Source organism: Psychrobacillus sp. Z16_25, from assembly GCF_056856695.1.
Genome location: NZ_JBXEOV010000001.1, coordinates 230,686 through 345,535, shown reverse-complemented (window position 1 = coordinate 345,535; position 114,850 = coordinate 230,686). Strand labels below are relative to the sequence as shown.

Here is a 114,850-nt window from a genome sequence, read left to right as displayed (position 1 = left end):
TTTGGATATATTTTATTGAATATCTATGAGGGGTTTCATGCTGAACAATTTGGATTGCTAGGCGGCTTGGGAATACTTACTCTACTGTTCATTCTTTATAGAAATAAGCTTCAATTTAGTGGATGGTATCAGGGACCGGGAAGAGAAAAGTTTTCAAAGCCAGTAACCCGTATCTTTATTTCCATAGCTATTGTTTTGTTAGTAGCTCCATTTGTTCTGGGTTCTTTTTTATAATTAGAACTTAATTATAAAAATAGATCTCTATTCATAGATGCTAATGAGTTAATTGAAAAGAGAGATTGGTATGTTATAATATGGGTAACTTAAGAGTAAATTTAAAAAGACTACTGGTGCGTCAACACCAACAGTCTTTCGTAACATCATAGTTCGCATCAAAGACGAACAGCATAGCGTATAGTAAACCGCCATTGCTTGGAGGCTATGGGCGGTTTACTTTTTTTTCGTTAAAATAAATGACAAAGCAACGATTGCTACGATTAACGCGTGAAACGAAAAGGATATCCCCAGAAATGCGACTATCTGTATGCAAGGAATCTCAAGTTAATAATAATCACTGAATTAATTGAAAATAGAGATTGGTATGTTATAATACGGGTAAGGTAAGAGTATATTAAAAAAGACCGCTGGTGCGTCAACACCAACAGTCTTTTGCAACATCATAGTTCGCTTCAAAGGCGAACAGCACATGATCTAGTAAACCGACCAGTTGCTTAGAGGCTTAGGGCGGTTTACTTTTTTTTCGAAAAAGTAAATGACAAAGCAACGATTGCTACGATTAACGTGGCAAACGAAATCATCAGATTTAATGCTTGTTCTATTGTCATCAGCACCACCTCCTCCCTCTCACTGAGTAAGTGAGTGAAAAGAAAGATATGCCGCCGCCCATGAATGCCTATGGTTGCTATCTAATTATACCATATTTTGTCTTACTACTTTCCATGTTTCTCCTTCTATGTATTGCGAATCTTTTAGCTAAACCTAAGGTTAGTTAACGAAACAGGTTATTTTATTTTCTTTCTTTAGAGAGAAATTATATAAATCTCCATCATCAAATCCTGTTACCAAGACTATTTCTTCAGGAAATTTTGAAGGATTGGCAATCAGATATGTATTGGCAAAAATGATAGTTGACGAAAGGGTTAGAAATAATCCTACGTAAAACTTATCATCCCAAAAATCATACAAATCATGATAGAGAGTTATACGAGGATACCTACTTTCAGGGAAATAATCATTATTACTTGCCCAATCATCATCGTCGAATTCCCATTCTGTGGAACCTGTAATATAAAGCTGAATGCCCTCTTCATTTTCAAATAGACCAAAAAGAAAAGCTTGAATACCCTCTTGTACTTTCTCTTGCTCAAATAATTGAGTAAGCCAATTCTCGAATTGTTTATAGCTAGTAGATAGTTGTTTGTTAAAGTTACGTAAATCTACTGTTTGATTCATTTCCCTTACATACTCTTCTATTAAGTCATACCCATTTGTTAAAGTTGGGGTTTCGTTTATGAATGTTCGTAACTTTTCATCTACTTTTTCAATATCCAACATATCGCACCTTCTTGAAAGTTTAATGTTTTTCTACTTACAGTTGGTTGATTTATTTACCATCTACTATCTTTCTAAGTTAAGTAACGTAGTTTTCCCCTTTAATAAAATCGTCGCTAAACTTAACAAATTCATCCAGAAAGTCTTCTGTTTCACCACGCACTTCCTTTAAGTCTCTATATGCTCCGTTCTCTGCTAAATAAAATGCATCTGATAAATAGTGAGTTTCCATCTCTATCTGTTCGGGACATACTTAATTAACTTATCCATTTTATTTATCACGTCTTTTAAATCTTGGTGTCTATCTAGGGTATCACGTAATAACCCCAATAGTACCTTCGGGGCAAGATCCTGTTCCACCTCCCCTTTAATTGATTCTAATTTCCACAGAAATTCTTTGATATTCAATTTGGAGGATAAAGACAAATCAATTATTTCATAAGGCGGACTATCAAGGGTTTCAATTACGCAATCCGCCCACTTTATTACTTCTTGCATCGTAAAAACACCTATGGAGTACCCAATTCTATATACTTCTGCTGCTAATTTTACATTCACTATAAATCTCCTCACCTAAACTAGCAACGATCCATCTTAATGGGTTAAGACTTGTTGCTAGTTTTTAAGTCCGTTAATATTATTTATTAGTAAAAGCATGAGGAAAAACAAGTTTGGTTGCCTCGATATGTAAACCGCTGGCACTTGTCCACCAGCATACCGGGTATGCCCAATCATTTTTATAATGGTTAGGATCTGCTCTTTCAGTAAAAGGAATAAATTCATTCAAAAACCCAGGATATTCTTTTGTAGAAAGAATAGAACAATAACCTAAATTTGAAGCAATACTTCTCTTTCTTCTTTGTTTGATTTAAATAATTTAGCCAACGATTTTTCTAAATCTCGGATTTTGCCCTGGCTAGGGAATTCTTGAATGGTATGAAGTATTTTATGTAATATTTCGTAATCCTCTAAAGTTGGCACTAGTTTTTCTGTCTTTGCAAATTGTTTTAAATCAAAAGCGATATATAAAGGGTCTAAATGGCGAACCCCTCCCCATTTGTACCTTTCAAAGTTCAGTACATTTACGTCTACTGTTTCCGGTTTTTTATGGAAAGAACCGCAGTATTTACAATAACTTCCCACTCCTGTAAACGGATGCTGGGATAAATGCTTCCCTACTATATAACTACCTAAAGCTGAACGTAGATCTAGCCTTCGCGTGGACAAACTAGCAATAAATTGTTCTGAGACTTCTTTTAAGTCCAGATTGTTAGTTAATTCAGTAATATCTTGGATGAGTTCATTATGAGAGATATTTATGAGGATCAAACATAATCCCAGCATTTTTGGCGTAATCAAGCTCTTCCTTGCTTATATAAGCATCTGTCCACCCATTAGAAGACCAGTACCGTTTAAATAAGATTTTTAACGCTTTTTTGTCAGCCATATATTCACCTTATGCCATATCTGCATGAAGTCGATGTTGTTTACAGCAATTGCACTTAAACAAATAACCTTGTAAATCACCGCCAACTTCTAGAGTATCTTTAAATTCTTGGTATGTTAATTGATAATCTTCACAAATTTTATCGATGTCGTCTTTTAACTCAACTTCTAAATGTTTTATTTCGTCCCATCCAACAAAATCAATAATGGAACAGAAGTCACCACAATGACTAAGCCAATATTCTTGTTGCCATCCTGTATAACCTGGAGTTCTATAAATAAGCTCATCTACATAAGCCTCTTGATCAACTTTTTCGCATGAATGTGCATCCTGAAACTCGCCATCATATTTTTTTGCTGCAGAACCATCCGCGATGCACCAAGGACAAATGCCTTCCATTTCTTCTACTGAAAAAAAGGGCCCTTCATAGACGAAATCTCTTTTTTTCTTGCAAACAGGACATATCGTTTCTTCTTCTATTATTACTCCTAATTTAATCGGATTAGGATTGTATTTAAAAGTTGGTAGCTTCACTGTCGTTTCCCCTATCTATTTGTTAAGTTCATCTATTCAAATTAACATATATTCTTTCTATACCAAACGTGCTGAATTTATCAAAAATATAGAATAATATGTTATGAAAGGGGGTAAGGAAAGAGTGTATTAAAAAAGACCTTGGTGCAGGAACACCAACAGTCTTAGCAATAAGGATAAATCGCTTCAAGGACGAACAGCACAAGCAAACAGTAAACCGTCCACTCGTTATTACTTAGATTTCTCCTCCGAATATATAGGAGAGGAATACAACAAACAAAACACCCAACGAAATAGACATGAGCGAAATGTATTTAATAAAACCTTTTTCTTTCTTAATAAAAGCGATAATTCCAAGTGCTATGCCAGTTAAATAGATAGCAAAACCAATGAGGATGGCTACCATCGACCACTTTCCAAAAGTAAAATTGATAGGCGGAAAAATCATGTACGCAATAAAAATCCCAACGACAATTAGACTTATTGAGTACTTACTATATTTCTTCTCCAATTTTCATATCCCCCTTAGTAAACAACTGCTACTTTCATGTATGGGTGAACCTTCATAAACTGTTATCACTTTAACATAAATATCCATTTCAAGAAAACGAAATTTAATCGATGTTGGATTCGTGTAACAATAGCATTTCACTCTAGTCAAAAAGAAAAAGTCCTATAAAGTATCTGAAATAAATATGATAACCACTGAATTCACTGAAAATAGTGATTGATATGATATAATATGGGTAAGGTAAGAGTATATAAAAAAACTATTGGTGCTGTAACACCAACAGTCTTTTGCAACATCATAGTTCGCTTCAAAGGCGAACAGCACAGTAAACCGTCAACACGCGTGCTAGGCTGAGGGGCGGTTTACTTTTTTTTCGTAAAAGTAAATGACAAAGCAAGTATCGCGACGATTAACGTGGAAAACGAAATCATCAGGTTTAATGCTTGTTCTATTGTCATCAGCAACACCCCCTCTCTCACTGAGAAAGTGAGAAAAAAGAAAGATGTGCCGCCGCCCATGAATTCCTATGGTTGCTCCCTAAATTACAACATATTTTGAGAATGAATATTATTTATAATCAATGTCCTACGAGAGTGATTAAAAACTTTATAGAACGGCTATATTCCTTGATACGTCAATCCCCTAACATTCGCAATTTATTTATTGATCAACATATGAATTTGTGAATTCCTTTATTTCTTTGTTCATTTCCTTATAACGTGTCCAATGAAGATAGTGATGGCCCTGTAAGACTTCAACTTTACTTGCAGGATTATTAGTTAACTGCGTCTTATAAAAAGACACGTTATTCTTGCCATCCTCTGTTACCTTTTCATCTTCCGTTGTAAAGATTAATACTGGAAGATTAGATGGGAACTTCATATCAACGGTTTTGTTAATGTTGTCTTTTAATTCATTGGCTTCAGCAACAACATTTTTGTTATAACCCTTCCAAGCGGAAATCGCCTTGGTCATTTCTAAATTTTTTTCAGAATAAATCCCATCATCAGCAATAGGTAGAAAACCTTCCGGATTAATATATAATGCTAATCTAGCGATTCCGGTTGGTGCCAGATATCTTAAAAACTCAGGCATGGAAGGGGCATCCTCACCAAAATATTCTAAAGCTTGTGGTAATGTTGGATCAATTCCTATGATACCTTTCACTTCCTCTGGATATGTATTAGCAAAATACATACTATAAATTCCTGAAACCGAATGTGGCATTAGAATATACGGTCCTGGTATGTTTGATTTTTTTAATGCTACTCTTATTTCCTCTACCATGTTTTCAACTGTTCGTTCTTTTTTGGTACTATCACTCCATCCGTATCCAAATGGCTCTACCACTACTACTTTATTATCTTTTGACAATTCATCTATTAAAGGAGCAAAATCTAAAGCTGGTGCTGCTGTTCCGAGCCCGCTTAATAAAACGATCGTGTCATCACCCTCACCCTTTGTATAAATGTGCATATTTCTACCATCAACTTCCACTAATTGTCCGATGGGGTTGTATTTCTTTTGTTCGTAGACTGTCATGATATTGCTGAAAGCAACCCAAATAACTAACACTGCTAGGAGGGATAATGAAATATTCCTTATAACTTTCCAAATTCGATTCATATTTATCTGTGACCCACTTTCTTTTTTTCTAGCATAAGTTACGAACAAGATAATAATAATGAGCTTAAGGAGGAATTTAAGTTAAGTCTCTAGCCTTACAAACCTCTACTCCCTGTAATTTACAATCAACTCTTATTAGACGTCACATTTGAAGTTACTCCCCCAACCCTAGTATCTATCTCCCATTTATGCCTCCCTGTTAATTGAATAGCACATTTTTTGTATGAACAAGAGTTACTCCTGCTTCGATATAACTTCTGATTAGTTTCCAATCGGTGTTGTTATCTTTTCTAAAAGTTTGGAAGAATAAATTGGCTGTTTCTAAACGTTTGCCTTGAATCTCCAAGGTTGCTGATAAAATAGCCATGGTTTCTTCTTCTCTTAAAGGAAGAATGGAAATTACTCTTATATCCCATTGAGCCTTATTTTCTTTTGCAAAATGAAAGCCCTGTTCCCATCCACTTACTGATTCTTCATAGCCAAAGTCAACGATTTTCCCACCAGTTATTTCTCTTGCTTGATAATCTGGAGAAATTAGCTCTGCTAGCTGTTCTAAGGAGGAGGTTCTCCAAGCATTTAAATAATTGTCTAGAAACATAGAAAATGAGTGATCCATTAAAAACCTCCTAAAAATATGTTTGTATGTACTTTCTATAAATAAAGATATCATCCTTTTTCAACTACTGTCTTACTAACCCTTGTTAAACCCCCAATAACAAACATTTCTTCATAATCTCCCAAAACCCTTTTTATTCAACTAAACTGACTTTTTACTTCTTAGAATTACTTAATGTTTACTTTTAGAACGAGGTCTTTGTCTGATATCTTGCTGAGTTTAACTAGCTTATCAGTGTTTGGAGTGTTTACAGCAGGTTTGACTGTTGCAGTAGCTACATATTTTCCACCTTTATATCTTACTTTTAAATCCTTTGTTATATATTCATTGGGTACTGAATCGCTGTTGTAGTAGATGAACGTATTCTTTTCATCTTGAAACACACTAAAACCATAGTTTTTATAATTGTTTTCTATTGCATTCTGTATAAAAACAGGAGAATCTTCATTCGATAACACCTCATGCTCTACTCTCTTTCCAACATTCATGTAGAAAAATAGCAAAATCAATATAGCACTTAATGAAATCATATGGAAACCGTCTCCTTTTCCAAAAAAGGCATTAACCTTTTACGATCAATGCCTCCTATATTCAAAGCTCTTTTCTTGACCCCATAAACACGTAGCCACTTAGAAATAACTGAATAATACTTAAAGCTAAAAATGGATTCGTTACAATATAGGTTTCCCCTACAATAATGCGCTGAATAATTAAGCCAAGAAAAAAGATTGCTCCCATTAATCCAGAGATATACCATGAACTATTATTGCTATATTTCAAACTAAATACAGCAGCAATCACATTACCCAGCCCAAATATGACAATTGCAAGTATCCCTGGCATAACCCAACTGTCAAATGGAAGCTTGGATGCCCAACTATCAGGATATGCTTCTCCGAAGATTGTTCCGTTACGTAACATCACCATCTGAATTCCCAACCAAATTGCACCTGTCGCTAAGAATAAATCATAACCGGTCAACACCTTTGATCTTATTGTTCGCTTCATCTTTTCCCCCCGTGTTATCAGTGCTCCGATGAACTCCAGATTCATATAATTATTTCATTTCCATTAAAGACGAAACCAACTCTTATAAAGTTCGATTTTTCTTACAATTAATAACACGCTACAAACTTTAAGTTCTACGGGTGCATACCATATTTTGTTCAGTCTTTACTTTCTACAATCCACTTTTATTATCCAAAGCATATTTTTATACAATAAGAAGTTCAAAATAAAAGAAAGATCCCAGTTCTAGTAAAACGGCTAGAATCAATAAAATTTAAATATACAAAAAAACAGAGCCAGACAAGCTGTTTTTTTCACAGCATTGTCGACTCTGCGTTAAAGCGACTGATGATATAGCTATACTACTGTAGCTTCTTCATCTCTCTTACTCTCAGCAAAGGACGCTTTATACTTAGGTAGTAGGTAGCGGAAGATGACGAGCACATGAATAAGACCAATCCCCACAAAGAATGCCCGCACAATCCCTTCCTGCCAGATTAGCAAGATTCCGTTCATATCGCCACCACCAAAAAACTCACTAAGTACACTCAAATAGATAGGATCAAGTAGTAGCATGACTAGTGAGGTATACCATGCAATCGTACGAAAAACCTTCGATTTAGCTGCACAGATTCGTCTGCTCAAAATAATGAGAAGCCAACCGCAAACAAAGGTTGCCATTGCACCGGCCAGACAGAAGATTCCCATCTGATAATCCGTCATCTGCGTATGGTATACATCCACCTGAATACCAAGCCCCATGAAATTAACCTGCTTAAAAACACCATATTGTAATGCTACTAGAAGGTGAGCCCCTTCATGGATTATATAGTAAATAACAATTGCTGCTAGAATTCCAATATATTGTCTTACATTTCTATTCATAATAGTAATCTTCCTTATCTTCGTTACAAAAATTTTTATTAAACAATAACAAGTAACTATGCATTATTATCGTGAGGCAGTATCTTTTAAAAGTTTGTGTGTTACTTCACAAACGTATTATAAAATAACAGCGAGTAGGATTCTATACTTTTTAATTGGATAATTCTTGCAGATTTACTTTATAATTTTGATCATTATAGTAAAAAATGTAAATCCATCAAATAGAAAAATCACACCTCTACTTGGATGTGATTTTTCTTTGGCTTGTTATTTCTTTTTTTCTATTATTAATTGTTTGTAGCTTGTAGCCACTGCGCCGTTGCTTTTATGATTTCATTTTGCTGTTCTTTTGCGGTGATCGTTGCTTTCCCATCCCCTTTTTGTTCCCCATACATAGCGAACTGGGCATGGTTTCCGCCTTTTATTTCATACAGGGTAGTGTCTGGAGATAGCAAATGTTTAGTTTCCTCTATTTTCTCAGTTGTTGTTAACCCATCATGCTCGGCGTAAAGAGAAAGCATTGGTATTTCTTTCTTAGAAAAATCTGCGGAATTGCTCGGATATGAAGCTAAAAAGATAACTCCCCTCACCTCATCCAGGTGATCGTAGGCATAGGAAGCAGCTGCTACTCCTCCAAGCGAATGGCCACCAACAAACCAGTTGTCTATACTGCTGAACTCTTCTATAATAAGTTCCGCTTGATCGACATCAAAAATTGCAAAGTTTAAAGTAACCTTTGGTATAACGACTGTATAGCCGTTATCTGCCAATCCTCGAGCATAATAGCTGTACGCTTCCGGCTCCACTTTGGCACCCGGATAAAGAATGACACCGCCTTTTGTCTCCTCAATAGGTTCGAAAACGAGCCAATTCTCTTCATACTGAATCTCATCAGTATCTATATACGTATAAAGTTCCTCAGAAGGCTCGTAAGTTTCCTGGGACCAGATATAAAAGGCTGCAAATCCAAGGGCTCCAGTAAGCAATAGGATAAATATACTGACGGTAAGAATTTTTTTCATAAAGAATCCTCGCTAACATAACATTATTACTAACTTTTATTAAAGTTTATCGTATAAACTGGGAAGTATATATGGAAAATTAATGAACATACGTGAACCTATGAGGAGAATGAAGAATAATAGATGAAAGTTTTTTTATCTTCTTTTTAAAGGGGAGAATGAGTCAAAAAAAGTAAACCGCCCCCAACTTTCAAGCAAGTGGACGGTTTACCATTCATAAGCTGTTCGCCTTTGAAGCGAACGATGTTATTGCTAAGACTGTTGGTGTTCACGCACCAGCAGTCTTTTTAATATACTCGTTTCTTATCTACATTATAACATAGCCACTTCTATTTTCAATTAATTCAATTTTTTATGGTAGGCAAATGAATGTTAATAAAGAACACAATATACCTTTGTCTTTCTATCTTTATCAAGCTGCAGCTCCTATAACCCACCTGTTTTCCATTTATCCACTATAACTTTTCTAATGAAAAATGCTTTCAAAACAAAACAGCGAAAGGATTTCCCCCCTCGCTGTCTGTTTTTAAAATTTAGACCCGTCAAAGCCGTATTCATCTAATAGCTCTTCAAAGGTTTTATTTTTTTCTCGTTGTTTTTTCTCAAAGGCTAAACGCGCTTGTCTTTCCTCTTCCTTTTGCTGCTCCGCTGATACTAGCTGTTTCTTTGTTTCCTTTAATTTCGCTAGAATGTCAGAGGAAAGCTGATCGGAAAGTGCGTTGCCTTCTTCTTTGACTGGTGCAGCTTTCACCTGTGGCTGCTGTCTTTTTTGTTTCTTTTTAGCCAAATAGTCCACCTTCTTTTAACGTTTTACGATGGTCGCTACTCCTTGGCCTCCTCCGATACATAGTGTTGCAAGACCTGTTTTTGCATCTCGCTTCTTCATTTCATGTAATAGCGTAACGAAGATTCGAGCGCCGCTTGCTCCGATTGGATGTCCAAGGGCAATAGCTCCTCCATTTACATTTAGTATATCATGATTGAAGGATAACTCTCTATCTACTGCAATAGATTGCGCTGCAAAAGCTTCATTTGCTTCGATTAACTCGATATCCGACATCGATAAATTAGATTTTGATAGTACCTTTTTCACAGCCTCCACTGGTCCGATTCCCATCACTTGCGGATCTACTCCTGCAGACGCATTTGCCACGATAGTAGCTAAAGGCTCAAGCCCTAACTCCTCCGCTTTTTTCTTGCTCATCACGACAACAGCTGCTGCTCCATCATTAATTCCAGAGGCATTTCCAGCAGTCACAGATCCGTCCTTCTTAAAGGCAGGGCGTAGACCAGCTAGCTTTTCCTCCGTAGAGCCCTTTTTCGGATATTCATCCTGTGCAAATACGATTGGGTCACCTTTGCGCTGTGGAATTTCTACTGGCACGATTTCGTCCGCAAATTTTCCGGCTTCCATCGCTGCTACTGCACGTGCTTGAGAGCGAGCTGAGAATTTGTCTTGCTCTTCTCTAGTAATCTCGTAGCGATCACATAGATTTTCAGCAGTGATCCCCATATGGTAATCATTGAATGCACACCATAAGCCATCAGAAATCATGCTGTCTACTACCTTTTGATCTCCCATTCGGAAGCCTTCACGAGCATTTTTCAATAAATACGGTGCCTGGCTCATATTCTCCATACCGCCTGCTACGATGATATCCGCATCTCCAGCGATGATCGCTTGTGTTGCAAGGTGGATTGCCTTTAGTCCAGAGCCGCATACTTTATTAATCGTAAGAGCAGAGACAGCCTGAGGTAAACCAGCTTGAAGAGCAGCCTGTCTAGCAGGGTTTTGCCCTAGTCCAGCTTGAAGTACGTTCCCCATTATTACTTCTTCCACCGCATCCTTCGACACGCCAGCTTTTTCTAATGCTTTTTCAATCACAATAGCCCCTAACTTAGTAGCAGGCACATCCTTTAAAGAGCCTTGAAACGATCCAATTGCAGTTCTTACTGCACTCACAATGACTACTTCATTTGACATTCTTAAGTCCTCCCCTTATTTTCCCCTAAATAATTTGCTAGTTCATCCCTGTTTTCCTTAAAATAGGAATGGGAGGGATGATTATGTTTATTTTACCAAATAAAGTGACAATTATCGAGGTTGGTCCACGTGACGGACTGCAAAATGAAAAATTGGAAGTATCAACGGAGGTTAAATTAGATTTTATTCGAGGATTACAGCAGGCCGGTGTGCAAGAAATGGAGATTAGCTCCTTTGTTTCGCCAAAGTGGGTACCACAAATGAAAGATTCACCAGAAATAGTGTCAAATGTAGAAAAAGTGGGTAGACAATTTGTACTTACCCCCAATCTAAAAGGCGTAGAGCTGGCAAAAGCAGCTGGTGCAAAATGCCTCGCTGTATTTGTAGGAGTATCGGATAGCTTCAATAAAAAAAATATCAATAAAACAACCCGAGAAAGTATGGATGAATTAAGGCCAATTGTGGAAACGTTATTACAAGAAGGATATTTTGTTCGAGCTTGTATATCCACTGCCTTTTATTGCCCATATGAAGGGAAGATAAATCCTGAAAGAACACTTGCTCTTTGTAAGGAATTTGTTTCTTGGGGAGTTCAGGAGCTGAGCGTAGCGGACACGATTGGTATGGCAAATCCTATGGAAAGCTATACGTTATTTGACCTGCTAATGAAGGAATTTCCAGAAACGCTGATCACCGCACATTTCCATGATACAAGAAAAATGGGACTGGCAAATATTTTTGCCGCCCTTTCTGCAGGAGTTACTCGATTCGACACTTCCGCAGGAGGCTTGGGAGGTTGTCCTTTTGCACCTGGCGCAACAGGAAATGTAGCAACAGAGGATGTTGTGAATATGCTAGAACAAATGGGAATTGACACCGGGATTGACTTGGACCAGCTGCTACATGCAGTGGAAATTGTTGCGCCCCATGTATCTCGCCCAATAGAAACGGGGATGTATCGATTATTTAAAAGTAAGTAGGAGATGACCTTATGCGAAAGAGAGTAATCGTTTGGACGAGTATTTTTACGAGCATCCTTACAGCAATAGCCACCGTATTTGGTTTCTTTTTGACCAACAAGCTTATGTACATTAAAAAGAAAGAGGATGATTTTATTCTCAACAGGGAAATTACTGCTAAACGACTTGATGAGGCTTGGTATAACAGCGTGAATAAAACAGAGCGCTGGGTGGAGTCGATTAACGGGTATGCCCTGAAAGCCATCTTTATAGAGCCCCTTCAGACGAATAAATATATGATTATTTGTCACGGAGTCACAGAGAATAAGATCAATTCGGTTCGATTCGTAAGAATGTTTGAGCGTCTTGGTTTTAACAGTGTCGTTTATGACCACCGAAGACATGGAGATTCTGGCGGGAAAACAACAAGCTTCGGCTTTTACGAGAAGCTAGATTTACAGGCCATTGTGCAAGCGGTAAGAGAACGTGCAGGAGAAAACGCCATTATTGGGATCCACGGAGAATCTATGGGTGCAGCCACAACCCTTTTATATGCTGGTTCAATTATTGACGACGCAGATTTTTATATTTCCGATTGCGCCTTCTCGAACTTTGAGGATCAGGTCTATCATATTATGACGCAGACCACTCCCTTACGTTCTACGCTAGCCATTCGATTTGCAAACTTATTTTTAAAAATACGAGACGGCTATACGTTAAACCTCGTATCCCCTCTCGATGTGGTAGACAATATTGAAAAACCTGTACTATTTATTCACAGCCTAGAGGATGATTTCATTTTGCCAAAGATGACAGAGGATCTTTATGAAAAGAAAAAAGGTCCAAAGGAATTAAAGCTATTTGAAAAAGGGGCACATGCTAAGTCGTTCAATGAAAATCCAGAGGAATACGAAGAAATTGTGAGCGAATTCTTAAAGAAATACAATTTGTATGAGGAAAGACCTGAGCCAGAGCTGAAGTCCATTGTGTAAAATCTGAACGATGAATATGGTGCGCTATTGACAGGTAAACTACATGATTTAGTAAACCGCCCCCTTTTTTGCTAAGGCTGGGCGGTTTACTTTTTTTCCTAAAAATAAATGACAGGGTCTATCGTCATGAGCACCACCCCCCTTTTTTTATTATTTTTATTGTAAAATAACTTTACCGTGCTATAATGAGAACAATTCAATTTCATAGACTCGTATAAAGGCAGGGATATGGCCTGCAAGTTTCTACCAACTTTCCGTAAAAAAGTTGACTACGAGTGGCGTGGTTACATGATTGGGACACATTTGTGTCGCCATTTCTTTTATTATTCGAATGATACTCGAATGCCATCGCTCCACTCGTAGGAATGGAGCCTTGTCATTCGAGTTTTTTTATTTTAATTCTAAGGAAAGAAGGAATCGCCGTGAATTTGCTAGAGGACAAGATTGTAGAGTTAGGAAAAGTTTTATCGAAAGACGTACTAAAGGTAGATGTTTTTTTAAATCATCAGATCGACCCTGTCTTGATGAAGGCAATTGGAGAAGAAATTGCGGACCGCTTCAAGAATGTAGGAATCACAAAAATATTAACGATCGAGTCTTCTGGAATCGCTCCTTCTATTTTTGCAGGACTTGCACTTGAGGTACCGGTTGTGTTTGCAAGAAAAAGCAAATCCGTGACGCTTTCTCAAAACTTACTTACGTCCCAGGTTCATTCCTTCACGAAAAATATTACAAGCGATATCTCTGTTTCAAAGGACTTTCTCCAGGATGGGGAAAAGGTTTTAATTATCGATGACTTCCTTGCAAATGGACAGGCAGTGCTTGGATTGCTGGACATCATCGACCAGGCTGGAGCAACAACAGCCGGTGTTGGAATTGTCATTGAAAAAGGATTTCAACCAGGCGGAAAATTAATTCGGGAAAAAGGGATCCGCGTTGAATCACTTGCGATTATTGAGTCACTAGAGGATGGCAAAATAGAATTTGCAAAAGGAGCGCCTATCTATGAATAATCTATTTAAGAACACAACACTCGGGTTACAGCACGTGCTCGCGATGTATGCAGGTGCAGTTATTGTCCCTCTTATCGTTGGAGGCTCTCTAGGGCTCAGTGCTGAGGAGTTAACTTATCTAGTTGCCATCGATATTCTAATGTCCGGAGTCGCTACTATTTTACAGGTGATGAATAATCGATTTTTCGGTATCGGTCTTCCAGTCGTTCTAGGATGTACGTTTACTGCAGTAGGCCCGATGATTGCGATTGGTGGAGACTACGGTATTTCTTCTATCTACGGAGCAATTATCGTCTCTGGTATTATCGTCATTTTGATCAGCGGCTTTTTTGGAAAGCTAGTCAAATTTTTTCCGCCAGTCGTTACCGGCTCAGTCGTTACTATTATTGGGATCACCTTAATTCCTGTGGCAATTAATAATATGGGTGGCGGTCAAGGAGCGGAAGATTTCGGTTCACTTCAAAATGTTTTATTATCATTTGGAACGCTCATTTTCATCGTATTGTTATATCGATTTTCCCACGGCTTTATAAAAGCTATTTCTATCTTAATAGGAATCATCGCTGGAACAATTGCAGCATTTTTCATGGGAATGCTAGATTTCACTGCAGTAAAAGAAGCAGATGTGTTTCATATGATTCAGCCTTTCTATTTCGGAATGCCTACGTTTGATTGGTCCCCTATTCTCACGATGACCCTAGTAGCAATCGTGTCGTTGGTGGAATCAACTGGCGTGTACTTTGCGCTGGGAGATATGGTTGGGAAGAAAATACAGAAGAAAGATTTAACAAAGGGGTACCGCGCAGAAGGAATTGCTGTTTTACTTGGAGGTATCTTTAATTCTTTTCCTTATACGACTTTTTCACAAAATGTAGGATTGATGCAAATATCGGGTGTGAAAACTCGTAAGGTTATATACATAGCTGGTGGGATGCTTATCCTGCTTGGATTTATTCCGAAGATTTCCTCTCTAACTACCATTATTCCTGAGGCCGTTTTAGGGGGAGCCATGATTGCCATGTTTGGGATGATTATCTCTCAAGGGATTAAGATGCTCAGCACAATCATTTCAGACTCTAAGTCCCCTGATAATGCGATGATTATTGCTTGCTCTATCGGTATTGGACTTGGCGTAACTGTTGTGCCAGATCTGTTTCAATCCTTACCTGGCAGTCTTCAAATTCTAACAAGTAACGGTATTGTTGCAGGAAGTTTCACTGCAATTTTATTGAACATACTGTTTAATATGACTCCTTCGAGAAATAAAGACAAGATAGCTTAGTGAGATTGGCACGTTCTAGATTCTCTCTACTTTCAAGGCGGATTAACAAGTAGCTCTCTTCTAGCTTTTGCTTCGGAAGAGGGCTGTTTTTTTAGTGAGAGTTGATAGTACAACCTTATGGTATGGGCTAGTAACTTTCATCAATGTTAAGGGCTACTGCTCGGTACTGAGTGTTTACTGCGCGAAAATGGTGGGCTATCGCTCGGAAATGAGGAGGTATTGCTCGATAGCAGAAACACTGTTGTTCTACTGCTCGGTAACTCGACCCTACTGCGCGGTACTGGGTGTCTACTGCGCGAAAATGGTGGGCTATCGCTCGGTAATGACGAGGTATTGCGCGATAGCAGAGACGCTGTGGGGCTACTGCTCGGTAACTCGGCTCTACTGCGCGGTACTGGGTGTCTACTGCACGAAAATGGAGGGCTATCGCTCGGTAATGAGGAGGTATTGCTCGATAGCAGAGACGCTGTGGGGCTACTGCTCGGTAACTCGGCTCTACTGCGCGGTACTGTGTGTCTACTGCGCGAAAATGGTGGGCTATCGCTCGGAAATGAGGAGGTATTGCTCGATAGAGGGGACACTATTCGTTCCTCCTAGGCGACTTATATCTAGATTGAATGCTTTCGCTGGAGGAGGCCAATAAAAAAATACCACGATTACTCAGTCATGGTATCTCTATATATTCTCAGTTTTGATGTCAGCTAATAATTGGAGTCTTCTTCCCATCTGCCCAGTCTCTGATAAACTGTCGCTGGCGTGGATTTAAGTTATCGGGCAAGTTGTCCTTTTGAAAGAATCTATGCTCTCTGCTTTCTGTCCCCTCCTGTATTAATTCTCCATCAAGATCACTTGACTTGAATATAATTTGCACACTATAGCATCTATCTTTATTTGGATACACCACAAAACAGCTTGATCCTGAATAGATGCCAAACAGGTCTAAGCTATTTATTTTAAGTCCTGTCTCCTCATATGTCTCTCTTGTGGCTGTTTGTTCGAAGGTTTCTCCGAGTTCCATTACGCCACCGGGGATACACCAGTTATCTTCATCTGTTCGATGCTGCAATAAAATACTCTCCCCCTTTTCTAGTAGAATACCGCAGCCTACAGTCAAGAGAGTTTCGTGTCCTATCAGCTTTCTCATATCTTTTATATAATTCATTCTACATTTCCTCACTATTTGTTTATTCAGGTCCAATCCGAATTAATAGACTTCCTCGATTAAGTGAAACAAGAGCAAACCATTAAAATGTTTCCATCGGGATCCTTAAAAGAGAATTCTTCTAAATCAGAATGGGAAATAATTTCCGTAACCACTTCCCCACCAATTTCCTTCACATGCTCAAATGCCTTTCGGATATCAGCTGTACTAAAATTCATGAGTGCTTGATTGGACGGGATAAAATGATATACCTCATCCAAACAATGATTATCAAAGGTAATGCCAGGTCTACCTTCTCCCATGCTCAATGTGTAGATGGGACCTGAAAGCTTATCCAGATTTGCCTCTATACCAAATAAATCACAATACCAACGCACTGATTTTTCTAAATCTGTCACATGGATAAAAATAGTATCCACTCTATTTTCAATTATCTTCATAAGAACACCTCCGAGTATGATATCAAATTATTATTGCTACCTGCATAAAACGAACTCCGTGGAATGTAGCGTTTCTAAACTCCTAATCTAGAGCGGCTTTATTTTTGCTAAAATCAAGGGCATAATCTAGCAGCGATTTTATTTGTGCTACAATCAACCTTATTTTTGCTACAATGATGCTCGTTTTTGCTACAATCAAGGGCATTTTTGCTACAATGACCCTCGTTTTTGCTACAATCAAGGGCATTTTTGCTACAATCGATTTACTAATATAAGAAGCAAGCTCACTTTTACGACTTTCTAACCCATTTTTACGACTTTCAAGCTCTAATCTAGTAGCGACTACATTTTTGCTAAAGCCTAGGTTTTTTACAACCCTCAATTGCAGGCGTCACTCAACAGCTTGCCTGACAATTTATACCCCTCCCTTCTCCCTCTCTTCTCATTTATTTCCATATGTATTTGATTCCACAAAAAAACTGCACTTCCTTCTGGAGTGCAGTAATTAGGCAAGATTATTTTCCTTGCATCTTATTCATTTGGTTCATCATTTGTTTTACTTGTTTTTCAGATGGTTTACGACCCATTTGAGCCATCATCATGCGAAGCATCTGCTCATTGATCGGTGGGTTATCTTTTAGGTATTTCATCATATATTGACGAGCTCCAAAGAACCCTCCTACTAGACCTAGAATCAAAGCAACAATGATTATTATTATCCAACCCCATGTTGGCATAGCTTTCTCCTCCTTTACGTTCTTGTCTACGTGTACAAGACACCAATGAAAATTATACTATAGATTCTATGTGCATACTATAGATAAATTACAGATGAAAAGCAATTCTAGGAACTTTTTTCAAAGCTCTCGAATTGCTTTTCAATCTTCTTTATTTTTGAAGTAAGTTTTTCATTTTAGAAACAACGTTTTCAACAGAGAATCCGTATTCCTTCATGACAATCTCACCTGGAGCACTTGCACCAAATTTATCGATTGCAATTACGTCCCCTTCAAAGCCAGTATATTTATGCCAGCCAAGGGATGCACCCATTTCAATAGCTAGGCGCTTTCTATTTGTTGGAGGTAATACAGAGTCTTTATATGCTTGATCTTGTTGTTCGAATAAATCCCAAGAAGGCATGGACACTACAGATACTTGGATACCTTCGCTAGCAAGTACTTGTTGAGCTTCCACTGCCAGGCTCACTTCAGATCCAGTAGCAAGTAAGATACCTTCTGCATTTCCGTTAGCTGGTGAAATCACGTAAGCTCCTTTTGCAATTCCTTCTTTCGCTTTTTCAGCAGATCCTTTTAAGATTGGTAGGTTCTGTCTAGAAAGCACTAATGCAGTTGGTCTGTTTTTAGAAGATACTGCATGCTTCCAAGCTTCTGCTGTTTCATTTGCATCAGCTGGGCGTAGAACTGTCAGTCCTGGCATTGCTCGTAAAGATGCTAAATGTTCAACTGGCTCATGAGTTGGTCCGTCTTCCCCTACCGCAATACTGTCATGGGTGAAGACATATGTTACAGGAAGACCCATTAAAGCAGATAGACGAACTGCTGGGCGTACATAATCACTGAATACGAAGAAGGTTCCACCGAATACGTGTAAGCCGCCATGAAGCGCCATTCCGTTTAATGCTGCTCCCATTGCAAATTCACGCACGCCAAACCAGATATTTTTCCCTGCATAGTTTTCTGCTGAGAAATCTCCAACGTTTTTCATCGTTGTCTTGTTAGAGCCTGCTAAATCGGCACTTCCTCCGAAGAAGGATGGTAGGTTTTGTGCAATTGCGTTAATTGCATCACCAGAAGCAGAGCGTGTTGCTACAGAAGTACCCTCTTCATACACTTTCAATGCATCTGCAAAGTTTGCTGGCATTTCCCCGCTGATTGCTTGTTTCAATGTTTTTGCTAGCTCTGGATGAGCAGCTTCGTATGCAGCAAATTTTTCATTCCAAGCTGCCTCTTCTTGAACTCCAAGACGGTCAGAAGCTTTTTTGAATGTTTCATAAACTTCTTTCGGTACATAGAAGTCTTCTTCGAATAGCCACTTATATTCTTTTTTCGCTAAAAGCGTTTCTTCTTTTCCTAGTGGAGCACCGTGAACATCGGATTTACCAGCTCTATTAGGAGATCCGTAGCCGATAATTGTTTTTACTTCAATGATCGTCGGCTTGTCTTTTTGAGCTTTCGCTTGTTCAATAGCAGCAGAAATTGCTTCTATGTCGTTGCCGTCTTCTACAAAAATATGGTTCCAGCCATAAGATTCAAAGCGCTTCGCTGTATTCTCAGAGAATGATTTGTGTAGATCGCCATCTAAAGAAATATCGTTGCTATCGTATAATACAATTAGCTTGTCTAGTTTCAAGTGTCCTGCAAGAGAAATAGCCTCCGCAGCCACTCCTTCCATTAAATCGCCATCTCCGCATAACGCATACGTATAATGATCTACCACTTCATGGCCTTCCTTGTTATACGTTGCTGCTAGATGTGCCTCAGCCATTGCCATCCCTACAGCCATTCCAATTCCTTGTCCTAATGGACCTGTTGTAGCTTCCACTCCAACCGTATGTCCGAATTCTGGATGTCCAGGTGTTTTGGAATTCCATTGTCTGAAATTCTTGATTTCCTCCATTGGTAGTCCATATCCACCCAAGTGAAGTAAGCTATAAAGAAGCATGGAGCCGTGACCAGCTGATAAAACGAAGCGGTCTCTATTAAACCACTTAGGGTTAGATGGGTTATGGCGCATGTGCTTCGTCCATAGGGTATATGCCATTGGTGCTGCCCCCATTGGTAAGCCAGGGTGACCAGAATTTGCTTTATCAATTGCATCAATAGATAAAGTTCGGATTGTAGTAATTGCTAACAAATCAGATTGTAACGACATTAAATGACATCCTCTCGATCAATTTTTTTCTACAGCTTTAGTTTACCAACTATTTCAGGTTTATCAATGATTTATGCAATGATTCATTAATTCAGAAATTTATCTTTCTTAGCCTTTTTCACTTTCTCAGGCGTAATATCATTGCCTTCTGGATCAATAACCTTCACGCTTTCTATTGTATCACGCATGGTTGCACGAAAAGTCTCTAAATATTCCTTACGAAGCGCACTTTGCTCCTTCGCTTCTTCTATCGAAAGTCCAACCGTTTTGGACTTTTTAGATAGCTGACTGATTCTTGCTAGTTTTTCTTTACTTAACATATCTTTCATCCTTTCCATTATCCCTTATATAAAGGTATGAAAAAAACACACAGAGTGCAAGTTATTACTCTCTGTGTGCTTCTTCATATTCTTTGTATCTCCTATGAACGGTGGCTTTACTAATCGAAAAACCTAGGCCGTTTAAAGTGGAAGCTATTTCTTCGTAAGTCATATTTGCATTTCTCAGGCGAACAATCTCTTCAATAGGGATATCAATTCTATCTCTTCCCTCAGGATTTCCTCTGGTTTTTAGATTTTTCTCCGGTCGATAGCCATTTGATATCGCCTTTTTCATACCACGTTTAATCTTCGCATTATGAATTTTGCGTTGATACTCCTCCACAAGAGCCAGGATTTCTAATAGCATGGAATCCATTTCATTTAAATTAATGACTCCTTTATCTTGCAAGATGTATACAGTGGTATTGGTCTTTTGCAAAAGATGGAGCACGGCCATACGACCATTTCCTCGACCAATTCTTGTTTCGTCTTGAACGAACACTGCCGTAATTTCATGCTCTTTTATATAGCTAAGCATTTCTAAAAGACCTTCTCGTTCCACATCATAGCCACTATGCTGGTCTAGGAATACTTGTTCCACTTGAAAGCCTTTGCTCTCGGCAAAATCTCTTAGCTCTTCTTCTTGTCTAATTAAAGAAGTCTCCTGGGTTGATTTGTCGGTGCTTACACGACAATAGATAACAGATTTCATTGTTCAGAACCCGCAATCTCTGTATTTTTTATAAGAAGGTAATCATCGTAATCTTTTTCACCAGGCACTTTTAGCACCTGTCCAGTTTTAATGTTAGAATCCTGTAGCTGATTTAAGTGAATCACAGTGTCAATCCAGTCAGTTTTCGGCTGATTAGATGCATATTTATTTGCTAGGCTCCAAAGATTGTCACCCTGTTTTATTGTAATAACCTTTTCCTCATCGCCATGAACAGCTTGAGAAAGGCTAAATAAGCTAATGAAAGATAAGCTAAGAACAAAGAAAAGTGCTATAAAATAATTGTTTTTAATCCAAGTAATCATAAAAGTCCCTCCATAAACAGAATGCTTGTTCGGTATGTATGTTATTATCATAATGCGAACATTTGTTTTTGTCAACAACAATTAGAACCTATGTTTGCATTTCGACAATGATACTGGTATACTACTATTAAGAAAATAATATAAGGTTGAATTAATACTTAAAGAGGTGAATTCATTGAAGAAAGCGTCCAAAAGACAGGAAGATATTCTTGCATTTATAAAAGAGGAAGTACGTAAAAAAGGTTATCCACCATCCGTACGTGAAATTGGTGAAGCGGTTGGACTAGCTTCTAGCTCTACTGTGCATGGACATTTAGCTAGACTAGAGAGCAAAGGATTAATTAGAAGAGATCCAACGAAGCCACGTGCTATTGAAATATTAGATGGTCTAGAAGCACCTGTGGAGAGACAAGGAGTTGTTCATGTCCCATTAGTAGGGAAAGTAACTGCTGGTCTACCTATCACCGCTATTGAAAATATTGAAGAATTTTTTCCTCTTCCTGAGACCTTTGGGACATCAGAAGACCACCTATTCATGCTAGAAATTATGGGAGACAGTATGATGGAAGCTGGAATCTTAAATGGAGACTATGTTGTTGTCAAGCAACAGCAATCTGCCAATAATGGAGATATAGTAGTTGCTATGACGGAGGATGACGAAGCTACTGTAAAACGTTTCTTCAAAGAAAAGAGTTATTTCCGTCTTCAGCCTGAAAACTCTTCTATGGATCCAATTATTGTGAATCAGGTTTCTATTTTAGGGAAAGTGGTTGGGGTCTACCGTCATATTCAATGATTTTTATTGACAACTCATGACTAACAAAGTAAGATTCTAAAAGAGCCGATATCACGTCTAAACAAAAAGTGGACATTTTGTTTAGACCGTAAAACCCCCCTTGCTTACGAGCTAAGGGGGGTTTGTTTTTTCTGTATTCTAGGGATAACATTCATCCCTTGTAAAAGAATTTTTGCATCCTCATTGAAATAATGTTCGATATCATCACGTACCCATAACTCAGGATGCGCTTTTATCACTGCTCTTATACCTCGAATATCGAATTTGGAGGAGTATATATTAATCGTATAAAGAATGCTTACTTCGTTTCGAGTTAGTGGTGGCAATCCACTCTCCTTTTGCTGTTTCATCGAATCGTAAAGCTCTCTTGCTGAAGCTACAAGATGGTGTCTTCTTCGATCCAGCTGAAGCATGTAATCCTCCATCATTTTTTTGGTAGCTAGTATGTCTAACTTCTCCATGTTCTCATTTATCTTCTTAATTATTTCTTCTATATTATTCATTTTTCCACTCCTCGAACACGTCTAATAAGCAAATAGTCCATTTAAGAATTCACTATTTATTACTGGTTCAAAGCCTCCATCTAGAACTTTCTTATTAGCTGAAGGACCTGTTAACTATACCCCCCCTTTTTCAACTCTAAACATGCAAAATAAAAATTTTTAATTACCTTTGAAATGGAAGAAGACAAGGTAGAAAAAATCTGACTTTTAGGCAATAAAAGTATTCCTTCCTTCTTGGATCCATTTTTTGGTGAAAGCTATCCTTACTCAAGTCCAAATGGTGACCATGTTTGCAGTTTCTTGCTGGATACAGATAAGGCTTTATTAGACATAATCCGTACCAACCGCTTACTTCTTGAATATAGTAAAAAAAGCTGTGTCTTTCGGGCACCAAAAATGTTCAGAAGGAGAAGTGTAAATGAAAAAATGGTTCATAGTGCTAACGCTGCCCCTTATTTTCGGATTAGCCGGCTGCGGATTGTTCGACAAGTCTGAGGATAAGAAAGAAGAGTCGAAAGAGGAAGTAGTTGTAGAAAAAGAAAAAGAAGCAGTAGAAGAAAAGGTTGAAGAAGAGGAAACAGTTGTCGATGAGGGTACGAACACGGAAGAGGAAACTCAAACAGAAGCTCCAATGGACACTATCCTACAAGATAAGGAGCAAGTGCAGGTTTATGTCGATCAAGTACGTAATGCATATTTACAAATCGCTGAGCTAGGCGGAAGATGGGATGAGATTCGAGAGGCTTCTGCGAATCAAACAATTACGGACTATGATTTTGCTGACCTTATCGCTATAGAAATACTACCTTGGAATATGGTATTAATCGAAGAGCTAGAAGCAATCCTACCACCCAACGAGGAAACAATCCTTTTACATGAAATGCTTATCGATGCAATGAACAAGCAGCATCTTGCGTTTGGTGAGATAAGGGATGCAGTATATACAGGAGATTATACGAAAATCACCAAGGCAAATGAAATTCTTGCTGAGGTCAGAAAAATAGACCGTGAATTCAGCCGTCAAATGGAAGCACTGATAGAAAAATACGGGGTTTACTAAAAGGGGCTTATCGGCCCTTTTTTCACTGGACAAATAACCATACGCCTACTACGTGCATATTTTACCGTTAGAGGTGATAGGGAATTGACAAATCAATTTACTCAGTATGCACCAGATACCTTAATTGCAAATCTTATGAAGGCAATTGATGGTGAATACTCTGCTATTCATTGCTACGAAAAGCTAGCTGGTCAAACGGATAATCGTAACATTAAAAAGCAGATTGAAGAAATTCGGAAAGATGAGATACGCCATTTCCAGACTTTCTCTTATTTGTATCAAGCCATTACAGGAAAACAGCATACACCAAAGCGAAAAGAAAAATGCCCCGACCAATTTCTTTCTGGTCTGCATGCAGCATTTTTAGATGAGCAAAAAACGGTTGATTTTTATCATGAAGTAGCTAGAAGTACAACTGATCCTGTAATCAAGGATGCTTTCAGCCAAGCTGCTGCTGATGAGCAGAACCACGCTGTCTGGTTTTTGTATTTTATTATGCAAGGGAAAAAATAAAAAAATCCCCTATCCGCTACATGCAGATAGGGGTTCCCTCTTTTATTTCACTCGTAATACTTGTCCAACATAGATTGTGTAGTTGGCATCAAGTCCATTCCAGTCTCTTATTTGTTGAGCCGTGCTGCCATAACGCTGGCTTAGTGAGTACACCGTATCTCCGCTGACAACCGTGTGGTACACTGCTGAGCTTTTCTTTTGAAGGTTGAAGCATTTCACAAGTCCATTTGCATGACCACGTGCCAGAGATTCGATGAACGAAGCAGTTTTTAGCTTTGCTGCATCATTTGAATTATCGATAAAGCCATTTTCGGTTAGCATCGCTGGCATATTGGACTCTCGTAACACATGGAAATTCGCTGTTTTCTTTCCACGATCCGTAAAGTTCACGAGCTTCATGACCTCTGAATGGATATTTGTTTGATACGTAGTAGTAGGCGCTCCGCTGCCTGGATAAATGTAATCCTCATAGCCTGTTCCTCCACCCGCATTGATATGAATAGATAGGAAGAAATCCGCTCCCCACGCATTTGCTTGGTTTGTTCGGTCCACCAATGAGGGAAAGGTATCCCCTGTCCTACTCATCAATACGTTGACATTATTATATTCTCCCACTAAAATATCTCGAACTCTTTTCGCAATTTGGAGGGTCAGGTTTTTCTCCTGTAACCCGTTACCTGTTGCACCTGGATCCGAACCACCGTGACCTGGATCAATAAAAATTTTTACCATAATAAACACTCCTCTTTTTTTGTTTTTTTGTTTATTCCACGTCTACTACCTTTAGCTACTCCATGGGAATCACCCCCTTTCATGTCATAAGAAAAAGCCACCTTAAGCAGGTAGCTTAGTTAGGCTTTTTATAGTTCAATGCTCGCTTGCTGTCCGCAAGTGTAGAGGTTGTTGGATCCTGGATAATGCCAAGCATAGATAAGATACCAAGAGCCGTGTTGACAACGGCAAGTATCCAATTTTGCACTTCGTCCGTCAGTTGAAATTCCGTCCACCCCATTGCTTGGCCACCGATTAACAGTAGCTCAAGAAGAATGAGCAACTGCGCTAGAAAACCTGTGACCCACAAGCGGTTTTGAAACCGAACCCTCCAATTTATCCTCATACCGGACTCACCTCCTGTAAAATAACATCTGCCTTCTTTTGCTGACTCTGCTTGATGGCCTCCTCCATACGAATCACCTGCTCCGTTAACACATCTATCTCCTTTTCCAGTTCCTTGATTGTCTCCTGCAGCTGCTCAATACCCTTGCTAATCGTATCTAGCTTTGTTTCCATCACCGCCTTTCTCTCGGCCTCTTCTCTCAACTCCTTATCTCGAGAGCGCCCAAAGGTCAAAAAGCCAATGACCAACCCAAGCACCGTGCAACTCAACCCAATAAATGCTTCCATTTTGCTCCTCCTCATTTTGGGAATAAAAAAACGCCTCCTTGGGGAGACGTTTCTTTCTACTTATCCACTGTTTCTTATTTACTATTAAATCATAGTAAAAACGATTTTTTGTGCCATCATTGTGCCAGGTCAGCTGCTGTTGTTTTATTCTTCCTAGTTTATATTAAAACATAAGATTTGGAGGAAATGATGCCATGATTGTGCCATCCCCCTTTACTAGTTATATAGAAGATTTCCGGGGAAAAGGATACATACTTTAGAAGCAATAGTGGGGTTATCAATCGGATTTAACACTAACCTGAACCAATATGTTGACAAACGCTAGTAAACTGACTCTTATCGCAAGTAAAGGTCACGATTTCGCAAGTAACCGATCTGGAAACGCATGTAATACGCTGGCGACCGCAAGTAAGGAAGGACTAACCGCAAGTGTTACCAGTTTATTGCCAATCTAGAGCTATCTAAAACGAATGGGGCGATAAGTTATTTCCAGTAAATTTCCGATTAGTGACTAAATCGGTAATGAGAGCGACTAATTCCGGAGTGAAAGCGACTAAATTTGCAATGAACGTGACTAACCACTGAGCGAAAGCGACTAAACCAGGAATGAACGTGACTAAATCCTCGACACGAGCATCACTGAAACAAGATGACCAATTTTGTTTGCTCAAATGCATGGCCTAAGACACCGATAAAATGGCAGTTCCTTCTTGTCTCCTGTTACTTACGCAATCCACCTCTTTACTTGTGCATAGCTGGCGACTAGGCTCGGCTGCTTAGTGTTTACTCATGATTCTGCGTGCACTTCCCCTAATCCAACTCAAGAAGCTATCTTTTATTTCCATAAATATCAAGTTATGTTAAAGTGAGTTTATGTGAGGTGGAGAGGAACATGGAAAGACTTGTTTACTTATTTTTGACGGTTGTATTTTTTGTTATTTACTTTAACATTTTTCAATTTATCTTCAATCGATATATCCCATGGAATACTTTCACGGACCTTTTATCACTACTATTCATAGGTATCGTTCTGATCCCAGCATCTGCTATATCCACGCATCACGTTTATAAGATTATCAAAGCGTCCTAGTTAAGCGTCGAATAGTACTTACCCTTGGCGGTTTCTAGATAGAAGTATGTTGAGAAATATTTTAATATTTTAATCAAAAGAGGAGCTAGCTATGGCTAAAATGAAAATTCTAATTTCCCTTTGCTTCATACTAATAGCGTTTTTTCTTATTTCTAATATTCAAGGTGGTAAAATGGATACTGTTGCAGTTAGCATCGAGGAATCTGACAAGTTTACCGAAGACGAAATAAATAAGGCAATAAAGGCTGTAAAGAAAAAATTTAGGGAATTTAATGGATCCGAGATGACTAAATTATGGTACTCGGAAGAAGAGTCAAATGAAGTGATTGAAGGCTATCTTCGTTCTGGCGGTGGTTCTGAAAGTACTGTAAAGAAAGAAAATATTATTGTCTTGTTCTCGAACTTTCATGTTGATTCTACTGGTGCAGAAAAAGGGTTCAATCCAAATACTACTTATACGGATTGGAACTGGATACTGATAAGAGATAGCAAAGCTGATAAATGGCGAGTGGAAGACTGGGGCTATTAAAAAGAGCTAAGATTGTGAGAGAAAAAGGAGGACTAGTAATGAAAGGGAAATTTCATTATGTGACTATAACACTTCTGATAATTGCAACTTTCTTAGGCATCTTTGCTCAAAGTATATCTTATTATTTGCATGAACAGTTTCCAACAATTAAGTTAGCGACAGCTATAACTGTCATAACTTTTACTAGCATTGGATTATATATTCTTGTATCGGTATTTTTAGCTATTATCAAGCAATCAGCTTTCCTAGGTATATCTATCCTGATTGCTTTTACGATTTCTCTATGGTCAATTTTTGTTTGGGCGATGTGGATGGGGTAAAAATTAAGTACATTTTATAAAGTAACGGGGCTTTCTTTCAAATTCATTTGGAATCTTGTTATAATCAATAATTAGCTCGTAGCAGCGTCGGTGATTACTAGAAGATGAGAGAAATTGGTAAGACGTTGCAACGGTACATGCAAGCGATCGGCTGTGGCTTACCTTAAAGATGGATGGCTTTTCACTTGTTTTGTCTCGTTCGCTTATAGTTGTTAATCGCAATTTTCTCACCATCAACTGCACCCATTAACCTAACCCCACTCTCTTTCACATTGCCTCCTTCTTGAAAACATCTATCCCCATTGCAATCACAGCTTCTGCAATATACACGCATCATGTCTAAGATAATCAATGGGTCCTAACTTAGAGGACGTTGAGACACGAAAAAGTATCATTTGCTTTTCCAAGTCATATTCAAAAGTATTTTCAAAGATAAAACTCAAAATAATGCAAATAATTATTAAATTATGTTAAAATATTGTTATCAAGAGAGAGTTTCACTTGTGCACTTATATAGCCTATGATTATTATGTCAATAATCACCCATTGGTTGCAGTGAGGAAGCGAAAATGATAACTATCTCCAATTTTAGGGGGTGGTATTTTGAAAAAAGGAACAGTCACTTTTATAACAGTTATACTTACGTATATCATTACAAATTTACTATTTGATTTGATCGATTTTCATTATAATGTGTTTAAAGATGAATTTAATCTGTTATTATTCGCAGTTGATTTCGGTATTTTTATTATCACTTTTCTATTGATTTATAAACTGTTAAATAAACTGTTTATAAAGGAAGAAGAGTTGTTAACATAAATAACAGAGTCAGAGACACAATTCTTATATGAATTGTTGTCTCTTTTTTATTGTTGCATCAACACATAGATACTTTATATTGATGAATTCGAGACACAGCGGAGAACCTAAACGTAAAAAGTCAGAAAGCCCTTATAATCATATCAAGATGAAGAATCATAAGGGCTGTTACATTCACTTTCACTAGTTATCTATGTTGAGTTGTTAATCGCACTTAACTCCCTTCAACCGCCCCACTAACCTCACACCAATCTCTTTCACATTGCCTCTCCCTCATAAACCGCTATTCCCATAGCAATCCCCATCTTCTGCAAGGCCTGCGACTTAATACGGTAATAGTGTCGGTGGGAAAGATTCAGCTCTGTATATACCTCGTAGTCGAATATTTCTTCCTCCCCAAGATACTTCATGGCGATAATGGATCGCTCACGTTCGTTTAGCTTGTTCACTGCATGTATGACTAGTTCCATCACCTCTTCTCTTCTTCGTTCATAATCTACATTTGCAATAGCTGCTTTTTCAGTGGAGGAGTTTCGAGTAAAGCTTCCCGACGGAGGAACAAGTGAATAAGTGGATGTCAGCTTTGGCATTTGATCAAGTGTTGCCTGTAGCAGGTATCTGCGGTATTCCCCTAACATTTTCTCTGCGGCCTTTTTCGTTTGCATTGTATTTATTTGCATCTGCTTCCCTCCTTTAAAATAAAAAGGACACACGACTATAAAAGTCCGTGTGTCCTGGTTGTTCCAGTAACGTTATATTCTTTTCGTAGATTGAACCTCTACCAGTGTTGGCTTTCCATTTTGCCAGGTGATGATTTGTTTTCCAAATCCATTTGACGGGCTTTCAATTTTCTTGCAATCCCCTTCTTTTATTAAATAAACGCCTTGATCCAGATCATGTAACTCTTTTTCTCGCAAGTGCTTGTCCCCCTTTCTATAACCATTTCTTAAACATACTGTTTAGCAAGCTTTTCGAGTAACGGCTATATATCGGCTTGGTATTCTGCTGTCTCACCTTTCTATATTCTTCATACCCCCTATCTCTTGATACGACAAATGCAATCTTGTGCTCCGTTAACCCCTTCTCTAAAACCCATCTACTAACTATATAATTAGTTACTTTCAAACCCCTTTCCCCCTTTTCCGAAATGGTGACTAAATAAAAACATATGTTCTATTTTTAGCTAATATTATCACCAGTATGGTTATAAGTAAATGGTTAATTTGAATTATTCGAAAATTATGTTTCCAATATGGTGACTATTAAGTTATACTGGTTAAAAAACTGAAAAGGAGGCCTTCTGCAATAATGGAGCTAAGTAATTTTGTGGGGGAGCAAATAAAAAAATGGCGTTTACTAAGGAATTTGAACCAGGAGGAATTAGCTAAAAAATTACATACGACGAAACAAACGATCTCTCGATATGAAAAAGGAGAAAGAAAGGCCAATCAAGAAGTGTTATATGAGCTAGCTAAGCTATTAGAGGTTTCCGTAAGTGAATTCTTTCCTCCTTTGGAACATAAAAAAGAAGAAACAATCCAAACGATTGCAGCGCATATCGATGAGGACGTGACAGAGGAAGAGCTAAATGACATAAAAAAATATATCGCATTTATCAAGTCACAAAGAAAGTAAAGGAGTGACCGTGAATGAGCTATGAAAAACTAATAACTCAATACCCACACATCCGAATCGTGGAAAAAGATTTGCCTAAGGGATTATCAGGACTATATTACGATCAAAATATTGAAATCAATAAATTCCAAAGCATTTATGAGAAGCATTGCATTCTTGCAGAAGAATTAGGACATTACGAGACCACTGTTGGAGACATTACAGACCTAGACAATTTACACAATCGCAAGCTGGAACAGGTCGCAAGAAGATGGGGCTTTGAGAAAATTGTATCATTTGACCACCTAATTGAATGCTATGAGCTGGGATTGACGAATGTAGAGGAGATCTGCGTCCATTTAGAAATTACGTCCCACTATCTAAAGGAAGCGCTAGAGGTCTATAAGCAACGATATGGGATTGTGGTACAATATAAAGATTTCCTGCTGTCCTTTGATCCTTTTAATGTGGAACAACTTAAGGAGGATAAATAAGATCTTTTATTCGTCATGAATAAATGGATACCAAAACAAAAGCCACTTCGTGTCAAGTGGCTTCGCTGAGGATGTATTCAAATTTTTCTACTTCTCCCGCCTCTATCGGCACCCCAAAAAGTAGCGGTCCACTGGTCGTCATTTTGATATCCGCCTTGTTTTCTTTGAGTAATTTTTTATATACCTCTTGGTTGATGATTATTTTCGTTATCTGCTTCCCCTGCTCGGTTAAATAATCAAATCCGTCCTTCATTCTATTTACTACCATCTCCATACTCTTACCTCCCAACTAATTCCTTTCACTAGCATTTCCCCTATTTATCTAAATATGTCTCTCATTATTTTCCTATTAAATCATGCTTTCATTACCTTAGGGACTACTAATTAAATTATTAAAAATAATTTGCTATTCTCCTTCAATCTAAACGTTTTCATTATGTGTTCCATTCATTTGTGCGTACAATATCATATCAACTACAAAGGAGGTGCTTAATTATGTATAATCAAGGCTATTCCCAAAACTATCAGTCTAATAATTGCGGTTGTAACTATCAATCTGATTATAGTGGATGTAACTACCAATCATATGGAGGTGGAGGGTCCCGTAAAAACAACAGCTTTGCATTACTAGTTGTTTTATTTATCCTTCTAATCATCATTGGTGCAACATTTTCAAATAATCGTCACGACGGGCACGACTGCTAATATCGTGTGACCTAACCGTTGTTCTTTGTATGTGTAAACAATCTTTGGGACAGGTTTCTAAAAAAACCTGTCCTTTTTTAATTGAATATTCTACGCCTACGTTCATAACTTATACTTAAGTGCATCGACCAATACCCAACATCACAAGATACCTGGACTTAATAGCAAAATAGATGGTCCAAATCACAAGATCCCTCCACATAATCGCAAGATGAATCGGTCTAATTTCTTTCATGCTACCCTATCATTTAATGGATTATTATGGTAAATTATATAAAAGCCATCATCTGTTAGTTTGTTCTTTGAGATAGGAGGATTTTCTTGAATTTCATCACATTTATCATTTTAATTGTTTCTTTCCTAGTCTCGACAGTCTCTTCCGTTTGGATGATGAAAAGGAATAAAAAAAGGAAAGCAAGGTTGATCGCATTTGGAATAAATGCTTTTATTTTGTCCTTTGCCAGCCTCCTACTATATAAGTTGGACGTTCAAACTTTTCATAAAGAAGCGGAAGGTTTATTTGGCAGTTTAGGTATAGTCGTATTTATATTTTTTATTCCAATTCTAACGACTATCAATTTCTGGATACTTGAGCTTGCACCGAAAAGCAAGACAAGTCCCTCCACCCCTTTATAAGTTCGATAAGTGTACTTTTCATCTAATTTATGTTAAGATAATCAAATCATTAAACAATTAATGGAAATTTTTTGACTTTTCTTAGTCACCTTCCACTAGTAGGTAGGAGGCAGTTTAAATGATCAAAGATAATATCATGAAAATGCTACAGACTCTCTGTATGTATAACAACGTCGAAATTAAACATACCTTCAGTTTAAAGGATGAACCTGTCTTAACCGTGCGTTGCTTAAAAGATACAACTACCATTGAGCTAACCAATCTTTCTGATAACTCAGTAACGCTATTTGATAACTTGAATGATGCAGCAGAAGCTCTGGAACATCTAATGTCCGAGTATTCGTTGTAACAACACTTTCTATAGACTTAATGAAAATTAGCATACCTTTTTGTAAACCACCATTGCCTACTGGGCTACGGTGGTTTACTTTTTTTTTTGGCGGAGTGAAACAATCAGGCGTCGGCCGTGAATACGAGTTAGAAGGCATCAAATCCTACACGGAAACACATGGCATCAACTTACCGAATGACTTAGAGTTACCTTATATTCTGGAATAAGATTTATGAGCAGAAAGGTCATCATGAGTAATTGTGATGGCCTTTTTTCAGTTCAATTCTGCAAAAACATTTCCCCCTCTCCTCTACAAAAATATACATCTAAATATTATTATTTTTAAAATAATTTTAGGTAATTATAATCTTTTTAAACGTCAAAATTAATCGAAACAGACCTTATATTCAGGCTAAAATAAAGCATCATATATATATATTTAACTAATTTTCCTAGATAAATAATCCTGATTTAATCTGGAAAGAATTTAAACACACAGTATAATAGATTCAGTAAATGAGGGAGGTAGTAAAAATGTCTGAAAAAAACCAAACTAAAAAACCTTTTTACAAAAAGTGGTGGTTCATCGTTATTGCAGTAATAGTTGTTATCTCAGCAATAGCATCAATGGGCGATGAAACTGAACAAGTCGAAACTAGTTCCTCAAAAAACGAAGAGCTTGTAGAAGAAACGCCACAAGAAAAAGTAGATACGGAAACGGATGAGACTACTCAAGAAGCAGTAGATACTGAAGTAGAGAAAACAGAAGAAAAAGCTGAAGAAAAGGAAGCTCAAGAACAAGCTAAAGAAGAAAGTGTTCCAAGAGAATATAAAGCTGCACTAAAGAAAGCTGAAATATATGCTGAAACAATGCACATGTCAAAAGCAGGGATTTATAATCAGTTGACATCTGAATATGGGGAAGGCTTCCCACCTGAAGCCGCTCAATACGCTATTGACAACATTGTATGTGATTGGAAAGAAAATGCGTTAGAAAAGGCAAAAATATATGCTGACACTATGAGCATGTCAGATTCCGCTATTTACGATCAATTAATTTCTGAACACGGAGAAAAATTTACGCCAGAAGAAGCTCAATACGCAGTAGATAACTTACAATAATATAATCATAAAAAGGAAACCTAAAGAGAGATCACTTGTAGGTTTCCTTTTACATTTTAATAGGACCTAAGCCGTTTTACTCTCCAATTCTAATGAAAACGCCCTTCTCTAAAACCCAAATATTTTGCCTTTTTCATATAACCCCTACTTTCCAGATTTATATAGGAGAAAAACCACCTTCCTTCCTGGTAGGTGATTTGACTTCATTATCTAGTCAGGTCTTCAAATTCCTCGAGATACTCAGCGAATTTTGTTTGAGTTTTTATGATGGATTTCTGTAGTGCTTCCGTTACCTCACTAACTTTCATCACTTCTCCTACAATATTGCTCACGTTTTCATTTACATCATTAATCGCCTGGTCCACATTACCGGACAATCTTCTTACCTCATCTGCTACTACTTTAAATCCTTGACCATGTACACCAACTCTAGCCGCTTCAATTGCCGCGTTTAAAGCAACCATATTTGTTTGCCGAGAAATATTTCGAATTCCAATGGAAGTATCATTTATTAGGTCAGTTTGTACTTTTAAGGAATCAATCGCTTTCATTTTTTCGCTGGAGTTATCGATTACTAAGTTTACTAGCTCTTCTGTCATGTTTTTCAACCTGGAAATTAATTCGGTTGTCGTGTTCTCTCTCTCTGTAATATCAGTGGCTATTTTTAATATAGCCTCGACCGTATTTTCACTTGAAAGAATAGGGATATAAGTAGCTTCCAGCCAAATTATATTGTCATTTTTACCAACTCGCTTGATTTTTTCTTGAAATTTTAGCCCTTTTTTTAGATTTGACCACAGTATTTCATATTCTTCACTTTCCACAAATTCTCTTGTACAAAATTGCATATGGCTAGCATGTAAGATTTCCTCTACTTTATATCCAAGCGTTTGAGCAAAATTTTCGTTAACCCAAATAACTCTTTTGTTCATATCAAATTCAATCATTGCTAGATTAGACTCTAATGCAGATAAAACATTATTTCCATCCAAAACCTGTGTGCTAATACCTTTATTGATAGCTAATACCATATAATTTACCCCTTTGTTTGTACTTCCACTTGATTATATCACCAAAAAATCCCATGCGTTACAACTAAATAAAAATTTATAAAATGACTGTGATATACCACTTTCCCTGAAAGGTATTTTGACCCAACTAACATACTGTTATTGTCGGACTAGCAAAGTAAAGAATGTCTATTTATATATGGGAAGTATTTTACTTCTCTTTATTCTAAAACCCTATTTTAACAAAAATAAAAAGCCACACCTTGAGAGGCATGACTCGATGGTTAATGTCTGTTCGCTTTGCTAATTAATTCAGCTTGTTTCTTCATTCTTTGATTTGCTTTGTGTTCGTTCACCACTAGGACCGCATGGATCACAGCAGGTATCCACACTAAGAAACATAATAATAAATTAATAAACGCTTGAAATGGTCTCCCTACAAGCAGCACTGCAACTGGTGGTAAAAAGATTGCTAGTAAATATAACATCGTCTCTCTCCTTCTTATGTAGTATAAATATCATACAATACATAACATTTCCACATCAACTTAATAAAATATTGACAATAATCATTTATTTAGCATAGTTAGATCAAAGTTTCTTTCTATACACTAATAGTTATGCGCATGAAACAGTTCCTCTATTCTTTTCTTATGTGTTATAAATCAATCGGTTAGAAGTCAATTTAAACTCCACAGGGATTCTATGCGTAGTAATGAACCAACTACTGACAATAATGACTTATCAGCATCGAGGGGACATAGGTGCTAACTCCCGTTAACATCCCTCCACAGATACAAATGAAGGTATCAACTATAACTGACTTAGTGGATAGATATATCCCAGTCACGTACATTATTAACCCTAGAAAAAAGAAGACTGCTCCTTTGTTCAAAATATAACCCTTTGCATTTTAAAATACTTTATATATCATTCATGATAAACCTAACATTTAATCAACAAACTGTAATACTCTAACCATTGTCGAAATTGTTCCCAAAGCAAAGTTTAGTAAACTAATTGAATTAAAAAGCAGTCTAAACTGTTTGGTAGTCTTAGCTGCTGTATCGAACGTCCCAAAATGGGCATTTGGGAAAATTTTAGCTAATAATTTATAAACATTATCTCACTTCAGAACGGTGCGTGCCATTTTAATACAACTATATGCCGAGAAGAAGCGTTATCATCTGAAATGAAAGACTTAAAAGGTGCAGCTGGATGGATTTCGTGGTGAGGGTCCACATGTTGATGGAGTGGATAATGATTAGCATGTTCACGTGAAAAAAGGTAGTATTAAAGGTGCGAAAGACTCAGCTAAAGTTCCTAAATCTGTACAAAAGAAACAGCAGACTGGAAAAAAGGATAAAAAAAACAGGAACAACTTGATGAAGAACGAGCAAAAGCAAGTAAGTTTTCATGGACAGAAATAATATTACAGCCACTTGTTGTTTTAGCAGGACTTGCTGCTGTCTCTGGATTAACAGTGTGGGAAATAATAAAAGCAGGACCTAATTTCATATTTGGATAGGTGAAGAAAATGATTGAGATTGATAGAAAACTAAGATTAAAAGATTTAGAGATTTTTCGTTTTTTTAAAGATGATAAAATGTTAGCTTATGTTATTATCGAAGATACTAGAGGACCATATACAGAAGAAGACAAAAAGTTAGATCCACTTTGTTTTTTAGACGAAGAAGATCTAAATGAAATTGTGAATGTATTTAGAATTTACCTCCTAACTGTTAAACCTTTAGAAAAAGACGATTCGATTATATTAAGAGTGTTTTTTGGAAATTTAGTAGACATTAGTTCTGTTACAAACTACATTATTAAAGAATATGTAGATCCAGATTTATATGAACATGTAGATGATTCTTGGAATATTGAAACTTATCAAAGAATGTTAGATATAGTTGGATCAAATTATAAAATTCAAGCTATTGATGAAAAAAACTGGTTAAATTTATCCCAGGAATAAGATGATCTAGGGGTGATTAATCCTTCATATCTTTCCGCTTTTTACTTTCAATTAAATCCAAAACTTCTAGGTAATTAGGACAATAAAGTAAGCGGAATGTCCATTGAGCAAAACAATCGATTTAATTCCATGTATCGTATTCTCTGCTAAAGTGATATAAAAAACACCGCCCAGTCATCAAATGACCAAACGGTGTTTTCTTCATATCTGTTCTAAAAGTCTATCAATCTTAATACATCTTCAAGTATTGCTCGCGTTCCCATGGATGTACAGTAGTTCTGAACATATCCCACTCGATTTCTTTTGCTTCAAGGAAGTTTGCGTAGATGTGCTCGCCTAGTGCACCTTTGATTACTTCGCTCTTAGACAATTCTTTGATTGCTGCGTGTAATGTTGGCGGGAGGTTGTGGATGCCTACTTCTTCTCTTTCTGCTTCTGTCATTACGTAGATGTTGCGATCTACTGCTGGTGGTGGAGTCATTTTGTTTTTGATTCCATCAAGACCCGCTTGTAGGATTACTGCCATTGCAAGGTATGGGTTAGCAGCTGGATCAACAGAACGAACCTCGATACGAGTGCTTAATCCGCGAGAAGCTGGGATACGGATAAGTGGACTTCTGTTTTGAGCTGACCAAGCTACGTAACATGGTGCCTCGTAGCCAGGAACTAGACGTTTGTATGAGTTTACAGTCGGGTTCGTGATAGCTGTGAAGCTTTGCACGTGGTTCAGGATACCAGCCATGAATTGCATTGCTGTTTCACTTAATTGAAGCTCTGCAGACTCATCGAAGAATGCATTTTCTTTTCCTTTGAATAAAGAAACGTTACAGTGCATTCCAGATCCGTTTACGCCGAATAATGGTTTTGGCATGAATGTTGCATGCAAGCCGTGCTTACGAGCAATTGTTTTTACTACTAGTTTAAAGGTTTGGATGTTATCACATGCAGTTACTGCATCCGCATATTTAAAGTCGATTTCGTGCTGTCCTGGAGCTACCTCATGGTGAGAAGCTTCGATTTCAAAGCCCATTTCTTCTAGCTCAAGCACGATATCACGACGGCAGTTTTCCCCAAGGTCCACTGGTGCTAAGTCAAAGTATCCGCCATGGTCGTTTAAGTCTAGAGTTGGCTCACCTTGAGCATCTAATTTAAATAGGAAGAACTCTGGCTCTGGTCCTAGGTTGAAGCTAGTAAACCCTAATTCTTTCATTTCCTTCATAATACGTTTCAAGTTACTACGTGGGTCCCCAGCGAATGGAGTACCATCTGCTTTATTTACGTCACATATTAAACGAGCAACCTTCCCTTTTCCTGTGATCCAAGGGAATACTACCCAAGTATCTAAATCTGGTACAAGATACATATCAGATTCTTCGATACGTACGAAGCCTTCAATTGAAGAGCCATCGAACATCATTTTGTTATCGAGAGCTTTATCGAGCTGACTTACTGGAATTTCAACATTTTTAATCGTACCTAGTATATCTGTGAACTGAAGACGAATGAAATTTACCTCATGTTCCTTTACGAACTTTTTAATATCTTCCTTAGTATACTTGCTCATTTTTCCACTCTCCTAAATATTTGATAATATGTGAACCTCGCTTATCGAAAGAAGCGAGATAGGTCCCCTTGTCGTAATGAAGCTCTTTGTTGTCTTTGTGCCAGTTGCATCTCTTCTTTGACAATTGCTCGTAATTCTTGGTCAGAGATGACTTGGTGGGCATTTTTAGAGACTGCTGGATTTTTTTTCATTTCAAAAATCTGTTTGATTCCAGCAATATTCACGCCTGACTTTAAGAGGTCCTTTATTTCTAATAAGACATCTATATCATCTAGCGAGAACATCCGCTGCTTACCTTCCGTACGTGCAGGCTGTACCAGTTCTTGTTCTTCATAGTAGCGAATTTGTCTAGCTGTTAGACCTGTTAGCTGCATGACTGTGTTCATTGATAGCAGTGGCATGGAACGTCTCCACTCCTTTTCCATCGCCGCACCTCCTATGTAGGTTATATGGATAGTATATGTCACGTAAGCTAACATGTCAACACTATGTAAGCAATTCTAACATATATTTTTTAAAAAATATACCACTTCTAAATTTTTAGAAAGTGGTATCAATTTGTTAGGATTTGATGGATTGAACTGCTCCTAAAATCGCATATTTGACATGCTCGTACGTCAAACCACCCTGAATAAATGCGGTAAATGGTGGGCGAATTGGACCATCTGCAGTTAATTCCATACTTGAGCCTTGAATGAACGTACCGGCAGCCATGATGACGTCATCCTCGTAGCCAGGCATGTAGGCTGGCTCAGGTGCAAACTGCGCATTCACTGGTGAATGTTGTTGGATAGCCTTGCAGAATTGAATCATCTGCTCCGCTGTTTGGAAGGAGACGGATTGAATTAAATCGGTTCGCTTAGATGTATAATGGGGCTCCGTTGTCATCCCTGCCTCTTCTAGCACAGCAGAAGTAAAGATAGCTCCTTTTACGGCTTGGGAAACAATATGGGGTGCCAGGAAAAAACCTTGATACATATCAAGTAATGTACCAAGAGAAGCTCCTGCCTCTCCTCCTATACCCGGAGAAGTCATACGATAAGCACATTTTTTCACAAACTTTTCTTTTCCTGCGATATAACCGCCTGTTTTCGCTAATCCACCGCCTGGATTTTTAATAAGCGATCCAGCCATTAGATCTGCTCCCACATCTGTCGGCTCTAGTTCCTCCACAAATTCTCCGTAGCAGTTATCCACGAAAATAATCGCATCTTCTTTTATTGCACGAATACGCTGCACCATATCCTTGATTTGATCAATCGTAAAGGATGGTCTTACCGCATATCCCTTAGAACGTTGAATCGCAATGACCTTCGTACGGCTATGTACAGCCTTTTCAACAGCTTCCCAGTCGATCTCACCTGTAGAAAGAAGATCTACATGCTGATAGCTGATTCCGAAATCTGCTAGGGAACCAGTGTCCTCTTCCCCTCCACTTACAATCGATTGAAGCGTGTCGTATGGCTTTCCAGTGATGTAAAGCAGCTCGTCGTTTGGTCGTAGTACCCCAAACAGGCTGATGGAAATCGCATGCGTCCCCGAGATAATTTGTGGGCGAACTAGTGCTGCCTCTGCTCCAAATGTTGTCGCATATACCTTTTCCAATGTATCTCGACCTTCGTCATCATAGCCGTATCCAGTGGACGTTTGGAAATGATGGTCACCCACCTGGTGAGCTTTAAATGCATGAAGAACCTTTTGTTGGTTATGGAAGGCAATTCGTTCCGCCTCTTTATGGTAAGCAGCTACTTTTTCTTCTGCTTTTGCTGCTAATGTAAGTGTTTGTTCTGTTAGTGTCGTAGTAAATATCATGATATCTTTCTCCTTTTTTTATTCCTTCTATATGATAAAGGAATCAACAAAAAAAGGCTAATTTCCTTTTGGAAATTAACCAGTTAGTCCTCCCAGTAAAAAATGGCATGCATGAGGACATAATCCCGTGGCTCACTATAGATAGTTGGAATTTTCGCTTGAAACGGTAGAGGCATGTTGATCGATTCCTCCTTCAACAGCTCATAACCAAATTCTGTTAACGCCTCGGTTATCTTTTGTGCGACAGGGAGGAATTTCTCTCTGATACGCAGTTGGCTTGGACTTGTTAGAGAGCCGTAAGCTCCGCCTGTCTGCTCGCCAGTCTCTATGAGAAACGTTTTATATCTCGTATCCTCTCCCATAATTGCAACAGGTGCCAGACGACTGATATAAAGAAGAAGCCCCTCTGTCTCCTCTTCTCGTGTCCATTTATTCTCCGAGCTTCGCTTATCCTCCTCACGGTAGCAATAAAACTCTACAAAGGAGGCATAGCCGCTCCCAAAATGCTTCCACTCTGCTTCACATATGATGCCAGGGATCCTATCGATCCGGTAAAACAACCTACGAATATGTGCTTCTACCTCATCATCGTCATTTGTATCATAAGGATAGGAATCACCAATCATTTTTCCTGCAATTAGATTTCTCAATTGCTCTTCGGTAAACATTAACATTTGCTCACTCCTTTTGTTAAAATGAAATATATTCCAATTATTTCCTTGAAGGAGGTGTTATTTTGAATAAAGGCACGCAAGTAATTATAGGGGTAGGTCTTATCGTAGCTAGTGGCATTTTATTTACAATCGAACGACTAAGCTCTTACATCTATTGGCTAGCACAAGCAGCGCATAATCAGTATCAGCCAGAACCAGAGATTTTCTATTTTCAAAACTGGTTTGTATGGATCTTTCTTGCTACAGGTCTGCTAATCCTTATGTATGCATTTTCAAAAGAAATAAATCGTATTTTGTTTACTTGAAAGAAGAACACAAGATTCCATATATAATTTTAAGTCTTTGTGGTAGCTATCCACTAAGGGTAGTCCAAATTTCTATTTAAAAACCTCTTTCAAAAGAAAGAGGTTTAAGATAAAAATGTCTGTATCTTTGCAAGACATTCCTCGATTATTTCATCCATTATCTCAGTTTGAGCATCATCCAAATGATAACTTTTAAGAATTTTGATGTTTCTAGCTTTCCAATCTAACGTTTTTACTTGATCCGTTAGTATTACCCCTGTTACTGGAAAACCATCGCCATCTAGGGTAATCCCCTCCTTGGGTAAGGGGACTTCAAAAGGATATCCTTTTTCTTTACTTGTAATGGGACAAACTGCCGCAAATCCCGTCGCCTCATTAAATTCTCTCGGAGATAAGACTATAGCATTTCTTCTGCCAGCTTGTTCATGACCAGCTTGTGGATAGAAGCTTAATACAATTAAATCGCCTCTTTTCGGCACTTTAGATTCCATTATATTAGCTCACGACCCTCTTTACCTAATTCAATTTCAGCATGACGATTTTCAGCAGTAATCCGAGAAAGAAGTTCATCTAAACTATATTCTTTTTTTACCTTTTTTGGTTTTATCGTAATAACTCCTTGCTGGGAGCTTACGCTTAATTCTAATTCAGTTCCTTGGTCAATTCCTATTTTGTCAGCAGCTTCTTTCGGGATGCGAATACCTAAACTGTTACCCCATTTTTGAGCAATAACTGTAGACATATAGTCAACCCCTTTATTATGGTTTAATCGGTTTTCCTTTTTTTTCATATTATCACACTCTTCCCCAAATGTATATACATAGTATATACATCCAAGATAAAAATATTCGTGGTCCTATCAACATATAAATAATTTTTATAGAAAAAACCGAAGCATCACCATGTCGGCAACATCTCAATCTTCGTTATTTAAATGGGGTTACTCTCACTTAAAGAGTAGTTACTCTCGTTCAAGACGAGATTACTCTCACTCAGCCGGGGTTTACTCTCGGATAGGAGCAATTTACTCTCATTCGAGGAGTTTACTCTCGTTCGAGTGACCTTTACTCTCGTTCAAGTCAATTTTACTCTCGTTCAGACTCAGACTTCTCACTGCGGTCAAAATGAAAGAAGCCCTTACGATGCTAAAATCGTAAGGGCTTTTCTATCAATGTCTTATAGTTCGACTTCGCCTTCCCAGTCCAGCATCCCGCCAGCAACATTGGTTACGTCGAAGCCATTTTCCTCAAGGATTTGACAAGCCATGGCACTTCTGCCTCCAGCCTTACAAACAATATAATGTGGCTTCGACTTGTCGATTGAATCCATGCTCGCTTCTACATCACCTAGTGCGATATGTACTGCTCCTGGAATAATTCCTGTCGCAACCTCTTCTTTTTCTCGAACGTCAATAACGCTTACCTCTTCGCCGTTATCAACCTTTTCTAGTAATTCTTGTGCGGTGATCGTTTTCATGATGAACTCTCCATTTCTTTATAGATAATAGAATAGAAATGAATCGTTCTGATTCATTTCTTATTCTTCTTCAGACAATTTTACTGGTTTAGAAGGTGCGAATGTGGAAATCGCATGCTTATAGATTAGTTGCTGCTTTCCATCAGACTCAAATAGCACCGTAAAGTTATCGTATGACTTTACAAGCCCCTTTAGCTGAAAGCCATTTAATAAAAACACCGTTACGAAAATATCATTTTTTCGTAATTGATTTAAATAATTGTCTTGAATATTCATCGGTTTCATCCCAATACCCCCACTTGTATGCTTTTACATAAAAATTCTGTCCCTTTTTTAATTATTCGATGCTATTTCTGGATTATCCTGCAAGAATCCATGAATTTCTTTTAAAATTCTTTCTTCTTCTGTAAATGGATTGTACCAGTGGATATCCATCTTGTTTCGGAAATAGGTGAGCTGACGCTTCGCATATCTTCGAGAATTTTGTTTCAGCTTATCGACTGCTTCCTCTAGCGTCAGTTGTCCAGCTAGATAAGCATAGATTTCCTTATAGCCGATCGCTTGTATAGACTGAACATCTTTCAGCCCACTTTTATAGAGACCTGTCACCTCGTCCAACAGGCCATTTTCCATCATGATATTTACTCGTTTATTGATTCGTTCATATAAGACTTCCCGATCAATTGAAAGACCTATGATGAAATGCGGATAAACACTTTCCTGGCCCTGGTCTTGTTCAATCTCATGCTTTTGTTTCCCTGACAGAATCACCCGTTCAATCGCCCGAATGACACGCTGCCGATTATTCGGGTGGATAGAATCGGCAGCCTCCGGATCAAGCTTTTTCAATTTTTCATAAAGCTCTTCCGACGAAAGAACCTCTAGCTTCTCCACAAGTCCGGCCTCTTTCACCGGCTGCTCCGTAAAACGGAAATCATACAGGACGGATTGAACATAAAGACCCGTCCCTCCAACGATAATCGGCACCTTTCCTCTAGAGGAAATCTCCTCTATCTTTGCTCTTACCAGACGTTGATATTCCGCTACCGAAAAGCTTTCGTCAGGTTCCTTTATATCAAGGAGATGATGAGGTACACCCGCCATCTCCTCTTTCGTAATTTTGGCTGTCCCGATATCCAAGCCTCTATAGACCTGCATGGAATCTCCATTGATTACTTCTCCATTTACTTCCTTCGCTAGCTTAATGCTAAGCGCCGTTTTTCCGACCGCGGTTGGGCCGACTATTGCTATTACTGCTGGTTTATTTTTCATTTTTCAACATCCAATTTAGCAGGTACTCATATGTTTGCTGCCTGTTTATTTCATTTAAAATTTCATGACGCGCTTTTTCTACAATATGCACGGTGATATTGGTCATCCCTGCCTTTTTCATTCCTTCAGCGACGCGAAATGCATCCTTGCCGTTTTTCCCGACTGGATCGTACTCACCACCGATTAAGAGAACAGGGAGATCCTTTCTGATTTTGTCAATTTCCTCTTTTAGATGAATGGTCTTTAACCCACCAAACATATCTGTATACAGCTTGTTGGTAGGAATAAAACCACACATCGGGTCTTCAATGTATTCTTGCACCTTTGCTTCATCTCTTGATAGCCAATCAAAAGGAGTTTTCGGATTGGTGATTTGCTTATTGAAGGCACCGAAGACTAGTGAATTTAATAATGGACTCTCTGTCTGTGGGGAATGAATCTTAGATTGGAACTTCCCTAGAAGGATTCCAGCGTCACCCATTATACCAGGACTATACATCGTGGCGCTTAATACCGCCTTTGAAAGTGTGTGACTATACTTTTGCATATATCTTCTTGCGATGAAGGAGCCCATGCTATGCCCTAACAAGATGAGCGGAACTTCTTTATTTTCATATACGATATGCAGGACCTCACGGACATCCTCTACTACTCGGTCAAAGCCGTCTCCGTCACCGTAATACCCATATTGCCCGTTTTTTTCGGCAGTCCTTCCGTGACCACGGTGATCATGTCCGCTGACAGTAATGCCGTTAGCCACTAAAAATTCCGCAAACTCTTTATACCTTCCAACATGCTCCGCTAGCCCATGCAAAATATGTACATGCGCTACCGGATTTTCTGCATTATACCGAACGATATGCACCAAGTGCCCATCAGACATTGACCCTTCCATTATTTCTTTCACTATTCTTCCCTGCTTTCCGATAAAGTCGCATCCTCCTGGATTTCATCTAATTGCTTTCGGAAAGAAGCTGTTTCCTCTTCTGAATAGTTCAGAAGCTGCTTCATTACCTGTAAGACGTCATCCTTATATAATTTAAAATGGTCTATATGGAAATAAAGCATACCTGTTCTTCTAACTAAAAAGTCTACAGGGGAATATGCCATCTCGTGATGTACGGCATAATATACCTGTGCCAGCAACCCTAATGGAAGCGGAGAGGAGACAGCGGAAAGGATATGTGCATATTCAAAAACCTTATCCACGTTAGAGCCGTATAGCTTTGCTAGTCTTCTACCTTCTTCATGACTTAGCCCATACTGTGGCGCAATTTGTTCTTTTGCATAAACAAATGCCTCGAACTGATCCGCCCCTCCGATATCTCCTCCTGAAAGTGGAAGATGCTTCGTAATACAAGGACCGTATTCTTCATCCCCAAGCTGCTTGGAAATCTTATCGACAATCATCTCTGCCATTTTTCGGTATCCAGTCAGTTTTCCTCCGGCAATTGTCAGTAGACCAGCTTCTGACTCCCAAATTTCATCCCTCCTGGATATTTCAGAGGGATCCTTGCCTTCTTCATAAATGAGTGGTCTAACACCTGCCCACGTTGATTCTACATCCTTCATTCCCACCCGGACCTCTGGGAACATATAATGAATCGCATCTAATAAGTACTCGACATCTTTTTTAGTCGCAACTGGATTATGGATTTTCCCTTCGAAGAAGGTATCTGTCGTACCAACATATGCTTTTCCTTCTCGTGGAATCGCAAAGATCATTCGTTTATCTGGTGTATCGAAATATACTGCCTGTTGTAACGGAAAAATAGATTGATCAACAACAATATGAACGCCCTTTGTCAGTCGAAGCTTTTTCTTGTTTTCGATTCTATCCAAGGCACGAACAGTATCCACCCATGGACCAGTTGCATTGACAACCTTTTTAGCATGGACATGAATACGTCTATTGCTAATGACATCTAAAATTTCAGCACCAACTACTCGGTTCTTGTCATTGTATAGGAAGGATTTTGCCTTCGCATAATTAAGACAAACTGCCCCTCGTTCCATTGCCTTCTTCACTACCTCGATGGTCAATCTTGCATCATCCGTTACATATTCAACATATAACCCTCCGCCGAGGAGCTTATCCTGTTTGACTAAAGGCTCTCTCTCTACTGTTTCCTCTGGAGTAAGCATTAGTCTTCTTTCTTCCCTTTTCACACCAGCGAGAAAATCATATAGCTTGAGACCTGCAGCTGTCGTGAACGGTCCAAAGGTTCCTCCCTTATGAAAAGGAAGCAGCATGCCCGTAGGCTTAGAAACGTGTACTGCGTTATCATAAACGATTTCTCTTTCCTTCCCTACCTCTGCTACCATTTTCACTTCCAGCTGCTTCAAATAACGTAATCCTCCATGGACCAGCTTGGTGGACCTACTAGAAGTACCTGCTGCAAAATCCTGCATTTCCACAAGTGCAACAGACATCCCTCTTGTTACGGCATCTAAAGCGATACCTGCTCCCGTGATTCCGCCACCAATGATCAGGACATCAAATTCATAATAATCTAAGGTATTTAGTATTTGTTCTCGTTCCATAGAAGATCTCACTAATCTACACCTCTTCTTCTGTTAATTTAAACATCCTTGTTGCCTCTACAGCTTTTTCCCATCCTCTATATAACCTTTTTCTTGTCTCTTCATTCATATCTGGCTCATAGATCTTCTGACTTTCTCGCATCGCACAAAGCTCATCGATGTCCTTCCAGAAGCCAGTTGCAATCCCAGCTAAATAAGCTGCTCCAAGTGCAGTTGTCTCGTTTAGCTTTGCTAGCTCTACCGGAAGGTTTAGCATATCGCTTTGGAACTGCATAAGAAATTCGTTGCCGACAGCTCCACCGTCTACTCGAAGTGCCTCTACCTTCACCCCAGAATCCTTTTCCATTGTATCCAGCACATCCTTCGTCTGGTAGGCAAGGGATTCCAAGGTTGCCCGAATGAAATGCTCCTTGGTCGTTCCTCTCGTAAGCCCAAAGATAGAGCCTCTTGCATCAGAATCCCAGTAAGGAGTTCCTAGGCCGACAAAAGCCGGGACGAAATAAACATTATCCGTGGAGTCCACTCGTTTGGCATATTCTTCTGAATCCGAGCTTTTTTTGAGCATTCGCAGGCCGTCACGTAACCACTGTATCGCGGAGCCTGCCACAAACACACTACCTTCCAGTGCGTAAGTGACCTTCCCGTCTATCCCCCAAGCAATCGTCGTAAGAAGACCAGATTCACTTGGAATCGCTTCTTCCCCTGTATTTAATAGCATGAAGCAGCCTGTACCGTACGTATTTTTCGCCATTCCCTTATCAAAGCAGCATTGTCCGAAAAGTGCCGCCTGTTGGTCGCCAATCGCTCCAGCAATGTCCACCTCTTTCCCAAAAAAGACGCTAGGATCTGTTTTGGTATATACCTCAGAGGACGAACGAACCTCGGGAAGCATAGACATCGGAATATCTAAAAGCTGACAAATTTCCTCATCCCATTTTTGCTCATAAATGTTATAGAGCATCGTTCGAGAAGCATTAGAATAATCCGTCACATGCGCTTTTCCGTTGGATAGCTTCCAAATAAGCCACGTATCAACCGTCCCAAAAAGTAAGTCTCCAGCCTCTGCCTGTTCTCTTGCTCCCTCTACGTTGTCCAAAATCCACTTAATCTTGGTTGCAGAAAAGTACGGATCCAGCTTCAGACCAGTTTTTTGTTGGAATAAATCCTCTAGCTCCTGCTTCTTTAGCTCTTCAATAATCGGTTGTGTCTGCCTAGATTGCCAAACAATCGCATGATAAACAGGCTTCCCCGTCTTTTTATTCCAAACCACCGTCGTTTCTCGTTGGTTCGTAATCCCGATAGCATGTATATCCTCCGGCTGGTTCCCACTTTGCGTTAGTACTGCGGCGATAACAGAAAGCACAGATCCCCAAATTTCCTGTGCATCATGCTCCACCCACCCTGACTTCGGAAAGTGCTGCTTAAACTCCTGCTGTGCCGAATGGACGATATTGCCCTGCTTATCAAAGATAATCGCTCTTGAACTTGTAGTCCCCTGATCAATAGCTAAAATATAGTTTCCCATCAAACCCCTCCTACATTACTCGTTTAAACATCTTTTCAATCTCATAAGTAGAAAAATGCACAATTACCGGCCTACCATGCGGACAGGTCAGCGGATGCTTGGCATTTTTCAAGCTTTCTAACAGCTGCTCCATATCTCTCATGGTCAAATAGTGGTTCGCCTTGATTGATAGCTTACAGCTCATCATGATTGCTGCCTCTTCACGAAGCTTTTTAATATCGGTCTTTCTATTGGTGAGCACCTGCTCGATGAGAGACTCAATGATTTTGGTTTCATGCCCCTTCGGAAACCAGGTCGGGTGCTCCCTCACGACAAAGCTCGACGTTCCGAAATCCTCTAAAAATATTCCGACTTGGTGAAGCTCCTCAATGGATTCCTTTATTCGATAAGCCTCATCCAAGGAATAATGGAAGGTTAGTGGCAATAAAAGCGCCTGCCTCTCCGCGGCATCCACCTCTCCGACCTTTTCCTTATAATACTCATACTTGATACGTTCCTGGGCAGCATGCTGGTCAATCAAATAAAAGCCATCATCACTTTGCGCCACAATATACGTCCCATGAATCTGACCTACTACATGAAGGTCTGGAAATGGTGGTCGCTGCTCGACCGGTACTTGGACGTCTTCTAGGTACGTTTCGTTATCCGGCTCCGACTGAACGGGCTCTGAATACGTCTCGTTCACTGGCTCCGATGGGATTTGTTGTGTCGGTTCCTCCCGAAGTGGCTCCCGCTCCTCCAAAACAATCGTGTCTTTTGTAGATGTTGTTCCCATCTCCGGTGCCTTCTCCTCCTCCTGTCGAGGCGGAGCTGCCACTGGCTCAAAGGTTTCCTTGAAGAAATTAAATTGATAGCTAGGCTGCTTTTTCACAGCCGGCTTTTCAGTAATTTTAGGTGGCTGCTGGACTTGGTGCATGACAGAACGAATCGTCCGCTTGACCAGCTCCATTAATTCCTTTTCCTTACTTAAACGGATCTGATGCTTCGCCGGATGGACGTTTACATCGGTAAGCATGGGATCTGCCTCAATATTTAATACCACAATTGGATACCTTCCAATCGGAAGAAGTGTATGATATGCCTCAACTATTGCATTATTCACCCCATAATGCTTTACCCAACGACCATTCACTAAGACGGTCATATAGTTTTTCGAGGCTCTCGTAATTTCAGGTAAGGTAGCGTATCCTGAAATGCGGAAATCAGGGGATTCGCCTTCATAGTAGACCATCTTCCGTGCATTCGCCATGCCATACACAGAAGCGAGCACCTGTTTTAGGTCCCCTCTGCCACTTGTTTGAATAATTGTTTGCCCGTTATGGATCAGCTTGAACGCGATATGTGGAAAGCTGATTGCCAGACGGTTGATCAAATCGATGGTGTGGCCAAGCTCCGTTTGAATCGTTTTTAAATATTTTAGACGAGCCGGGGTATTGTAGAATAACTGTTTGACCACGATGTCGGTCCCTCTTCTAATAGCAGCAGGACCAGAGGAGATCACTCTTCCGCCCTCTAGTTCCACCTTCGTCCCAACATTTTCCCCGTCAGAGGTCCATAGCTCTATCTTGGATACGGAGGCAATACTGGCAAGCGCCTCTCCGCGGAACCCTAAGGAGCGGATTCGGAACAGATCATGCTCTGTCATTATTTTAGAGGTAGCATGTCTTGAGAACGAGCGAAGGGCATCCTCCTCATCCATGCCGTTCCCGTTATCTGTTACCTGGATTTTCGCAAGCCCAGCCTCCTCCAGCGTGATTTCAATCGAGGTGCTTTCTGCGTCAATAGAGTTTTCTACAAGCTCTTTGACAACCGATGCAGGCCGCTCTACTACCTCACCAGCTGCGATTTTATTGGACAGAAGCTCCTCCATTACAACAATCTTTCCCAATTAGTTCACCTCCCGCTCAATCATCTAGCTCATTCTGTAATTCATAAAGAAGCTGAAGTGCTTCTAGTGGTGTCGTACCAGATATATTTATTTTCTTTATTTTTTTCATGATTTGCTCTGCTTTTTTGTTTTCCACCTGTTGAACTGGTGCAGGCGCAGGTGTAGGTGCTTCCTTCACTGGCGTCTCTTCAAAGAAAGACAGCTGCATTGCCTCGACAGGCTCCTGCTCCTTCTTATCCTTCGCTTCAAAAGTAGCAAGGATATCACGTGCACGGACAATGATCTCCTTCGGAAGCTGAGCAAGCTCTGCCACATGGATACCATAGCTCTTATCTGCCGGTCCGTCCTTCAATTTATGTAGGAAGACCACCTTACCGTCCTTCTCTGTAGCAGAAACATGCACATTTTTTAGCTTAGACAGTGTATTTTCAAGCTCTGTCAGCTCGTGGTAATGGGTAGAGAACAATGTATTTGCCCCTATATGATGGTGGATATACTCCATCATGGCCTGCGCAAGACTCATTCCATCATACGTGGAAGTCCCTCTTCCGATTTCATCAAATAAAAGAAGGCTTTTGCTCGTCGCATTCGAGATGGCATTCTGAGATTCCATCATCTCAATCATAAAGGTACTTTGTCCACCGGCAAGGTCATCCGCTGCACCTATACGTGTAAAGATTTTATCTACAATAGGAAGCGTCGCACTTTGGGCAGGCACATAGCAGCCAATCTGCGCCATAATGACCGTTATTGCCACTTGACGCATAAACGTACTTTTCCCGGACATATTCGGACCAGTAATCAAGAGCATATTCTCTTTTTCGGTAAGCACACAATCATTCGGTACATAGAGCTGATTGTTCAGCATCTTTTCAACGACTGGGTGACGCCCCTCTTTGATGATCATCGCTTGTGAGTCGTGGAACTCAGGCTTCACTAATCGGTAACGGTCTGCAACATGTGCGAAGGCAATGTAGACATCCAGCTCACTAATTTGTTTTGCCAGCTTTTGTACAAGCGGGATATGTTGTTTTATTTCCTCTCGCAGTTGTGTAAACAATTGATATTCCAGCTCTAAGCTCTCATCCTCTGCGGAAAGGATCAGTGATTCCTTCTCTTTTAACTCATCCGTAATATAGCGCTCCGCATTCGCAAGCGTTTGCTTTCGAATGTATCTGGATTCATCTGCAAAATGGATATTCGTTTTGGATAACTCAATATAATATCCAAATACTCGGTTATACCCTATTTTCAGGTTTTTAGCACCAGTCAGCTCTCTTTCTTTCTGCTCCAGCTCCGCTATCCATCGCTTGCCGTTCACAGATGCGTCGCGTAACTGGTCTAATCGTTCATGGTACCCTTCTTTTATTACCCCACCGTCCTTCACAGAAATCGGTGGTTGCTCACTGATGGCATCCTCGAGCTTTTGCCAAATGTGGTGGCAATCTTCGAGCTGCTCCCCTAATGCTTGTAAGATGCTGCTGCCGGATTCTACTAACAGCTGCTTTATAGAAGGGATTTTCGAAAGTGACTGTCTAAGCTGGGCTAGATCTCTACCACCCGCGCTGCCGAATCCAATACGACCCACTAGACGCTCTAGGTCATAAACCTCCTTAAACAGCTCCTTAACTTCCTCTCGAAGCATAAAGTCATCAAGGAAAGCAGTCACAACGTCCAGCCTATGCTCGATTGCTCTTCTATTTGCAAGCGGCTGATGAATCCATTGCTTCAGCTTACGTCCACCCATCGCAGTAACCGTTTCATCCAACAGCCATAGAAGTGTTCCTTTTTGATCACCGCTTCGAATAGAGGAAATCAATTCAAGATTTCGTTTTGAATGATAATCCAGCTCTAGATATGCTTCTCTTTCTTGGTAGGTGAACGGCTGAATATGGAGCAGTGAACGCTTTTGCGTTTTCTCAATATATTTCAGCAGCCTTTTTACCGTGCCAAGCGTCACAGCAGGATGGTTCGGCGCATACGGAGCAACCTCCTCATCCGTCAGCTCCTCCTTCTCAATGGAAAGCGTAAAATCGTGTATTGCAGAAAGCTCACTAATTAAGACATACATCTGCTCACTCACAATCAGCTCCTTCGCCTCAATCGAAAGCAGCTGCTGCACGACCTCCTTCTCATCCCCCTTGATCAGCGAGGTGAAGCCATGACCAGTAGAAATATCCAAATAGGAGAAGGAAATCTCGTGTGGGGACACAATATCAGCGGAGGCAATAAAGTAATTGGTCTTATGCTGCATCGCCTTCCCGTCCATCATCGTCCCAGGAGTAATCAAGCGAACAACCTCTCGCTTCACCACACCCTTCGCAGTACGTGGATCCTCCACCTGCTCACAAATCGCAACCTTGTGCCCCTTGCTAATAAGCGTCTCAATATAACTCTGCGCGGAATGGTGCGGAACCCCACACATCGGGATGCCATCCTTCCTGCTCGTAAGGGTGATTTCTAGAATAGATGCCGCTTTGATTGCATCGTCATGGAAAAGCTCATAAAAATCTCCTAATCGAAAAAACAAAAAAGCATCTATGTAATCTTCTTTAATCGTTAAGTATTGTTTCATCATTGGCGTAATCGTAGACATATTGTTCCTTCTTTCTTTGTACTTCTCTTTATTATAACAAAAATGCACAAAAAAAGAGCCGAGCGAACCCGGCTTTTTAAAGCGAAGATGACTCATCATGCTCTGCACTGCTAGAAGAGCTAGAAGAGCTAGAAGAACTGGAAGAGCTGGAGCTTTCCTCATTAAATGCCCATTCTTCTTCGAAATCTTGGTCATGCACTTGAATCACAATCGTCGTTTCCCCCACTACCTCTGCCAGCAATTCCCTCTCCACTGTTACCTGGAAGCAAGAGCCATTGTTTGCAATAATCGCCTCTGTGCAATTTGGCTGCTGAAGAACACGCACATGCACCTCTTCACCTGTTGTATCTTTGTCACGATAGTGCAGTTTAACACGATCTTTATAATTAATCGTTTCAGTGTAAACAGAAGTTTTCGAATGATCATGATGTGCATACCATACGTTTACATCGTACTTACCAGTTACCTCTACATAATTCCCATGTTTCTTGGACTGGTGCGAATGATTAATTACCCAACACCCTAATATGCTAGATGGTGCATTCGGTGGACGAAGTGTTTCACTTGATTCCGTTCTCTTTTTACCTTTGGCAACAACAGCCTTCGTTACAATATGGCGTAAGTATTTCATTTTTTTCCTCCTTGTCTTCAAGTCATAACATCATATGCAACATGTGCCCAATGGGTGCTTATCTTGGTGGATGTTTGTGGAAGATTGGGAAATCGGGGTGTGGGCCGGTTGATTGCCAAACGGAAATTACCGAAAAAACCGTGGCAATTCATTCGAAAAACAGATAAATGGAAGATGTATGATAATTAATGAGGTGAGCCCCATAATTCTTGTGCTCGCACAGCCATTGGCAAGGGTGAATTTCTCGTTAGTCGCCCTCATTATCAATTTAGTCTCTTTCAACTTCCATTTAGTCGCTTTCGCGGAGGATTTAGTCGCGTTCACATAAGTTTTAGTCGCTTTCGTTGGCGATTTAGTCACTTATCGGAAATTTACTGGAAATTATTTGTTGTACCATTCGATTCAGAAAGCTCCAGATTGGCAACAAACTGGCAATACGTGCGATTATTCCCTTCTTACTTGCGGTCGCCAGCGTGTTACTTGCGGTTACCGATTGGTTACTTGCGATATCGTAGCCTTTACTTGCGATTGGAGCCAGTTTACTTGCGTTTATTGGTTATTTAGTCGACAAAAGGGGTTTATTGGTAATTAGATATTGCGCAATCCGCCCCCCCAAAAATAAAAAAGAGCTTGGTTCTCCAAGCTCTTTACTCTCTATTTAAACTGAAGCGCTGGCCATGCCTTTTGCCAATTTTTCTTTGTCACTCTCGTTTGGTAGATGTTGTGGAGTGGGCCGCTTTCGTAGCCGGGTGAGGGACAGATGGTTAGGCTGACTAAATCCTGTATGCCGTGTGGAGCAGTTAGGATGAGTGCTCCTTGTTCTATTTTTATTCCCACCGCTGTTGCGGTTTCTGGAAAGCTTGCAATACCTTCGACAGCAGAAGCGAACGGCGGAAGATTGTTGATGGTATGCATCCGCGCTTGATTTTTCACAGACCATGGCTCTCCAGGATGCATATTTCTAAGCTGCTCCTCGTATTGCTTTTCTACCTGTTCGTCTAGGCAGGATGAGTCGAAGTAGATGACATCGATATCGGCTAGGGGGGTTCTTTCTGTTTTATTGTGCAGAGCGTCCCATATCTTAGAGCGGACGAAGCCAGCGCAGACCCACCAATCTGGCAGGTCAAGGCTTGCTGCTGTCTGGATAATGCCCATCATCCAGTCATCTTGTTCGATTAGTTGAAGGATGCTTTCTTTATCCATTCGTCACAGCCCCTTTCTTGGCACTTGGGAACACTAGCTTCCACATGATCGGAATCCCCAATAGTAGAAGAAACACGAGAGCTAGTTTACCGTACGGCAACTTACCAATCATAAAATGCACAACAGCGAACACACCAATGGCCGCCATAGTAGTAAAGGTTTTAATCGTACTGGTATTTTCTATTGTCTCAGCTGACTCTGAAAAAGGATATATTTCTCCGTTTAATATTTTATATGTTAAAACGGTCGTACAAATGGCTGCTAGCAGGACAATTGCCAAGTCGAGTAGAATCCCCCACCCGTATAACCAAGTATGAAAAATACATAGCAGCAGATAAATCGGCAAGAAATATTTAATCAGCACTGCTTTTAAGGTCGCTGAATAAAAGATGCTCTTGTTCGCAATAGGCGCAACCCGCATGACCCAGATTGCCTTATATGCAGGAGAATACTGCAGCATATGAACAATGGTCGGAATCATTAACAAGGAGAAATAAATGTTTAAAAAGCCACTCCCCTGTTTAATTTCCTCTAATGAAGACACTCGGTAGTTATTAAAGAAGAAAATAATTGGAATAAGAAAAGAAAAGGCCAGCAATGGATAGAGCTTTATTTTCATCTCTCGTTCTTTTGTAATCATTTTAGAAGAAAAGCGAAAAATCGTGCGTTCCTCTGGAGAAGTACAAATTAGCTTTGCCCATAAATTTGTGAATATCGCTTTCTCTTTTTTCCTTTTAGCAGAATCTGTTTGTAGCTTAATCAAGCCCCGTTCAAAGCCAGGCATACTGCGTACATAAACGATGATGGCTACAGCCGGTATGGTGATTGCTAGAATAGAGAGAAGTATAATTGGTGAGTCAGTTTGTTGATTCAAGAAAAGCTCAAATGGGGCACTGAACCAGAGCGGAGGAAGAATGACATGCCACCACTGGAAGGTATAAGTCAGATCCAGGTTGCTGATTTCAAATACCCGCCCGAAAAATTGATAGCCAACCATGATAAAGATAGCTAGTGCAATCTGTACATAAGAAATCATATCCTTCAGCTTTTCTCCGCTAAAGAATCGTAAAATTACATAATAAGCAAGTGCCGTTAGCGTCAAAGATAGCAATGCAACAAGTATTACTGATAGTAAGAAAATAAGTGTAAAAAGGATTCCTTGTACAAAAATACTGACGACTAGAGGCACTGCGACAAAAGATAAAGTAAGAAGCGATATGTAGTAGCCAACATGTATCACTTTCGCAGTATTCAACGTTCTTTTATTGATCGGTCGGGCCAATAGATTGTTTTTATCTCGTACATCTAATAAAACAGAGGAAAAATCGGATACCATGGAGCTCATTAAGAAAAAAAGCAGCACACTAAACATGATGCCCATGCCAAACATATAATTATCTCCAAAGAATAGAAACGGTGTCTGCATGAGCAGCCCGTACAAGCCGTAAATCCAGAGAGACTTGTAAAACTTATTGCCTTCTTTCTTCTGCTTCGTTCCTTCAATGATGGCAGGCATACGACGACCATCCATCGTAAGCTTCAGCTGGAGAATCGCTCGCATGGCCCCATAGTCGATATTCATCTTACGAAAAAGGGCTTGGAGCTTATCTAAAAATTGTAGGAGGCGAAAATCATCCATTCTCTTTACCTCCACTTACAATCCCAACAAATCGTTCTGCAATTTCCTCTTGCTCATGAAACCCGGTCAGCTGGTTAAAGATTTCCTCAAGGGAACGCTCCATATCTTGGTTTTGCAGCTCCTCAAAGGTTCCGTCTGCTACCACCTTCCCATCCACTAGTAAGACAATCCGGTTACTGATTTTCTCCACCACATCCATGATGTGTGAGGAATAAAAGATGGTTTTTCCGTTGCTCGCAAGCTTTGCAAGGATTTCTTTGATGACCATCACACTATTAGCGTCTAACCCGCTAAGCGGCTCATCTAAAAATAGCAGGTCTGGATCATGGAGCAGACTGGAGATAATCATCACTTTTTGTTTCATTCCCTTAGAATAAGAGGCAAGACGCTGATGGAACACTTCCGCCAGCTGAAACTCCTTCATTAGCGCTAAGGCCTTCTGTTCCGCCTCCTCAGATGTAAGCCCATATAGCTCTCCAACAAACGTAAGGTATTCACTGGCAGTTAGATTTTCATACATATCCGCTATTTCGGGAACGTAGCCAATTCTCTTTTTGTAGGAAATATCTCCATCCGCAATATCCTTTCCAAATATCTCGATCTTGCCTTTATAACCTTCAATTAAACCAAGCATTAACTTTACTGTAGTTGACTTACCCGCTCCGTTTGGCCCGATGTAGCCGATGATTTGGCCACTATATACATCTAAATCGATACCGTTTAATACCTGCTTATTGCCAAACTTCTTGGAAAGACCTTGTAATGAAAGGATTTTTTCTTTTGTCATCCTCTAACCCCCTTCCTGCTATTTTACCATAATTTACTATGTGTTTTTATGTATATTTCATCATTTTATGAGTTAGTTGAAGTTTTAAATTGGAGGGTGTAGAGTGTGACTTATCGAGATGTATAGAGGTGAACTGAATATGACATCAAAAGTAATGGACAAAAAAACAATGCTCCTATTAATACTCGGAGTAATCTTCCTATCCTCTACGCTAAGGGCCCCGCTAACTTCAGTAGGCCCAATTATTTCTATCATAAAAGATGCGTTATCTATTTCCAATGTGTTGGCTGGCTTTATTACGACTATTCCACTTTTAGCATTTGCTGTCGTTTCTCCCTTTGCTCCTAAGGTGGCAAAAAAGTTTGGAATTGAATGGACATTGTTTCTCTCCACCATCCTGCTTGCAGTTGGAATTGTCACCCGCTCATCAGGAATTACCTTTCTTTTATTATTCGGGACAGTTCTTATCGGAGTAGCAATCTCTTTTGGGAACGTTCTGCTTCCAAGCTTGATCAAGCGAAAGTTTCCTTTGCAAATTGGATTACTGACTGGAATTTTTACAGTGTCCATGAATTTATCTGCCGGACTTGGAGCAGGGATTAGCTATCCCATTGCCTCAGGTACAAATTTTGGCTGGCAGGGAGCACTTGGATGCTGGGCGATTCTAGCAGTGCTCGCATGTATTATATGGATTCCGCAGCTTGGCGGAAAGAAAAAAGAATCACTTGAATCCTCTCCAGCAGGCGAGACAGGTCATCGCTCCATTTTAACATCACCACTAACTTGGACCATTACGCTGGCTATGGGGCTCCAGTCTTTGATTTTTTACACGATGGCGGCATGGATACCTGAAATTTTACAAACAAAAGGAATGGATGCTGACCTTTCCGGCTGGATGCTATCCATCATGCAATTTGCTCAGCTTCCTATGACCTTTTTAATACCGATTTTAGCAGGACGAATGAAGAATCAACAATCACTAGTCTGGTTATTTTCCATCCTCAATATTATTGGTTTTACCGGCTTATTATTTGGGGATGTGTCCCAAACCTTGTTGTGGATGATTATATTGGGTCTAGCAGGTGGCGCATCATTCGGACTTGTTATGATGTTCTTCTCCCTAAGGTCCCGAACGCCCATGGAGGCAGCGGAACTATCAGGGATTGCTCAATCGCTAGGCTACCTGCTAGCTGCAATTGGTCCAGTGTTTTTTGGATATATACATGATGTTACCGGCAGCTGGAATGGTCCGATTCTGCTGTTCATCTTGACGTCCATGTTACTATTGCTTGCTGGTCTGCATGCGGGTAAGGATTGCTTTGTATCAGAGGAATAGATTAGGAAAGAATTTAAACCGCCAAAATACTTGGCGGTATATTTTTTACACTCCAAATACCTTTTTTGCTAAAAATTGGTTTATTATAGAAATAAAGAGAGGGGTTGTTCACCATCCAATTAGGAAAATACCAATTCATGATTATTATTACATTGTTTCTAGTGACTATCTGTGTGTTGCTTTACCCTATTTTAATTAAGCCGAAAAATTCATTGGATTTATACTACCATATCATTCGCTCCGATGAATATGAGGATGTGAAGAAACTTGCTCTCGATAAAGAAGAAAGCCGTTTTACAAGAGAACAATATGAAAATATCATGGTGGATAGGGTCAGTCCCTCTAAAATTAGACAGTTTACTATTTTAGAATACGGTAAAAATGGGTCTATATTATTGGAAACCTCCCCTGGTACAGAAAAATTATACATTCTCCATACGGAGGAGCTGCCTGAGGATGTCGCACAATATTTAAGAGAAATGGATGAAGACAACTAAAAACTGTAACAAACACGTTTAAAGGTCGTCTAATTTTATACGGAGGGATTACTGTGAAGCGTGTCTTTATGGCTTTGTTATGCTGTACATTTCTTTCAGGCTGTGGGCTCGAGCCAACAACAATAGAAAAGGAATATGAAGGAAGTTTAGACCAAGTGACGAAAATAGAAATAGTAGATGGAAGTACCGGAGAATTAGTCTTCACCGAGGAGAAAGAAGAAATAAATCAGTTTATCCATGAAATAAAGGAAATTGTATTCAACCCAGATGAAAATCAAGAGAAACGAGAAGGGTTCCTTTATTCTATCCATTTCTATGAAAATAGCGAGAGAACATTTCACTTTAGCTTAAACACAATCGGTGACCATTATTATGAGACAGAACCTGAACTAAAGATTATGGTGGAGCAGTTTTTTCACGAAATAAAAGACAGCTGATAGAAAAAGTACAGTGCCTATCTTTCTTATTATTAGTAATAGAATTTCAGCACACGAGAATAGGGATAAAACTAGTCAGGGAGAAGACACTATTAAACAGCTCTCACTTTAGTTATTTATCTCTCTCTTAATTATATCGTGCCAGTTCTTAATGTGGTTCATTGTGATATTACAGAATATTAGAAACACAGAATTGAAAGGAGGATTAACAAATGTTTACTAGAAAGATAGGTTTTTTATTTGTAGCTTTATGGGTTAGTTTCGTCTTGGCTTCTATTCAAGTATTCGCAGCACCCCCAACTAGTAATCAATCGTTTTCTGATGTTCCTGCCCATAAACCTTATGCCTCGGCTGTTTATGATTTAGCTGAACGCAATATTATCGGGGGCTACCCCGATGGCACTTTTAATCCAAGTGCTTCTATTACCCGTGGCCAGGCAGCTTCTATTATTGCCAAGCTATTAGATTTACCAACAAAGAATGTGAAAAACCCTGGTTTTCAAGATGTAAATGAAAATCTTTGGAGCTATGGAGCAATTGCCGCCACGATAGAAAAAGGAATTTTCAAAGGATATGAGAATGGCCGTTTCGGACCAAACGATCCCATTACTCGGGGACAAATGGCTTCTATTCTAATAAAAACATTTGGATTCCATTCCTATCAATATCACTACCAATCTTCACCTTTTACCGACATCGATAAAGCGATGAGCCATCAAAATGCGATTATCACATTACATGAGCTAGCTATTACGTCAGGCACCTCCCCTACTACATTTGGTCCCAACCAACCGATTACTAGAGCACAGGCCGCTGTTCTCATTACAAACACAGAAAAAACAGCTGCTAATAAGATTACGCTTAAAGGAAAGGATTTTGGTTGGACAGAGTTTAGAGGCTACAATGATTACCAAGCGGATAAAAATGTCCCGTCAGAGCAAGTCGAGCCTTCTATTATAAAAGTGATTCCAACAAGAACATTTTCGGATACACTTCAAATCGTTCCTTTAAAAACTGGAACACAAAAGCTTGTCATTTCTGGGGGAAATCAAACACAAAATGGATCTGAATCGAAAAAATTCTATGTGTATGTAAGTAATCAAAACAGTAAGTTAGTCATTGATATGGAAGAAACAAACGATGTTATGACGACGGATGTTCGATTGCGAGCTGCTAAAGACAAGGTGAAAGCAATCTCCCTATTGTCTACCGACGGAAAAATAATAAAAGAAAATGTTCAATTCAAGGTTTGTCCTGAAAATAGTAATCTTGCGGACATAACACTAATTTGTATATCACTGAGTGAACCAACAGAGAATTTAGTGGTAGTTGAATATGAAAATGGAAAAAAAGTAAATTACGCTATATCAAGTAACGCTCAGCCAGATAATTTTTATTATCTAACCACTTCCATCTTAGTTATACCAAAGGTGACCGTGGATTTAACGAAGGAGCAAGGCAACTTTAGTGAGTTCGTTCTCCAAAAGGAAGACGAAAAGATCATCAAAGTAAAAAAAGATGCGAAGGCTGATATCTTCCATATTGATGGAATTGGTGAAGGATACGCCCATATCACCTTCCCAAAAAGCGATCGAAAGAAAGGCAGTGTCTTGGGACTTTATATCAGTGTAAAAAAAGTTGCAAATCAATTCCAAGTAGAGGTTGAACACTACACATACGAGGACTTATTTCATTGATAAGAATATGAGTGCTAAAGGGTGTTCCATAAGTTTTCTTCTTTTGGGATGCCTTTTAAAATAGTCTGTTTTACCGTGTAGATATGAATGGTAATATTATTTAAAGGAGGTTTAAAATGGGAGATATTTTATTTTCAATTATTCAAATGAGTTTCATCATAAATCCGATATTAGCTATTGTATTTTGTTTTAATCTAGTCGAAATCATCAAAAAAGCGAATCAGGGTGAAAAAGCGATCGATAAAAATTTCCTGTGGTTGACCGTTTCGGGTGTATATATCATTACGTCAATCACTTGGATGGTTAGTGTGCAGATGAATATGGGATAACCATGATTATAAATATATAAAATGGGAGCTGTTAGAGAAGTGATCGTTTTTTTAGGAATAGGAATTTTATTAAACCCAATCTTTGCAATGGTTTTCTGTTTAAATCTTATTGGTATGATAAAAAGATTACATCAAGGAGAAGAAAAAATAACAAAAAATGCATTTTGGCTAACGTTTTCAGGGATCTTTATTGTTACTACTATAACTTGGATGCCGATGTATATATGATATTATCTTCTATCGGCTTGTCGTATTACTGTATTTATTGATCATGATTTTTTTAAAGAAGACATTGATGACCGCAGACTTCCCTATTAACTATAGCATGGAAGAGCTGAAGGATTTAAGCATCCTGGCAATTGTGACGAGTATAGTACTCTTTTTGGTACTACTATTTACACGTAAATATATACTATATACATTGAGCATTTATGCTATCCTGCTTATTTTCCGAGTTGTTTCGATGGTAAAGTATCAAATCGATGATGTTACTCGTCTAGAGCAACTGCTGCTTTTCATGGTTCTCTGCCCTTTCCTAGGTGGCTTTTTCCTTATTAAAAAGAAAAATACAGGGAACCAGCACGTATAGGATGAGCCGTCCATCCTTGAATCTGAGACGGCAATTTTTTTATGAAACCCTACGTTTACTGCTCCAGCGGCTTTTCGTGAAGTGTAACCCAAATCCTCTCCTACTGTATCCCCAACCAGATCCAACTAAACTTTTAGACAAAAAGCTAGGTAAACGGTATCTTATATTTTATTTTCCTATGCGTATAATGTAAGAAATACTTTACTTTTTGTAAGAAGTTCTTTACATTTAAGGGTATAACACGGGGAGGATAGAAATGGAAATTAAAAATCGGTTGAAGGAACTGAGAGCAAGATCTAACCTTACGCAAAAGGATTTATCTGAAAGAGTAGGTGTAACACGTCAGACCATTATAGCGTTGGAGAAAGGAACCTATGTGCCATCGCTATTACTTGCGATGAATATTGCGGAAGTGTTTCAGGAACCAATCGAACAAATCTTTTTCAAGGAGGACGGAAAGTGAGAATTGTTATTTTCGAAACTTTTAGCAAGATTATTATTGTTGGCTTAATGGCATATACATTGGGGTTTGCGTATGAGAATATCTGGTTGATGGATGAATTTGATCGAGGCTTGGCAAGCGGAGAAATAATTTTAAATGAAGTAAAATTTAGTTTATGGCCATTTGTAGTCAGCCTTCTGTTGATCATCATTTATATGATGCTCTCTGTTAAATTAAAGCCAAGAAAACGGGCTAATTTCCTATTAAAGTTTGGAGAATTTCAGGAAGCGGATGAACGGGAGCTGGTCATCACTAATAAAGCAACCAGGGCTTCTCATGTGACTTTCACATTTTCTGCCATATTGGCAATGGCAATGATGGTTTTTTCTACTGGGCTCATATATGAACATCCCGCTTTCCCTTTATATTTATTTGCCGCAACCATAATATCCTCAAGTATTGCATACACTCTTGCATGGTGCACGGAGTTTAATAAATGAAAAAACGCACTGAGCGTTTCATTCAGTGCGTAAGTAATAATGATTATGGAAACTTTGTTACAGAATTAAAGCCATCTCCTGCCTATTTATAAGGCTGCTCTTGATAGAAATAATTCGGTGTCACTTTTTTATTATCATAGGGCTTATGAAAGATATGAGTGGTTGCTGGAGACATAGGTGGAATGAGCCAAGACCAGTTGCCAGTCACCTCGCGACCAGCCCCTTGCTCAAGCTGTTCGAATTTCTTGAATTGCTGAGCTGCAGTGTGATGGTCGACAATACTCACGCCGTCTTCCTTAAAGGAATAAAGGACCGCAGTGTTAAGCTCCACCAATGCTCGGTCCTTCCACAAGGATGCATTCGATTTCGTGTTCAAGCCCATCCGTTCCGCAATTACGGGCAGCATATTGTAGCGATTATCATCCGCTAAGTTTCTCGCACCTATCTCCGTTCCCATGTACCAGCCGTTAAAAGGAGCAGCTGGATAAGAAATCCCGCCAATCTCCAGCTTCATGCTAGAAATCATCGGAACCGCATACCATTTTAACTCTAGTTCCTCGAACCAGTCATATTCCGGGTGTCTAAGCGGAACCTCTAAAATATACTCCTCCGGTATATCGTAAAACCTAGGATTCTTTCCATCTACTTGAATGACTAAAGGTAGGACATCAAAGCGCCCGCCCCTCCCCTTCCAGCCAAGCTGTTCACAAGCCTTCGTGAAGGCAACGGAATCCGAGTCCCCCATAATCCCATCGGGTGTTTCATATCCTGCATAGCGAATCAGCTGGTGGTTCCAAATTCTCACCCGGTCGGGAGAAAAAATGGTGATGGTTGGTCTGATGCGCCCTTTATTTGTAGCGAATTGAATATGCTCTAGCAATGCTTGAAAGATGCTATCTTCATCCACTAGTTCCCGTTTATCTATCACATGCAGGCTTCGCCAAAATAAACGACCAATGCACTTGTTGCTATTACGCCAAGCAAGCTTCGCACCATACGCCAGCTCTTCCTCGGTTTGATTGTAAGTTTCCTTTTCTTCTATTTCCTTTTTCACTTCGGCTATTCGAACAGCAAGCTCTTCTTCCGACTTGCCAGTTTCTCTATAAAATAGTTGAAGATACTCCAACGCCTCGCTCATCATCTGACCTTCCCCCTTAACCTTACTTTTCATGTTAGGGAAATGGAATCAATGAAACAAGCACGTTTAGGCAGAAAGATGTGATGGTTTTATGAAATGTCCTAGCAGAGTAAAACGTTTACATGCTATAAATTTAAGCTATTATCTTATGTATTACTGTTCTTTTATACAGTAAATTTTTGTGTAAGGTAACCACCATTCCTACGAAGGCGGCTATTCTCTGTAAAGTAACATTTACTTTCTGGACTCTCGGTAATACACTTCAAGTAGTTTTTCTACTGGTATATCATCTATTGTCATTCCTGTTATATCACTATCCGTAATTTGTAGGTTTCTTAGGTTACTGTTACTAATTTTAGTCCCTTGAAGGTCACATCTTTCAAAAGAGAGTGATTCTTTTTCATCTCCAAGGTTTGTATCTATAAAGCGGACCCCTCCTAGAGTAACAAACCTCATTTTGCTAAAAGAAAGGTTTAAATCGGCATAAAAGGAATGTTTGAAATTAATGTTTTGGAACTTTGAGCGACTAAGGTTACAGTTACTGAAATGAGTACTCATTAGGTTACTGTTACTAAAAGAACTCTCTTCTAAATTTACTTGATAATACTCTGTTTTTTCCATCTCGCAGTCATCATATTGAGTGTTCGATATATCTTTATTTTCCATTAAATTCAGGTTACCTAATGACCGTTCTTTTCTTTTAATGTAGCCATATTCATCTTCGGTTTTATAAATAATCCTATAACCTAATTTTTCATAAAAATGGTGGTTGTTAATTTGTCTGCTAGAAGTTTCAAGGTCCCAAGTTGTTACGCTTGGAAATTCTTCTTCGATTAATCCGATTGCGGTTGAACCGATTTTTCTTCCTTGATAATCTGGGTCAACGAAAATACGGTCTATTCTTCCAAAGGACTTACCCGTTACAGTCACGATTATGCCCCCAACAATATCTTGTTTATGTATTATTTTGTAATAAACTAATTCTTCAATCATATATTTCGTTACCTCAATAGATGCATAACCCGGAGGCTGGATGTTGTAATCTGAAATATCCTGATTTATAAGCCATCTTTTCGCTTCTTCATCAAATGTTTTTTTCATTATTTCTGTTAGTTTATCGGCATCTGAAATAACTGCTTTTTGAATTGTTATCAAGAACTAAATCTCCCTTTATGTATTTTGAATATTTCCTTAGTTATACAATAACACAAATAGAAATAAATTCCTTATTCGTTTCAAAAGCAACATTTTTTAATAGGCTTATTGTAAAGTCCTAGTAGAAGTAGACACATGACTGGTGACTATGATGAAAATACCTCCAATATTTATCTAGCAGGAACAATTTTTTATAAAATAAAAGGCATATTAACTTCTTCGGCAAATGCAGTTAAATAAGATAATGCATAGATAAAGTGTGTGTATGTTCATAAAGCAACTTTTCCTTTATCGAACGTTTTATCCATTCCATTTTTCGTTGTAATAATTGCAATGATTTTATTTGAAATCATATTACTAAACGAAAAAACGAACTCTGCACAAAAGCGGAGTCCGTTTTTATTCGGCTAAAACCAATAGGTTATTTCAAATGACGAGTTAGTCTTTCGTATGCATTTTTTACGCGATCTTCTGTTGGTGGCTCTGTACCTTCTAGAGGATATTTCAAGTTAAGTGCTTCCCATTTATATTCCCCAAGCTTATGGTAAGGTAACACTTCCACTTTCTCTACGTTATTCAAGGTACCAATGAATTCACCTAATCGATCTAGATATTCATCAAAATCTGTTACGCCTGGTACAAGTACGTGGCGAATCCAAACTGGAATGTTTTTATCGGATAAATATTGTGCGAATTTCAGAATATGATCATTGTATTTACCTGTTAGTCGCTTATGCTTCTCTCGATCAATATGCTTTAAATCAACTAAAATAAGGTCTGTATATTGAAGCAATTCGTCTAATTGACTTAGATATTCAGGACGCTCTGAGAAATTCCCACCGGAAGAATCAATCGTTGTGTGAATCCCCTTCTCTTTACAAGCCTTGAATAGCTCAGTTATGAATGGCATTTGTAATAAAGGCTCTCCACCACTTACTGTAATTCCCCCGCCTGAAGACTCCATAAACGGACGATAGCTTTCTAGATCTTGAATGATTTCATCCACCGTCATTGTTTTACCAGTGCCGATTTCCCAAGTATCGGCATTATGGCAATATTGACAGCGAAGCAAGCAGCCTTGCGTGAATACAATATATCTGATTCCTGGACCATCAACTGTACCACATGTCTCGATGGAATGAATATTCCCTTGTATCATAAAATTCTCCTCCTATGTTCTAGATACACAAAGAAGCTAAATAGTTCCTAGTAAAACAAAAGACCAAAAAGAATAACAACTGTTATCAGCGTGTCATCCGAATTTGGTCTTTGTCTAGCTACAGCGCCTAGTAGACTCACCCACCTCCTAAGCTTTAGGAGGTGGATTTTCGTCTAGAAGGATTTAAACAGGGCACTACTGCTTTCTGTATTACATACTTCCGTGGAAAGTACGGTTAATTACATCGATTTGTTGTTCACGAGTTAATTTGATGAAGTTAACTGCGTAACCAGATACACGAATTGTTAATTGTGGGTATTCTTCTGGGTGCTCCATAGCGTCTAATAAAGTATCACGGTTAAATACGTTGATATTTAAGTGGTGACCTTCTTTAGATGCATATCCATCAAGAATTGCAGCTAAGTTAGCAATTTGACTTTCATCGTCTTTACCTAATGCTTTTGGTACCATAGAGAATGTGTTGGAGATACCATCTAAAGCGTGTGCATATGGAAGCTTAGAAACAGATGCTAATGAAGCTAATGCACCTTTTGTATCTCTTCCGTGCATTGGGTTTGCACCAGGAGCGAATGGCTCACCAGCACGACGTCCATCAGGTGTGTTACCTGTTTTCTTACCATACACTACGTTAGAAGTGATTGTTAAGATAGACATAGTTGTTAAAGAATCACGGTAAGTAGCGTGTTTGCGTAGCTTAGTCATGAATGTTTCTACTAAGTCTACTGCCATTTGGTCTACGCGATCATCGTTGTTACCGTATTTAGGGTAATCGCCAGTTGTTTCGAAATCAACCGCAATACCGTTTTCGTCACGGATTACTTTTACTTGACCATATTTAATAGCACTTAAAGAGTCAGCTACAACACTTAGTCCAGCTATACCAGTTGCCATTGTACGAAGGATCTTTGTATCGTGAAGTGCCATTTCGATTCTTTCATAAGCGTATTTGTCGTGCATGTAGTGAATTACATTTAATGTGTTGATATATAATTCAGCTAACCAATCCATCATTGTGTCAAAACGAGCCATTACTTCATCAAAGTCTAAGATATCAGAAGTAATTGGAGCGAAACGTGGAGCAACTTGAACTTTAAGTTTTTCATCCACACCGCCGTTGATAGCATATAGTAAAGTTTTTGCTAAGTTTGCACGAGCTCCGAAGAATTGCATTTGTTTACCTACACGCATTGCAGATACACAGCAAGCAATTGCATAGTCATCGCCGTATTCTAAGCGCATGATGTCATCGTTTTCGTACTGAATCGCACTAGTTTGGATAGACATTTTCGCACAGAATTTTTTGAAGCCTTCTGGAAGCTTAGTAGACCAAAGAACTGTTAAGTTTGGCTCTGGAGCTGGTCCAAGGTTTGATAATGTGTGTAAGAAACGGAATGAGTTTTTCGTTACTAAAGGTGTTCCATCTAATGAGATACCACCGATTGATTCAGTTACCCAAGTTGGGTCTCCACTGAATAACTCGTTGTAATCAGGTGTACGAGCGAATTTTACAAGACGTAATTTCATAACGAAGTGGTCAACTAATTCTTGTGCTTCTACTTCTGTTAATGTACCGTTTTGTAAATCTCTTTCGATGTAGATATCTAAGAAAGTAGATGTACGACCTAAGCTCATTGCAGCTCCGTTTTGCTCTTTAATCGCTGCAAGGTATCCGAAGTATAACCATTGGAATGCTTCGCGAGCGTTAGAAGCTGGAGCAGAGATATCAAATCCGTGAGCTGCTGCCATTTCTTTTAATTCATTTAATGAACGAATTTGCTCAGAAAGCTCTTCGCGAAGACGGATTGTGTCTTCGGACATTACTTTGCCCATGTTTTTCATGTCTTTTTTCTTTTCGTTAATTAAGAAGTCTACTCCGTAAAGAGCTACACGACGGTAGTCACCGATGATACGACCACGGCCATAAGCATCTGGAAGACCAGTGATGATACCAGCTTTACGAGCTAACATCATTTCATCTGTGTAAGCATCGAATACACCTTGGTTGTGTGTTTTACGGTATTTTGTAAAGATTTCTTTTACTTCTTCATCTACATGGAAACCATAAGATTTCGCAGCTTGTTCAGCCATACGAATTCCACCAAATGGTTGTAAAGAACGTTTGAATGGAGCGTCTGTTTGGAAACCTACAACTGTTTCTAATTCTTTGTTAAGGTATCCAGGACCGTGAGAAGTGATTGTAGAAACGACTTTAGAATCTAGATCTAAAACGCCGCCAGCCTCACGTTCTTTTTTGTTTAGGTCCATAACTTGTGCCCATAGTTTTGTAGTAGCTTCTGTTGGTCCAGCTAGGAATGAATCGTCTTTATCATATACAGTAATGTTGTTTACAATGAAGTCACGAACATTAATTTCTTTGTTCCAATTTCCTAATTGAAAGCCTTTCCATTGTTCCATGTTTTTATCCGCCTCTCTAGTTGTTTGTATAACAGAAAGTAAATTTCTTATGTAACAGATTATATAACCAACCGAAAAAAGATGAAAGCCCTATCATCAAAAAAATATTGAACAATTTGTGGACTCGAGTCCAATTACTTCCACTATATCTTGTTTTAAAAGGTTTTTAAATACTGACGGCAGTGATTTTCTGCCATTTTTCTGATATTAAATTCTTTTTAGAAATGAATATAAGTCAAAGTTTTTTCTGAAAAAATAAAATCTGTACTATATAAATAAAATAACCTGTACTATAAAAAGAATGAATCAAACAGATTTGTTATAAAACAATTTGAAAGCGATTACATAAAGCTGTAAAAAATTCTTGCTTTTGATAAGAAAATTATAAGTGCTTTGTTTGTTTTGAACCTCTGGTTCTCTGCTGCGTCGGACGCTTGGAGTGGAGGCCAACAGGATGTTGGTCAGGAAAACATTGTCACACGACGTGACGTTCTTAGTTTTCCCTCCTCTGCAAGCCAGTACCCAACGCTTGCGCGTGTGGTTGTGCTGTCTCGCCTGTCACTCCGCTCCCACTGGAGTCGCCGTCGCAGCTCCGAACCATTTATTGTTTCCTACTAGACTTAAATATTAGATAAATAAATTTGAACAAGAATCGAACCTATTATGAAAGAATAGATTCGATTCTTGTTCCCTAACTTGGTTTATCGTAGGTATGTATAGTGATTACAAATCAAAACCGAATCCATTCATGTGAAGTAACACTATGTAACCACTCAGACTAGAGCCTCTTTCGTTACCAATACTGTTATGACGCTCGCAAAACCACATAGAACCTTTCCACCTCAAGTTCTAATCTGCATAATAAAGACTAAACCACAAACCAGTGATTTAGCCCATTGATTATTTATATGAAGGTTTATCTTACTTTTCTTCTACCTTTTTCGTCTTTTCAACGTCCCTTACCTCTTCCACCAATTTGGCATGGACTACTCTTCTTCCATTCTCTAGCTCTCTGCTGCAAGTGGAGAGGGTCAGGATTTTATCTTCTGGGGTTACTTTTACTTGTTCATTACTAAGCTGCGAATGGGCTAATATCGCGTCCAAGAAATTCGAGTATTCTTCCGTTGAATCAAATTTCGTCTCCAAGTAATTGAAATTTGGTTCTGTATTATAAGTAGAGAAAATCATCCACTTACGGTAAACATCCTGACTATACACGTCAATATAAATATGCTCGTCAAAAAAATCATGGTCGCTGTAGTCATTTAAATCATGAAACATGGATCCATTTTTCATATTGTGCCCATATAGAATCGTATGTTTATCGGAAAAGTCCGCAGCATTGTGGTAGTCCATAAAAATGCTTCCATAAATAGACTCTTCACCTGAACAGGTATGCGATAAGTAGTAGCTATTATCACCCGCTTGAACAATCGGATAATCGATAGCTGTATCTGCGATTGTAATCCAACCGATTATATCGTCATCAATTTCTTCCTGTTCTTCCAGTTCTTCAAATTCATATTCTTCCTCTACTATTAGTTGTTTTTCTTCTTCGATATGCTCTTCCATCTCATGATATTGAACCTCATCCTCAACATTTTGAACCAACATAACTCCTGATCCAATAAAAACAATCAAGAGACTCATAAATATGAGTCCAGAAAAGAACTTTTTCATCTATCCCCACCTCTTCTTTTTGCAATGAAAACAGAGAGCCTCTACCATCATTTAGAGGCTCCCTGTATCTTAATTTTTGAAACTATTTAAACCTTCCGCCATCCTTAGCCTCTTTGTTTTCTTTTATATACGTATAAGCCGATTCCAGCTACAGCAAAAACAAATAGGATGACTAAGGTGTTAGTGGTAGCGTCTCCAGTTTGAGGGTTTTTGCCCCAGTCGATAATTTTATCTATTGTTGTGGAAACCCCACCTACTATTCCCTCATCTTCAGATACTTTCACAACCACGGAAGACTCTTGGATAACCTGATTTCCATCTATTTCAATAGAAGCTGTAGCGATATTCTCTAGTTCGCCTACGTTCTCAGCAGTAACGACATACTCTTGCGTGAATGTTTTAGACTCATTAGTAGCTAATTGGTCGATGACAGTATCAAGACCAAGCAACTCGTCCTTCACAAGCACGTTCGTTAAAGCTTTATTTCCAGTATTCGTTACAACGATTGTGTAGGTTACTGTTTCGCCAACTTCCGCTTCTGTTTTATCTGCTGTTTTTTCTATAGCTAGGCTTACATTTTCACGCATATTTTCATACGTGAGCTCTTCTTTTTGACCAGGCTCTTCAATGTTAATGACTTTACTTTCTTTATTTAAAATATATCCTGCTGGCGCTTTTGTTTCTTCTATTAGATATTCACCATATGGAAGGTTCGCAAATGATACCATCCCATTTTCATCAGTCGTTAATGTATCCACGACTTTTCCTTCTTGATTGGTAAGCTGAAACTCTGCTCCTTCCAACGCTTCCTTCGTGTCCATATCTGTTTTGGTAATTTCAAGAGATCCTACAGGGGTATTTTCCACTTCTTGTACCCACTCAGTTTTCTCGCCTTCCCCATCGCCAATTTTGATCGGCCATTCGGTTGCGTCTTTCATATATCCCGCTGGGGCTTCTGTTTCTGTTAACGTATACTCTCCAAATGCTAGTTCCGGGAATAGAAGAGTACCGTCTTCACCTGTTGTTAAAGTCTTTTCAAAGTCCTTGCCCTTTATTGTGAATGTAGCACCTTCCAGAGGCTCTTTACTTACTGAATCTACTTTCTTGATGCTCAAGGATCCCACCGGTTTATAGTTAGTTGGATAATTCTTCACGACCAACACACCATCTACAAGCTGTGCATCCGCAGAATCAGCTAACGTCAATACGCCCTTTTCATCAATACTGAACGCAATGGCTTTTTCAGGATTCACATATCCTTCCTTCACGACACTCTCCACCAGCTCGTATTTACCTGGAAGAAGATCTTTCACAACTACCATTCCATTTTTATCTACTGGATAGGTTCCCATGTTGTAGGTACCTTCTTTTCCGAGGAAATAAAGATCGAAAGCAGCACCAGTCAGTGCTTCACCCTTCTCGTTAGTCTTTTGAAGCTTCAGGTCTGCCGTAACAGGATTACTCACTGGAATATCTAGCGTTACAGAGTCAGTTGCTCGGATAGCAGTCAAGCCTTCCGCAACACCAACTAGCACCTGAGAAACCTCTCGTCCAGTAGCAACCCCGTCTCCATCCGCGTCAGCTGGCTGTGGCTCGTACAGGTATGCACCCTTAGGCAGTAACTGTTTTCCTTCCACGATTACATTGATGGTCTCTCCTGCCTTCGCCTCAATCACCATATCGTACTCGGAAGTACCCAGTTTCACTTCTTTCGTGATTGACTCAGAGGCTGTTGTTGCGGTAATGACAATGTTATCCTCTGCGCTAGTACCACCATTGTTTAGCTGTACTTTAAGCGCTACATTGTAAGCGTCCTGCTTAGCTTGAACAGGCTCAGCCCCTTCAATCTTCACATGGTTAATGACGATCTGATTTTGGTTAGCCTTTTCTCCTTTTAGCCCTGCTAGGTACTTTGCCAATCTGTTAACTCTTTCACCAGCTTCTTTATTAACAGTTAAATGACGTTTTCCAACACTCCACCAATCCCACAGCTCGTTTGTATAATCGTGCATTCCGCTTCCCCACTGTGTATTGGCATTCAAATCGAAAGTGCTGCTATATTGGTAGACGTTTTCCCCTATTTCTGTGCCGTTTGAATAATTCCAGATTGCCATCTGTACTGCAGCGATGATATCGCTACGGGTAAGCAGCTCGGCACCCTCAAAGTTTGCAGCTGCCAGGTTGGACTTCATCTGCTCCAGAGAAAGATAAGGATAGGAATTGGAAACAATCGCACGGATATGTTCAGCAGCCTCTGCCCCGTAGTAGGTGCTGTCCTCCAAATTCACACGCTGATAAAAGGTACCATCTTCTAAATCGACCATAGCGTCACTGCAATAGACAACTTCATAGTTGCTTTTGCCAAAAGAATACTGTCCGTTTGGAGTCCATTCTCCTGCATATTTCGCCGTATCCACTAGCACTAGTGTTTGAGGTATCTCATTGTTCTGGCCACCGTCCGTGCTGACCATATGGTTACTAAGTTCATATGCATATTTCGGATATACCGCCTGATACTGATAGTCTTGGACACCGGTATTTACGGTATCAGAGACTTGCTTAAAAACTGTGTTTAGGTTGTTGTCTAGTTTTTTCACCAGTTCCGGATCAATGGATGCTTTCTCCTTGTCCGTCAGTGCTGCATATGCCTCGGCAGCTTCTTTGCGAGCAGCTCGCATATCTGCAAGATATTGCTCATATTCAGCTCTTTTCTGTTCATGATTCTCTGCCGTTGCATCTGAATATGTACCGGATGCCTTATAGCTCGCTCTTTTGTTCTGCATTTCCTGCAGGGTATCAATCTCTTCCAGTTTTGCTGTGACACTGTTCACGGCTTCTTCGTCTGCAAAATCCACCGTCGGCATCATCGTCAGAATCAAACAGACAACCAACAAAACCGACAATCCTTCTAAAAACTTTTTCATCTGAAGTCCTCCTTACTACTTCATCAACTTACAACAGAGGATAACCCACCCTTGATTTATTCCTTGTAGTGAAAACCAAGATGCCATCATGATCAAATAAATCAATTTGTTCAAATGAATAAAGCAATTACCGACAAAACGGAAGTTTTTCTGGTATTTACCCAACTAACTTTGTGCAACATTTCACAAGTAAACTCAAAAAAATATGCTTACTGTGTCACTTGGTTACACAAAATTATTATTTGTTAAATAATTTTGTGTTTTGTGCGAGCTTTGGTTTTTCTTTTTATCTAATATTTTCAGAGTCACTCTCTTTTCCTGAAAATTCCGGCACGTGGAGGATCAATTGCCCTCCACTGTTTGGCATTAAATGATAGAGTAACGCTGATAATTCTCCGTTTTAAATATCAGATAATTTCCCAAATGATTTATTTACGGGGTATGGTTCCCGTTAGCTTGCAGGTCAGAGTAAATCTTGTACCTCTGTAGTATCATCATTATAAAATATCTCTAACATAGGCACAATTTATTATTTGTGAATAATTTTTAACAAATAATAAATTGGTAGAAGTCGTACGATTTAATTAATTGATTAAAATGGTAAGTCAGATTTCGAGACAGCTAATTATTAAAAGGCAATATAAAAAAGCCCCGATTCACAGTGGAATCGAGGCTTTGGTTATTGACGGAGGTCACGCTAGTCGATCTTGGATTATAATTCCTCAGATACACCAAGAATAATAATCCCTAAAATGACTAACGCCACGACCGAATATTGACCTTTTGTTAGCTTTTCTTTTAAGAAAATACGCGATAGTAAAATCGAGAAAATACTATACGACGCAATCATCGGTGCTGAAATAATTGCGTTACCTGCCATTGCAAAAACATAGAAAAATTGACCAATCGTTTCAAAAATAGCAGCTGAAATACGCGTACCTTCCTTAAATGGATTGACCGTAACACCTTTAAAGAAATGTAAGTATAAGAAAATAATGAACGCACAAATCGCAAATGTAAATTCATAGGCAAGTAAGGCGTTATCTTCACTAATCAACTTCAGCTCATCTAAGTAAATACCATCTAAAAACGTACCGACACCATCTAAAATCGCATATAAAATCGGAAATATAATCGCAATAAAGCCAATTTGATACTTTTTATCATCAGCGGTTAATGTATGCCGAATTTCATTTAACTCATAGCGACGTTCAAGCACACCCAGGAATAAGACACCAATCGTAATACATGCAATCCCACTTAACTCTAACGCACTAAAAGTATGCGAGAAAAAGAAAAATAATAAAAGACTCGTAATAACACCTGAAGAATTTTGAATCGGTGAAGAAATAGAAAGGGCGATGTAACGTAAACCGATATAGCCAATCGTCATCGATAAAATATAGAAAAACGATACCGGTAAATATTTCACAAGCTCGAAAAACTCAAACGTTAAATCGTTCCAAAGCATATAAAAAAATCCGTGGACACCCATGACAATCCCGACCATGATGACGATCTTGAAATGGCTATACTTATCTTCTGGATTTGACCCTTTTTTATAAAAAAGGTCAGCACAGCCCCAAGCTAGAGCTGTTAGTAAAGCAAATAAAAACCACATAATAGACTCCTTTTAAAAATGATTAACGTTCTAAATTATAGCATTGCATCTTATAAAGCATACAGCGATTTTTTGGAAAATACGCCTCATTTACTTGATATGACCTCCGACAGAAAGAGCTTTGTTTGGCAAACTCAATCATTCATACCTAGCCTTCTATGAGATTTGTGTTCCTCGGACCGGTGCTTTGCCTCCAGCTTCCTTCAGATTCTACGTCGCCAGGACACCCTTGCTCTTAGCTAACCTCTACTTCTGTCTTCGAGACTCGAGACTTGCACCCTATAGTTCATGTGCATGCCGGGCGCACTAAAAAAACCCCGATTCACAAAGGAATCGAGGTTTTGCTTATTTATAGGGACCATGGGAGTCGAACTCGCGCCCAAAAACTCTCACACTTAAGCTACTATGATACAGAAAAATAAAAAATCCTTGTCAATCAAGGGCTTTGATACTCATTGACACTCAATGAGATTATATTATGGCGACGGCGGTATTTGAACCCACGTTCAGAAACTCTAACACTTAAGCTTTTACGCGTGTATCTTGCCTATTTAGGATTCGCGTAGCACTATGCAGACAAGCGGGCGTCATGTACACTAACTTGGGTACATATTTATATTTAAACTAACTTATTATTAGGGTGTACTACATGTTTCACGAACTTGGTTAGAGAATCTTTTAAATTCAGATTCTCGTTATACTATGTTTATTTTCTTTTATACCCCCTTAATAATCGCTGATGGTTTACTCGTAATGTCATACATTTTGCGGTTAATATGAGGTACTTCATTGAATAAACCAACACTTACTTTTTCTCAATCTAAACTAAAATTATTTAATTGTAGTACTCTTTGATTTAAATTCTCCTATTTTTGAGGAAATTTCCTCAATCTCTGGATCTACTTCCCACACCTTACTTTCTAGAAGCATAAAATTATTAAATGTTCCTTCTTTACTCGTATCATCTATAAACTTAACAAAACATAGCATTTTTTTATATTTAATTTGGTAATATCTTAAATGCGTTAAAGCCTTCCACTTTTCTACATCAAATTTCTTAGTCTCACTAAAATATAGATGATAGATTATTTTCTCGGAATCAAGGATTATTTCTATTTCTTTTTCAACCCTTTTATACTCTTCGATTCCTTTAATAAAGGCACTTGTCAAATTTTCTCTTCCCTCATGACTTAATTCATATATATTAATGATTACTTCTGAATAACCCAAGGGTCTATAGTTTTCTAACTTTTCTATCATTCGAATTAGTTCCTGAGGTATAGTTTGTTGATATTTACTAAGATCCTCTCCTTCAATTATTGCATTGTTAAGTACTTCATCACCCCCAGTCTCTAGAATAATTACCTCTCTCTCTCTATCATCAAAATAAATATTATGGTTTAAATAATGGTATAAATAATCCAATTCATAAAATACAATAATTTTATTACTTTCGCTATTATTTGATTTAACTCTTCTATATATATAATGGATAAACTGACTTGGGTGCTTCAAATATTTATTTATTTTTTCTAAATCGCTCAAATTTACAGACCAAGGGTATTCGTTATATTCATATATACCTATTTCATTTAAAGTACTAAGGTTAGTCGCAACTTCACCAAAATTCTCTAAAGTTACATTTATTAAAAACCAATTTAAAATCAACTCTTTATTTATATTTACAGGAATTTCTTTTCCTTTTTTATCAGTGAATATTGGGATATCACTATCAAAGATGTAATCTTTAGTTCGCTTAGCTTGTTTAAAAGCATATTCTATATTTTCTTGTATTTCTCCTTTAAAACTATCAAATGCCCCTCTCTTAGCAGGGTTTGAAAATTTTCCACTTTTGGACTCAATAATAAAAACATTTGTATCATAAATTATTAAATGGTCTAATTCACATCTTTTTTCTATACCGTCTTCAATAACATAATAATAAAGTGAAGAATAAATTATTGAATCTGGAAAAACTCTAGCAAAAAAACTATTTACCTCTTCTTCTAAATAATCCCCTCTTTTTGAAAGAAATTTATCTTTTGTACCTTGATTCTTAATTAAAACTTCCATAAATTTCGGTGCTAATTCATAGTAAAGTGTAGTCATACAAGGAAATATATAACCATTAGGTAGTTTTAAGATTGGGTATTCTCTAAATAGATTTTTATCAGTAGGATATTTAAAGTTTCCCGTTGATTTAATCTCTTCTATTTCTAAGTTAAACATTTCAAAAAACTTTTCAATGACATCGCTATCCAATCCCGTATCAATAACACACTGAGGAATATTTATTAAAAATGAACTTTTATCAATGCTTGGCAGTTTTTTAAAAAATAAATTTGTATCCCCCATAGTTTCTATAATCAATTTATTTCTAATACTAGTGACAGCCTTTTTATATTTCTCTACTACATAATCAATTATTAAATAGACATCTTCAATATTAAATCCATAATATGTTTTCATTTCACTACTAAGCAGACCAAAAATTCCAATATTCCTTTTTCTAAGTATGTCAAGATTTTTCTCACCTCTTTGAAATACGTAGTCACTTGTTACAGAAGCCAGCAATGAATTTCTGTAATAATCTTCTTTATTTTTAGTATCTTTAACTTTCCTTGCGTTATTTGAATGTTCCCATGATTCTACTAATGAATTTAAACATTCTTTTAATGTAGATAATTTTTCATAATTAAAACTATCTTTTTTTTTATATTCAATGTCCCTACTTAGTATGTAGCCATATAAATATTCAAATTCCGCAAGTCCAAAAAAGCCTTTATATCCCATAAATACTGTTTCAAAAAGTACTTCTTCTATATTGTTATTTTCAAAAAAAACTGCTAATTGTCGATAATTTTCTTCAAATATTGTTGAGTTCTCATTTTGAATACTCTCCCAATCTATATTATATTTTTTCAAGATATCCCCACCTTTGGTATGATTAACTATAATATAATAATAAACTTTTTTAATTTATAAACAATCCACTTAGGCTAATTTAGTCTTATAAATTTTACTCTTTTGGATTACAAAACTTTTGGACACCTACTCCAACTAATATTAGAAAACTTTTTGAAAGTGACAAACTGTTATTTTTACTCAAAGCACATTACCGTAAAATTTGTGGGTTAGGTAGTTTTAATTATCTTAAAAATCTAACAATGTAGCATGGTCTCGTTTTGGTACTGGTAATCTATTTTAGACCAAAACACAACCCAAAACTCACAAACAAAAACAGAGAGCCTCTAAAATAATTTTAGAAGCTCCCTGTCTCTTAATCTCTTAAACTATTTACTTAACTCGATAATCCTCTACATTTTCTTATATATACGTATAAGCCGATTCCAGCTAGTACGAATACAAGTAGGATTAATAGAGTACTGATTGTATTGTCACCAGTTTGTGGGTTTACAACCTTATCAGTTGGTGTTGGATTTTCATCCCCTGCTGCTTCCACTTTTGCAGATACTTTCACGATTGCAGAAGCATCATGGGTGATTGTTTCGCCGTCTACTTCTACAGTAGCTGTTGCGATATTCTCCAGTTCACCGATGTCATCAGCTGTAATTTTATACTCACCAGTGAATGTTTTAGACTCATTAACAGCTAATTGGTCGATGACAGTATCAAGGCCAATCATATCGTCCTTCACTTGAACGTTCGTTAAGGCTTTATTGCCTGTATTCGTTACGTCGATTGTGTATGTTACTGTTTCCCCAACTGTTGCTTCGTCTTTATCTACTGTTTTTTCAATAGTGAATGCATAGGTAGGATCGACAACAATCTCTACTTCAGATTCACCTGAATTGTCACCTGTTGTTGCAGTTACGACATTTTTATAGGTTGTATCTGCAAGATCATCTTCAGGGATGACAAACTTAGAAATAAAGCTCTTTGTTTCACCGATTGCCAAATTAAATGCACCCTCATAGCCTTCAAGTGTTAATTGTTGTTCTGCTACAACGTCATTTTTACTAAAGACATCGTCTAGCGTGATACCTTCTAAATCAACGTTACCATCGTTTGTCACATTGATCGTATAAGTTACCGTTTCACCTGGCAGATATTGCGTTTTATCCGCTGTTTTTTCTACTGTAAGACTTGGTACTTCATCGACAGTGACATCTACCTCATCAGAAATGTCTAAATCACCAGATGTTACAGTTACAACATTGTGATAAACGGTGTTTGCTATAGCATCTTCTGGAATTGTGAATGCTGCAGTAAATACTTTTGTTTCTTCGTAAGCTAAAGTGAATTCTTCACCGTTGTAAATGCGGCCATCCTCATAATTCACTACTAGCTGCTCATCCATCACTGTACCATTTTCACTGAATACGTCAGATAAAGCTACTTCTAGGTCGCTGTTACCTGTATTCATTACAGTATAAGTGTACGTTACGGTTTCTCCTGGTTTTGCTTCATTTTTATCCACGGATTTTTTCACGGATAAACCAGGGTCCTCAGACACAGTCACATCTTCTGTATCTGTTTCTGTTAAATCATCGGATGTTACTGTCACTTCATTATGGAAGATTGTATCCACTTTCGTTTTCTCTGGGATTTGGTATTCTGCTGTGAATACTTTTGTCCCTTCGTACGCCAATGTGAAGGCTTCTCCATTATACATGTTGCCATCTTCGTCTTTCAGCACTAGCTGTTTGTCCATCACTTTATCATTTTCACTGAATACATCAGATAATGTAACTTCTAAATCACTATTACCAGTGTTTTTCACTGTGTATGTGTACGTTACTGTTTCTCCTGGTAATGCTTCGTATTTATCCACGGATTTTTTCACGGATAGGCCAGGATCATTAGCTACAGTTACATCCTCTTCATCCGTTTTTACAATATCCCCAGATGTTACCGTCACTTCGTTATGGAATACGGTATCCACTTTTGTTTTCTCTGGGATTTTGTACTGAGCAGTGAATATTTTTTCGCCATCATACGCTAATGTGAAGGATTCGCCATTGTAGATGTTTCCATCCTCGTCTTTTAAGACAAGCTGCTCTTCCAATTCTTTACCGTCTTTACTGAACACGTCCTCCAATGTCACTTCTAGGTCACTATTTCCTAGGTTCTTGACTTTGTACGTATAGGTAACTATTTCTCCAGGTTTCGCGATATTGTTGTCCACTGACTTATCAACTGATAACGCTGGATCTTTATCAACCGTTACTGTTTCATTATCCGTTTCCTCAAGTTCTCCAGAGTTCACTGTTACGACGTTAGTAAAGGTTGTGCCTTCTTTCGTATGATCTGGAATTGTATACTTCGCCGTAAAGGTTACAACTTCTTGATAAGCTAAATCAAATGCTTCTCCTGTATAGGCTTTCCCTTGTTCATCATAGATTTCAAGCTGTTTTTCTAGTTCTGTACCGTTTTTACTGAATACATCAGCCAGTGTCACTTTTAGGTCACTGTTACCTGTATTCGATACAGTATAAGTGTATATTACTGTCTCTCCTGGTTTTGCTACGTTTTTATCCACGGATTTTTTCACGGATAAACCAGGGTCGTTTAAAACTGTTACATCTTCTGTGTCTGTTTCGGTTAAGTCACCGGATGTTACGGTCACTTCATTGTGGAAAATCGTATCCACTTTCGTATTCTCTGGAATTTGGAATGTCGCCGTGAAGATTTTTTCACCTTCGTACGCTAATGTGAAGGATTCACCGTTGTAGATGTTGCCATCCTCATCTTTCAGTACTAGCTGTTTATCCATCACTTTATCATTTTCTCTGATTACGTCAGCTAATGTCACTTCTAAATCACTGTTACCAGTGTTTTTCACTGTGTATGTGTATGTTACCGTTTCGCCTGGTAATGCTTCATTTTTATCCACGGATTTTTTCACGGATAAACCAGGGTCATTCAGTACTGTCACATCTTCTGTATCTTTTTCGATTAAATCCCCAGATGTTACCGTCACTTCATTGTGGAAGATCGTATCCACTTTCGTGTTCTCTGGGATTTGGAATGTCGCAGTGAAGATTTTTTCACCTTCGTACGCTAATGTGAAGGATTCGCCTTTATAGATGTTGCCATCCTCATCTTTCAGTTCGAGCTGTTTGTCCATCACTTTATCATTTTCACTGATTACGTCAGCTAATATTACTTCTAAATCACTGTTCCCGGTGTTTTTCACTGTGTATGTGTATGTTACTGTTTCTCCTGGTAATGCCTCGTTTTTATCCACTGATTTTTTCACAGTTAGGCCAGGATCATTCGCCACAGTTACATCTTCTTCATCCGTTTTTACAATATCCCCAGATGTTACCGTCACTTCATTGTGGAAGATTGTATCCACTTTCGTGTTCTCTGGGATTTGGAATGTCGCAGTGAAGATTTTTTCCGCTTCGTACGCTAAGGTGAAGGATTCGCCTTTATAGATATTGCCATCCTCATCTTTTAGTTCGAGCTGTTTGTCCATCACTTTGTCATTTTCACTGATTACATCGGCTAAAGTCACTTCTAAATCACTGTTACCAGTGTTTTTCACTGTGTATGTGTATGTTACCGTTTCGCCTGGTAACGCCTCGTTTTTATCCGCGGATTTTTTCACAGTTAGGCCAGGATCATTCGCCACAGTTACATCTTCTTCATCCGTTTTTACAATATCCCCAGATGTTACCGTTACTTCGTTGTGGAAGATCGTATCCACTTTCGTGTTTTCTGGGATTTGGAATGTCGCAGTGAATGTTTTTTCCGCTTCGTACGCTAAGGTGAAGGATTCGCCGTTATAGACGTTGCCTTCCTCATCTTTTAGTTCGAGCTGTTTGTCCATCACTTTGTCATTTTCACTGATTACATCGGCTAATGTGACTTCTAAATCACTGTTCCCAGTGTTTTTCACGGTGTACGTGTACGTTACAGTTTCTCCTGGTAATACTTCATTTTTATCCACCGATTTTTTCACGGATAAACCTGGGTCGTTCAGTATTGTCACATCTTCAGAGTCTGTTTCGGTTAAGTCACCGGATGTTACGGTCACTTCATTGTGGAAGATCGTATCCACTTTTGTGTTCTCCGGGATTTGGAATGTCGCAGTGAATGTTTTTTCCGCTTCGTACGCCAATGTGAAGGATTCACCGTTGTAGACATTGCCATCCTCATCTTTTAGCTCGAGCTGTTTCTCCCTCACTTTGTCATTTTCACTGATTACATCAGCTAATGTGACTTCTAAATCACTGTTCCCAGTGTTTTTCACGGTGTACGTGTACGTTACAGTTTCTCCTGGTAATGCTTCATTTTTATCCACGGATTTGTTCACGGATAAACCAGGATCATTCAGTACTGTCACATCTTCAGAGTCTTTTTCAGTTAAATCTCCGGACGTTACCGTCACTTCATTGTGGAAAATCGTATCCACTTTTGTGTTCTCCGGAATTTGGAATGTCGCAGTGAATGTTTTTTCGCCTTTGTACGCCAAAGTGAAAGCTTCGCCATTATAGACGTTGCCATCTTCATCTTTCAGTACAAGCTGTTTCTCCATCACTTGTCCGTTTTCACTGATTACATCGGCTAACGTGACTTCTAAATCACTGTTTCCAGTGTTTTTCACGGTGTAAGTGTACGTTACCGTTTCGCCTGGTAATGCTTCATTTTTATCCACGGATTTGTTCACGGATAAACCTGGGTCGTTCAGTACTGTCACATCTTCAGAGTCTTTTTCAGTTAAATCTCCGGACGTTACCGTCACTTCATTGTGGAAAATCGTATCCACTTTTGTGTTCTCCGGAATTTGGAATGTCGCAGTGAATGTTTTTTCGCCTTTGTACGCCAAAGTGAAAGCTTCGCCATTATAGACGTTGCCATCTTCATCTTTCAGCACAAGCTGTTTGTCCATCACTTGATCATTTTCACTGATTACGTCAGTTAATGTCACTGTTAAGTCACTGTTTCCAGTGTTTTTCACGGTGTACGTGTATGTTACTGTATCTCCTGGTAATGCTTCTTTTTTATCCGCGGATTTTTTCACGGATAGACCTGGGTCTTCTAATACCGTCACATCTTCTGTGTCTGTTTCAGTTAAATCCCCGGATGTTACGGTCACTTCATTGTGGAAGATCGTATCCACTTTCGTGTTCTCTGGAATCTGGAATGTCGCAGTGAATACTTTTTCACCTTTGTATGCCAAAGTGAAAGCTTCACCTTTATAGACGTTGCCATCTTCATCTTTCAGCACAAGCTGTTTCTCCATCACTGTGTCATTTTCACTGATTACGTCAGCTAATGTCACTGTAAGGTCACTGTTACCAGTGTTTTTCACAGTGTACGTGTATGTCACCGTTTCGCCTGGTAATGCCTCGTTTTTATCCACGGATTTTTTCACGGAAAGGCTAGGGTCATTCGCCACAGTTACATTTTCTTCATCCGTTTTTACAATATCCCCAGATGTTACCGTCACTTTATTGCGGAAAATCGTATCCACTTTCGTGTTCTCAGGGATTTGGAATTCCGCAGTGAATGTTTTTGTTCCTTCGTACGGCAATGTGAAGGATTCGCCCTTGTAGAGGTTGCCATCCTCATCTTTTAGTTCTAGCTGTTTGTCCATCATTGTACCGTTTTCACTGAACACATCAGCTAATGTCACTTCTAAATCACTATTACCTAGATTCTTGACTTCATATGTATAGGTTACTATATCTCCAGGTTTTACGACGTTTTCATCAACTGACTTATCGACTGATAACGCTGGATCTTTATCAACCGTTACTGTTTCATTATCTGTTGCCTCAAGCTCTCCAGATTTAACAGTTACGACGTTATTAAAGGTTGTGCCTTCTTTTGTTTTATCTGGAATTGTATACTTCGCTGTAAAAGTAGCAACACCTTGATAAGCTAAATCAAATACTTCTCCTGTATAGGCTTTCCCTTGTTCATCATAGATTTCAAGCTGTTCTTCCAGTTCGATACCGTTTTTACTGAATACATCAGCCAGTGTCACTTTTAGGTCACTGTTACCAGTATTCATTACAGTATATGTATAAGTTACTGTATCTCCTGGTTTCGCTACCTTATTATCTACTTTTTTATCAACAGTTAGGCTAGGATCCTCCGTTACTTTTACAGTTTCATCATCCGTAACCTTTAAAGTTTCCGATTCAACAGTTACTTCATTGTAGAATAAAGTATTCACTTTCGTTTTCTCAGGAATAGTAAATTCTGCTGTGAATTCAACCTCTTTGTCATATGCCAGTGTAAATACTTCGCCATTATAGACAGTACCATTAGCAGTTTTTAGAACTAGCTGCTCATTATCCGGCAGCTTTGCACCATCTTTACTCAATACATCAGAAAGTTTCACTCTCAAGTCGCTGTTGCCCGTATTGGTAACTTTGTACGTATACGTAACCGTCTCACCTGGTTTTGCTTCGTTTTTATTTACCGATTTATCTACAGCTAAACCAGGATCATTATCGACTATGACCGTTTCATCATCAGAAGCGGTTACATTACCAGAAGTCGCAGTAGCAACATTGTAGAAAACAGTATCTACTTTTGTTTTCTCAGGAACTTCAAATTCCGCTGTGAATGTTTTGCTTTCGCCAAGGTCGAGATTGAAATAAGCACCATTGTATTCATTCTCTCCGTCCATAAGCATCAGCTGTTTATCCATCACTACTTTATTTTGTTGCATTACATCAGTTAATGTAACATTTTTCAATACTGTATTACCTGTGTTCGTTACCGTAATGGTATATGTAACTTTGTCACTAGGCTTCACTTTGTTTTGATTAACCTTTTTAACAACTTCCATTGCAGGCTGTGACTCAACAGTAAAATCAGCATCATCTGAGATTTCTAGGTTATTGACTTTTACTGTTGCTGTATTTTTATATACAGTGCCTCCCACTTCTTTTTCCGGAACGACAAAAGTAGCAGTGAATGTTTTTTCTTCGTCGACTGCTAATGAGAATGCCCCTTCATATCCATTCACTGTTAGTTGTTTGGTTGCAAGTACATTATCTCGTAGCAATTCATCCGATAGTGTTACATTCGTAAGATCGACGTTTCCATCATTCTTCACTTTAATCTCATATTCCACCGTTTCACCAGGAGCAAATACAAACTCTCCGTCTACTGCTTCCTTCTTAACGATGTTCTTTTCCACACTCACGCTTGGATTAATCTGTTCGTAAATATTTGTAAATGTTACAGATTGCTGCCCACCTTGCGCAATGCTTGCATTGATTGAATAATTATCGTTTGTTTTCGCAGGATCACTTTCTGTACCGCCAACTTTTACATTAACATCATTAAATTTGTATCCATCGATAGCATCGCTAGGGTCTCGTTCTGTAATAGTATAATCTCCGGCCTTTAACCCATTGATTACAGTACTGAACTTACCGTCTTTTGCTTGAGCCTCAATAGTTCGGCTATAGTTATTGGCTTTACTTGTAATATCAAATGTAAAGTTCCCCTCTAACTTATTACCTTCTGTATCAACTGCTTCTTTAGTTAATGTTAGACTTCCTTTTGTTACGATATTCTCTAAATCAGAGGCATTAATGGCAATATCAAGACCTTTCATACTGCCAAAACCTGGGCATAGATTAGTATCGCCATCAAAAGTATATTCTTGCTCAAAGTGGAAATGATGTGTTTCTCCGTCTACATCTACCGAAAAATCATACACAACCGTATAAGTTTTGTTTTCATCAAAATCTCCACTATAGCTCCATTCATAATCATATCCTTCTGTAGTACTTGGCCGTTTTTGAGGCTCTACCGTAATTTTTTTTGCAGTTCCATTAATAATATCCTCGCTAGTGCCCTCATAGATTGCTAATGTCCCTAAATCACTAAGACTATCTAGATTAATAGTAACTGTTTTAATTTCATTATCTACCTTATATTCGAATGACCCTACAGTTTCAATATCGATGTGATTAAATGAATCGTCATCATCAGGCCAACCTGGATAATTTGGCCAACCTGGAGCATGCGCGGATGGTGTTTGAGCAGCATCTTCTTTTTCTTCTGTAGCTACCTCTTTTGATTCCTCTTTATCTTGAGGTACTGTCGAGTCTGCCTCATCATCTTCATCCTCACTGCTTTGCTCTTCTGTAGCTACCTTCTCTGTTTCAGGTTGAGTTGATTCTACTTCTTCTGTTTCCGTTGCAACAACTGTCACACTTGCTGAAACAGTGGAATCTGACGAAGAAAATATCGCAGTATAATCCCCTGCTTTTTGAGCTTGTAATTGAACCTGCACTACTTTGTTACTATTCTCTGTCCAATTAAATTGCAATGTTTGCTTGCCACTGCTAATCTCTTCTACATTTTCTTGTCCTGCTACAATACTAGAAATCGTCAAACCTTCTGGTACTGTAAAAGTCAAAGGACCTTTTGAATCCTCTTCTAAATCAATCAATGTTGCAATCAAGCCCTCTGTTTCATTAACAGAAGTGGTACTTAAGTTTATTCCAAGTCCATTTCCTTCCGCATTAACATACGGACTAATAGGACTTAAAATTGTTTGTACTAATAAACAGATAAGCGTAACAATCGACATCATCTTGATGAGGTGATGTCTTTGATTGTAGCTTAAGCCTATCTTCTGGTGGCTTTGCCTCATCGACGCTCCTCCTTCTAAGTGGTTTCGATTCAATGCTTATGCTGTTGTATAAATCATGGGGGTACCCCACTAAGTAAAATTGACTTTTTCATTTAAAGTCCTCCTTACTACATCCAAGATCAACAGAGGATAATGAGTTACCAAGACGCAAAAGTTATAAAATAAACCAATCTATTCGTACGTATAAATCGAACTCGGACAAAACGTTCGTTTCAAAGGTATCTATCCAGTCAACTTTGTGCAAAATTTCACAAGTATACTCAAAAAAATATACAAATATTCTCACATAGTTATCCAAAAATATTATTAACTCAAAACCTTTACCGTTAGGGGATGTTTTGTCTCTTTCATCTAATATCTTCCGATTCATAAGCTTTCTCTCACAAATTTCAGTACTTTGAAGATTTATTCAACCTCACTCTTTGACTTCAAAATGTAGAGAAATTCTGAACTTTCTTTAGGAATATATCAGATATCAGTCCCGATGATTTATTTACGACTAGCTTGCAGATCAGAGTAAATCTTGTCCCTCTGTAATTCATCAACATTATAAAATATCTCAAATACAGGTACAATTTATTATTTGTGAAATAATTTTTAAATATATATTTTTGTTAAAAATCGTTCAAATATATAAATGGTTATACATTAATTTTTTTCTAAATTCCCCTTAATTTCATTACATATAATGGTAAAATGGATAAAAGAGTAAAATTTTCTCTAACTCTTTCTAACATTGAACATAAAGAATATAGGAGGGTAAGATGGGCAGCTATATTATTAAAGATGGATCAATAATCGATATGGAAAATGGCAGTACATTTGTAGGTTCAATTGAAGTAGAGAGAAATACAATAAAAAGAATATTTAAAAGCGAGGAAGTTTTACCAGAAGAGCTAGAAATAGTTGATGCTGAAGGAAAATATATTATCCCAGGTTTAATTGATATGCATTGTCATATTAACGAGCGTTTTGCTCCTCACTTCGTTGCATCGGGAGTAACGACAGTAAGAAATACTGCAGGTAATGTTCAGCTACTTTCAAAGTTAATTGAACAGCCTGATGAGGCACCAACCCCAAGAGTGTATGCATCAGATAGAATGATTGATGGAACACCTGGTCAATGGGGGCCGACTAGCTATGGTGCTCTCGTTACAGATGATCCAGAAGAAGCGAGGAAAGAAGTTCGTAGACAAGTAGAAGTTGGCGCAAAGTTTGTTAAATTGTATGGATGGATAAAAAAAGATGTGATGGCAGCAGCAGTAGATGAGGCGAAGAAGCACAAATTGGAGGTTGCCATTGATTTGGTGAATTCAAAGGATGTAACTGCTTTAGATGCAGCTGAGTGTGGAGTTACTTGGATTGAACATACATCGGGCTTTGCACATGTGATGTATAAGGGCTGGAATCTATTTGTAGACCAAGAGGAATGGCTCCATATCGATTGGGAAAACCCAGATCACGAAAAAATAAAGGAACTTTGCGAGAAAATGTTGGCATACAATGTAAAACTATGTCCAACAATGGTCATTATCGACCAATCTATCAAATATCCTGAATTTTGGTCCCCTAAAAATATGGTAATAGAATCAGCCTCCAAGATAAATTACATTGTGCAATACTGGGAGCAACAAGCGGAACATGTAGAGTCGATTAAAAAGTACAATGCCAAAACATACAAATTAGATAGAACCATCGCTAAAATGTACCATGACATGGGTGGAATAGTAGTCGCCGGAACGGATACTCCTGGCTTGTTATATACGTACCCCGGCATGGTTTTACACCGTGAACTCGAATTATTTGTGGAAACTGGTTTTACAGAATTAGAAGCTTTACAAGCAGCGACGATAAATGCGGCAAAATCTATCAACCTGGATGGTATTGGTGTAATAAAAGAAGGATATATTGCTGATTTAGTACTGTTAAATAGCAATCCATTAGAGGACATTAAACATACACAAGAGATTCATGCGATTGTAAAAGGCGGTAGAGTTTATACTCAAGAGGAAATACTAAGCCACGTTCCAGATGAAGAGGAAGTAGAGAAATCTACGGCTAAATTCATGGAGGAATGGGATGAATTAGTGGGATTAAAAAATAGTTAAATTAGAAGGACAAAAAGGTGGAGATTAGTATGTTAAAGCATGAATTAATGAATAGAATAGAGCGCCTTCAACAAGTAATGGAGGCCGAGTCAATGGATTCTTATATTATTACCGCCGAAGATGACATTTGGTACTTCACAAACATTACCTATAAACCAGAGGAACGTCCTTTTTTCCTTATCATTTCCCATGATCAACAACCTGTTTTAGTTGTTCCTAAGCTTGAAGAATCTCATGTATATAAAGGAATCTTAGACTGTAAAGTTATTACTTATTGGGACTATCCTTCACCAAAGGGAGAAAACTGGTATGAAGTCTTAGAGGAATATTTAAAAAGATTTGAAAGAGTAGGGTTAGAAGGAAATGTAAAAACCAATGTATTTTTAAATATAAAAGCAAAAGAGCTATTTCCGAGTGGACTAGTCGAAACACAAAGGAAAATAAAAAGCTCATATGAAATTGAAATGATTAGAACAAGTGCTAAGATATCTGATAAGGCGATGGATTTGATTTTTAAATCTGCATACAAAGGAGCTACCGTTGTAGAACCCTTCGCTTTGTCAAGAAGCGTACAAACAGAGCTCATTCGCACGAATCAATTCGACCCAATCACTACCAGTCTCCTGACTGCTGTCTGGCCAGCACCAATTAGTTCTATGCCTCACAGCATACCAAGCTTGAACGATCGTTTAAATCAGGGACCGAATGTAGCAATGGCTTATTTTAGAATAAACGGCTACGCCTCTGAATGTGAGCGAACGTTTTTCTTAGATAGTCCAACTAAAGAAGAAGAGGAATTATTCCACCACATGATGCAAGCTCGTCAAAAGGCATTAACTATACTAAAAGCTGGGGTAAGAGCTGCCGACGTAGATGCAGAGGCAAGGGAATATCTTGTACAAAATGGCATGAAGGAAAATTTGTTACACCGTACGGGCCACGGTGTAGGCTTAGGTAACCATGAGGCACCTTTCCTAGCACAAGGTAGTAAGGAAATTTTGCAAGAAAATATGATCGTCACAGTTGAGCCAGGTATTTATATAGAAGGAGTCGGAGGATATAGACATTCTGATACGATTCTTATCACAAAGGATGGGTATGAATTATTAACAACTGCTCCTCGAGAACTTTCTGAAGTCATTATCAAGAAGTCAAATACCTTAGCAAAGATAAAAGGAAACATCATTCAGAGATCCTTAAAAATGAACGGGAAGGAAAGCTGAAATCCATTCTCTGACCATCAAAGAGCCTAATAAGAGAGAGGTCGTTCGTTTCTCTTGTTAGGCTTCAAAAGTATTTATGTTCTCGCTAGCTTATGGTGACGAGTCATTTCTCATATAATAACAAAAATAACATGTAAAAGGAGGATAAAATGAAAACGAAAGCTGTTTCGCTAGCGAAAAATCCTTTGCTTCCTTCATTCCTTATCGCCCTTGGAGTATTAATTGCTTATTTATTGCAAGAATATCGAGCTACTTACGCAATTGCTTTTGTGCTACTAGTCGTTTCCTTGATAAGAGATGAGAAACGCAAGCAACATGCATGGTTCTATACCATTGCAACAATCGGACTTTTTGGGTTCATTTATTTGCTTTCTCATTGGTGATTGATGCTTCTTTTATTAAACAAAGAATATAACCCCAATAAAAACACCAGACCTATGACAATATAAACAAAGATTGAAATTTGGTATGAACGATTAAACCCACCTGCACTATACAATGCAGGAATTAAATCTGAAATAACCGAAGTCATTGCTAAAGACAATAATGATAATCCTATAAGAAGAATACCTACACTTTTCACTAACTTTCCTCCCCCTTCTTAGAAAATGCCACAACCTTCCTCACTAATACAATTGTACCGTTTTAAGGTAATTATCAAAATATCCACTTTCTTTGTATCCGTTCCCCTGTTTTCTTTCTATTTAATTGATGAAGGAAACAAAATTTCAGGGGGATAGTAGATGACTCTTTATCTTACTTCATATCAAACTTTTGCTTCTGTTGAGGAAATGGATGTTCATATTCATAAGCATTTGATGCAACATGGAGACAAGCTGCATGACACGGACCGGACTATCTTATCGTTACTCGCAAACTATTGCTGTAAATACCCTGGTGCTGCACATTTAAAGGTGGAGACCATTTGTCGATTGGTTGAAAAATCCGATTCTACGGTCAGGAGAGCATTGCGAAAGCTGGAGAGTCTTTTTATTATCAAAAAATTAACTACAATCCGAAGAGTGACAAAAGGTCATGGAGCGAACATATTATGTATCTTGCCTGCTGATGACAAGGCGGAAATGACAGGTCGCTTGGAGAATAAAAATCAAGTGGCATCAATGGCTGAAGAGCCAGTGAGAGAAAAAGAATCCTTACTTCCTTTAATCTATCCTAATAAAATATTAAATACTACGTATCCCCCCGCCCAAACCTTTTATGACCATTTTAAAGCAGCAATCTTAGCTAAGCTAGGGAATGATCGAACATTAGTCAGGAGGTTATATGGAGCTTATAGGAGCATCACCTACAAGGGTATCTCCAAGTTCCCTCAGTTTCAGAGTGATTATGAAAGGATTGGCTACCGTGCCTTGATTATTTCCTTGCAGGCAATGAAAGAAAAGAAAGTAAAAAATCCAGTGGGCTATTTTGTTGGTGTATTTGAAAAGCTATCTCTCCAGGATATGTTTTATTTTTATCAGGAGAATGAATAAATAGAAGGAAAAACCCCTTGTTTAGTGGAAAGTTAAACGAAAGGGGGGAAATAATTTTGGGAGAGAACGCAACAAAGCCACAGCTATTAATTAGCCAGCCAATAAGCATGATAGATAGGCCGATTTCGATTAAAGCCTTTCATTTATCACCGGGAGAACAAGCAACTATTCGCTTGCAAAGGCAGGCCTCCACGCCGAATCAGCTATTTCATTTTGAATCGTATGCAATTTTTGAAGCAAATCATGAGGGAGTAATAGATTTGGAAACTGCTGCTCCAATAGACGGCACTTACTCCTACATCGACGGGATGGGATTGTTTTATACCCAGGAATTTAAGAAGACAGAGCCTCTTCTAAACGAAAGTTACTCCAAACTAGCTCCTCAACAGATGGTTTTATCTCTGGAGCTCTCTGATGGTCAGATTGTTGATAAAAAGGAAATCACTCGTCTATGGAAGGCTCCTGATATTATGCGACAGAATGTTAGAGATCAGGGGTTAGTAGGCACCTTTTTTACACACCAAGATAAAAAGCCGAGGCCTGGAATTATTGTCTTCGGTGGTTCTGAGGGAGGTATTTACGAATATCCTGCCGCATTACTCGCTTCTCATGGGTTTCATGTACTGGCACTCGGTTATTGGGGTGTTGAGCATCTACCCAAGCAATTGGTTGAAATACCACTCGAATATATGCATGCTGCAATTGCCTGGATGAAGAATTGTGAGCTGGTAGAGGAAGGATCGCTAGGGATTCACGGCACCTCAAAGGCAGGAGAACTTGCTTTATTAGCAGCAAGTCATTTTCCTGAGATTACAGCCGTTGTTTCCTTACATGGTTCTTCTGTTTCGATGAGCGGGATCGTTCCCTGGTCTACCGATAATCACTTGCCACCATCATGGACTTATGAAGGGAAAGCGGTGCCCTATGCTCGCCCCACGAACTCTCCGGAGGTCGCGATGGAATGCTTACGATTAAGAAAACTAGGAGAAAACCCATTGAAGAAATGGTATGAATTTTTACTCGCTGATCAAGCGATTACTGATGGCGCCACAATCCCACTCGAGAAAATAAATGGCCCCATTCTTATGATTTCTGGTGACGCAGATGCCATTTACGATTCAGTAGCAACCAATGAGCCGGGGCTAAAACGCTTAAAAGATGCACATTTTTCATTTCCCTATGAGCATATCGTTTATCCAGGAGCAGGTCATGAAGCTGGCATACCTTATATAAACCTGGCCACCAATAAATTTACTGGTGGAAATAAAAGAGATACAGCTAGAGCAAGCACAGATTCTTGGACGAAAACGATTGAATTTTTTAAGGAGCATTCTAGTAAATGCATATAAAGTGAAACTTTGATTGGTGGGGGGTTTCTTTCATCCCCCACCAATCATTAGTTGAACCAATCGGGCTTTTAGGGACAGTTGATCTCCCACGTAGCTGTCTCATTTCTTTTGCCATCTTGAAGTGGGAGTCTTACTGTCCCTTAATGCGGGATAAAAAAGTGAGCCTATCTCTCGATAAGCTCACCTATCGGCTTCTCAAAGTACCTATGCACACTCATTTAATGCTTTTCCATTCTTCACGGATGTATGAGGGGGGACGGAAATGGGTTATTTTCTATTTGAAGATTCTCCGTCTACCCTTTCCCAAAGATCATCTTTTTATATCATGAGATAAAATATCCCCATTAGAAGGATTCACCGAGAACCTTCTACCATAAAAGTCAGACACAAAAATTTCCGTACCACTCACCATTAGATTTTCAAATGGGAACTGGTTCTTTACTGGAAAAACATCCTTAGCACTCTGAATACGCCACTGTATTTCCCCATTTCTATTAATACCAAAAACATTATTTAGATAGCTAATGTCGTTTGGTATCTCAAGTAATACGATTAAAATCGAATTTACTTCTTCTACATAACGTATATTGTGGTCAAAAACTATTTTTTTTATTTTCTACTACAAGCTCATTATCATAATGGCTAAACTTTATTGACAATGTATTCGCTCCTTTACTGTAAAGGATTTAAATCTGATTTAAGACTGACGAGCGGATTTACAGTGCCTGTCCAGGTTATCATCATTTTTCAGTTTCATCTTCACAACTACCCTAAAATGGTTTCCAATTGATGTCCTTCACATCATACTCATTAGGTTCTCTTACAAACTCAACACATCTTTTCTCGCAAGCTCCCATTAACACATAATTTTTCTGCGCTTGCCTTAAAGATGGGACGTTTGCGCCACCCTCATAATCTGGATCATCATATTGAACCCCATCATCTTCCCAAAAACAGATACTACATATTTCGTATGTTCCTGGAGGCTCTTCATCCAATGTTTTATAGCCACAGCAAGGACAAGCGTATTTCATCCAATCACCCTTTACCTTCTTCTTTGTCCTCGAATATACCAAGAAGCTGTATTACTCCTCAATTAACATTTGCTTATCAACTTCTTCCAGATGCCTTTCTGTATCTAAATGAGATTCTATAAGATTATCTAAAAACTCAAAGCTAACCTCTCTATATCCATCAAATATGTGAACTTTAGCACCAGCTTCTAATAAAAGACTTACTATGTTTTTCATTTCCAGCAATTCATCAATTTCTAATAGATTACTTGATAAAATGAAATCATTGTTATGAAGTAATTCTTTTATCTCAGAAGAACTTAAATTCTGGTGGAAAATGACATCCAAAATTATTTTCGATATTTTCCCACTCACTTACCGATGGAGTATCTAAATTTCCTAATTCTTTATCTAATATACCATCTAATAAATTTGCAATCTCATCTCTTGTCACCTGCTTTTCCTCCTTTCAATTCCTAAAGGCCATTGTCCTGTTTCTGCGTAAATCATTACTTCATGAGCGTCTTGATCCGATTTAAACGCTTTGTCCATGTTTTGTTTAGAAATAGGATAAAAAACTGGCTCATTATAGGGTCCCTGGGCCCAAGAAATTTGATATCCCCCATCTTTTTCTACAATTGCAAAGCCATTTCCACGATGTATTTTTTCCATTCTTATACCGCCTTTGGTTTAATAGATATCTAAAATCGTTTAATTACAGGATTTTATCTGGTCTAAGACTGCCCATGCTACTTATAAAAAATCACTTGTTGCCTTTGACAATCAAGGTGCTTTAAATTCATATATTTTTAAGTTACATTACATTTGTAAGTTTTAAAGTAACAATATGACAACTTTTTTTGCCATGACAACTACTACTGGTTCTTCGTAACCACTGCACCTAGTAATCTTGGCAACTAGCATCATACCTGTATCCAGCTGGGGATGGCTTCGACCTCAAGAGGTCTCATTCTAAAAACCTTGAAAAGCGTAGAAGCTTATCAAGGTTTTTCAATTACTTCAATTTTTTATACTCTTGCTCTACAGCTAGTAACTTATCACCAAGGTTAGAATGTATATCCCATGTGTCTACTATTTGTCTCCCATAAGTCGAGTAATAAGTTACTGGAGATAATATTCTCTTCATTTTAATTAATTCATTAGATATAGACTCTAGTTGCGATGCAGAGGGAATTTCATTACTACCAATCAGCCCTTTTTTTCTAGCCTCAATTTCTCCAGATAAGTCCTCTAGAACTTTATCTATTAAATTAATCACTTTATCTTGCTGTTTCTCTAAATTTCTATTAATTTTGTTCTGTTCATTACCCATCATTGATTTGCTCCCCCCTACATATTGGAATCCAATTTGATATTGTGGTGCAGCCAATATAAATTTACATATATTTTTTAATTATCTTGAAGCCCTATTACAATCCATTCATCTACAATATCCCAGAAATCCACATTATATTCAGGGTTATCATTGGTAAACCACAATGTCGCTATATCACCTATACAGTTGTTTAAATCTATAGCAACATATCCTCCCATGCCATTTTCAAAAAAACCATATGTTGTAGCCATATTAACTCCTAGTGGTCCATCTAATTCTTCAAGTATTCCCCATTCATGATCCTCAAAATGAGTAATGCGTTCTACTGGTACAAGTCCCATAGCTCTACTTGGCAGATAATAAAAACCATTGTGTAACTTTTCATAGAATTCCTTAATAGATTCTGGAACATTTGACCAATCTCGTTGCATTTCTGAAGTATAAATAGAATTTGTCGGTATACCACCTTCATAATAAAGAATTTCGTCCTTTTCACTCTTTACGCTGTAAAGTACTGCATATTCTCCATTATCTAAAATTAATTCAAATTCTATTAAATTCTCTTTCAAGTATGAGATAGTATTACTCAATTCTTTTTCACAGACACTATTCCATAAAGCTATTAATTTATCTTTCTTTCTAGTTTTATCTGTTTCTTTAAATATCTCTATCCATTTTTCAGGAATATTTCTCTTTTCATTATTGAGTATGTCACTGATAGACACAATCTCAATACTTTTTCTGTATTATTTTAAAAAAGATAATTTATCCAACCGAAATCACTCCTTTTTATTTAAATTCATCTATCAATTTTTCGATCAATTTAACAAGGTAACAATATGATTCCATTACAATAAATTCGTTTAATATTAACCGAGACTTTCTTTGGAGACAACTCTTTTACGTCATTTTACACACATATCCATATTATACCAAACTACACCCCATCTATAACTCATTAAATTGTGCACCTCTTTAATAATCATCGTCATCGGGTAATCTACCTTAATCTCCTAAGTTTGCTTATGCATAAAAAAACCTTGAAAGCATATTGCCATTCAAGGTTTTAACTATTTATTCAACAGTAAGGTTAATTCACTACCAACAGTATCTATTCTGTTAATATATCTAAAAATTCTTTAAAGCTGTTACTTACTTTATATGTTATAGGATTTAAATCTGAAGACTCTTCATGCTTCCAAACGCATACAATAGGCTCTTCTACATTGTTACGATAGTCTAAGCAAACAAAGTCACCTGCAAATAAAACAGCAATTGGTAACAATTCAGTACCTACTAAATTTTCATCAAAAACAATTCTTTCGTCTAGTTGTGTTCTAACTACCCCTATATCGTAATACTCGTCTTCTCTTTCCCCGGTTACTTTTAAAATACATAAAAACCTATCAATCGCATAATGATGGTTATTACATTTAAAACTATCCTTTATAGGAGTACCGCCATTATATTTTTTTATAAATTCTTTATACGCTTCTGGTAAGTTTATTCTCCACTTAACTTCCTTTTCAGAAAGCAAAGTATCATCCGGCAAAGGATATATTATTGATCCATCCTTAAATTCCATTTCTATATCTCCTTCGTATTTAAAAGCCCCAATCGGTTTTCCTGAAAAACTACCTTGATAGGCTTTTTGCCAATCAAGGTTCTTATTATTACTTTTATTAGTATTGCTTAATCTACTTCATCATAAGTATCTCTTAAAATCATATCATCTATCTTTTCTCTTTCTTTAGCAATATGTTCATGTGAGCTAATCAGGTTACTAATATAATCAATCTGTACCTGCCTATTATCTTGAAACAAATGTACAGTGGCTCCCTTACTTATTAAAACTTCAATTGTTTGCTTGAAGTCTATTAACTCTTCTGTATCAAAATAGTTACATTCTAATACTACGTTATTATCTTCTATATTTTTTTTATCTGTTGAATACTTGCTCCATTTCTCTGTCTGATAATGGATACATACTTTAATTTATTTGAATCATCATCAATTTTCAGTTTCATCTTAACCATAAAGTTCCATCCCCCTAAAATGGTTTACAATTGATATCTACATCATGCTCATTTGGGTGCCTTACATACTTAACACATCTTTTCTGGCAAGCTCCCATTAACACATAATTTTTCTGTAAAAGAATCGGATAGCATTGAACTGCACCCCATTTGTTAGACAACAACTAGCAAATGAAGGTGCAGTTCATTTTAACAATCAAGTGCCTTATATTACCAAGACGTTAACATCTGTAAACTGTTTTTTCAGCTGACCATCATACGAAAAATCTATTAGAAGCTTCTCAATATCATCTTAAGCATCTAGGTATGCAATCCTTCTCTATTAAATCTCTATAATAACCTAATTTAATCACTTCTAGATGAGGCTGCCACATTAATTCATCGTTATTAAAGTCATTATCTTTTAAATCATAAAAAAAGAATTCAAATCCTGATGAAACAACATTCACATATCCTTTTCTAAAATTTAATGAGTGTTACTCTACTTCTTTATCCCAAATTATAATTTCATCCATTGCGATTGGTCTTTATTCCGTAAATTAATGGTGCTTCATTCAACACTAGGTAGCCCATTATAAAGAAACCTTGAAAGGCAAATCACTTTGCCAATCAAGCTTTTATAGTTTATATAGGGGATACTAATCTTTTAATAAATCATCGTCTAAGAAGAGTTCAATGTTATCTAAATTCACATTTATTTTTCTTTCATGAGGTGAAAATTTTAAAATAAATTCTTCAAAAGAGTTTGCTATAAGATAATAATATTCTTTTCTATCTTCGTCAGTCGTTTCAACTTCATGATACCAATAATAAACTTTACCCCTGTATTTATCTTTTAATCCGATACATATTAAATCTCCCCCATTAGCATCTGCAATAGGCATTACAATTCTGCCTAAAATATCTTTATATGTTTGAATGATTGATTCAATATCATAGGCATCATTAGTAATACCATAAAAGCTACCTATCGAGTCAAAGCCATCCTCAGGAGTTACAGGGGTAACTTCAATCGGCTGATACATTCTATTATCTTTAATAAAACATCCTCCATATTCAAGTAAGAACTCTTTATAATCTAATGGTAAATCTACACCATACAATCGTTCAATTGTTTCGATTGACTTATATGCATCATCTTTTTTTGAGACGACCATTTCTGGATCAACTATTTCAATCAATGTTTGCTTGATTATTTTGTTCATTTTTATTTTCCCCCTTAAAATCTGATGCAGAACCAATATGAGGTATATTACCATGTAAATCTGTTAATTAACAATCTCAGCAGAACTTTTATGGTGAGGCGTTAAGCAGCCATATTATTATTTCTATCCACTTCACATTTTCTTTATTTTCTATTCATAGTTTTATATGCTTTAATAATCTCTCTTCCTTTTATTCATTATCATCATCAAACATTAATTTATCCATTTCTTCCCTATCTTTTGCAACGCCTTCTATCGTACCAATTAAATTTTTTACCATTTCAAGTGTAATCTCTTCTTCATCTTCATAAATTTTGATACTAGCTCCCATTAGAAGCAATTCCTCAGCAGACGCTACTAAAAATTCCAATTCTTCTGCATCATAATAATCACTTTTAATCACAGGGTTTCCCATACTGATATTTTGTTTTATGTCACTTATAGATTTAGATGTTTTTTTTCTTAACAAAGGGATATATTTATTAGCATTTGAGTCATTAAGAACTACTAAATTAATTGTGTCCATATCTCTCATTCCTTCCGTAATAATGAAGATTCAATTATTTTTGTATAGATAACTCCATTCAAGCCATCCGCTACGATTACGGGTATTAGTCCTAATAAGTCTAAACCAACCTGCACACCATCCAAGAGTTTATTTCCTTTTGGTTTTTCAGTTGGTACTACTTCTTCCTTATATTTATGAGGAAACCATTCGCGTATGGATGGTACTTTATATTACCTCCAATATTTTCTTCGATTGTAGGAATTCCTGCTTACCTCATTTCTATGGCTTTAATTTATACTTCTTTTATTTGTCTCACTTTTTTAGGTCAGTGCGATTAGTAGACAATCAAGTGCTTTAATCAATGTTTTACTTCCTGTATAGTTTAGTTGTGTAACTTAAGAACTTCGAAAATAAAATCTATAAAGAGTTAAAAACATCTACATCATTTTCGTTTAATACTGCTTTTATTTCATTACCTTCAAAAACAACCATATAGTCATTTGGTAAAGCAAGAACTTGTATAAACTCTGGTTTAATTTTTAGTAGTTGATAAGCATATAGAGCATACAACTCTGTAGTATTATCATCCTCTACAGGACCTATATACCAACCTGAATCTCCTTTTTCAACATCTCCATTTCTTTGTAAATATATTTTCTCGTGTTCTAGTACCCCTTTAGAAAGTATGATTTTATCACTAAATTTTATTGATGAACCCTCGACATTTATCTTTCTCAAAAAATGATTTTGTTCTAGTTGTACCCACAATGCTAAAGTTAAATCTTCTGTTATATCTTCAAATGGATTTCTAGAATAATTAGGAGTAGTTAATATAAAATTTTCGGTTTCTCTCTCTTGTAAATAATAGACGGACCAACCAACTTGTAAAGAGAATCCATGAATTAATTTATTAGGGTATACCTGTTCTAATATAGCAAACAAAATTTCTATTTGAGGTTCTAATTCTTTTTCGGCAGTCACTATAAAAGTTTTGCCCATAATAATCTTTTCAAATTTCTTCATTTCTTCAACCTCTTTCCTATAGCTATTTATAGAACTTCTCTAGCTTGTTTTCATAGCTCGGTCAAATGTCATCTCGCCTAAGCTTATATTTTGTATTCTCTTCAAACATGCACGTAGTAATCTATGTTTGGCAACTAACCAATCTCATAAGCTTACTATAATGAGTTCAAAACAGATATAAAAAGAAAGACCTCGACTGAGTTAAGCACTCAATCAAGGTCTTAAATTAATTAAAAATCTAATTCCTTCTCATTCCCCTCATAATCTACTAACATTGAACCTTCTTCTAATACATCCATAATCCACTCTTTAAAACCACTCCAAGTACGTGAAACTGATTGACTTTCAATATTCCATTGAACAACTTCAGCATCTTGGCCATCATTCGTTGATAAATCGAAGCAGATGGGATCACCATAATTAAGATCCGCTATAATTAATAAATCCCCCGGCATCTCTGGACGTCTACGATCTTTTCTAAATGATTCATTAATGTATGAAGTACCTTTTTTCTTTTGTCCCAAAGCAGGATAATATATCTCTGATAATACAGGCCCCGGAATAAATAATTCTCCACCATTACAAGCTTGTAAAAAATCTTTATATATTTTGGGAAATGTTATGTTTAATTCTTTTTCGGCCTGTTCAATATGATAAATATCTACCCCAGGATTTAATGAATGCACAGTATCCGCAAACTTATTAATTTCTTCAAAAAAAGGTGTCAAATCTTGCTTTTCATTTAAAGTCATTTTCATTCCCCCTTCAACTGTATTTTATTTCCACGGAACTTTATCACCAAACTCAATCATGACACCTGTATTTAGGTCGTAAAAACCATTAGTTGGATTATGGTAGCTCCCTCTATTACATCTACCTCGGCATTGCAACTAGAGTCTATATCTAGTGAATTAATTGAAATGAAGAGAATATTATCTCCAATAAATTATTATCCGACTTATGAGAGACGTGGGATATACATTCTATCCTAGTTGATACTAGCATTTAAAAAGCATAAGTAATAACCCTTTCGTCATTCGGAATCTATTATTTTTATATAAAATAGAGACTCCATGATGGCATTACCTTCATGAAGCCTCTATTTTCAATCGTATCATTGCTCTTTTTATCCAACTCAAATATATCAATTGTTTAGTTCACTTGCTTTACATGCCTATATGTAAAACTCTTTTGTAATAATAGTTTAGACATTAGATACTTTAAACACGTTACCTTTCCTCTTTGCACAAATGATTGTAATCGCCAAATCCAGGAAATACATCCCAATTTCTTTCAAGGGTATCGTTAGTTTCGCGCTCCTCGATTGAACCGGTCTTTAAATCTCTCTTCTCCATTACTATATGGCCATCTTCTCGGAAGCCCAAAATCAAGTTGCTTGCTTCTGTATCAGTTTCATTATCATATTCCCAATACATGGCTGTTCTTAAAAAAATCTTACCATCACTCATAACTTCAAAATCATAATTTAAATACTTACGAATCAGGTCATCATAAAACCCTACCGAAACCCAGTCATTTGTAACATTTACAATATACTTAGGTTTCTCATCCTCTGATAATACTGCCGTATATGGTTCATATTTTTGATGGTATGTGTATGCAGTATGGTCATCAAGTATGTTCCAAGGCTTCTTTTTGATGTCCGACCATTCGTCACAATAATAAACTTTCATAGTCAATTATACACCTTCCCCTTCATATCCCTAATAATGATTCTGTTTTAGCAAATCCTCCTGGCTCAAACATATGGAGAGCCGGAAAAATCGTTATCATTTCCGAGAGCTTGTATCCAAACTATAGGTCGAAGTAGCTCAGTCTGTCAGCTGTAGCAAGGTTATAGCTAAATATAATTTTACTCAAGCAGATCGAAGTGTCCGCCATTACCCCAACCAATCATCGATAGAATAACGACAATTGATTGTTTGATAGTATTTTGTCCCCTATCTCAAAAAGGAGGGAATCCCTTATGGAAAAAGGTGCTTTATCATCTACTTTTCTTCGAATTTTTTCATCCTCTCTATTAAGTCAAAATCAAACTGCTCACTATTCTGATTTATATATTTATACTCAAAATATTCAATTCTATCTGTCGGACCAAATTCACTATCATACCAATTTGTATAATTAAAAAGTATATTTAGTTTGCCCGATGAATTAAGTAATAAAGTCATGGAAAACCAAGGCTCTTGGTCATTGTCAATAAATACCCGCTGCAGTTTAGCTGTTAATTCAAATAATTTATTAATCTCTTCATCATAGACACTATCATCTATATGATAAATATCTGGGATATCATGAGAATAAATTGGTTCATTACTGTCAAAGGGTGTAAAAAAGAAGAATACCCCGCCCTCTTTATCCTTTACTTCCCCATTGAAATAAAGATTACTCCATTGAATGGGAAGTATATCGTTAACTTGTTGAGCTATCAATTTATATAATTCATTTAGTTCAATTTCAAAGCTCATATTCTCAACCTCCTGATTTATTTTGTATCACTAACCTTACTCGTCGTTTCCCTTCAATTTGATATCTTATTGTAAATAAATCTGTTTGCATTGAGTTCTTTGAATAAATTGGTTTAATACTAACTGGAACTTTCTTTGGAGGTACCTCTTTTAATGCATCTGCCTCAATATTTATCCATATTATACCAAACTATATTTCTTCTTTTAATCTTTCTATTTTTTTCGGTACAAGATTGTCTATATCTCCATGATCATTAAATAGTGCCCTATTAAATGACCACCATTCCATTATTATCTGAAAATCTATCTTATCTCCTACGTTTGCTTGGGCATAATAAAAAACCTTGAAAGTATATTGCCATTCAAGGTTTTAAACATTTACTCAACAGTAAGGTTAATTTACTACCAACAAGTATCTATTCAGTTAATATATTTAAAAATTCTTCAAAGCTGTTAAGGTCATTAACCGAAGGATATTACTTATAAACTTTCTATATAAACATCTGAATTAGTTTTTAGTCCTTTCTCTAATGCCTTCATTAACATACCTATTAAGTCTTCACCCTCACTTGTGACAAAGTAATTAGATAAGTTTGTGATATCCTTACTAATATTATCACCCCAAGGCGGTCTTTTAGATAGGTCTTCAATATCCCATATTACTTGTGATGGACTATAATTCTGTAATTTATTTTTTATTTCTTCTAATTCATTTATTGCACTATCAATATTCTTATTTTCAAGTTTTCCGTTATAGAGGTCATTTAATAAATAGGGAAATTCAGTTCCCCATCCATTTTGCTCTAAATGATAGCTAATTGTAGAGAAAAAAGAATGTACGAAATCACCATGCCCAACTTGATACCAATAATATTTCACCTTAAATCCCACAGTCATTATTCTCACCTCAATCAATTCGTTTTAAATCTTATATCTACTTTACCATTTGTTTTATTCATAATCTTTTCATACAATTCATCTAGTATTTCATATGATACATTCTGTCCTCTAATATCAATTATAACAGACTGTTTTGTACCGTTAGGTAAATCGCTTAATCTTTTTTCTACCTGTTTGGACACGTTATTAACCAATCTACTCCGTCCGTTTGAAGTAGTAATCTTATAATTTTTTACCTCAATGCTATGCCCAGTCAGATACAAATCTGGTCTAGAACTACCTTTTTCTCCATAAGGTACTTCTTTACCATCTTTAAAAGATTTTTGAGCATTATAATCTGGGAAATCCTTCTCTACATCAATTTCAGATTGTCTCCAGGATGGTCTAGTTTTATCTATCCCCTTACTCCCAACAGTAAGAGGACTGTTGAAGTTTACAGACTTCGGTGTCATATTATTGATGTCTGTTTTGAACATATTCATGTTGGCCTGGGTCCTGCCTAGTGGGACATTGACCACTTCTTGGTACGTCGGTGTCACGATAGATGTCACTTTTTCATTACTTAATACATTTCTGGATTGGTATAACTGAGTACCTTTATTTGCAAATTTGGCGCCAGTGCTTCCCCAACCAGCAATTGGAATCATAGCCGCAAAGGAGAGCGATGCGTTCAACTTATCCCCTCTAGCAGTATAAATAACTCCATTTAAACCATCTGCTATTTCACCAATCCCGGGCACCAGTCCTACTAAATCTAATCCTAACTGTAGACCATCCACCAGTTTGTTTCCCTTTGGTTTTTCGGCTGGGACTACCTCTTCCTTATATTCCACTTTAGAAACAATCTCGTAGTATACTGTCCCGTTTTCGGCGTATTCTTTTATGAGGAGACCATTGGCATATTGGTGGTACTTGATATCCTCTCCCACATTTTCTTCGATTGTATTCATTCTTTTCGATTCTAACGCTTGAAAAGTTTTGGCGTTAATCATCGTGCCAATCAATTTCTCTCTTTCTTCTACCCATAGGCTATTAGGATCTAAATATACCTTAGGGAAAAGCTCTGTTCTGATTGCACTTCCAAACGTAATGGCATTCCACTGACTCGGCTGGAAAGCGATGTCCTTTAGCTCTGCTGTAAACATTGACCCCAAATCCGTTAGCCAAGTGTTCATCGTTTCATATAGAGCTTAAAAGCACTATCTCTATTCTGTAAATAATTAGTAGTTCACTCGGCACTAGGTAGCCCACCAAAAAAGAAACCTTGAAAGGCGTATTGCCACTCAAGGTTTTTTATAATCTATAAATATAATCAATGCTATCTATAAATCATCTCCACCTCCAGTTAATTTCCCTATCTGTATAAACTGCAGGTATGTATATACCCTTTCTTCTATTTTCATCATCAATAATATACCAATTGCTATCATCTAACCATTCTTCGTTATAATTAGTTTCTTCAAAATCATTTTCCTCATCAACAATCGCTGCAAAAAAATCGTTGAATTTGTCTATATTTTTTGAAGGATTAATCTCAGCATTAATCCACATACCATCAACATTAATATTACGTATATCTCCTAAAAACTCGTTTTGAAAGTATAGTTTCAAACTTCTCACTCCTTAGGCGAAACCTTAATATATTGGCTAGGAACTTCCTCTTTATCTTTCTACTTCAACTAATATATCTAGCCCATCATAAAGCATATTATTGTACTTAAATCGTGATATGGTTTTTAAAATTTATCTCAAAAATAAACCTTGAATGATAAACTACCACTCAAGGTTATCTCTACTATTTTTTTTGAATCAAATCTTTTACTTGTCACTTATTTAATTCAATATCTAAGTATTTATCTTTAAGTTATATGTTGGTTATATCATTAATTACATCTATAACAATGAATCCGACAATATTTTTTCAAGCATTTCGTCAAATTCTTTGAATTCAACCATTTCTCGCCCTGAGGGATTATCTAATTCAATATATTGCGCTTTAGTTGTATCGTATACATACCAACTAATATTACTTTCTCCTAAGAACAAATATTTTTTCTGATATTCATTTTCATACCATATCTGATTAAAAGAAATTAATCCATTAATGGGTTGGTTCGGTTTTCTTACTAATAATACTTCATCTATTCCATACACAATAAACCCATTGAACTCTAACCCATTTATTATCTTCAAGAAATTAATATATTCACTTGGCAGCTCTTTATGTAACTCTTTCTTTACATTTTTCTCAAATATAGCTAATTCTTCTTCGCTTGCACCCGTATTTACTTGCTCACCGTATAAATTTTTCTCCACTATTAATTCATCTAATTTGATATTCCACATATTATAATCCCCTTATCGTTTTTCTGGATACAATTTCCCTTGAGGAATTGGCCATTCAACTACTTGTTTTTCTCCTGGAGTTAGTTGCTTTGCAAAGCTATTTTGATAATTCGTTATAACTTTATGGTAAGGTTCGTTTTTAATTAATATTAGATTATCAAAACTATTTGTTCCGCTATCATCTATTGGTACTTTATGATGAACTTGCCAACCATCAGGAACTCTACCCTTTTGTAATTTGATTATATCAATATCAGAGAATGCCGAGTTGTTTATAATATCATTATTTTTAGATAAATCTACCAAAAATTGTTTTCTTATTGAATTGTCAAATTCTTTTCTATAGCGTTCTAACTCTACTCTATCTCGTTTTACATATTCTATTTCTTTTGTTTTTATTCCTTCTAGAGTAATATTTTCACCTCTAAGTTTTCCCGTAAAATCAGCCTTGGTTACTTCTTCAAAATCCGCACCCTTACTCCCAACAGTAAGTGGACTGTTGAAAGTTACAGACTTCGGTGTCATATAATTAATGTCTGTTTTAAACATATTCATGTTGACCTGGGTCCTGCTTAGCGGCCCATTGACGACTTCTTGGTACGTCGGTGTCACGATAGATGTCACTTTTTCATTACTTAATACATTTCTGGATTGGTATAACTGAGTACCTTTATTTGCAAATTTGGCGCCAGTGCTTCCCCAACCAGCTATTGGAATCATAGCGGCAAAGGAGAGCGATGCGTTCACCTTGTCTCCTCTAGCTGTATAGATAACTCCATTTAAGACATCTGCTATTTCACCGATCACGGGTACTAGTCCTACTAAATCTAATCCTAACTGTAGACCATCCACCAGTTTGTTTCCTTTTGGTTTTTCGGCTGGGACTACCTCTTCCTTATATTCCACTTTAGAAACAATCTCGTAGTATACTGTCCCGTTTTCTGAGTATTCTTTTATGAGGAGACCATTGGCATATTGGTGATACTTGATATTCTCTCCCACATTTTCTTCGATTGTGTTCATTCTTTTCGATTCTAACGCTTGAAAAGTTTTGGCGTTAATCAACGTACCAATCATTTTTTCTCTTTCTTGTACCCATAGGCTATTAGGATCCAAGTATACCTTAGGGAATAGCTCTGTTCTGATTGCACTTCCAAACGTAATGGCATTCCACTGACTCGGCTGGAAAGCGATATCTTTTAGCCCTGCTGTAAACATTGACTCCAAATCCGTAAGCCAATTGCTCATCGTTTGGATATCTTGTTCGATAGAATCCAATAATGCTGTCTGAGAGAAATCAAACTCATTCAATAATCGGACGGTGTCATCCCGTCTCTTTTTGGCATTCAGAACCCCTATCTGAACTCCACTGTCGTCGAGATGGGGCAAGGCTATGATATCACTAACCGTATCCATAATACTGTTTGCCTCATTGGTGAGCGCTTCTGTCAGATTTCCGATGAAAGTTAACCCCTGCTCCAGTTCCCCTTCAAGAAATTCTTGACTTATGTATCCAGCTGGGGATGGCTCCATTGAGAGTAAGGCAGACTCAATCTGCGAAAGCCTCTGAAGGTAGTTGTCTGAGAACACTTGAAAGAAATGGAGAAATGGTAGGTGACAATCTGCGTAAAAGGCTCGGATTGCATCGGCTCCCTCCCCCTTGAACGAATCAGCCATCTCGACTAAACCTTTCACTGTCCTCTCAATATTCTCTATCTCGATTTTTAGACGTTCAATAGTAGCTACCTTGCGTTTTAGACCATCCTGAAGTAAATCAACATCTACTATTTTCATAGGCAAGTACTCCGTCTGCTATGCACAACGAAGGATTGACTTATCACTTTATTATACAATAATTCCCTACTACTAGACATCTTTACTCCTCCTCTAGCACTTCACTTTTATCTATAATATTCCATTTATTCCAGGGAAGTGTAAAGCGTTGAATTATTATTTGGATAAAAATAATTCGGATGGATTATAAAATTTCAGAATAATTAAAGCTTATGTATTAATCGTTAGTGAGACTTTAAACCCAAAATATTCACTTATTAACAATTTAGAGAACCACCCTTCTCAAAATAAAAAGGGCTTATGATCCTAGAATCATAAGTCCTTCTCTTTAGATTTAAGTTATCTTTCCACCACTTGTATTCTGTGTTTTTTTCGCAATTGGCGAGTTAGCCTTTTTGTGCTTATCGCTAATCGGAGGATTGGTATCTTTTACTGGATCTCCGTACGCAGTGAATGTATTTGGGTCGTTTTTCGGTTCTTTATTTGGCATTTTTGTAACCTCCATTTTCAAGATACCTTCTATTATTCCCCCATCATTCGCAATTATGTAAATAAGAAGAAAGCGCATATAACGAATCGTTAAATACGCGCTTTCTCCTTTTTATAATTCTCTTGCCATTGTTAGAACGATTTCATCAATCGCTGTCGCAGCCCCTGATTTATTTTGCACCAGTACGCTGAATATATATTGCTGACCGCTGCTTCCTTCTAGATAGCCGCTCAATGCATTCACGCCTGTTAAGGAACCAGTTTTTGCAAAAACCTTTCCTGCAGTCAGTGGATCCTTTAATCGATTACGAATAGTCCCACCAACCATTCGATCTGGATGACCTGCAACTGGCATGCTCATAAAGAATGTAGAGAACCAGTCTTGGCTTTGCACCTTGAACAATAGGTCGCTGACTACCATGCTTGATACATTATTCGCATGCGAGATGCCGGATCCATCTTCAAAGGACCAGTCATTCATTTGAAGGCCAATCGACTTTCCGAATTTATTTACAACCTTCAACCCAGCTTTCGTGCTGCCATGGTGATTTTCCACCTTGCCCATCGTTTTGATTAAAATATCTGCAATTCCATTATTACTAAGCTTCATATAAGGAATCACCAGTTGATCAAGTGGCATAGATTTCTTCATTGCAACTAAATCAGCGCTTTTTGGAGTTGCAGCTCTAAATAGTTTTCCTTTTGTATATTCAATTCCTACCTCTGCTAGGATTGCTTCGAACATCGTTAATGTATGGGTAGTCGGATGCTGCACTGTCACCCATTCTCTTTTCGTTTTATCAATAGGTAGATTTCCGCTAATAATGATTTGATTTGTACGATAAGAACGTTCAATCGTCACCGTATTGCTTTTGCCAGCCTCTACGGTCACTGCTTGGTTGATGATTTCCAAATCACCTAAATGAGGAGTAGCTTGGAATGTTGGAGCTTGTCCAATAGCTGAGCCCGCTACATCTACGATAATTGTCCCAGAATCATAGTCACTATTAGGAGAAGTTGTCAGCGCCGAGATTGGAGCCGCGTAATAATAAGATTCGTCCCCTTCCCAAATACCAGGAGTAAGCAGGTCATCGTCAAACCACTTGTCATCTCCCACTATACGACCATCAACTTTGGTGATTCCCTTTGCTTTTAGCTCCTGTGCGAATTGCTGTAGATCCTCTACTGACAAAGTCGGATCGCCTTCACCCTTTAAATAGACATCTCCCTTTAAAACTCCATTCTTTAATTTCCCAGAGGTATAAAGACTTGTCGTGAACCGGTAGTCCTCGCCTAGAATCTCTAATGCCGCTGCAGTCGTAAGAAGCTTCATATTGGAAGCGGGCTTGATAGGCATCTCCCCGTTATAGTTATAGAGTAACTCCCCTGTTGCTCGGTCTCGAATGGAAATACTCACATCTCCACCAGCGAGCTTTTGTTCCACAATTCTTTTAATCGAATCATCCAAGCTTACATTGCTGGCTACCTCTGCTTTTGCCGAATGACTAAATCCCGTCAAACTTAGCAGCATTGCCACCGCTACTATCCAGCTTACCCATTTTTGCTTCATATACTTCCCCCTCACCCAATTTTCATTACAAGGAAATATATTCATCATTTAGTCAGTTTTTCCTTTGCGCGAATAAAAAACAGGTGAAAGGAAAGGGAACGATTGAGAAGGCTTGAACATTTACAACTAATAAAATACAGAAAATTTAGTTATTTACACCTAATCTATAATTTCTATTCTAAAATTACGAGAGTTTCATATAATAAATGGATTTCAAAAAAGGAGGAATAGATATGTATGTAGTTCATTTTTACGAAAAAAACACAATAGTATTAACACAGGCATTGAATGCTATCCCTGCAGTAGAGCAGGATTTGCGAATCAAAGGACGCAAAGGAAAAGTAGTAAGCGTAAAAAATCCTCAAGAAAATACTATACATGTATTTGTGGAGTTCGAAAAGATCGTCGATAAAAGCACGACTGCCTCCAAGGATTTAGGGAAAAAGAAAAGAAGATAAAGTGATTGGTTGAGTTTCAGGGATAAGCACTTACAGAGCAGCGATAGATTGCTGCTCTTTTTATTATCAAGTAAAATAGGTAATAAAAGGAAGGTGCGAGAAATGGGTAAGAAAATACAAATGTTCCTCTTAGGTATTCTAAGTATCCTGTTACTTTTCTATTTAGGCAGAGATAATGAGGAAATGGTCATTCGGGAGGAATTGTTACACTTGTCTGAAGTTGATTATTTAGAAGTACAAGGAGTTAATCATTCAATACCCATTAAAATTACTAATCAAGAGGATATTCAAAAGATCCTTCTTTCTCTCGAACAACTTAATGGACCAGCAGAATTAGAATATCTTATTACGGATGAAGCCTTACTGGGAGTTAGCATCGCCTTAAAAGGATATTATCCAACTGAAGCCATTCGAATCTATGAAGATAAAATAAGCTTTCAAGGGCAAGCAAGAAATGCTTCTAGAGAGATTGTGAATGAGTTGGTGAAAATGATGGAAGAATCTTCATAAGCTAGCCCGTTCGCTGAAGGACCTACGTAGGTCTTTTTTTATTTTCCCCCAGCATATTCTATCCGCACACCATTTACGCGTTTATCCTTCTTAAAAATATCTGCAAATTCCTTGTGAACAACCTGAATTTTCTTTTCTCCTATCCATTCCAATGTAAATTCTTTGTCTGTTCGAAATGTGTTTCCGATTTTATTCGGTAATTCTACCCCTCTGTCTAAGATGGAAAGCTGATAGGAGTAGCCTGTTGTTGCCCCACAATCTCGCTGAAAAATATAAGCAACTTTTTCTCCATTATCAGAAGGAATCTCTTGCAACACTTCATTTCCACACATTTCTCCAAAGACGGTATCTAGTACATATTTGCCTCCTAAGAATAAAAATACCCCAAACAGCAAAATAATTCCCACCGCGAAAGAAATGATGATAGAAATATGTTTTCTTCTCATAACGATCCCCCTTTGCATAATTATGGATACTGGTAGGAACGATTAATGGTAGTGGGAAGTTGCATCAAGTAATACCAGTCAGGACGTAAGTATGAACTATTTACCGATGATTCACTTAAATATATCCCTCTCGCTTTTAGCTAGTTACAAATAAAGGTTATAATGGTAAATATATTGATTTTCGTGGAACCTGATGATGATTTGGAGATACTTGCGGTTGACCTCTATTTATTTTGGAACTTGCATTTTAATAATTTTCTAACTCTAGAATTTATGGGGGATTTGATATGGTGAAAAAAATTACGATAACAGTAACAGTAATTGTCAGCTTATATGTGGCTTTCATCTATATGCCAATCATCTTAAGTGGAGCGTTGTGGCAAGAAAAGGATCCACTTAAGCATCTTATTTCTGTTGCAAAATTAAAACTTACTGGCAGCGGCTACGAGAAAATTAGGGAAGTGGACAATAAGTATGTTGTCTATCTATCCGATACTGAGAGAGATGATACTTTTCAAAACATCCAACTTGCTCTGGAACAAAGAGGTTGGCAGTTTAAAGAACAATTAGGCTCTGGATTTATTTTTGAAAAAGCTGGAGAAGAAACAATGGTAGTCACTTCAAGACAGTATTCCTCCTCCTATTACTTATGGACAGTCCCAAATGGCATATTTAAGGATGAATAAAAATGAAAAACACCAGAATGGGTTAACATTCTGGTGTTTTTGTTCTTATCGAAGCATAATCGATCCGCCATCTACCATAATGGTTTGGCCTGTTATGTATTTGGAATCTTCACTTGCTAAAAATACTGCCACTCTGCCAATGTCCTCTTCTACATCACCGAAGCGACCAAGCGGAATTTTGCTGCGGACTGCTTCATAGTATTCCGGCTGAGCCTTAGCCCATGCCTGCACACCTTCTGAATTGGCTATTGGAGAAATAATGTTTACGTTAATGCCAAAACGTCCCCACTCATTAGCTGCAACACGAGAAATCCCTCGAATCGCTTCCTTAGCTGCTGCATATGCTCCCTGTGTTTCATGTCCATTGAGTCCTGCACCGGAGGCAAAGTTGATGATATTTCCTTTTGTCTCCTTCAAATATGGCAATGCTGCCTGCATTAAATAAAAGGTCGGATAAAAGCCCGTACCAAATGACAAATCTAAATCAGCTTGAGTGGTTTCTTCAAGTGTCACCTGTCTGGAAGCATGTGCATTATTTACAAGTACATCTAGCTTGCCATATTTTTCAACGACTTTCGTGATGATAGAAGGAAGACTGTCACGATCCATTAAGTCAGCTTTTATAAACGAGGATTTGGGGGAAATTTCTTGTAGAATCTTTTCACTAGCCTTCCCTGCCTCTTCATTGACATCAACAATAGCCAGTATTGCCCCTTCTTTCGCCATCGTTTTTGCCATACCTAGGCCGATACCACCTGCTCCACCTGTGATAATAACTACCTTATCTTGTAGCTTCGCCATATTATTTCCTCCTTGTGTTGCTAACTATTATGATGCTAACCTCTCACCTGTTAAGTGGCGAGGTTGAACCACTTTATTTAGCTAAACGTATTGTTCTAATCATGGTGCAATTTTATCATCAATACGTCATTTTTACTAATCTTTTGATTGATACGTATGGTTAAAAACCCTTCATAATTGGATAATATCGATTATCTTTACGTTTGATTATTTCCGTTACGTTCACATCTTTATATGATATAGATGGATACTTCTTACTCCTATTTCTTTAAACAGGTAAAATGGAAATATAGATGTACCTATATCGATACTTATGCTAACAATATGCTAGGATGTTTTGGAGAAGTTATGCTATATTCAATGTGTCAGGAGTGAGTGAATGAAAAAAATTTTAACAATTATCACTATAGTTCTTGTTATACTCGGAGCTGCCGGCTATGCTGTGTGGCATTTTGGGACAAATATCGCCTCCGAAAAAATAATTGAAAAAGTGGAATCTACTTTAAATGAGGAAAATCTAGAAGAAGTAAAAACCTATATCGCGAACGATCCAAAGGTTCAAGAAATTGTAAGCGATGCAGCAACTATAAATCCGGATACTCTTCCCTTCCAAACTAAGGAGGAAGCGACTCGTGTATTAATTAAAAAAGTGGGCGTTAATCGTTTAATTAATATTCAGGAACAAGTTCAGAACGGTTCAATTAGTAAGGATGAAGTATTATCTGAAATTGAAGGTAAGCTGTCTGAAGATGAAATTTCTGCTTTAAAATATGTTTTATATAAGGAATTGAATAATTAAAACTAACCCTTTGTAAAGCTAAACCTAAAAAAACTGAGAGGCTAAGATTTTCAACATGCATTGGCGAGTTTACTTATATAGAATCGATTCCCATTTAGCGGAGTCGATTCCTTTTTTATTATCATTCTTCTAGAGTTACTCCTTGACCTATGATTTTGATACCCATTTTTTATTTATTAACTTCCCTATCAAAAGTATCATAACTAAAGCCATTAAACATATCCCAAGATAAAACAAGCTTGTGCCTAAGGGATAATTTAATGCAAATTCTTTTTGTAGTTGCAATACCTGTGATCTACTTAAAAGGTCCATATCTGGTATAGGGAAAAGAATCGTTTGTAGTAGGTATCCAATTACTATTAAACAAAATGATAAAAAACCTATAATAAATAGTGTTATGCTATGGAACAAATATTTCATATTATCACCTCAACCTTTACCATTTCGTGTATGGGAATGATATTCAAGATGACGACCTCATCATTGAAAAAGCACCCCCTAGTCAAGGAAGGTACCAGTGGTGGAAATCGTTATTCAGCTAAAGTCTACTGGTATGAAAAAAAGCTTATTGTCCATTGACTTTATACCACTTTAAATCGCTTTACTCCAAAGGGGAGGGAGCATCTTAAAAGCTCTGTTTGTTTTTACCATTTTCCCTCTCCCTACTAATCGTATGTTAACGTCTGTCTGTTCGATTCTAACCTCCATTTTGAGGTCTCCCCTTTACAAGTTCTTTTCGTTATTTGGTGTCTCTTCATACTCCACGTAATGCTTTGTATCGTGTATAGGAATATCTTGTTTTAGATCAATTACTCTTCCGAATGTTATATCATCATCAGGTGTATATCTATTTGAAGGCAATGCCTCATTTTTTATCACTCGGTAAAAAATAAAGCCTATGACAGCGATAATAAAAAAAGTAAATATAAATGCCATGTGTTCGATTACCCCCTTTATAATAGTTTATTCTATTCGGAGCCAGAATTTTCCTTCTTTGGGTGGTAGGAAGTTTAAATAAGCTTAGATATCATGAATCAACTATTTAGGGAAGGGCATGGCCTATGTCCGCTTGAGATCGATGTTGGCCTTATTCTCATTCGTGGGGTGGTTACTCTCGTTCGTCTGGGGTTTATTCTCACACATGGGGATTTTACTCTCGGATAGGGCACCTTTATTCTCACTCAGACGCTTTACTCTCGGTTACTTGGAGCTTACTCTCGTCCGCCGATGATTTACTCTCATTTAAAATGGTGGGAGGGCATGGCCTATGTCCGCTTGACCATCGAGGTCGCCCTTATTCTCGTTCGCGGGGTAGTTACTCTCGTTCGTCAGGGGTTTATTCTTACTCGTTAATGATTTATTCTTGGATAGACCCCCTTTATTCTCATTCGATCGGTTTACTCTCGGTCCAGCGGGGATTATTCTCGGTCGCTGATGATTTACTCTCATTCAAATTGGAGGGAGAGCATGGCCTATGTCCACTTAACATCGAGGTTGGCCTTATTCTCGTTCGTGGGGTGGTTATTATCGTTCGTCTAGGGTTTATTCTCACTCAGGGATGATTTACTCTCATCCAAATTGGGGAAGGGCATGGCCTATGTCCGCTTGCCTTCGAGGTTGACCTTATTCTCATTCGTAGGGTAGTTACTCTCGTTCGTCAGGGGTTTATTCTCACTCATAGATGATTTACTCGCAGATAGACCACCTTTATTCTCACTCAGCTGGTTTATTCTCGTTCAACCGGATTTTATTCTCGGTCGTCGGTGATTTACTCTCATTCAAATCAAGCCATCACATTAAAAAAGCCAGCAAATTTACTGCTACGTAAATTTCACTGGCTTTCATTTTTATTTATCTAATGTTAATGTCTTTTCAATCAACGTTTTTAAGAGCTCATCATTTCGTTCGTCCAACACTAGTACACCATTCTCATCGATCATTTGGTTGATGCCACTTACGAGCACTCTTGGCTGTGAAACGAATAACACACCTAAGTTGGCCATGATTTCTCTTAGATGGAGCTGTGCCGTAAGCGTTCCAGACATGCCTGGCGTTCCACCGATGACCATTCCGACTTTGCCATTGAAGGAATTTTTCATATCTAAAGCTGGTCTTGAAGCCCAATCAATCGCATTTTTTAATACTCCAGGAATGGAGCCGTTATAGTTAGGAGTTGCAAATACAATGACATCTGCCGACTCAATTTGGCGCTTGAATGCTAAGACGCTTGCTGGTACGTCCTTTTCTAGCTCTTGGTTGAATAATGGTACTCCTCTGTAATTTGCCAGTTCAAATGTTACTCCTTCAGGTAAATTTGCTCCAACTAGCTTCAACAACTTTGTATTAAATGAATCCTTCCGTAAGCTGCCACTTATTCCTAAAACCTTCATATTCAATAACCTCTTTCTATATAATCTGCCTCTTTATTATTTTAGTGTAATAAGTAGAAATTAACCTCAGTAAAAAGGATGAAATCTGAACCCGAAATAAAAGAAAAGCGTATTCAACAGAATACGCTTCTCCTATTAGATAGCCCACAATTTTTTATTTCTTGCCACCAAAAAGGCGACGATTAAAAGTAATATTCCA

The 114,850-nt window shown here is 38.0% G+C and carries 123 protein-coding genes, 1 pseudogene and 1 riboswitch (2 of these 125 running past the window's edge); of the genes and pseudogenes, 36 read left to right on the top strand and 88 right to left on the bottom strand.

All coding sequences use genetic code 11. The features are described 5' to 3' along the window. Window positions 1-234: the 3' portion of a hypothetical protein gene (locus tag AC1VU3_RS01705; RefSeq protein ID WP_482982569.1), read on the top strand. The gene continues 60 nt to the left of window position 1, outside the view; the window shows 234 of its 294 coding nt (coding positions 61-294); the start codon falls outside the window, past its left edge; it ends in the stop codon at window positions 232-234. A 515-nt stretch (window positions 235-749) separates the two neighbouring features. Here the strand turns inward: AC1VU3_RS01705 and AC1VU3_RS01700 are convergent. From AC1VU3_RS01700 to AC1VU3_RS01630, 15 genes are all read right to left on the bottom strand, one after another. Then, the gene (locus AC1VU3_RS01700) at window positions 750-845 is read right to left on the bottom strand and encodes a putative holin-like toxin (RefSeq protein ID WP_482982568.1); all 96 of its coding nucleotides are present in this window, start codon (window positions 843-845) and stop codon (window positions 750-752) included. Between the two features lie 160 nt (window positions 846-1,005). Next, window positions 1,006-1,575 (bottom strand): hypothetical protein, encoded by a 570-nt coding sequence (locus AC1VU3_RS01695; RefSeq protein ID WP_482982567.1) that lies wholly within the window; start codon window positions 1,573-1,575, stop codon window positions 1,006-1,008. 231 nt (window positions 1,576-1,806) lie between these two features. Further along, a complete protein-coding gene (locus AC1VU3_RS01690) occupies window positions 1,807-2,130 on the bottom strand; it encodes a hypothetical protein (protein WP_482982566.1) in 324 nt (107 codons plus the stop codon). Between the two features lie 270 nt (window positions 2,131-2,400). Then, a complete protein-coding gene (locus AC1VU3_RS01685; RefSeq protein WP_482982565.1) occupies window positions 2,401-2,931 on the bottom strand; it encodes a hypothetical protein in 531 nt (176 codons plus the stop codon). Between the two features lie 97 nt (window positions 2,932-3,028). Further along, window positions 3,029-3,553 carry a CbrC family protein gene (locus tag AC1VU3_RS01680; RefSeq protein WP_480389470.1) on the bottom strand — a complete coding sequence of 175 codons (525 nt, stop codon included), beginning with the start codon at window positions 3,551-3,553 and terminating at the stop codon, window positions 3,029-3,031. 235 nt (window positions 3,554-3,788) lie between these two features. After that, a complete protein-coding gene (locus tag AC1VU3_RS01675; RefSeq protein WP_482982564.1) occupies window positions 3,789-4,064 on the bottom strand; it encodes a hypothetical protein in 276 nt (91 codons plus the stop codon). Window positions 4,065-4,426: 362 nt separating this feature from the next. Then, window positions 4,427-4,522 (bottom strand): putative holin-like toxin, encoded by a 96-nt coding sequence (locus AC1VU3_RS01670; protein WP_482982563.1) that lies wholly within the window; start codon window positions 4,520-4,522, stop codon window positions 4,427-4,429. A gap of 202 nt (window positions 4,523-4,724) precedes the next feature. After that, entirely contained in the window at window positions 4,725-5,690 is a 966-nt protein-coding gene (locus AC1VU3_RS01665; RefSeq protein ID WP_482982562.1) for an alpha/beta fold hydrolase, read from the bottom strand. Between the two features lie 199 nt (window positions 5,691-5,889). Continuing rightward, a complete protein-coding gene (locus AC1VU3_RS01660) occupies window positions 5,890-6,306 on the bottom strand; it encodes a nuclear transport factor 2 family protein (protein WP_482982561.1) in 417 nt (138 codons plus the stop codon). 167 nt (window positions 6,307-6,473) lie between these two features. Beyond that, a complete protein-coding gene (locus AC1VU3_RS01655; RefSeq protein WP_480389464.1) occupies window positions 6,474-6,836 on the bottom strand; it encodes a hypothetical protein in 363 nt (120 codons plus the stop codon). A gap of 61 nt (window positions 6,837-6,897) precedes the next feature. Continuing rightward, on the bottom strand, window positions 6,898-7,314 hold the full coding sequence (locus AC1VU3_RS01650) for a hypothetical protein (RefSeq protein ID WP_482982560.1): 417 nt from the start codon (window positions 7,312-7,314) through the stop codon (window positions 6,898-6,900). A 357-nt stretch (window positions 7,315-7,671) separates the two neighbouring features. Continuing rightward, a complete protein-coding gene (locus tag AC1VU3_RS01645) occupies window positions 7,672-8,199 on the bottom strand; it encodes a hypothetical protein (protein WP_482982559.1) in 528 nt (175 codons plus the stop codon). A 287-nt stretch (window positions 8,200-8,486) separates the two neighbouring features. Beyond that, window positions 8,487-9,221: an alpha/beta hydrolase gene (locus AC1VU3_RS01640; RefSeq protein ID WP_482982558.1), complete on the bottom strand. Its 735-nt coding sequence runs from the start codon at window positions 9,219-9,221 to the stop codon at window positions 8,487-8,489. 526 nt (window positions 9,222-9,747) lie between these two features. Next, window positions 9,748-10,017 carry a YqkE family protein gene (locus AC1VU3_RS01635; RefSeq protein WP_482982557.1) on the bottom strand — a complete coding sequence of 90 codons (270 nt, stop codon included), beginning with the start codon at window positions 10,015-10,017 and terminating at the stop codon, window positions 9,748-9,750. A gap of 6 nt (window positions 10,018-10,023) precedes the next feature. After that, entirely contained in the window at window positions 10,024-11,205 is a 1,182-nt protein-coding gene (locus AC1VU3_RS01630; RefSeq protein WP_480389458.1) for an acetyl-CoA C-acetyltransferase, read from the bottom strand. Window positions 11,206-11,288: 83 nt separating this feature from the next. Here AC1VU3_RS01630 and AC1VU3_RS01625 point away from each other — a divergent pair, with 83 nt between their 5' ends. The 4 genes from AC1VU3_RS01625 (at window position 11,289) to AC1VU3_RS01610 (ending at window position 15,451) form a co-directional block, all read left to right on the top strand. Continuing rightward, complete coding sequence (locus AC1VU3_RS01625; RefSeq protein WP_482982556.1) at window positions 11,289-12,185, top strand: hydroxymethylglutaryl-CoA lyase; 897 nt, start codon at window positions 11,289-11,291, stop codon at window positions 12,183-12,185. An 11-nt stretch (window positions 12,186-12,196) separates the two neighbouring features. Further along, the gene (locus AC1VU3_RS01620; protein ID WP_482982555.1) at window positions 12,197-13,156 is read left to right on the top strand and encodes an alpha/beta hydrolase; all 960 of its coding nucleotides are present in this window, start codon (window positions 12,197-12,199) and stop codon (window positions 13,154-13,156) included. Window positions 13,157-13,346: 190 nt separating this feature from the next. Beyond that, window positions 13,347-13,448: riboswitch (purine riboswitch) on the top strand. Window positions 13,449-13,578: 130 nt separating this feature from the next. Further along, window positions 13,579-14,169, top strand: a complete 591-nt coding sequence (locus AC1VU3_RS01615; protein WP_482982554.1) for a xanthine phosphoribosyltransferase — start codon at window positions 13,579-13,581, stop codon at window positions 14,167-14,169. Next, complete coding sequence (locus AC1VU3_RS01610) at window positions 14,162-15,451, top strand: nucleobase:cation symporter-2 family protein (protein WP_482982553.1); 1,290 nt, start codon at window positions 14,162-14,164, stop codon at window positions 15,449-15,451. The genes AC1VU3_RS01615 and AC1VU3_RS01610 overlap by 8 nt, the downstream gene beginning before the upstream one ends. Window positions 15,452-16,148: 697 nt before the next feature. On the opposite strand, the gene AC1VU3_RS01605 is transcribed toward AC1VU3_RS01610, so the two are convergent. The 8 genes from AC1VU3_RS01605 to yneA all read right to left on the bottom strand — a co-directional run bounded on the left by AC1VU3_RS01605 (window position 16,149) and on the right by yneA (window position 21,300). Then, a complete protein-coding gene (locus AC1VU3_RS01605; RefSeq protein ID WP_482982552.1) occupies window positions 16,149-16,613 on the bottom strand; it encodes an NUDIX hydrolase in 465 nt (154 codons plus the stop codon). Between the two features lie 59 nt (window positions 16,614-16,672). Then, the gene (locus AC1VU3_RS01600; protein WP_482982551.1) at window positions 16,673-17,053 is read right to left on the bottom strand and encodes a VOC family protein; all 381 of its coding nucleotides are present in this window, start codon (window positions 17,051-17,053) and stop codon (window positions 16,673-16,675) included. Window positions 17,054-17,135: 82 nt separating this feature from the next. Beyond that, window positions 17,136-17,435, bottom strand: a complete 300-nt coding sequence (locus AC1VU3_RS01595; protein ID WP_482982550.1) for a hypothetical protein — start codon at window positions 17,433-17,435, stop codon at window positions 17,136-17,138. A 133-nt stretch (window positions 17,436-17,568) separates the two neighbouring features. After that, window positions 17,569-17,790, bottom strand: a complete 222-nt coding sequence (locus AC1VU3_RS01590) for a YneF family protein (RefSeq protein WP_480388410.1) — start codon at window positions 17,788-17,790, stop codon at window positions 17,569-17,571. Window positions 17,791-17,941: 151 nt separating this feature from the next. Next, complete coding sequence (gene tkt, locus AC1VU3_RS01585) at window positions 17,942-19,945, bottom strand: transketolase (RefSeq protein WP_482982549.1); 2,004 nt, start codon at window positions 19,943-19,945, stop codon at window positions 17,942-17,944. 86 nt (window positions 19,946-20,031) lie between these two features. Then, complete coding sequence (locus AC1VU3_RS01580) at window positions 20,032-20,265, bottom strand: DUF896 domain-containing protein (protein ID WP_480388408.1); 234 nt, start codon at window positions 20,263-20,265, stop codon at window positions 20,032-20,034. Between the two features lie 64 nt (window positions 20,266-20,329). Further along, window positions 20,330-20,977: a YneB family resolvase-like protein gene (locus AC1VU3_RS01575; RefSeq protein WP_482982548.1), complete on the bottom strand. Its 648-nt coding sequence runs from the start codon at window positions 20,975-20,977 to the stop codon at window positions 20,330-20,332. Continuing rightward, window positions 20,974-21,300 (bottom strand): cell division suppressor protein YneA, encoded by a 327-nt coding sequence (gene yneA / locus AC1VU3_RS01570; RefSeq protein ID WP_480388406.1) that lies wholly within the window; start codon window positions 21,298-21,300, stop codon window positions 20,974-20,976. Before yneA ends, AC1VU3_RS01575 begins: the two co-directional genes overlap by 4 nt. Before the next feature lie 175 nt (window positions 21,301-21,475). Here yneA and lexA point away from each other — a divergent pair, with 175 nt between their 5' ends. Further along, window positions 21,476-22,096, top strand: a complete 621-nt coding sequence (gene lexA, locus AC1VU3_RS01565) for a transcriptional repressor LexA (RefSeq protein WP_480388405.1) — start codon at window positions 21,476-21,478, stop codon at window positions 22,094-22,096. A 104-nt stretch (window positions 22,097-22,200) separates the two neighbouring features. On the opposite strand, the gene AC1VU3_RS01560 is transcribed toward lexA, so the two are convergent. Beyond that, on the bottom strand, window positions 22,201-22,599 hold the full coding sequence (locus AC1VU3_RS01560) for a hypothetical protein (protein ID WP_480388404.1): 399 nt from the start codon (window positions 22,597-22,599) through the stop codon (window positions 22,201-22,203). A gap of 418 nt (window positions 22,600-23,017) precedes the next feature. Between AC1VU3_RS01560 and AC1VU3_RS01555 the strand changes: the two genes are divergently transcribed. Continuing rightward, complete coding sequence (locus tag AC1VU3_RS01555) at window positions 23,018-23,659, top strand: hypothetical protein (RefSeq protein ID WP_482982547.1); 642 nt, start codon at window positions 23,018-23,020, stop codon at window positions 23,657-23,659. A 135-nt stretch (window positions 23,660-23,794) separates the two neighbouring features. Further along, window positions 23,795-24,172, top strand: a complete 378-nt coding sequence (locus AC1VU3_RS01550) for a ferritin-like domain-containing protein (protein ID WP_482982640.1) — start codon at window positions 23,795-23,797, stop codon at window positions 24,170-24,172. Between the two features lie 42 nt (window positions 24,173-24,214). Here AC1VU3_RS01550 and AC1VU3_RS01545 read toward each other — a convergent pair whose 3' ends face one another. The 3 genes from AC1VU3_RS01545 to AC1VU3_RS01535 form a co-directional block, all read right to left on the bottom strand. Beyond that, window positions 24,215-24,904, bottom strand: coding sequence for an N-acetylmuramoyl-L-alanine amidase family protein (locus AC1VU3_RS01545; protein ID WP_482982546.1), 690 nt, complete (start codon window positions 24,902-24,904; stop codon window positions 24,215-24,217). 115 nt (window positions 24,905-25,019) lie between these two features. Beyond that, on the bottom strand, window positions 25,020-25,289 hold the full coding sequence (locus AC1VU3_RS01540; RefSeq protein ID WP_482982545.1) for a phage holin: 270 nt from the start codon (window positions 25,287-25,289) through the stop codon (window positions 25,020-25,022). Further along, entirely contained in the window at window positions 25,286-25,576 is a 291-nt protein-coding gene (locus AC1VU3_RS01535) for a hypothetical protein (protein WP_482982544.1), read from the bottom strand. Before AC1VU3_RS01535 ends, AC1VU3_RS01540 begins: the two co-directional genes overlap by 4 nt. A gap of 892 nt (window positions 25,577-26,468) precedes the next feature. Here AC1VU3_RS01535 and AC1VU3_RS01530 point away from each other — a divergent pair. The 3 genes from AC1VU3_RS01530 (at window position 26,469) to AC1VU3_RS01520 (ending at window position 27,515) form a co-directional block, all read left to right on the top strand. Then, entirely contained in the window at window positions 26,469-26,666 is a 198-nt protein-coding gene (locus AC1VU3_RS01530; RefSeq protein ID WP_480388399.1) for a hypothetical protein, read from the top strand. Between the two features lie 91 nt (window positions 26,667-26,757). Continuing rightward, on the top strand, window positions 26,758-27,195 hold the full coding sequence (locus AC1VU3_RS01525; protein ID WP_482982543.1) for a hypothetical protein: 438 nt from the start codon (window positions 26,758-26,760) through the stop codon (window positions 27,193-27,195). A gap of 38 nt (window positions 27,196-27,233) precedes the next feature. Further along, window positions 27,234-27,515, top strand: coding sequence for a hypothetical protein (locus AC1VU3_RS01520; RefSeq protein WP_482982542.1), 282 nt, complete (start codon window positions 27,234-27,236; stop codon window positions 27,513-27,515). A gap of 1,076 nt (window positions 27,516-28,591) precedes the next feature. Here the strand turns inward: AC1VU3_RS01520 and AC1VU3_RS01515 are convergent. The 3 genes from AC1VU3_RS01515 to AC1VU3_RS01505 form a co-directional block, all read right to left on the bottom strand. Beyond that, window positions 28,592-29,014: an ArpU family phage packaging/lysis transcriptional regulator gene (locus AC1VU3_RS01515; protein ID WP_482982541.1), complete on the bottom strand. Its 423-nt coding sequence runs from the start codon at window positions 29,012-29,014 to the stop codon at window positions 28,592-28,594. Window positions 29,015-29,086: 72 nt separating this feature from the next. After that, window positions 29,087-29,251, bottom strand: coding sequence for a DUF3954 domain-containing protein (locus tag AC1VU3_RS01510; RefSeq protein ID WP_480388395.1), 165 nt, complete (start codon window positions 29,249-29,251; stop codon window positions 29,087-29,089). 16 nt (window positions 29,252-29,267) lie between these two features. Next, window positions 29,268-29,459: a hypothetical protein gene (locus tag AC1VU3_RS01505; RefSeq protein ID WP_482982540.1), complete on the bottom strand. Its 192-nt coding sequence runs from the start codon at window positions 29,457-29,459 to the stop codon at window positions 29,268-29,270. A 183-nt stretch (window positions 29,460-29,642) separates the two neighbouring features. Here AC1VU3_RS01505 and AC1VU3_RS01500 point away from each other — a divergent pair, with 183 nt between their 5' ends. Continuing rightward, window positions 29,643-29,969: a helix-turn-helix domain-containing protein gene (locus AC1VU3_RS01500; protein WP_482982539.1), complete on the top strand. Its 327-nt coding sequence runs from the start codon at window positions 29,643-29,645 to the stop codon at window positions 29,967-29,969. Window positions 29,970-29,983: 14 nt separating this feature from the next. Then, window positions 29,984-30,442 carry an ImmA/IrrE family metallo-endopeptidase gene (locus AC1VU3_RS01495; RefSeq protein ID WP_480388393.1) on the top strand — a complete coding sequence of 153 codons (459 nt, stop codon included), beginning with the start codon at window positions 29,984-29,986 and terminating at the stop codon, window positions 30,440-30,442. Window positions 30,443-30,494: 52 nt separating this feature from the next. On the opposite strand, the gene AC1VU3_RS01490 is transcribed toward AC1VU3_RS01495, so the two are convergent. Beyond that, complete coding sequence (locus AC1VU3_RS01490) at window positions 30,495-30,716, bottom strand: hypothetical protein (RefSeq protein WP_480388392.1); 222 nt, start codon at window positions 30,714-30,716, stop codon at window positions 30,495-30,497. A gap of 221 nt (window positions 30,717-30,937) precedes the next feature. Here AC1VU3_RS01490 and AC1VU3_RS01485 point away from each other — a divergent pair, with 221 nt between their 5' ends. The 4 genes from AC1VU3_RS01485 (at window position 30,938) to AC1VU3_RS01470 (ending at window position 33,236) form a co-directional block, all read left to right on the top strand. Then, on the top strand, window positions 30,938-31,147 hold the full coding sequence (locus tag AC1VU3_RS01485; RefSeq protein WP_480388391.1) for a YjcZ family sporulation protein: 210 nt from the start codon (window positions 30,938-30,940) through the stop codon (window positions 31,145-31,147). 321 nt (window positions 31,148-31,468) lie between these two features. After that, window positions 31,469-31,783, top strand: a complete 315-nt coding sequence (locus AC1VU3_RS01480) for a hypothetical protein (RefSeq protein ID WP_480388390.1) — start codon at window positions 31,469-31,471, stop codon at window positions 31,781-31,783. A 118-nt stretch (window positions 31,784-31,901) separates the two neighbouring features. Continuing rightward, window positions 31,902-32,132, top strand: coding sequence for a hypothetical protein (locus AC1VU3_RS01475; RefSeq protein WP_482982538.1), 231 nt, complete (start codon window positions 31,902-31,904; stop codon window positions 32,130-32,132). 516 nt (window positions 32,133-32,648) lie between these two features. Continuing rightward, on the top strand, window positions 32,649-33,236 hold the full coding sequence (locus tag AC1VU3_RS01470) for an Ltp family lipoprotein (protein WP_480388388.1): 588 nt from the start codon (window positions 32,649-32,651) through the stop codon (window positions 33,234-33,236). A 206-nt stretch (window positions 33,237-33,442) separates the two neighbouring features. On the opposite strand, the gene AC1VU3_RS01465 is transcribed toward AC1VU3_RS01470, so the two are convergent. Together AC1VU3_RS01465 and AC1VU3_RS01460 are read right to left on the bottom strand one after the other, a co-directional pair. Continuing rightward, window positions 33,443-34,267 carry a methyl-accepting chemotaxis protein gene (locus tag AC1VU3_RS01465; RefSeq protein ID WP_482982537.1) on the bottom strand — a complete coding sequence of 275 codons (825 nt, stop codon included), beginning with the start codon at window positions 34,265-34,267 and terminating at the stop codon, window positions 33,443-33,445. 263 nt (window positions 34,268-34,530) lie between these two features. Next, window positions 34,531-34,734 carry a YqaE/Pmp3 family membrane protein gene (locus tag AC1VU3_RS01460; protein ID WP_480388386.1) on the bottom strand — a complete coding sequence of 68 codons (204 nt, stop codon included), beginning with the start codon at window positions 34,732-34,734 and terminating at the stop codon, window positions 34,531-34,533. A 1,049-nt stretch (window positions 34,735-35,783) separates the two neighbouring features. Here AC1VU3_RS01460 and AC1VU3_RS01455 point away from each other — a divergent pair. Beyond that, a complete protein-coding gene (locus tag AC1VU3_RS01455; protein ID WP_482982536.1) occupies window positions 35,784-36,224 on the top strand; it encodes a terpene synthase in 441 nt (146 codons plus the stop codon). Window positions 36,225-36,453: 229 nt separating this feature from the next. On the opposite strand, the gene glnA is transcribed toward AC1VU3_RS01455, so the two are convergent. The 4 genes from glnA to AC1VU3_RS01435 all read right to left on the bottom strand — a co-directional run bounded on the left by glnA (window position 36,454) and on the right by AC1VU3_RS01435 (window position 40,274). Beyond that, window positions 36,454-37,788: a type I glutamate--ammonia ligase gene (gene glnA, locus AC1VU3_RS01450; RefSeq protein WP_480388383.1), complete on the bottom strand. Its 1,335-nt coding sequence runs from the start codon at window positions 37,786-37,788 to the stop codon at window positions 36,454-36,456. Window positions 37,789-37,829: 41 nt separating this feature from the next. Next, window positions 37,830-38,213, bottom strand: a complete 384-nt coding sequence (locus AC1VU3_RS01445; RefSeq protein WP_480388382.1) for a MerR family transcriptional regulator — start codon at window positions 38,211-38,213, stop codon at window positions 37,830-37,832. A 136-nt stretch (window positions 38,214-38,349) separates the two neighbouring features. Beyond that, window positions 38,350-39,600, bottom strand: a complete 1,251-nt coding sequence (locus AC1VU3_RS01440; RefSeq protein WP_482982535.1) for a methionine gamma-lyase family protein — start codon at window positions 39,598-39,600, stop codon at window positions 38,350-38,352. Between the two features lie 83 nt (window positions 39,601-39,683). Continuing rightward, window positions 39,684-40,274 (bottom strand): hypothetical protein, encoded by a 591-nt coding sequence (locus AC1VU3_RS01435; RefSeq protein ID WP_482982534.1) that lies wholly within the window; start codon window positions 40,272-40,274, stop codon window positions 39,684-39,686. Between the two features lie 62 nt (window positions 40,275-40,336). Here AC1VU3_RS01435 and AC1VU3_RS01430 point away from each other — a divergent pair, with 62 nt between their 5' ends. After that, the gene (locus AC1VU3_RS01430; RefSeq protein WP_482982533.1) at window positions 40,337-40,579 is read left to right on the top strand and encodes a hypothetical protein; all 243 of its coding nucleotides are present in this window, start codon (window positions 40,337-40,339) and stop codon (window positions 40,577-40,579) included. A 104-nt stretch (window positions 40,580-40,683) separates the two neighbouring features. Here AC1VU3_RS01430 and AC1VU3_RS01425 read toward each other — a convergent pair whose 3' ends face one another. From AC1VU3_RS01425 to AC1VU3_RS01360, 14 genes are all read right to left on the bottom strand, one after another. Continuing rightward, window positions 40,684-41,070 (bottom strand): type II toxin-antitoxin system PemK/MazF family toxin, encoded by a 387-nt coding sequence (locus tag AC1VU3_RS01425; protein ID WP_480388378.1) that lies wholly within the window; start codon window positions 41,068-41,070, stop codon window positions 40,684-40,686. Continuing rightward, complete coding sequence (locus AC1VU3_RS01420; RefSeq protein ID WP_480388377.1) at window positions 41,070-41,369, bottom strand: AbrB/MazE/SpoVT family DNA-binding domain-containing protein; 300 nt, start codon at window positions 41,367-41,369, stop codon at window positions 41,070-41,072. Before AC1VU3_RS01420 ends, AC1VU3_RS01425 begins: the two co-directional genes overlap by 1 nt. A gap of 386 nt (window positions 41,370-41,755) precedes the next feature. Continuing rightward, the gene (locus tag AC1VU3_RS01415) at window positions 41,756-42,055 is read right to left on the bottom strand and encodes a rhodanese-like domain-containing protein (protein WP_482982532.1); all 300 of its coding nucleotides are present in this window, start codon (window positions 42,053-42,055) and stop codon (window positions 41,756-41,758) included. Between the two features lie 60 nt (window positions 42,056-42,115). After that, entirely contained in the window at window positions 42,116-42,340 is a 225-nt protein-coding gene (gene hfq / locus AC1VU3_RS01410; RefSeq protein ID WP_480388375.1) for an RNA chaperone Hfq, read from the bottom strand. Window positions 42,341-42,388: 48 nt separating this feature from the next. Continuing rightward, on the bottom strand, window positions 42,389-43,327 hold the full coding sequence (gene miaA, locus AC1VU3_RS01405) for a tRNA (adenosine(37)-N6)-dimethylallyltransferase MiaA (RefSeq protein ID WP_482982531.1): 939 nt from the start codon (window positions 43,325-43,327) through the stop codon (window positions 42,389-42,391). After that, a complete protein-coding gene (locus AC1VU3_RS01400; protein WP_482982530.1) occupies window positions 43,317-44,234 on the bottom strand; it encodes a lysophospholipase in 918 nt (305 codons plus the stop codon). The genes miaA and AC1VU3_RS01400 overlap by 11 nt, the downstream gene beginning before the upstream one ends. Beyond that, window positions 44,234-45,871, bottom strand: coding sequence for a glycerol-3-phosphate dehydrogenase/oxidase (locus tag AC1VU3_RS01395; protein WP_482982639.1), 1,638 nt, complete (start codon window positions 45,869-45,871; stop codon window positions 44,234-44,236). The genes AC1VU3_RS01400 and AC1VU3_RS01395 overlap by 1 nt, the downstream gene beginning before the upstream one ends. Window positions 45,872-45,887: 16 nt before the next feature. Continuing rightward, window positions 45,888-47,396: a glycerol kinase GlpK gene (gene glpK, locus AC1VU3_RS01390; protein WP_482982529.1), complete on the bottom strand. Its 1,509-nt coding sequence runs from the start codon at window positions 47,394-47,396 to the stop codon at window positions 45,888-45,890. A gap of 10 nt (window positions 47,397-47,406) precedes the next feature. Then, window positions 47,407-49,284, bottom strand: coding sequence for a DNA mismatch repair endonuclease MutL (gene mutL / locus AC1VU3_RS01385; RefSeq protein ID WP_482982528.1), 1,878 nt, complete (start codon window positions 49,282-49,284; stop codon window positions 47,407-47,409). Between the two features lie 16 nt (window positions 49,285-49,300). Then, window positions 49,301-51,880: a DNA mismatch repair protein MutS gene (gene mutS / locus AC1VU3_RS01380; protein WP_482982527.1), complete on the bottom strand. Its 2,580-nt coding sequence runs from the start codon at window positions 51,878-51,880 to the stop codon at window positions 49,301-49,303. A gap of 76 nt (window positions 51,881-51,956) precedes the next feature. Then, a complete protein-coding gene (gene cotE, locus AC1VU3_RS01375; protein ID WP_480388369.1) occupies window positions 51,957-52,511 on the bottom strand; it encodes an outer spore coat protein CotE in 555 nt (184 codons plus the stop codon). 654 nt (window positions 52,512-53,165) lie between these two features. After that, complete coding sequence (locus AC1VU3_RS01370; protein WP_482982526.1) at window positions 53,166-53,714, bottom strand: nucleotidyltransferase family protein; 549 nt, start codon at window positions 53,712-53,714, stop codon at window positions 53,166-53,168. Continuing rightward, window positions 53,707-55,353 carry a hypothetical protein gene (locus tag AC1VU3_RS01365; protein WP_482982525.1) on the bottom strand — a complete coding sequence of 549 codons (1,647 nt, stop codon included), beginning with the start codon at window positions 55,351-55,353 and terminating at the stop codon, window positions 53,707-53,709. Before AC1VU3_RS01365 ends, AC1VU3_RS01370 begins: the two co-directional genes overlap by 8 nt. Then, entirely contained in the window at window positions 55,346-56,140 is a 795-nt protein-coding gene (locus tag AC1VU3_RS01360) for an ABC transporter ATP-binding protein (RefSeq protein ID WP_482982524.1), read from the bottom strand. The genes AC1VU3_RS01365 and AC1VU3_RS01360 overlap by 8 nt, the downstream gene beginning before the upstream one ends. A gap of 139 nt (window positions 56,141-56,279) precedes the next feature. On the opposite strand from AC1VU3_RS01360, the gene AC1VU3_RS01355 reads away from it, so the two are divergent. The 8 genes from AC1VU3_RS01355 (at window position 56,280) to AC1VU3_RS01320 (ending at window position 61,967) form a co-directional block, all read left to right on the top strand. Further along, window positions 56,280-57,476: a CynX/NimT family MFS transporter gene (locus tag AC1VU3_RS01355; RefSeq protein ID WP_482982523.1), complete on the top strand. Its 1,197-nt coding sequence runs from the start codon at window positions 56,280-56,282 to the stop codon at window positions 57,474-57,476. A gap of 137 nt (window positions 57,477-57,613) precedes the next feature. Continuing rightward, window positions 57,614-57,973: a hypothetical protein gene (locus AC1VU3_RS01350; RefSeq protein WP_482982522.1), complete on the top strand. Its 360-nt coding sequence runs from the start codon at window positions 57,614-57,616 to the stop codon at window positions 57,971-57,973. A gap of 53 nt (window positions 57,974-58,026) precedes the next feature. Beyond that, complete coding sequence (locus AC1VU3_RS01345; protein WP_482982521.1) at window positions 58,027-58,410, top strand: hypothetical protein; 384 nt, start codon at window positions 58,027-58,029, stop codon at window positions 58,408-58,410. 212 nt (window positions 58,411-58,622) lie between these two features. Further along, window positions 58,623-60,107 (top strand): S-layer homology domain-containing protein, encoded by a 1,485-nt coding sequence (locus tag AC1VU3_RS01340; protein ID WP_482982520.1) that lies wholly within the window; start codon window positions 58,623-58,625, stop codon window positions 60,105-60,107. A gap of 116 nt (window positions 60,108-60,223) precedes the next feature. Next, window positions 60,224-60,436 (top strand): hypothetical protein, encoded by a 213-nt coding sequence (locus AC1VU3_RS01335; protein WP_482982519.1) that lies wholly within the window; start codon window positions 60,224-60,226, stop codon window positions 60,434-60,436. Window positions 60,437-60,731: 295 nt separating this feature from the next. Next, window positions 60,732-61,025 (top strand): hypothetical protein, encoded by a 294-nt coding sequence (locus AC1VU3_RS01330; protein ID WP_482982518.1) that lies wholly within the window; start codon window positions 60,732-60,734, stop codon window positions 61,023-61,025. Between the two features lie 256 nt (window positions 61,026-61,281). Then, the gene (locus AC1VU3_RS01325; protein ID WP_482982517.1) at window positions 61,282-61,488 is read left to right on the top strand and encodes a helix-turn-helix transcriptional regulator; all 207 of its coding nucleotides are present in this window, start codon (window positions 61,282-61,284) and stop codon (window positions 61,486-61,488) included. Further along, window positions 61,485-61,967, top strand: coding sequence for a hypothetical protein (locus tag AC1VU3_RS01320; RefSeq protein WP_482982516.1), 483 nt, complete (start codon window positions 61,485-61,487; stop codon window positions 61,965-61,967). Before AC1VU3_RS01325 ends, AC1VU3_RS01320 begins: the two co-directional genes overlap by 4 nt. 82 nt (window positions 61,968-62,049) lie before the next feature. Here the strand turns inward: AC1VU3_RS01320 and AC1VU3_RS01315 are convergent, their stop codons facing one another. The 10 genes and pseudogenes from AC1VU3_RS01315 to AC1VU3_RS01270 all read right to left on the bottom strand — a co-directional run bounded on the left by AC1VU3_RS01315 (window position 62,050) and on the right by AC1VU3_RS01270 (window position 85,679). Further along, window positions 62,050-63,108 (bottom strand): nitric oxide synthase oxygenase, encoded by a 1,059-nt coding sequence (locus AC1VU3_RS01315; RefSeq protein WP_482982515.1) that lies wholly within the window; start codon window positions 63,106-63,108, stop codon window positions 62,050-62,052. 231 nt (window positions 63,109-63,339) lie between these two features. Further along, window positions 63,340-64,206, bottom strand: coding sequence for a GNAT family N-acetyltransferase (locus AC1VU3_RS01310; protein ID WP_482982638.1), 867 nt, complete (start codon window positions 64,204-64,206; stop codon window positions 63,340-63,342). A 475-nt stretch (window positions 64,207-64,681) separates the two neighbouring features. Further along, window positions 64,682-65,419 (bottom strand): pyruvate formate-lyase-activating protein, encoded by a 738-nt coding sequence (gene pflA / locus AC1VU3_RS01305; protein WP_482982514.1) that lies wholly within the window; start codon window positions 65,417-65,419, stop codon window positions 64,682-64,684. A 210-nt stretch (window positions 65,420-65,629) separates the two neighbouring features. Next, window positions 65,630-67,855 (bottom strand): formate C-acetyltransferase, encoded by a 2,226-nt coding sequence (pflB, locus tag AC1VU3_RS01300; protein ID WP_482982513.1) that lies wholly within the window; start codon window positions 67,853-67,855, stop codon window positions 65,630-65,632. 921 nt (window positions 67,856-68,776) lie between these two features. Continuing rightward, window positions 68,777-69,535: a class B sortase gene (gene srtB, locus AC1VU3_RS01295; RefSeq protein ID WP_482982512.1), complete on the bottom strand. Its 759-nt coding sequence runs from the start codon at window positions 69,533-69,535 to the stop codon at window positions 68,777-68,779. A 104-nt stretch (window positions 69,536-69,639) separates the two neighbouring features. Further along, on the bottom strand, window positions 69,640-72,459 hold the full coding sequence (locus AC1VU3_RS01290; protein WP_482982511.1) for a SpaA isopeptide-forming pilin-related protein: 2,820 nt from the start codon (window positions 72,457-72,459) through the stop codon (window positions 69,640-69,642). Window positions 72,460-73,171: 712 nt separating this feature from the next. After that, window positions 73,172-74,080, bottom strand: a complete 909-nt coding sequence (locus tag AC1VU3_RS01285; RefSeq protein ID WP_482982510.1) for an EamA family transporter — start codon at window positions 74,078-74,080, stop codon at window positions 73,172-73,174. 716 nt (window positions 74,081-74,796) lie between these two features. Then, window positions 74,797-74,883, bottom strand: a pseudogene (locus AC1VU3_RS01280) (hypothetical protein); the annotation flags it as partial. A 28-nt stretch (window positions 74,884-74,911) separates the two neighbouring features. Then, the gene (locus AC1VU3_RS01275; RefSeq protein WP_482982509.1) at window positions 74,912-77,005 is read right to left on the bottom strand and encodes an NERD domain-containing protein; all 2,094 of its coding nucleotides are present in this window, start codon (window positions 77,003-77,005) and stop codon (window positions 74,912-74,914) included. A 376-nt stretch (window positions 77,006-77,381) separates the two neighbouring features. Continuing rightward, window positions 77,382-85,679, bottom strand: a complete 8,298-nt coding sequence (locus tag AC1VU3_RS01270; protein WP_482982508.1) for a DUF7507 domain-containing protein — start codon at window positions 85,677-85,679, stop codon at window positions 77,382-77,384. Between the two features lie 764 nt (window positions 85,680-86,443). Here AC1VU3_RS01270 and AC1VU3_RS01265 point away from each other — a divergent pair. The 3 genes from AC1VU3_RS01265 to AC1VU3_RS01255 all read left to right on the top strand — a co-directional run bounded on the left by AC1VU3_RS01265 (window position 86,444) and on the right by AC1VU3_RS01255 (window position 89,393). Further along, on the top strand, window positions 86,444-87,787 hold the full coding sequence (locus AC1VU3_RS01265) for an amidohydrolase family protein (protein WP_482982507.1): 1,344 nt from the start codon (window positions 86,444-86,446) through the stop codon (window positions 87,785-87,787). 29 nt (window positions 87,788-87,816) lie between these two features. Continuing rightward, a complete protein-coding gene (locus tag AC1VU3_RS01260) occupies window positions 87,817-89,010 on the top strand; it encodes a M24 family metallopeptidase (protein ID WP_482982506.1) in 1,194 nt (397 codons plus the stop codon). 149 nt (window positions 89,011-89,159) lie between these two features. Next, entirely contained in the window at window positions 89,160-89,393 is a 234-nt protein-coding gene (locus AC1VU3_RS01255) for a hypothetical protein (protein ID WP_482982505.1), read from the top strand. On the opposite strand, the gene AC1VU3_RS01250 is transcribed toward AC1VU3_RS01255, so the two are convergent. After that, window positions 89,384-89,593 (bottom strand): hypothetical protein, encoded by a 210-nt coding sequence (locus tag AC1VU3_RS01250; protein ID WP_482982504.1) that lies wholly within the window; start codon window positions 89,591-89,593, stop codon window positions 89,384-89,386. The genes AC1VU3_RS01255 and AC1VU3_RS01250 overlap by 10 nt on opposite strands. Before the next feature lie 160 nt (window positions 89,594-89,753). Here AC1VU3_RS01250 and AC1VU3_RS01245 point away from each other — a divergent pair, with 160 nt between their 5' ends. Further along, window positions 89,754-90,503, top strand: coding sequence for a helix-turn-helix domain-containing protein (locus AC1VU3_RS01245; protein ID WP_482982503.1), 750 nt, complete (start codon window positions 89,754-89,756; stop codon window positions 90,501-90,503). A gap of 56 nt (window positions 90,504-90,559) precedes the next feature. Continuing rightward, window positions 90,560-91,852 (top strand): acyl-CoA thioesterase/bile acid-CoA:amino acid N-acyltransferase family protein, encoded by a 1,293-nt coding sequence (locus AC1VU3_RS01240; RefSeq protein ID WP_482982502.1) that lies wholly within the window; start codon window positions 90,560-90,562, stop codon window positions 91,850-91,852. A 310-nt stretch (window positions 91,853-92,162) separates the two neighbouring features. Here AC1VU3_RS01240 and AC1VU3_RS01235 read toward each other — a convergent pair whose 3' ends face one another. From AC1VU3_RS01235 to dacB, 21 genes are all read right to left on the bottom strand, one after another. Next, window positions 92,163-92,405, bottom strand: coding sequence for a DUF7957 family protein (locus tag AC1VU3_RS01235; protein ID WP_482982637.1), 243 nt, complete (start codon window positions 92,403-92,405; stop codon window positions 92,163-92,165). A gap of 217 nt (window positions 92,406-92,622) precedes the next feature. Then, window positions 92,623-92,886 carry a CPCC family cysteine-rich protein gene (locus AC1VU3_RS01230; RefSeq protein WP_482982636.1) on the bottom strand — a complete coding sequence of 88 codons (264 nt, stop codon included), beginning with the start codon at window positions 92,884-92,886 and terminating at the stop codon, window positions 92,623-92,625. A gap of 51 nt (window positions 92,887-92,937) precedes the next feature. Then, window positions 92,938-93,102, bottom strand: coding sequence for a hypothetical protein (locus AC1VU3_RS01225; RefSeq protein WP_482982501.1), 165 nt, complete (start codon window positions 93,100-93,102; stop codon window positions 92,938-92,940). 73 nt (window positions 93,103-93,175) lie between these two features. Then, window positions 93,176-93,319 (bottom strand): hypothetical protein, encoded by a 144-nt coding sequence (locus AC1VU3_RS01220; protein ID WP_482982500.1) that lies wholly within the window; start codon window positions 93,317-93,319, stop codon window positions 93,176-93,178. Further along, window positions 93,316-93,537 carry a hypothetical protein gene (locus tag AC1VU3_RS01215; RefSeq protein WP_482982499.1) on the bottom strand — a complete coding sequence of 74 codons (222 nt, stop codon included), beginning with the start codon at window positions 93,535-93,537 and terminating at the stop codon, window positions 93,316-93,318. The genes AC1VU3_RS01220 and AC1VU3_RS01215 overlap by 4 nt, the downstream gene beginning before the upstream one ends. A gap of 343 nt (window positions 93,538-93,880) precedes the next feature. Next, entirely contained in the window at window positions 93,881-94,201 is a 321-nt protein-coding gene (locus AC1VU3_RS01210; RefSeq protein WP_480388338.1) for a hypothetical protein, read from the bottom strand. Window positions 94,202-94,275: 74 nt separating this feature from the next. Next, the gene (locus tag AC1VU3_RS01205) at window positions 94,276-94,926 is read right to left on the bottom strand and encodes an SMI1/KNR4 family protein (RefSeq protein ID WP_480388337.1); all 651 of its coding nucleotides are present in this window, start codon (window positions 94,924-94,926) and stop codon (window positions 94,276-94,278) included. 386 nt (window positions 94,927-95,312) lie between these two features. After that, a complete protein-coding gene (locus AC1VU3_RS01200) occupies window positions 95,313-95,786 on the bottom strand; it encodes an SMI1/KNR4 family protein (RefSeq protein ID WP_482982498.1) in 474 nt (157 codons plus the stop codon). Between the two features lie 1,089 nt (window positions 95,787-96,875). After that, a complete protein-coding gene (locus AC1VU3_RS01195) occupies window positions 96,876-97,442 on the bottom strand; it encodes an SMI1/KNR4 family protein (RefSeq protein ID WP_482982497.1) in 567 nt (188 codons plus the stop codon). A gap of 190 nt (window positions 97,443-97,632) precedes the next feature. Next, on the bottom strand, window positions 97,633-97,968 hold the full coding sequence (locus AC1VU3_RS01190) for a hypothetical protein (RefSeq protein ID WP_482982496.1): 336 nt from the start codon (window positions 97,966-97,968) through the stop codon (window positions 97,633-97,635). Window positions 97,969-98,367: 399 nt separating this feature from the next. Further along, window positions 98,368-98,973, bottom strand: coding sequence for an immunity protein Imm33 domain-containing protein (locus tag AC1VU3_RS01185; protein WP_482982495.1), 606 nt, complete (start codon window positions 98,971-98,973; stop codon window positions 98,368-98,370). A 230-nt stretch (window positions 98,974-99,203) separates the two neighbouring features. After that, a complete protein-coding gene (locus AC1VU3_RS01180) occupies window positions 99,204-99,725 on the bottom strand; it encodes an SMI1/KNR4 family protein (RefSeq protein ID WP_482982494.1) in 522 nt (173 codons plus the stop codon). Window positions 99,726-100,202: 477 nt separating this feature from the next. Beyond that, complete coding sequence (locus tag AC1VU3_RS01175) at window positions 100,203-100,667, bottom strand: hypothetical protein (RefSeq protein WP_482982635.1); 465 nt, start codon at window positions 100,665-100,667, stop codon at window positions 100,203-100,205. A gap of 315 nt (window positions 100,668-100,982) precedes the next feature. Beyond that, window positions 100,983-101,462 carry an immunity protein YezG family protein gene (locus AC1VU3_RS01170; protein WP_482982493.1) on the bottom strand — a complete coding sequence of 160 codons (480 nt, stop codon included), beginning with the start codon at window positions 101,460-101,462 and terminating at the stop codon, window positions 100,983-100,985. A 480-nt stretch (window positions 101,463-101,942) separates the two neighbouring features. After that, window positions 101,943-102,359, bottom strand: coding sequence for an immunity 70 family protein (locus AC1VU3_RS01165; RefSeq protein ID WP_482982492.1), 417 nt, complete (start codon window positions 102,357-102,359; stop codon window positions 101,943-101,945). Window positions 102,360-102,373: 14 nt separating this feature from the next. Continuing rightward, window positions 102,374-103,507, bottom strand: a complete 1,134-nt coding sequence (locus AC1VU3_RS01160) for a hypothetical protein (RefSeq protein ID WP_482982491.1) — start codon at window positions 103,505-103,507, stop codon at window positions 102,374-102,376. Between the two features lie 184 nt (window positions 103,508-103,691). Beyond that, complete coding sequence (locus AC1VU3_RS01155; RefSeq protein ID WP_480388332.1) at window positions 103,692-103,982, bottom strand: hypothetical protein; 291 nt, start codon at window positions 103,980-103,982, stop codon at window positions 103,692-103,694. A 273-nt stretch (window positions 103,983-104,255) separates the two neighbouring features. Further along, a complete protein-coding gene (locus tag AC1VU3_RS01150; protein WP_480388331.1) occupies window positions 104,256-104,708 on the bottom strand; it encodes a YrhA family protein in 453 nt (150 codons plus the stop codon). A gap of 12 nt (window positions 104,709-104,720) precedes the next feature. Next, window positions 104,721-106,502, bottom strand: coding sequence for a T7SS effector LXG polymorphic toxin (locus tag AC1VU3_RS01145; RefSeq protein ID WP_482982490.1), 1,782 nt, complete (start codon window positions 106,500-106,502; stop codon window positions 104,721-104,723). A 334-nt stretch (window positions 106,503-106,836) separates the two neighbouring features. Beyond that, window positions 106,837-106,992, bottom strand: coding sequence for a hypothetical protein (locus AC1VU3_RS01140; protein WP_480388325.1), 156 nt, complete (start codon window positions 106,990-106,992; stop codon window positions 106,837-106,839). Window positions 106,993-107,103: 111 nt separating this feature from the next. Further along, window positions 107,104-108,561, bottom strand: a complete 1,458-nt coding sequence (gene dacB, locus AC1VU3_RS01135; protein ID WP_482982489.1) for a D-alanyl-D-alanine carboxypeptidase/D-alanyl-D-alanine endopeptidase — start codon at window positions 108,559-108,561, stop codon at window positions 107,104-107,106. Between the two features lie 233 nt (window positions 108,562-108,794). Between dacB and AC1VU3_RS01130 the strand changes: the two genes are divergently transcribed. Continuing rightward, complete coding sequence (locus AC1VU3_RS01130; RefSeq protein ID WP_482982488.1) at window positions 108,795-109,019, top strand: hypothetical protein; 225 nt, start codon at window positions 108,795-108,797, stop codon at window positions 109,017-109,019. A gap of 102 nt (window positions 109,020-109,121) precedes the next feature. Beyond that, window positions 109,122-109,529 carry a hypothetical protein gene (locus AC1VU3_RS01125; RefSeq protein WP_482982487.1) on the top strand — a complete coding sequence of 136 codons (408 nt, stop codon included), beginning with the start codon at window positions 109,122-109,124 and terminating at the stop codon, window positions 109,527-109,529. Between the two features lie 38 nt (window positions 109,530-109,567). On the opposite strand, the gene AC1VU3_RS01120 is transcribed toward AC1VU3_RS01125, so the two are convergent. Continuing rightward, entirely contained in the window at window positions 109,568-109,975 is a 408-nt protein-coding gene (locus tag AC1VU3_RS01120) for a DUF5412 family protein (RefSeq protein WP_482982486.1), read from the bottom strand. A 287-nt stretch (window positions 109,976-110,262) separates the two neighbouring features. Here AC1VU3_RS01120 and AC1VU3_RS01115 point away from each other — a divergent pair, with 287 nt between their 5' ends. After that, window positions 110,263-110,661 (top strand): hypothetical protein, encoded by a 399-nt coding sequence (locus tag AC1VU3_RS01115; protein ID WP_482982485.1) that lies wholly within the window; start codon window positions 110,263-110,265, stop codon window positions 110,659-110,661. A gap of 45 nt (window positions 110,662-110,706) precedes the next feature. On the opposite strand, the gene AC1VU3_RS01110 is transcribed toward AC1VU3_RS01115, so the two are convergent. Further along, the gene (locus AC1VU3_RS01110) at window positions 110,707-111,462 is read right to left on the bottom strand and encodes an SDR family NAD(P)-dependent oxidoreductase (protein WP_482982484.1); all 756 of its coding nucleotides are present in this window, start codon (window positions 111,460-111,462) and stop codon (window positions 110,707-110,709) included. A gap of 379 nt (window positions 111,463-111,841) precedes the next feature. On the opposite strand from AC1VU3_RS01110, the gene AC1VU3_RS01105 reads away from it, so the two are divergent. Next, window positions 111,842-112,261, top strand: coding sequence for a hypothetical protein (locus AC1VU3_RS01105; RefSeq protein ID WP_480388319.1), 420 nt, complete (start codon window positions 111,842-111,844; stop codon window positions 112,259-112,261). 723 nt (window positions 112,262-112,984) lie between these two features. Here AC1VU3_RS01105 and AC1VU3_RS01100 read toward each other — a convergent pair. From AC1VU3_RS01100 to AC1VU3_RS01090, 3 genes are all read right to left on the bottom strand, one after another. Further along, on the bottom strand, window positions 112,985-113,197 hold the full coding sequence (locus tag AC1VU3_RS01100; RefSeq protein WP_480388318.1) for a hypothetical protein: 213 nt from the start codon (window positions 113,195-113,197) through the stop codon (window positions 112,985-112,987). Window positions 113,198-114,108: 911 nt separating this feature from the next. Further along, window positions 114,109-114,651 carry an NADPH-dependent FMN reductase gene (locus AC1VU3_RS01095; RefSeq protein ID WP_482982483.1) on the bottom strand — a complete coding sequence of 181 codons (543 nt, stop codon included), beginning with the start codon at window positions 114,649-114,651 and terminating at the stop codon, window positions 114,109-114,111. A 135-nt stretch (window positions 114,652-114,786) separates the two neighbouring features. Further along, window positions 114,787-114,850 carry the final stretch of an MFS transporter gene (locus AC1VU3_RS01090; RefSeq protein WP_482982482.1) on the bottom strand. 1,130 nt of this gene lie beyond the right edge of the window, so 64 of the gene's 1,194 nt are visible here — the last part of the coding sequence; its start codon lies off the right edge, out of view — the gene reads right to left on this strand; the stop codon is at window positions 114,787-114,789.

What these genes read in the sequence shown, in the direction of transcription:
- AC1VU3_RS01700 (WP_482982568.1), bottom strand. Translation starts at nt 845, where the DNA reads ATGACAATAGAACAAGCATTAAATCTGATGATTTCGTTTGCCACGTTA.
- AC1VU3_RS01695 (WP_482982567.1), bottom strand. Translation starts at nt 1,575, where the DNA reads ATGTTGGATATTGAAAAAGTAGATGAAAAGTTACGAACATTCATAAAC.
- AC1VU3_RS01670 (WP_482982563.1), bottom strand. Translation starts at nt 4,522, where the DNA reads ATGACAATAGAACAAGCATTAAACCTGATGATTTCGTTTTCCACGTTA.
- AC1VU3_RS01665 (WP_482982562.1), bottom strand. Translation starts at nt 5,690, where the DNA reads ATGAATCGAATTTGGAAAGTTATAAGGAATATTTCATTATCCCTCCTA.
- AC1VU3_RS01660 (WP_482982561.1), bottom strand. Translation starts at nt 6,306, where the DNA reads ATGGATCACTCATTTTCTATGTTTCTAGACAATTATTTAAATGCTTGG.
- AC1VU3_RS01655 (WP_480389464.1), bottom strand. Translation starts at nt 6,836, where the DNA reads ATGATTTCATTAAGTGCTATATTGATTTTGCTATTTTTCTACATGAAT.
- AC1VU3_RS01650 (WP_482982560.1), bottom strand. Translation starts at nt 7,314, where the DNA reads ATGAAGCGAACAATAAGATCAAAGGTGTTGACCGGTTATGATTTATTC.
- AC1VU3_RS01645 (WP_482982559.1), bottom strand. Translation starts at nt 8,199, where the DNA reads ATGAATAGAAATGTAAGACAATATATTGGAATTCTAGCAGCAATTGTT.
- AC1VU3_RS01640 (WP_482982558.1), bottom strand. Translation starts at nt 9,221, where the DNA reads ATGAAAAAAATTCTTACCGTCAGTATATTTATCCTATTGCTTACTGGA.
- AC1VU3_RS01630 (WP_480389458.1), bottom strand. Translation starts at nt 11,205, where the DNA reads ATGTCAAATGAAGTAGTCATTGTGAGTGCAGTAAGAACTGCAATTGGA.
- AC1VU3_RS01625 (WP_482982556.1), top strand. Translation starts at nt 11,289, where the DNA reads ATGTTTATTTTACCAAATAAAGTGACAATTATCGAGGTTGGTCCACGT.
- AC1VU3_RS01620 (WP_482982555.1), top strand. Translation starts at nt 12,197, where the DNA reads ATGCGAAAGAGAGTAATCGTTTGGACGAGTATTTTTACGAGCATCCTT.
- AC1VU3_RS01610 (WP_482982553.1), top strand. Translation starts at nt 14,162, where the DNA reads ATGAATAATCTATTTAAGAACACAACACTCGGGTTACAGCACGTGCTC.
- AC1VU3_RS01605 (WP_482982552.1), bottom strand. Translation starts at nt 16,613, where the DNA reads ATGAATTATATAAAAGATATGAGAAAGCTGATAGGACACGAAACTCTC.
- AC1VU3_RS01600 (WP_482982551.1), bottom strand. Translation starts at nt 17,053, where the DNA reads ATGAAGATAATTGAAAATAGAGTGGATACTATTTTTATCCATGTGACA.
- AC1VU3_RS01590 (WP_480388410.1), bottom strand. Translation starts at nt 17,790, where the DNA reads ATGCCAACATGGGGTTGGATAATAATAATCATTGTTGCTTTGATTCTA.
- tkt (WP_482982549.1), bottom strand. Translation starts at nt 19,945, where the DNA reads ATGTCGTTACAATCTGATTTGTTAGCAATTACTACAATCCGAACTTTA.
- AC1VU3_RS01580 (WP_480388408.1), bottom strand. Translation starts at nt 20,265, where the DNA reads ATGTTAAGTAAAGAAAAACTAGCAAGAATCAGTCAGCTATCTAAAAAG.
- AC1VU3_RS01575 (WP_482982548.1), bottom strand. Translation starts at nt 20,977, where the DNA reads ATGAAATCTGTTATCTATTGTCGTGTAAGCACCGACAAATCAACCCAG.
- yneA (WP_480388406.1), bottom strand. Translation starts at nt 21,300, where the DNA reads ATGATTACTTGGATTAAAAACAATTATTTTATAGCACTTTTCTTTGTT.
- AC1VU3_RS01560 (WP_480388404.1), bottom strand. Translation starts at nt 22,599, where the DNA reads ATGAATAATATAGAAGAAATAATTAAGAAGATAAATGAGAACATGGAG.
- AC1VU3_RS01555 (WP_482982547.1), top strand. Translation starts at nt 23,018, where the DNA reads ATGAAAAAATGGTTCATAGTGCTAACGCTGCCCCTTATTTTCGGATTA.
- AC1VU3_RS01550 (WP_482982640.1), top strand. Translation starts at nt 23,795, where the DNA reads ATGAAGGCAATTGATGGTGAATACTCTGCTATTCATTGCTACGAAAAG.
- AC1VU3_RS01545 (WP_482982546.1), bottom strand. Translation starts at nt 24,904, where the DNA reads ATGGTAAAAATTTTTATTGATCCAGGTCACGGTGGTTCGGATCCAGGT.
- AC1VU3_RS01540 (WP_482982545.1), bottom strand. Translation starts at nt 25,289, where the DNA reads ATGAGGATAAATTGGAGGGTTCGGTTTCAAAACCGCTTGTGGGTCACA.
- AC1VU3_RS01535 (WP_482982544.1), bottom strand. Translation starts at nt 25,576, where the DNA reads ATGGAAGCATTTATTGGGTTGAGTTGCACGGTGCTTGGGTTGGTCATT.
- AC1VU3_RS01530 (WP_480388399.1), top strand. Translation starts at nt 26,469, where the DNA reads ATGGAAAGACTTGTTTACTTATTTTTGACGGTTGTATTTTTTGTTATT.
- AC1VU3_RS01525 (WP_482982543.1), top strand. Translation starts at nt 26,758, where the DNA reads ATGGCTAAAATGAAAATTCTAATTTCCCTTTGCTTCATACTAATAGCG.
- AC1VU3_RS01520 (WP_482982542.1), top strand. Translation starts at nt 27,234, where the DNA reads ATGAAAGGGAAATTTCATTATGTGACTATAACACTTCTGATAATTGCA.
- AC1VU3_RS01515 (WP_482982541.1), bottom strand. Translation starts at nt 29,014, where the DNA reads ATGCAAATAAATACAATGCAAACGAAAAAGGCCGCAGAGAAAATGTTA.
- AC1VU3_RS01500 (WP_482982539.1), top strand. Translation starts at nt 29,643, where the DNA reads ATGGAGCTAAGTAATTTTGTGGGGGAGCAAATAAAAAAATGGCGTTTA.
- AC1VU3_RS01495 (WP_480388393.1), top strand. Translation starts at nt 29,984, where the DNA reads ATGAGCTATGAAAAACTAATAACTCAATACCCACACATCCGAATCGTG.
- AC1VU3_RS01490 (WP_480388392.1), bottom strand. Translation starts at nt 30,716, where the DNA reads ATGGAGATGGTAGTAAATAGAATGAAGGACGGATTTGATTATTTAACC.
- AC1VU3_RS01485 (WP_480388391.1), top strand. Translation starts at nt 30,938, where the DNA reads ATGTATAATCAAGGCTATTCCCAAAACTATCAGTCTAATAATTGCGGT.
- AC1VU3_RS01475 (WP_482982538.1), top strand. Translation starts at nt 31,902, where the DNA reads ATGATCAAAGATAATATCATGAAAATGCTACAGACTCTCTGTATGTAT.
- AC1VU3_RS01470 (WP_480388388.1), top strand. Translation starts at nt 32,649, where the DNA reads ATGTCTGAAAAAAACCAAACTAAAAAACCTTTTTACAAAAAGTGGTGG.
- AC1VU3_RS01465 (WP_482982537.1), bottom strand. Translation starts at nt 34,267, where the DNA reads ATGGTATTAGCTATCAATAAAGGTATTAGCACACAGGTTTTGGATGGA.
- AC1VU3_RS01460 (WP_480388386.1), bottom strand. Translation starts at nt 34,734, where the DNA reads ATGTTATATTTACTAGCAATCTTTTTACCACCAGTTGCAGTGCTGCTT.
- AC1VU3_RS01455 (WP_482982536.1), top strand. Translation starts at nt 35,784, where the DNA reads ATGATTGAGATTGATAGAAAACTAAGATTAAAAGATTTAGAGATTTTT.
- glnA (WP_480388383.1), bottom strand. Translation starts at nt 37,788, where the DNA reads ATGAGCAAGTATACTAAGGAAGATATTAAAAAGTTCGTAAAGGAACAT.
- AC1VU3_RS01445 (WP_480388382.1), bottom strand. Translation starts at nt 38,213, where the DNA reads ATGGAAAAGGAGTGGAGACGTTCCATGCCACTGCTATCAATGAACACA.
- AC1VU3_RS01440 (WP_482982535.1), bottom strand. Translation starts at nt 39,600, where the DNA reads ATGATATTTACTACGACACTAACAGAACAAACACTTACATTAGCAGCA.
- AC1VU3_RS01435 (WP_482982534.1), bottom strand. Translation starts at nt 40,274, where the DNA reads ATGTTAATGTTTACCGAAGAGCAATTGAGAAATCTAATTGCAGGAAAA.
- AC1VU3_RS01425 (WP_480388378.1), bottom strand. Translation starts at nt 41,070, where the DNA reads ATGGAATCTAAAGTGCCGAAAAGAGGCGATTTAATTGTATTAAGCTTC.
- AC1VU3_RS01420 (WP_480388377.1), bottom strand. Translation starts at nt 41,369, where the DNA reads ATGAAAAAAAAGGAAAACCGATTAAACCATAATAAAGGGGTTGACTAT.
- AC1VU3_RS01415 (WP_482982532.1), bottom strand. Translation starts at nt 42,055, where the DNA reads ATGAAAACGATCACCGCACAAGAATTACTAGAAAAGGTTGATAACGGC.
- hfq (WP_480388375.1), bottom strand. Translation starts at nt 42,340, where the DNA reads ATGAAACCGATGAATATTCAAGACAATTATTTAAATCAATTACGAAAA.
- miaA (WP_482982531.1), bottom strand. Translation starts at nt 43,327, where the DNA reads ATGAAAAATAAACCAGCAGTAATAGCAATAGTCGGCCCAACCGCGGTC.
- AC1VU3_RS01395 (WP_482982639.1), bottom strand. Translation starts at nt 45,871, where the DNA reads ATGGAACGAGAACAAATACTAAATACCTTAGATTATTATGAATTTGAT.
- glpK (WP_482982529.1), bottom strand. Translation starts at nt 47,396, where the DNA reads ATGGGAAACTATATTTTAGCTATTGATCAGGGGACTACAAGTTCAAGA.
- mutS (WP_482982527.1), bottom strand. Translation starts at nt 51,880, where the DNA reads ATGTCTACGATTACGCCAATGATGAAACAATACTTAACGATTAAAGAA.
- cotE (WP_480388369.1), bottom strand. Translation starts at nt 52,511, where the DNA reads ATGAAATACTTACGCCATATTGTAACGAAGGCTGTTGTTGCCAAAGGT.
- AC1VU3_RS01370 (WP_482982526.1), bottom strand. Translation starts at nt 53,714, where the DNA reads ATGGATAAAGAAAGCATCCTTCAACTAATCGAACAAGATGACTGGATG.
- AC1VU3_RS01365 (WP_482982525.1), bottom strand. Translation starts at nt 55,353, where the DNA reads ATGGATGATTTTCGCCTCCTACAATTTTTAGATAAGCTCCAAGCCCTT.
- AC1VU3_RS01360 (WP_482982524.1), bottom strand. Translation starts at nt 56,140, where the DNA reads ATGACAAAAGAAAAAATCCTTTCATTACAAGGTCTTTCCAAGAAGTTT.
- AC1VU3_RS01355 (WP_482982523.1), top strand. Translation starts at nt 56,280, where the DNA reads ATGACATCAAAAGTAATGGACAAAAAAACAATGCTCCTATTAATACTC.
- AC1VU3_RS01350 (WP_482982522.1), top strand. Translation starts at nt 57,614, where the DNA reads ATGATTATTATTACATTGTTTCTAGTGACTATCTGTGTGTTGCTTTAC.
- AC1VU3_RS01340 (WP_482982520.1), top strand. Translation starts at nt 58,623, where the DNA reads ATGTTTACTAGAAAGATAGGTTTTTTATTTGTAGCTTTATGGGTTAGT.
- AC1VU3_RS01335 (WP_482982519.1), top strand. Translation starts at nt 60,224, where the DNA reads ATGGGAGATATTTTATTTTCAATTATTCAAATGAGTTTCATCATAAAT.
- AC1VU3_RS01330 (WP_482982518.1), top strand. Translation starts at nt 60,732, where the DNA reads ATGACCGCAGACTTCCCTATTAACTATAGCATGGAAGAGCTGAAGGAT.
- AC1VU3_RS01325 (WP_482982517.1), top strand. Translation starts at nt 61,282, where the DNA reads ATGGAAATTAAAAATCGGTTGAAGGAACTGAGAGCAAGATCTAACCTT.
- AC1VU3_RS01315 (WP_482982515.1), bottom strand. Translation starts at nt 63,108, where the DNA reads ATGATGAGCGAGGCGTTGGAGTATCTTCAACTATTTTATAGAGAAACT.
- AC1VU3_RS01310 (WP_482982638.1), bottom strand. Translation starts at nt 64,206, where the DNA reads ATGAAAAAAACATTTGATGAAGAAGCGAAAAGATGGCTTATAAATCAG.
- pflA (WP_482982514.1), bottom strand. Translation starts at nt 65,419, where the DNA reads ATGATACAAGGGAATATTCATTCCATCGAGACATGTGGTACAGTTGAT.
- pflB (WP_482982513.1), bottom strand. Translation starts at nt 67,855, where the DNA reads ATGGAACAATGGAAAGGCTTTCAATTAGGAAATTGGAACAAAGAAATT.
- srtB (WP_482982512.1), bottom strand. Translation starts at nt 69,535, where the DNA reads ATGAAAAAGTTCTTTTCTGGACTCATATTTATGAGTCTCTTGATTGTT.
- AC1VU3_RS01290 (WP_482982511.1), bottom strand. Translation starts at nt 72,459, where the DNA reads ATGAAAAAGTTTTTAGAAGGATTGTCGGTTTTGTTGGTTGTCTGTTTG.
- AC1VU3_RS01285 (WP_482982510.1), bottom strand. Translation starts at nt 74,080, where the DNA reads ATGTGGTTTTTATTTGCTTTACTAACAGCTCTAGCTTGGGGCTGTGCT.
- AC1VU3_RS01270 (WP_482982508.1), bottom strand. Translation starts at nt 85,679, where the DNA reads ATGAGGCAAAGCCACCAGAAGATAGGCTTAAGCTACAATCAAAGACAT.
- AC1VU3_RS01265 (WP_482982507.1), top strand. Translation starts at nt 86,444, where the DNA reads ATGGGCAGCTATATTATTAAAGATGGATCAATAATCGATATGGAAAAT.
- AC1VU3_RS01260 (WP_482982506.1), top strand. Translation starts at nt 87,817, where the DNA reads ATGTTAAAGCATGAATTAATGAATAGAATAGAGCGCCTTCAACAAGTA.
- AC1VU3_RS01255 (WP_482982505.1), top strand. Translation starts at nt 89,160, where the DNA reads ATGAAAACGAAAGCTGTTTCGCTAGCGAAAAATCCTTTGCTTCCTTCA.
- AC1VU3_RS01245 (WP_482982503.1), top strand. Translation starts at nt 89,754, where the DNA reads ATGACTCTTTATCTTACTTCATATCAAACTTTTGCTTCTGTTGAGGAA.
- AC1VU3_RS01230 (WP_482982636.1), bottom strand. Translation starts at nt 92,886, where the DNA reads ATGAAATACGCTTGTCCTTGCTGTGGCTATAAAACATTGGATGAAGAG.
- AC1VU3_RS01225 (WP_482982501.1), bottom strand. Translation starts at nt 93,102, where the DNA reads ATGAAAAACATAGTAAGTCTTTTATTAGAAGCTGGTGCTAAAGTTCAC.
- AC1VU3_RS01215 (WP_482982499.1), bottom strand. Translation starts at nt 93,537, where the DNA reads ATGGAAAAAATACATCGTGGAAATGGCTTTGCAATTGTAGAAAAAGAT.
- AC1VU3_RS01210 (WP_480388338.1), bottom strand. Translation starts at nt 94,201, where the DNA reads ATGATGGGTAATGAACAGAACAAAATTAATAGAAATTTAGAGAAACAG.
- AC1VU3_RS01200 (WP_482982498.1), bottom strand. Translation starts at nt 95,786, where the DNA reads ATGGAATTTAAGGATGGATCAATAATATATCCTTTGCCGGATGATACT.
- AC1VU3_RS01195 (WP_482982497.1), bottom strand. Translation starts at nt 97,442, where the DNA reads ATGAACAAAATAATCAAGCAAACATTGATTGAAATAGTTGATCCAGAA.
- AC1VU3_RS01190 (WP_482982496.1), bottom strand. Translation starts at nt 97,968, where the DNA reads ATGGACACAATTAATTTAGTAGTTCTTAATGACTCAAATGCTAATAAA.
- AC1VU3_RS01185 (WP_482982495.1), bottom strand. Translation starts at nt 98,973, where the DNA reads ATGAAGAAATTTGAAAAGATTATTATGGGCAAAACTTTTATAGTGACT.
- AC1VU3_RS01180 (WP_482982494.1), bottom strand. Translation starts at nt 99,725, where the DNA reads ATGACTTTAAATGAAAAGCAAGATTTGACACCTTTTTTTGAAGAAATT.
- AC1VU3_RS01175 (WP_482982635.1), bottom strand. Translation starts at nt 100,667, where the DNA reads ATGAAAGTTTATTATTGTGACGAATGGTCGGACATCAAAAAGAAGCCT.
- AC1VU3_RS01170 (WP_482982493.1), bottom strand. Translation starts at nt 101,462, where the DNA reads ATGAGCTTTGAAATTGAACTAAATGAATTATATAAATTGATAGCTCAA.
- AC1VU3_RS01165 (WP_482982492.1), bottom strand. Translation starts at nt 102,359, where the DNA reads ATGACTGTGGGATTTAAGGTGAAATATTATTGGTATCAAGTTGGGCAT.
- AC1VU3_RS01160 (WP_482982491.1), bottom strand. Translation starts at nt 103,507, where the DNA reads ATGTTTACAGCAGAGCTAAAGGACATCGCTTTCCAGCCGAGTCAGTGG.
- AC1VU3_RS01150 (WP_480388331.1), bottom strand. Translation starts at nt 104,708, where the DNA reads ATGTGGAATATCAAATTAGATGAATTAATAGTGGAGAAAAATTTATAC.
- AC1VU3_RS01145 (WP_482982490.1), bottom strand. Translation starts at nt 106,502, where the DNA reads ATGAAAATAGTAGATGTTGATTTACTTCAGGATGGTCTAAAACGCAAG.
- AC1VU3_RS01140 (WP_480388325.1), bottom strand. Translation starts at nt 106,992, where the DNA reads ATGCCAAATAAAGAACCGAAAAACGACCCAAATACATTCACTGCGTAC.
- dacB (WP_482982489.1), bottom strand. Translation starts at nt 108,561, where the DNA reads ATGAAGCAAAAATGGGTAAGCTGGATAGTAGCGGTGGCAATGCTGCTA.
- AC1VU3_RS01130 (WP_482982488.1), top strand. Translation starts at nt 108,795, where the DNA reads ATGTATGTAGTTCATTTTTACGAAAAAAACACAATAGTATTAACACAG.
- AC1VU3_RS01125 (WP_482982487.1), top strand. Translation starts at nt 109,122, where the DNA reads ATGGGTAAGAAAATACAAATGTTCCTCTTAGGTATTCTAAGTATCCTG.
- AC1VU3_RS01120 (WP_482982486.1), bottom strand. Translation starts at nt 109,975, where the DNA reads ATGAGAAGAAAACATATTTCTATCATCATTTCTTTCGCGGTGGGAATT.
- AC1VU3_RS01115 (WP_482982485.1), top strand. Translation starts at nt 110,263, where the DNA reads ATGGTGAAAAAAATTACGATAACAGTAACAGTAATTGTCAGCTTATAT.
- AC1VU3_RS01110 (WP_482982484.1), bottom strand. Translation starts at nt 111,462, where the DNA reads ATGGCGAAGCTACAAGATAAGGTAGTTATTATCACAGGTGGAGCAGGT.
- AC1VU3_RS01105 (WP_480388319.1), top strand. Translation starts at nt 111,842, where the DNA reads ATGAAAAAAATTTTAACAATTATCACTATAGTTCTTGTTATACTCGGA.
- AC1VU3_RS01100 (WP_480388318.1), bottom strand. Translation starts at nt 113,197, where the DNA reads ATGGCATTTATATTTACTTTTTTTATTATCGCTGTCATAGGCTTTATT.
- AC1VU3_RS01095 (WP_482982483.1), bottom strand. Translation starts at nt 114,651, where the DNA reads ATGAAGGTTTTAGGAATAAGTGGCAGCTTACGGAAGGATTCATTTAAT.